This is a genomic window from Myxosarcina sp. GI1, from assembly GCF_000756305.1.
Taxonomy (GTDB): Bacteria; Cyanobacteriota; Cyanobacteriia; order Cyanobacteriales; family Xenococcaceae; genus Myxosarcina.
Window position 1 is genome coordinate 1 of the sequence record NZ_JRFE01000060.1, and the last position, 115343, is coordinate 115343.

At 39.8% G+C, this 115343-nt stretch carries 122 protein-coding genes and 2 pseudogenes (1 of these 124 running past the window's edge); 61 read left to right on the top strand and 63 right to left on the bottom strand.

Annotation, left to right across the window (positions count from 1 at the left end):
• The 6 genes from KV40_RS32815 to KV40_RS29985 all read right to left on the bottom strand — a co-directional run.
• Nucleotides 1-677: hypothetical protein (locus tag KV40_RS32815; RefSeq protein ID WP_156114252.1), on the bottom strand; the 677-nt coding region annotated here is incomplete at its 3' end.
• Between the two features lie 7 nt (nucleotides 678-684).
• On the bottom strand, nucleotides 685-1842 hold the full coding sequence (locus KV40_RS29965) for a substrate-binding domain-containing protein (RefSeq protein WP_052056097.1): 1158 nt from the start codon (nucleotides 1840-1842) through the stop codon (nucleotides 685-687).
• Complete coding sequence (locus KV40_RS29970; protein ID WP_036489090.1) at nucleotides 1823-2866, bottom strand: ABC transporter substrate-binding protein; 1044 nt, start codon at nucleotides 2864-2866, stop codon at nucleotides 1823-1825. The genes KV40_RS29965 and KV40_RS29970 overlap by 20 nt, the downstream gene beginning before the upstream one ends.
• Nucleotides 2867-3055: 189 nt before the next feature.
• Nucleotides 3056-6052: a plasmid replication protein, CyRepA1 family gene (locus tag KV40_RS29975; protein WP_036489093.1), complete on the bottom strand. Its 2997-nt coding sequence runs from the start codon at nucleotides 6050-6052 to the stop codon at nucleotides 3056-3058.
• Nucleotides 6053-6736: 684 nt separating this feature from the next.
• Nucleotides 6737-8761 (bottom strand): type I DNA topoisomerase, encoded by a 2025-nt coding sequence (gene topA / locus KV40_RS29980; protein WP_072013945.1) that lies wholly within the window; start codon nucleotides 8759-8761, stop codon nucleotides 6737-6739.
• 108 nt (nucleotides 8762-8869) lie between these two features.
• Nucleotides 8870-10270, bottom strand: a complete 1401-nt coding sequence (locus KV40_RS29985; RefSeq protein WP_036489096.1) for a DUF3102 domain-containing protein — start codon at nucleotides 10268-10270, stop codon at nucleotides 8870-8872.
• A gap of 229 nt (nucleotides 10271-10499) precedes the next feature.
• Between KV40_RS29985 and KV40_RS29990 the strand changes: the two genes are divergently transcribed.
• The 15 genes from KV40_RS29990 to KV40_RS30065 all read left to right on the top strand — a co-directional run bounded on the left by KV40_RS29990 (nucleotide 10500) and on the right by KV40_RS30065 (nucleotide 27349).
• Nucleotides 10500-11996 carry a ShlB/FhaC/HecB family hemolysin secretion/activation protein gene (locus tag KV40_RS29990; protein WP_172657365.1) on the top strand — a complete coding sequence of 499 codons (1497 nt, stop codon included), beginning with the start codon at nucleotides 10500-10502 and terminating at the stop codon, nucleotides 11994-11996.
• A gap of 1237 nt (nucleotides 11997-13233) precedes the next feature.
• Entirely contained in the window at nucleotides 13234-13797 is a 564-nt protein-coding gene (locus KV40_RS30000; RefSeq protein WP_172657366.1) for a hypothetical protein, read from the top strand.
• A 66-nt stretch (nucleotides 13798-13863) separates the two neighbouring features.
• Nucleotides 13864-16974 (top strand): helicase HerA domain-containing protein, encoded by a 3111-nt coding sequence (locus tag KV40_RS30005; RefSeq protein WP_036489103.1) that lies wholly within the window; start codon nucleotides 13864-13866, stop codon nucleotides 16972-16974.
• Nucleotide 16975: 1 nt separating this feature from the next.
• On the top strand, nucleotides 16976-17461 hold the full coding sequence (locus tag KV40_RS30010; RefSeq protein ID WP_036489104.1) for a hypothetical protein: 486 nt from the start codon (nucleotides 16976-16978) through the stop codon (nucleotides 17459-17461).
• Nucleotides 17462-17742: 281 nt separating this feature from the next.
• Nucleotides 17743-17952 (top strand): hypothetical protein, encoded by a 210-nt coding sequence (locus tag KV40_RS30015; RefSeq protein ID WP_036489106.1) that lies wholly within the window; start codon nucleotides 17743-17745, stop codon nucleotides 17950-17952.
• A gap of 109 nt (nucleotides 17953-18061) precedes the next feature.
• Entirely contained in the window at nucleotides 18062-18430 is a 369-nt protein-coding gene (locus KV40_RS30020) for a hypothetical protein (RefSeq protein ID WP_156114255.1), read from the top strand.
• Between the two features lie 26 nt (nucleotides 18431-18456).
• On the top strand, nucleotides 18457-19836 hold the full coding sequence (locus KV40_RS30025) for a hypothetical protein (protein WP_156114256.1): 1380 nt from the start codon (nucleotides 18457-18459) through the stop codon (nucleotides 19834-19836).
• An 18-nt stretch (nucleotides 19837-19854) separates the two neighbouring features.
• Complete coding sequence (locus tag KV40_RS30030; RefSeq protein ID WP_052056099.1) at nucleotides 19855-20571, top strand: hypothetical protein; 717 nt, start codon at nucleotides 19855-19857, stop codon at nucleotides 20569-20571.
• A 5-nt stretch (nucleotides 20572-20576) separates the two neighbouring features.
• Nucleotides 20577-22064, top strand: coding sequence for a hypothetical protein (locus KV40_RS30035; RefSeq protein ID WP_036489112.1), 1488 nt, complete (start codon nucleotides 20577-20579; stop codon nucleotides 22062-22064).
• A 14-nt stretch (nucleotides 22065-22078) separates the two neighbouring features.
• The gene (locus KV40_RS30040; RefSeq protein WP_052056101.1) at nucleotides 22079-22552 is read left to right on the top strand and encodes a hypothetical protein; all 474 of its coding nucleotides are present in this window, start codon (nucleotides 22079-22081) and stop codon (nucleotides 22550-22552) included.
• Nucleotides 22553-22576: 24 nt separating this feature from the next.
• Nucleotides 22577-24205, top strand: a complete 1629-nt coding sequence (locus KV40_RS30045; RefSeq protein ID WP_036489114.1) for a hypothetical protein — start codon at nucleotides 22577-22579, stop codon at nucleotides 24203-24205.
• A complete protein-coding gene (locus tag KV40_RS30050) occupies nucleotides 24202-25872 on the top strand; it encodes a type IV secretory system conjugative DNA transfer family protein (protein ID WP_052056102.1) in 1671 nt (556 codons plus the stop codon). Before KV40_RS30045 ends, KV40_RS30050 begins: the two co-directional genes overlap by 4 nt.
• A 14-nt stretch (nucleotides 25873-25886) precedes the next feature.
• Nucleotides 25887-26243, top strand: a complete 357-nt coding sequence (locus KV40_RS30055) for a hypothetical protein (RefSeq protein ID WP_036489116.1) — start codon at nucleotides 25887-25889, stop codon at nucleotides 26241-26243.
• Nucleotides 26244-26264: 21 nt separating this feature from the next.
• A complete protein-coding gene (locus KV40_RS30060) occupies nucleotides 26265-27146 on the top strand; it encodes a hypothetical protein (protein WP_036489118.1) in 882 nt (293 codons plus the stop codon).
• Nucleotides 27146-27349 carry a hypothetical protein gene (locus KV40_RS30065; RefSeq protein ID WP_036489119.1) on the top strand — a complete coding sequence of 68 codons (204 nt, stop codon included), beginning with the start codon at nucleotides 27146-27148 and terminating at the stop codon, nucleotides 27347-27349. Before KV40_RS30060 ends, KV40_RS30065 begins: the two co-directional genes overlap by 1 nt.
• Before the next feature lie 33 nt (nucleotides 27350-27382).
• Here the strand turns inward: KV40_RS30065 and KV40_RS30070 are convergent, their stop codons facing one another.
• The 7 genes from KV40_RS30070 to KV40_RS30100 form a co-directional block, all read right to left on the bottom strand.
• Nucleotides 27383-29053, bottom strand: a complete 1671-nt coding sequence (locus KV40_RS30070) for a DUF3854 domain-containing protein (RefSeq protein ID WP_036489121.1) — start codon at nucleotides 29051-29053, stop codon at nucleotides 27383-27385.
• Nucleotides 29054-29112: 59 nt separating this feature from the next.
• Entirely contained in the window at nucleotides 29113-29370 is a 258-nt protein-coding gene (locus KV40_RS30075; protein ID WP_036489123.1) for a hypothetical protein, read from the bottom strand.
• A gap of 23 nt (nucleotides 29371-29393) precedes the next feature.
• Nucleotides 29394-30242: an IS630 family transposase gene (locus KV40_RS30080; protein ID WP_072013741.1), complete on the bottom strand. Its 849-nt coding sequence runs from the start codon at nucleotides 30240-30242 to the stop codon at nucleotides 29394-29396.
• Nucleotides 30227-30505, bottom strand: a complete 279-nt coding sequence (locus KV40_RS30085; protein ID WP_036476788.1) for a helix-turn-helix domain-containing protein — start codon at nucleotides 30503-30505, stop codon at nucleotides 30227-30229. Before KV40_RS30085 ends, KV40_RS30080 begins: the two co-directional genes overlap by 16 nt.
• Nucleotides 30505-33198: a MobF family relaxase gene (mobF, locus tag KV40_RS30090; protein WP_052056104.1), complete on the bottom strand. Its 2694-nt coding sequence runs from the start codon at nucleotides 33196-33198 to the stop codon at nucleotides 30505-30507. The genes KV40_RS30085 and mobF overlap by 1 nt, the downstream gene beginning before the upstream one ends.
• 376 nt (nucleotides 33199-33574) lie before the next feature.
• Nucleotides 33575-34423, bottom strand: a complete 849-nt coding sequence (locus KV40_RS30095) for an IS630 family transposase (RefSeq protein WP_072013741.1) — start codon at nucleotides 34421-34423, stop codon at nucleotides 33575-33577.
• Nucleotides 34408-34686, bottom strand: a complete 279-nt coding sequence (locus KV40_RS30100; RefSeq protein ID WP_036476788.1) for a helix-turn-helix domain-containing protein — start codon at nucleotides 34684-34686, stop codon at nucleotides 34408-34410. The genes KV40_RS30095 and KV40_RS30100 overlap by 16 nt, the downstream gene beginning before the upstream one ends.
• 260 nt (nucleotides 34687-34946) lie before the next feature.
• Between KV40_RS30100 and KV40_RS30105 the strand changes: the two genes are divergently transcribed.
• The 4 genes from KV40_RS30105 to KV40_RS30120 are packed head-to-tail and all read left to right on the top strand — an operon-like array spanning nucleotide 34947 to nucleotide 37340.
• Nucleotides 34947-36098 carry a ParM/StbA family protein gene (locus KV40_RS30105; protein ID WP_052056106.1) on the top strand — a complete coding sequence of 384 codons (1152 nt, stop codon included), beginning with the start codon at nucleotides 34947-34949 and terminating at the stop codon, nucleotides 36096-36098.
• A gap of 16 nt (nucleotides 36099-36114) precedes the next feature.
• Complete coding sequence (locus tag KV40_RS30110; protein WP_036489125.1) at nucleotides 36115-36492, top strand: hypothetical protein; 378 nt, start codon at nucleotides 36115-36117, stop codon at nucleotides 36490-36492.
• Between the two features lie 12 nt (nucleotides 36493-36504).
• Complete coding sequence (locus tag KV40_RS30115; RefSeq protein WP_036489128.1) at nucleotides 36505-37017, top strand: hypothetical protein; 513 nt, start codon at nucleotides 36505-36507, stop codon at nucleotides 37015-37017.
• Between the two features lie 14 nt (nucleotides 37018-37031).
• Nucleotides 37032-37340 carry a hypothetical protein gene (locus KV40_RS30120; protein WP_036489131.1) on the top strand — a complete coding sequence of 103 codons (309 nt, stop codon included), beginning with the start codon at nucleotides 37032-37034 and terminating at the stop codon, nucleotides 37338-37340.
• Between the two features lie 226 nt (nucleotides 37341-37566).
• Here KV40_RS30120 and KV40_RS35440 read toward each other — a convergent pair whose 3' ends face one another.
• The 8 genes from KV40_RS35440 to KV40_RS30155 all read right to left on the bottom strand — a co-directional run bounded on the left by KV40_RS35440 (nucleotide 37567) and on the right by KV40_RS30155 (nucleotide 42157).
• Nucleotides 37567-37734 carry a hypothetical protein gene (locus KV40_RS35440; protein WP_156114257.1) on the bottom strand — a complete coding sequence of 56 codons (168 nt, stop codon included), beginning with the start codon at nucleotides 37732-37734 and terminating at the stop codon, nucleotides 37567-37569.
• 206 nt (nucleotides 37735-37940) lie between these two features.
• On the bottom strand, nucleotides 37941-38288 hold the full coding sequence (locus KV40_RS30125) for a hypothetical protein (protein WP_036489133.1): 348 nt from the start codon (nucleotides 38286-38288) through the stop codon (nucleotides 37941-37943).
• A gap of 175 nt (nucleotides 38289-38463) precedes the next feature.
• Nucleotides 38464-39123: a methyltransferase gene (locus tag KV40_RS30130; protein ID WP_036489134.1), complete on the bottom strand. Its 660-nt coding sequence runs from the start codon at nucleotides 39121-39123 to the stop codon at nucleotides 38464-38466.
• A gap of 145 nt (nucleotides 39124-39268) precedes the next feature.
• Nucleotides 39269-39619, bottom strand: a complete 351-nt coding sequence (locus tag KV40_RS30135; RefSeq protein WP_036489137.1) for a hypothetical protein — start codon at nucleotides 39617-39619, stop codon at nucleotides 39269-39271.
• A gap of 109 nt (nucleotides 39620-39728) precedes the next feature.
• Entirely contained in the window at nucleotides 39729-40655 is a 927-nt protein-coding gene (locus tag KV40_RS30140; protein ID WP_036489140.1) for an ArdC family protein, read from the bottom strand.
• 35 nt (nucleotides 40656-40690) lie between these two features.
• Nucleotides 40691-41371 (bottom strand): KTSC domain-containing protein, encoded by a 681-nt coding sequence (locus KV40_RS34440; RefSeq protein ID WP_172657367.1) that lies wholly within the window; start codon nucleotides 41369-41371, stop codon nucleotides 40691-40693.
• Nucleotides 41372-41395: 24 nt separating this feature from the next.
• Nucleotides 41396-41680, bottom strand: coding sequence for a hypothetical protein (locus KV40_RS30150; RefSeq protein WP_036489143.1), 285 nt, complete (start codon nucleotides 41678-41680; stop codon nucleotides 41396-41398).
• A 111-nt stretch (nucleotides 41681-41791) separates the two neighbouring features.
• Entirely contained in the window at nucleotides 41792-42157 is a 366-nt protein-coding gene (locus tag KV40_RS30155; protein ID WP_052056110.1) for a hypothetical protein, read from the bottom strand.
• 1110 nt (nucleotides 42158-43267) lie between these two features.
• On the opposite strand from KV40_RS30155, the gene KV40_RS30160 reads away from it, so the two are divergent.
• The 6 genes from KV40_RS30160 (at nucleotide 43268) to KV40_RS30185 (ending at nucleotide 46961) form a co-directional block, all read left to right on the top strand.
• Nucleotides 43268-43633: a hypothetical protein gene (locus KV40_RS30160; RefSeq protein WP_052056110.1), complete on the top strand. Its 366-nt coding sequence runs from the start codon at nucleotides 43268-43270 to the stop codon at nucleotides 43631-43633.
• A gap of 111 nt (nucleotides 43634-43744) precedes the next feature.
• Entirely contained in the window at nucleotides 43745-44029 is a 285-nt protein-coding gene (locus tag KV40_RS30165; protein WP_036489143.1) for a hypothetical protein, read from the top strand.
• A 24-nt stretch (nucleotides 44030-44053) separates the two neighbouring features.
• Entirely contained in the window at nucleotides 44054-44734 is a 681-nt protein-coding gene (locus KV40_RS34445) for a KTSC domain-containing protein (protein ID WP_172657367.1), read from the top strand.
• 35 nt (nucleotides 44735-44769) lie between these two features.
• A complete protein-coding gene (locus KV40_RS30175) occupies nucleotides 44770-45696 on the top strand; it encodes an ArdC family protein (protein WP_036489140.1) in 927 nt (308 codons plus the stop codon).
• Between the two features lie 109 nt (nucleotides 45697-45805).
• Nucleotides 45806-46156, top strand: coding sequence for a hypothetical protein (locus KV40_RS30180; RefSeq protein ID WP_036489137.1), 351 nt, complete (start codon nucleotides 45806-45808; stop codon nucleotides 46154-46156).
• 145 nt (nucleotides 46157-46301) lie between these two features.
• Nucleotides 46302-46961: a methyltransferase gene (locus tag KV40_RS30185; RefSeq protein ID WP_036489134.1), complete on the top strand. Its 660-nt coding sequence runs from the start codon at nucleotides 46302-46304 to the stop codon at nucleotides 46959-46961.
• A gap of 111 nt (nucleotides 46962-47072) precedes the next feature.
• Here KV40_RS30185 and KV40_RS30190 read toward each other — a convergent pair whose 3' ends face one another.
• Together KV40_RS30190 and KV40_RS30195 are read right to left on the bottom strand one after the other, a co-directional pair.
• Nucleotides 47073-47753 (bottom strand): nucleotidyl transferase AbiEii/AbiGii toxin family protein, encoded by a 681-nt coding sequence (locus tag KV40_RS30190; RefSeq protein ID WP_036489145.1) that lies wholly within the window; start codon nucleotides 47751-47753, stop codon nucleotides 47073-47075.
• Complete coding sequence (locus tag KV40_RS30195) at nucleotides 47746-48249, bottom strand: hypothetical protein (protein ID WP_036489147.1); 504 nt, start codon at nucleotides 48247-48249, stop codon at nucleotides 47746-47748. The genes KV40_RS30190 and KV40_RS30195 overlap by 8 nt, the downstream gene beginning before the upstream one ends.
• Nucleotides 48250-48784: 535 nt before the next feature.
• On the opposite strand from KV40_RS30195, the gene KV40_RS35445 reads away from it, so the two are divergent.
• Both KV40_RS35445 and KV40_RS30200 read left to right on the top strand, forming a co-directional pair.
• Entirely contained in the window at nucleotides 48785-48961 is a 177-nt protein-coding gene (locus tag KV40_RS35445; RefSeq protein ID WP_156114258.1) for a hypothetical protein, read from the top strand.
• Nucleotide 48962: 1 nt separating this feature from the next.
• Nucleotides 48963-49616: a hypothetical protein gene (locus KV40_RS30200; RefSeq protein WP_036489150.1), complete on the top strand. Its 654-nt coding sequence runs from the start codon at nucleotides 48963-48965 to the stop codon at nucleotides 49614-49616.
• 130 nt (nucleotides 49617-49746) lie between these two features.
• Here KV40_RS30200 and KV40_RS30205 read toward each other — a convergent pair whose 3' ends face one another.
• Nucleotides 49747-50595: an IS630 family transposase gene (locus KV40_RS30205; protein ID WP_072013741.1), complete on the bottom strand. Its 849-nt coding sequence runs from the start codon at nucleotides 50593-50595 to the stop codon at nucleotides 49747-49749.
• Entirely contained in the window at nucleotides 50580-50858 is a 279-nt protein-coding gene (locus tag KV40_RS30210; RefSeq protein ID WP_036476788.1) for a helix-turn-helix domain-containing protein, read from the bottom strand. Before KV40_RS30210 ends, KV40_RS30205 begins: the two co-directional genes overlap by 16 nt.
• A gap of 730 nt (nucleotides 50859-51588) precedes the next feature.
• Here KV40_RS30210 and KV40_RS37505 point away from each other — a divergent pair.
• On the top strand, nucleotides 51589-51888 hold the full coding sequence (locus KV40_RS37505) for a hypothetical protein (RefSeq protein ID WP_371260859.1): 300 nt from the start codon (nucleotides 51589-51591) through the stop codon (nucleotides 51886-51888).
• On the opposite strand, the gene KV40_RS30215 is transcribed toward KV40_RS37505, so the two are convergent.
• The 5 genes from KV40_RS30215 to KV40_RS30235 form a co-directional block, all read right to left on the bottom strand.
• Nucleotides 51835-52095 (bottom strand): DUF1830 domain-containing protein, encoded by a 261-nt coding sequence (locus tag KV40_RS30215; RefSeq protein WP_052055869.1) that lies wholly within the window; start codon nucleotides 52093-52095, stop codon nucleotides 51835-51837. The genes KV40_RS37505 and KV40_RS30215 overlap by 54 nt on opposite strands.
• 628 nt (nucleotides 52096-52723) lie before the next feature.
• Nucleotides 52724-53500, bottom strand: a complete 777-nt coding sequence (locus tag KV40_RS30220) for a hypothetical protein (RefSeq protein WP_036489153.1) — start codon at nucleotides 53498-53500, stop codon at nucleotides 52724-52726.
• Between the two features lie 154 nt (nucleotides 53501-53654).
• Nucleotides 53655-53813 (bottom strand): hypothetical protein, encoded by a 159-nt coding sequence (locus KV40_RS30225; RefSeq protein ID WP_172657368.1) that lies wholly within the window; start codon nucleotides 53811-53813, stop codon nucleotides 53655-53657.
• 23 nt (nucleotides 53814-53836) lie between these two features.
• On the bottom strand, nucleotides 53837-56719 hold the full coding sequence (locus KV40_RS32830) for a phage/plasmid primase, P4 family (protein WP_052056112.1): 2883 nt from the start codon (nucleotides 56717-56719) through the stop codon (nucleotides 53837-53839).
• A 181-nt stretch (nucleotides 56720-56900) separates the two neighbouring features.
• Nucleotides 56901-57137, bottom strand: coding sequence for a helix-turn-helix transcriptional regulator (locus KV40_RS30235; RefSeq protein ID WP_253274429.1), 237 nt, complete (start codon nucleotides 57135-57137; stop codon nucleotides 56901-56903).
• A gap of 322 nt (nucleotides 57138-57459) precedes the next feature.
• On the opposite strand from KV40_RS30235, the gene KV40_RS30240 reads away from it, so the two are divergent.
• From KV40_RS30240 to KV40_RS32835, 7 genes are all read left to right on the top strand, one after another.
• Nucleotides 57460-58203, top strand: a complete 744-nt coding sequence (locus tag KV40_RS30240) for a hypothetical protein (protein ID WP_036489158.1) — start codon at nucleotides 57460-57462, stop codon at nucleotides 58201-58203.
• 56 nt (nucleotides 58204-58259) lie between these two features.
• Entirely contained in the window at nucleotides 58260-59183 is a 924-nt protein-coding gene (locus KV40_RS30245) for a DUF5895 domain-containing protein (protein ID WP_052056114.1), read from the top strand.
• A gap of 151 nt (nucleotides 59184-59334) precedes the next feature.
• The gene (locus tag KV40_RS30250; RefSeq protein ID WP_036489161.1) at nucleotides 59335-59859 is read left to right on the top strand and encodes a siphovirus Gp157 family protein; all 525 of its coding nucleotides are present in this window, start codon (nucleotides 59335-59337) and stop codon (nucleotides 59857-59859) included.
• Nucleotides 59860-59904: 45 nt separating this feature from the next.
• Nucleotides 59905-60396 carry a hypothetical protein gene (locus tag KV40_RS30255; RefSeq protein WP_036489164.1) on the top strand — a complete coding sequence of 164 codons (492 nt, stop codon included), beginning with the start codon at nucleotides 59905-59907 and terminating at the stop codon, nucleotides 60394-60396.
• The gene (locus tag KV40_RS37510; protein WP_036489166.1) at nucleotides 60393-60608 is read left to right on the top strand and encodes a type II toxin-antitoxin system HicA family toxin; all 216 of its coding nucleotides are present in this window, start codon (nucleotides 60393-60395) and stop codon (nucleotides 60606-60608) included. The genes KV40_RS30255 and KV40_RS37510 overlap by 4 nt, the downstream gene beginning before the upstream one ends.
• The gene (locus KV40_RS30265; RefSeq protein WP_036489168.1) at nucleotides 60598-61371 is read left to right on the top strand and encodes a hypothetical protein; all 774 of its coding nucleotides are present in this window, start codon (nucleotides 60598-60600) and stop codon (nucleotides 61369-61371) included. The genes KV40_RS37510 and KV40_RS30265 overlap by 11 nt, the downstream gene beginning before the upstream one ends.
• A 60-nt stretch (nucleotides 61372-61431) precedes the next feature.
• Complete coding sequence (locus KV40_RS32835) at nucleotides 61432-63480, top strand: protelomerase family protein (protein ID WP_052056116.1); 2049 nt, start codon at nucleotides 61432-61434, stop codon at nucleotides 63478-63480.
• Here the strand turns inward: KV40_RS32835 and KV40_RS30275 are convergent.
• Nucleotides 63475-65946 (bottom strand): filamentous hemagglutinin N-terminal domain-containing protein, encoded by a 2472-nt coding sequence (locus KV40_RS30275; RefSeq protein WP_156114259.1) that lies wholly within the window; start codon nucleotides 65944-65946, stop codon nucleotides 63475-63477. The two genes, KV40_RS32835 and KV40_RS30275, sit on opposite strands and share 6 nt — an antisense overlap.
• A gap of 258 nt (nucleotides 65947-66204) precedes the next feature.
• Here KV40_RS30275 and KV40_RS30280 point away from each other — a divergent pair, with 258 nt between their 5' ends.
• Nucleotides 66205-66942: a DUF3386 family protein gene (locus tag KV40_RS30280; protein ID WP_052056119.1), complete on the top strand. Its 738-nt coding sequence runs from the start codon at nucleotides 66205-66207 to the stop codon at nucleotides 66940-66942.
• Nucleotides 66943-67032: 90 nt separating this feature from the next.
• On the opposite strand, the gene KV40_RS30285 is transcribed toward KV40_RS30280, so the two are convergent.
• The 3 genes from KV40_RS30285 to KV40_RS30295 are packed head-to-tail and all read right to left on the bottom strand — an operon-like array spanning nucleotide 67033 to nucleotide 69079.
• Nucleotides 67033-67326, bottom strand: coding sequence for a hypothetical protein (locus KV40_RS30285; RefSeq protein ID WP_036489172.1), 294 nt, complete (start codon nucleotides 67324-67326; stop codon nucleotides 67033-67035).
• Between the two features lie 49 nt (nucleotides 67327-67375).
• Nucleotides 67376-67984 carry a GNAT family N-acetyltransferase gene (locus tag KV40_RS30290; RefSeq protein ID WP_052056120.1) on the bottom strand — a complete coding sequence of 203 codons (609 nt, stop codon included), beginning with the start codon at nucleotides 67982-67984 and terminating at the stop codon, nucleotides 67376-67378.
• A 12-nt stretch (nucleotides 67985-67996) separates the two neighbouring features.
• A complete protein-coding gene (locus KV40_RS30295) occupies nucleotides 67997-69079 on the bottom strand; it encodes a tyrosine-type recombinase/integrase (RefSeq protein ID WP_052056121.1) in 1083 nt (360 codons plus the stop codon).
• Nucleotides 69080-69207: 128 nt separating this feature from the next.
• Here KV40_RS30295 and KV40_RS30300 point away from each other — a divergent pair, with 128 nt between their 5' ends.
• Nucleotides 69208-69981 carry a hypothetical protein gene (locus tag KV40_RS30300; protein WP_156114260.1) on the top strand — a complete coding sequence of 258 codons (774 nt, stop codon included), beginning with the start codon at nucleotides 69208-69210 and terminating at the stop codon, nucleotides 69979-69981.
• A gap of 80 nt (nucleotides 69982-70061) precedes the next feature.
• Here KV40_RS30300 and KV40_RS35450 read toward each other — a convergent pair whose 3' ends face one another.
• The gene (locus KV40_RS35450) at nucleotides 70062-70229 is read right to left on the bottom strand and encodes a hypothetical protein (RefSeq protein WP_156114261.1); all 168 of its coding nucleotides are present in this window, start codon (nucleotides 70227-70229) and stop codon (nucleotides 70062-70064) included.
• 289 nt (nucleotides 70230-70518) lie between these two features.
• Between KV40_RS35450 and KV40_RS30305 the strand changes: the two genes are divergently transcribed.
• The 7 genes and pseudogenes from KV40_RS30305 to KV40_RS30335 all read left to right on the top strand — a co-directional run bounded on the left by KV40_RS30305 (nucleotide 70519) and on the right by KV40_RS30335 (nucleotide 77714).
• On the top strand, nucleotides 70519-71628 hold the full coding sequence (locus KV40_RS30305) for an AbrB family transcriptional regulator (protein ID WP_036489176.1): 1110 nt from the start codon (nucleotides 70519-70521) through the stop codon (nucleotides 71626-71628).
• Nucleotides 71629-72089: 461 nt separating this feature from the next.
• Nucleotides 72090-72356: pseudogene (locus KV40_RS37515) on the top strand (4-oxalocrotonate tautomerase family protein).
• Nucleotides 72357-72392: 36 nt separating this feature from the next.
• Nucleotides 72393-72719: a hypothetical protein gene (locus KV40_RS30315; RefSeq protein WP_036489177.1), complete on the top strand. Its 327-nt coding sequence runs from the start codon at nucleotides 72393-72395 to the stop codon at nucleotides 72717-72719.
• Nucleotides 72720-72782: 63 nt separating this feature from the next.
• A complete protein-coding gene (locus KV40_RS30320; RefSeq protein WP_036489178.1) occupies nucleotides 72783-73091 on the top strand; it encodes a hypothetical protein in 309 nt (102 codons plus the stop codon).
• A 106-nt stretch (nucleotides 73092-73197) separates the two neighbouring features.
• Nucleotides 73198-73821 (top strand): cupin, encoded by a 624-nt coding sequence (locus tag KV40_RS30325; RefSeq protein WP_036489180.1) that lies wholly within the window; start codon nucleotides 73198-73200, stop codon nucleotides 73819-73821.
• Nucleotides 73822-73851: 30 nt separating this feature from the next.
• Nucleotides 73852-75261 carry a YdiU family protein gene (locus tag KV40_RS30330; protein WP_036489181.1) on the top strand — a complete coding sequence of 470 codons (1410 nt, stop codon included), beginning with the start codon at nucleotides 73852-73854 and terminating at the stop codon, nucleotides 75259-75261.
• A 29-nt stretch (nucleotides 75262-75290) separates the two neighbouring features.
• On the top strand, nucleotides 75291-77714 hold the full coding sequence (locus tag KV40_RS30335) for a hypothetical protein (protein ID WP_036489182.1): 2424 nt from the start codon (nucleotides 75291-75293) through the stop codon (nucleotides 77712-77714).
• A gap of 34 nt (nucleotides 77715-77748) precedes the next feature.
• Here the strand turns inward: KV40_RS30335 and KV40_RS30340 are convergent, their stop codons facing one another.
• From KV40_RS30340 to KV40_RS30355, 4 genes are all read right to left on the bottom strand, one after another.
• The gene (locus tag KV40_RS30340; protein ID WP_036489184.1) at nucleotides 77749-78951 is read right to left on the bottom strand and encodes an acetate/propionate family kinase; all 1203 of its coding nucleotides are present in this window, start codon (nucleotides 78949-78951) and stop codon (nucleotides 77749-77751) included.
• A 54-nt stretch (nucleotides 78952-79005) separates the two neighbouring features.
• Nucleotides 79006-79647 (bottom strand): hypothetical protein, encoded by a 642-nt coding sequence (locus KV40_RS30345; protein ID WP_036489186.1) that lies wholly within the window; start codon nucleotides 79645-79647, stop codon nucleotides 79006-79008.
• Nucleotides 79648-79713: 66 nt separating this feature from the next.
• Nucleotides 79714-80058: a hypothetical protein gene (locus KV40_RS30350; protein ID WP_036489188.1), complete on the bottom strand. Its 345-nt coding sequence runs from the start codon at nucleotides 80056-80058 to the stop codon at nucleotides 79714-79716.
• A gap of 64 nt (nucleotides 80059-80122) precedes the next feature.
• Entirely contained in the window at nucleotides 80123-80854 is a 732-nt protein-coding gene (locus KV40_RS30355) for a dinitrogenase iron-molybdenum cofactor biosynthesis protein (protein WP_036489317.1), read from the bottom strand.
• A 424-nt stretch (nucleotides 80855-81278) separates the two neighbouring features.
• Between KV40_RS30355 and KV40_RS30360 the strand changes: the two genes are divergently transcribed.
• Nucleotides 81279-81842: a Uma2 family endonuclease gene (locus tag KV40_RS30360; RefSeq protein WP_036489191.1), complete on the top strand. Its 564-nt coding sequence runs from the start codon at nucleotides 81279-81281 to the stop codon at nucleotides 81840-81842.
• A gap of 65 nt (nucleotides 81843-81907) precedes the next feature.
• Here the strand turns inward: KV40_RS30360 and KV40_RS30365 are convergent, their stop codons facing one another.
• The 4 genes from KV40_RS30365 to KV40_RS30380 form a co-directional block, all read right to left on the bottom strand.
• The gene (locus KV40_RS30365; RefSeq protein ID WP_036489193.1) at nucleotides 81908-82504 is read right to left on the bottom strand and encodes a hypothetical protein; all 597 of its coding nucleotides are present in this window, start codon (nucleotides 82502-82504) and stop codon (nucleotides 81908-81910) included.
• Nucleotides 82505-82619: 115 nt separating this feature from the next.
• Complete coding sequence (locus tag KV40_RS30370) at nucleotides 82620-84026, bottom strand: NAD(P)(+) transhydrogenase (Re/Si-specific) subunit beta (protein WP_036489196.1); 1407 nt, start codon at nucleotides 84024-84026, stop codon at nucleotides 82620-82622.
• Complete coding sequence (locus tag KV40_RS30375) at nucleotides 84023-84313, bottom strand: NAD(P) transhydrogenase subunit alpha (RefSeq protein ID WP_036489199.1); 291 nt, start codon at nucleotides 84311-84313, stop codon at nucleotides 84023-84025. The genes KV40_RS30370 and KV40_RS30375 overlap by 4 nt, the downstream gene beginning before the upstream one ends.
• Nucleotides 84314-84375: 62 nt before the next feature.
• Nucleotides 84376-85527, bottom strand: a complete 1152-nt coding sequence (locus KV40_RS30380) for a Re/Si-specific NAD(P)(+) transhydrogenase subunit alpha (protein ID WP_036489202.1) — start codon at nucleotides 85525-85527, stop codon at nucleotides 84376-84378.
• Between the two features lie 269 nt (nucleotides 85528-85796).
• On the opposite strand from KV40_RS30380, the gene KV40_RS35455 reads away from it, so the two are divergent.
• On the top strand, nucleotides 85797-86000 hold the full coding sequence (locus KV40_RS35455) for a hypothetical protein (protein ID WP_156114262.1): 204 nt from the start codon (nucleotides 85797-85799) through the stop codon (nucleotides 85998-86000).
• Between the two features lie 351 nt (nucleotides 86001-86351).
• Here KV40_RS35455 and KV40_RS34450 read toward each other — a convergent pair whose 3' ends face one another.
• The gene (locus tag KV40_RS34450; protein WP_052056123.1) at nucleotides 86352-86951 is read right to left on the bottom strand and encodes an Asr1405/Asl0597 family protein; all 600 of its coding nucleotides are present in this window, start codon (nucleotides 86949-86951) and stop codon (nucleotides 86352-86354) included.
• A 676-nt stretch (nucleotides 86952-87627) separates the two neighbouring features.
• Here KV40_RS34450 and KV40_RS37520 point away from each other — a divergent pair.
• A complete protein-coding gene (locus KV40_RS37520; protein WP_371260860.1) occupies nucleotides 87628-87756 on the top strand; it encodes a hypothetical protein in 129 nt (42 codons plus the stop codon).
• Nucleotides 87757-88164: 408 nt separating this feature from the next.
• Here the strand turns inward: KV40_RS37520 and KV40_RS37525 are convergent.
• The 3 genes and pseudogenes from KV40_RS37525 to KV40_RS30405 all read right to left on the bottom strand — a co-directional run.
• Nucleotides 88165-88314 (bottom strand): annotated as a pseudogene (locus KV40_RS37525) (MerR family transcriptional regulator); the annotation flags it as partial.
• A 285-nt stretch (nucleotides 88315-88599) separates the two neighbouring features.
• Nucleotides 88600-89103 carry a DUF1772 domain-containing protein gene (locus KV40_RS30400; protein WP_036489208.1) on the bottom strand — a complete coding sequence of 168 codons (504 nt, stop codon included), beginning with the start codon at nucleotides 89101-89103 and terminating at the stop codon, nucleotides 88600-88602.
• Between the two features lie 33 nt (nucleotides 89104-89136).
• Entirely contained in the window at nucleotides 89137-89766 is a 630-nt protein-coding gene (locus tag KV40_RS30405) for an NAD(P)-dependent oxidoreductase (protein ID WP_036489211.1), read from the bottom strand.
• Nucleotides 89767-89920: 154 nt separating this feature from the next.
• On the opposite strand from KV40_RS30405, the gene KV40_RS30410 reads away from it, so the two are divergent.
• The 3 genes from KV40_RS30410 (at nucleotide 89921) to KV40_RS30420 (ending at nucleotide 93559) form a co-directional block, all read left to right on the top strand.
• Complete coding sequence (locus KV40_RS30410) at nucleotides 89921-90793, top strand: AraC family transcriptional regulator (protein ID WP_081942973.1); 873 nt, start codon at nucleotides 89921-89923, stop codon at nucleotides 90791-90793.
• Between the two features lie 485 nt (nucleotides 90794-91278).
• A complete protein-coding gene (locus KV40_RS30415; protein WP_052056124.1) occupies nucleotides 91279-91455 on the top strand; it encodes a hypothetical protein in 177 nt (58 codons plus the stop codon).
• A gap of 487 nt (nucleotides 91456-91942) precedes the next feature.
• Complete coding sequence (locus tag KV40_RS30420; RefSeq protein ID WP_036489214.1) at nucleotides 91943-93559, top strand: helix-turn-helix domain-containing protein; 1617 nt, start codon at nucleotides 91943-91945, stop codon at nucleotides 93557-93559.
• 13 nt (nucleotides 93560-93572) lie between these two features.
• On the opposite strand, the gene KV40_RS30425 is transcribed toward KV40_RS30420, so the two are convergent.
• From KV40_RS30425 to KV40_RS32850, 16 genes are all read right to left on the bottom strand, one after another.
• Entirely contained in the window at nucleotides 93573-93971 is a 399-nt protein-coding gene (locus KV40_RS30425) for an ArsC/Spx/MgsR family protein (RefSeq protein WP_036489218.1), read from the bottom strand.
• Between the two features lie 87 nt (nucleotides 93972-94058).
• The gene (locus KV40_RS30430) at nucleotides 94059-94598 is read right to left on the bottom strand and encodes a (2Fe-2S) ferredoxin domain-containing protein (protein ID WP_036489221.1); all 540 of its coding nucleotides are present in this window, start codon (nucleotides 94596-94598) and stop codon (nucleotides 94059-94061) included.
• Nucleotides 94599-94672: 74 nt separating this feature from the next.
• The gene (gene cysK / locus KV40_RS30435; protein WP_036489224.1) at nucleotides 94673-95638 is read right to left on the bottom strand and encodes a cysteine synthase A; all 966 of its coding nucleotides are present in this window, start codon (nucleotides 95636-95638) and stop codon (nucleotides 94673-94675) included.
• A 108-nt stretch (nucleotides 95639-95746) separates the two neighbouring features.
• Nucleotides 95747-97096 (bottom strand): nitroreductase family protein, encoded by a 1350-nt coding sequence (locus KV40_RS30440; RefSeq protein WP_156114263.1) that lies wholly within the window; start codon nucleotides 97094-97096, stop codon nucleotides 95747-95749.
• A 37-nt stretch (nucleotides 97097-97133) separates the two neighbouring features.
• Entirely contained in the window at nucleotides 97134-97586 is a 453-nt protein-coding gene (locus KV40_RS30445; RefSeq protein ID WP_036489227.1) for an ankyrin repeat domain-containing protein, read from the bottom strand.
• A gap of 7 nt (nucleotides 97587-97593) precedes the next feature.
• On the bottom strand, nucleotides 97594-97848 hold the full coding sequence (locus KV40_RS30450) for a hypothetical protein (protein WP_036489230.1): 255 nt from the start codon (nucleotides 97846-97848) through the stop codon (nucleotides 97594-97596).
• Nucleotides 97849-98045: 197 nt separating this feature from the next.
• Nucleotides 98046-98531: a hypothetical protein gene (locus KV40_RS30455; protein ID WP_036489233.1), complete on the bottom strand. Its 486-nt coding sequence runs from the start codon at nucleotides 98529-98531 to the stop codon at nucleotides 98046-98048.
• Nucleotides 98532-98850: 319 nt separating this feature from the next.
• Nucleotides 98851-99036: a hypothetical protein gene (locus tag KV40_RS35470; protein WP_156114264.1), complete on the bottom strand. Its 186-nt coding sequence runs from the start codon at nucleotides 99034-99036 to the stop codon at nucleotides 98851-98853.
• Entirely contained in the window at nucleotides 99033-99326 is a 294-nt protein-coding gene (gene fdxB, locus KV40_RS30460; protein WP_036489236.1) for a ferredoxin III, nif-specific, read from the bottom strand. Before fdxB ends, KV40_RS35470 begins: the two co-directional genes overlap by 4 nt.
• Nucleotides 99327-99406: 80 nt before the next feature.
• Entirely contained in the window at nucleotides 99407-99607 is a 201-nt protein-coding gene (gene nifT, locus KV40_RS30465; protein ID WP_036489239.1) for a putative nitrogen fixation protein NifT, read from the bottom strand.
• Between the two features lie 89 nt (nucleotides 99608-99696).
• Nucleotides 99697-100809, bottom strand: a complete 1113-nt coding sequence (nifV, locus tag KV40_RS30470) for a homocitrate synthase (protein ID WP_036489242.1) — start codon at nucleotides 100807-100809, stop codon at nucleotides 99697-99699.
• 35 nt (nucleotides 100810-100844) lie between these two features.
• Complete coding sequence (locus KV40_RS30475; RefSeq protein ID WP_036489245.1) at nucleotides 100845-101039, bottom strand: DUF2949 domain-containing protein; 195 nt, start codon at nucleotides 101037-101039, stop codon at nucleotides 100845-100847.
• 76 nt (nucleotides 101040-101115) lie between these two features.
• Nucleotides 101116-101667, bottom strand: a complete 552-nt coding sequence (locus tag KV40_RS30480) for a Dps family protein (protein WP_036489247.1) — start codon at nucleotides 101665-101667, stop codon at nucleotides 101116-101118.
• Between the two features lie 12 nt (nucleotides 101668-101679).
• Nucleotides 101680-101949, bottom strand: coding sequence for an Asr1405/Asl0597 family protein (locus tag KV40_RS30485; protein ID WP_036489249.1), 270 nt, complete (start codon nucleotides 101947-101949; stop codon nucleotides 101680-101682).
• Complete coding sequence (gene cysE / locus KV40_RS30490; RefSeq protein ID WP_036489251.1) at nucleotides 101942-102670, bottom strand: serine O-acetyltransferase; 729 nt, start codon at nucleotides 102668-102670, stop codon at nucleotides 101942-101944. The genes KV40_RS30485 and cysE overlap by 8 nt, the downstream gene beginning before the upstream one ends.
• Nucleotides 102671-103689: 1019 nt before the next feature.
• Nucleotides 103690-104106: an ElyC/SanA/YdcF family protein gene (locus KV40_RS32850; RefSeq protein WP_156114265.1), complete on the bottom strand. Its 417-nt coding sequence runs from the start codon at nucleotides 104104-104106 to the stop codon at nucleotides 103690-103692.
• 682 nt (nucleotides 104107-104788) lie between these two features.
• On the opposite strand from KV40_RS32850, the gene nifB reads away from it, so the two are divergent.
• From nifB to nifE, 11 genes are all read left to right on the top strand, one after another.
• Nucleotides 104789-106216, top strand: coding sequence for a nitrogenase cofactor biosynthesis protein NifB (gene nifB / locus KV40_RS30500; protein ID WP_036489253.1), 1428 nt, complete (start codon nucleotides 104789-104791; stop codon nucleotides 106214-106216).
• Nucleotides 106217-106361: 145 nt separating this feature from the next.
• Nucleotides 106362-106562, top strand: a complete 201-nt coding sequence (locus KV40_RS30505) for a hypothetical protein (protein WP_036489254.1) — start codon at nucleotides 106362-106364, stop codon at nucleotides 106560-106562.
• 14 nt (nucleotides 106563-106576) lie between these two features.
• The gene (locus tag KV40_RS30510) at nucleotides 106577-106945 is read left to right on the top strand and encodes a 4Fe-4S binding protein (protein WP_036489255.1); all 369 of its coding nucleotides are present in this window, start codon (nucleotides 106577-106579) and stop codon (nucleotides 106943-106945) included.
• Between the two features lie 45 nt (nucleotides 106946-106990).
• Entirely contained in the window at nucleotides 106991-108196 is a 1206-nt protein-coding gene (gene nifS / locus KV40_RS30515; protein ID WP_036489256.1) for a cysteine desulfurase NifS, read from the top strand.
• 73 nt (nucleotides 108197-108269) lie between these two features.
• Complete coding sequence (gene nifU / locus KV40_RS30520) at nucleotides 108270-109184, top strand: Fe-S cluster assembly protein NifU (protein WP_036489257.1); 915 nt, start codon at nucleotides 108270-108272, stop codon at nucleotides 109182-109184.
• A gap of 499 nt (nucleotides 109185-109683) precedes the next feature.
• Nucleotides 109684-110562 (top strand): nitrogenase iron protein, encoded by an 879-nt coding sequence (nifH, locus tag KV40_RS30530; protein ID WP_036489259.1) that lies wholly within the window; start codon nucleotides 109684-109686, stop codon nucleotides 110560-110562.
• A gap of 73 nt (nucleotides 110563-110635) precedes the next feature.
• Nucleotides 110636-112081 (top strand): nitrogenase molybdenum-iron protein alpha chain, encoded by a 1446-nt coding sequence (gene nifD / locus KV40_RS30535; RefSeq protein ID WP_036489262.1) that lies wholly within the window; start codon nucleotides 110636-110638, stop codon nucleotides 112079-112081.
• A 195-nt stretch (nucleotides 112082-112276) separates the two neighbouring features.
• Entirely contained in the window at nucleotides 112277-113860 is a 1584-nt protein-coding gene (gene nifK / locus KV40_RS30540) for a nitrogenase molybdenum-iron protein subunit beta (RefSeq protein WP_081942974.1), read from the top strand.
• Nucleotides 113861-113990: 130 nt separating this feature from the next.
• Nucleotides 113991-114254, top strand: coding sequence for a nitrogen fixation protein NifZ (locus KV40_RS30545; protein ID WP_036489264.1), 264 nt, complete (start codon nucleotides 113991-113993; stop codon nucleotides 114252-114254).
• A gap of 7 nt (nucleotides 114255-114261) precedes the next feature.
• Nucleotides 114262-114576, top strand: a complete 315-nt coding sequence (locus KV40_RS30550; protein WP_036489265.1) for a Mo-dependent nitrogenase C-terminal domain-containing protein — start codon at nucleotides 114262-114264, stop codon at nucleotides 114574-114576.
• A gap of 114 nt (nucleotides 114577-114690) precedes the next feature.
• On the top strand, nucleotides 114691-115343 hold the 5' portion of the coding sequence (gene nifE, locus KV40_RS30555; RefSeq protein ID WP_036489267.1) for a nitrogenase iron-molybdenum cofactor biosynthesis protein NifE. 751 nt of this gene lie beyond the right edge of the window; the window shows 653 of its 1404 coding nt (coding positions 1-653); the start codon lies at nucleotides 114691-114693; the stop codon falls past the right edge of the window.

Genomic DNA, 115343 nt, shown 5'->3' on the forward strand with positions numbered 1-115343 from the left:
GCTAGCAATGAAGCAACCAGCAATTGACTAGAACTCATTGCCAAACCAACAAATCCAAACTTGCTATAAGAAATGTTCGAGGCTAATAAACCACCTCCAACTAAAGCACAAATACTGCTAGACCATTTAAAGAAGTTAATCGAGCGTTTTAGTCTAGTTTGTTTGGGAATTATTCTAGTCTTTTCACTCCTAGCTTTTGTCTCTAGAACTCTTTCTAAACGTAATTGGAGCAGATCTTGTCTAGATATTCCAAAATAATCTTGCAGCTTATCTACTGAGTTATTGGCGAATCTAAAAAAGTCAATTCGATTAAATCTAATTTCCTCAAAAGTCTTGCCATAATTGAATCCTCGGTCGAATTCCAGCAAACATTTTTTAGTAAAGCGATAATTTTTAGGATTTTTAGGATAAACATATCTGGCACTTAGTTTTAAAATAAATACGTGAATTCGTTTGGTGGCAGGATCGTTACCCATACAAAAACCTACTATAAAGGCTTCCTCTTCTGGAGAATTTTTTTGCTTTAAGAGTACGTGCAGACAATCGTGATTGTAAAGACTAATTGCTCCAGGCAGTGCGATCGGACTTTGAGGATTTTCCAATAATCTTACTATTTTGGGAATATCTTCAGGTTTATCGAGCGAGATTTGAGATAATTGCTGTTGTAGTGTAACCATAATCAAATCAGTAAATAGTAACAGAACCAGCTTTTTCAACGTATCCTTGTCCCTGTTGAGAGATCAGAATATTGGCGTAGGCATAACCTGCCCATTCATCGAGAGTGTCGTCTTCGCGAATTACCAAAAATTGTCTTTTGGTTAGAGGATACGAGCCATTTTTGAAGGCATCTTTATTTGATTCTCCATTAATAAACGGTCGGACAAAGTTGTTTGAGTGAGGTGCGGCTAAATTTAGAGGCGCAATCAATTTTTGATTGGCAACTAAAGATGCTGAAGCCAACGATATCGCACCAGGAGTCCCGATGACTTTTCTCAGAACTTGAGTATTGTTGGTTGAGTATTGAGTAGTTTTCGTTGCCTCCTTAACGTCTAAAACTTCTAACTCTTCATCGCTAAGCAAGACGGGAACAACTGGTAAATCGATACCACCAAGCTGATTCCAGTTGGTAATCGCCCCTGCAAAAATATCTGTGACTTTATCCAAACTCAGTGCCGAAACACCAACACCACTATTAGCAAACACAACCACTCCATCTAAAGCAATTGGAACCTGTTTTAAACTTATTCCTCGCGCTTTGGCGGCAGCATATTCTTCTGCCGTTAAGGGACGACCATTAAAAGCAAAGCTGATTTCACCATCGGTCAACATCCTTATTCCTTCGCTATAGCTTGAATAAGGAGTCATTGGTTCGGTGTAGCGCAACTGAAATTCTGGGTAGGCATCAGCGATCGCATCATTTAGTCCCTGTGCTACTAAAGGAGCAAAAAATGCTCCTCCACCATAACTAAATAGACCCTGTGGAACGTTTTTTACTCGTTCGATAGTAGAGTAAGTTTGCACCCTGGGTTGTTCTAACTCCACCTCAGAGCGGTTAGAATTAATAAAGTAATTGCCCCAGAGAGTAACAGCTAAGGCAAAAACAACCACTCCCAACCAGGCACTAGGTTTTTGCAGATCTTTTTTAAACGCCCTTAGATAATTCCCACCAAAATTAAGTAATTCTTGATGATAAGATGCTGAATAATTTTTATTTTTTGGTCGCTCATTTAATGAAGTATGGCAAATGTAGCATTTGTCAGCCGTAGCTGGATTTTCCGTCCCACACTGCGAACAAGTTTTCGATGTTAGCGATTGTCGGCTATTACTGCTGGTTGAGGGCATAACGATCTACAAATTTAGAGTTAAATAATTTGGAAAAATTGGGCTTTTTATCCAGAGCTTTGAGGTTGTTTTCTAGAAATTCGGTAATTTTTTCGGCAGCAAAATTGAGATGCGCCATATCGTTGCCCTTGGAAAAGGCTTTTAAATTATCGGCAACGGAAAATATTTTCGTTCCTTCTTTGAATAGCTGTAGTTGCTCTGTATTTACCCCCGCTCGTCGAGCCATGATTTCATCGGCGCGTTGGGGATGTTGCTCTATAAAATCAAGGGTATCAAACCAAGTTTTCACTATGGCTCGAACTTCATCGGGTCGCTTATCGATCGCTTTTTGGCTAACCACTAATAAATCGGGGATACTACCTGGAAAATCTTTAGAGCTAACTATTTCTTTAGCTCCCTCGCGCTTTAGTGCTGTAAGCCAAAAGGGAGGAAAAGCTCCCACCGCATCGGTCTGTCCCGCAGCAAATGCCTCTACCGCCGCACCAGTTTCGATATCTACAATATTCACCTCCTCCCGCTTTATTCCGCTTTTTTCTAATGCCAGAGTTAATAAAAAGTCATCGACCACTCCTGCTTCTACAGCTACATCTTTACCTTTTAAATCCTCTACGCTATTGATTCGGTCGGCGGCGATAATCTTGTCGTTACCGAAAGAGTTGTCATTTACTAAAACTACTACTTCACCGTTTACAGCATTACCTGCAAATGAAATCGTATCGTTAAGGGTTTGAGAATTACCGTCTATTTGTCCTGCGGCTAGTGCTTCGAGCGATTCTAAATAGCTGTCGTACCAAATTAGTTTTACATTAACACCATTGTTAGCAAATAACCCTTCTTCTTCTGCTACTGCCCAAACCCACCAGCCAGCCCAATTGCTGTAGCCGATAGTAATGGAGTTATTGGCAACAGAATTAGTTGAAGCTGTAACCGATACTGACGAAGAGTTTTGCCAATAACTGGTAACAAAAAAGCTAATCAACATTACAACTGCCAAAGACCAAATGATTTTGGTAAGCTTGGTCATGAAATTCAAAATTTTGTGTATTTCTAGAAACTTGGGAAAACTCGCTTTTTAAAATGCAAGTATGAAGATTAATTTGAATGCTCTTGCCTGAAATTATAATGCAAATATGCGTAATATTACTAGGCAAATTTTAGGAACAAACAAATAAATTAATAATTATCTGATTTTGCTGCACCACTTCGACCGAACTCACGCAGCAAAATCAGTTTCCCCTGTATATTTGTAGAGATAGTAGCTCGACCAGTTTTCAAGAATTTCAGTTTCAACCGCATCCAAATTAAATTTAGAAGTAGCCGCCCCATAAATTCTCAAACGCTTGTTACCATTTCTTGAATTTTTCTGGTAGGGAAGCTTCTTGCCAATTTGTTTGAAAATTTTCTGAACTACTGTAATCGGACTGTCGGTAATAGCAATACCACAACCTAGAATTTGATTGAACCTAACCAAATCTAGCCCAACGAACTGTTTGAGTTCGATTAATTCTGGCGAGTTGTTACTCCACTGAGTTTCCCGTCGCTCGAATCTTTCTAAATTGAGGAGTTCGAGTAATTTTACTTTACTAATGCTAATTTTCTGATTGAAATCTGGAATAAAGAAGCTTCCATTATTTCGTTCTTGAGTTTTTTCCAGTAGTTCGCGATCGCTACGTTCTAAATATTCTCTTCCCTTGGTTAACCAAAATCGTAATCGCAAAGCGGAGTAGAGTTTTTTTCGCTCGGCTGCGACTAGTTCGGGTGTAATTTCTGCAATTGAATATTTTTGTTGAAGTTTGTATTTATCTAATTGTGCCTGTTGAGCCGCACTTAGGTTTCGTTTGCGTTCTAATAAAGAAGCATCGGTGTGGGATAGCTCATGGGCAGTTGCGACGGTCGTATTTTCAGATCTTACCGACTCCGCTCTAATTTCTTTCCGTTCCTCCCAGGCTCTTTGCAACGCATCGTCATCATGGGGAAACCGTGTAATTATTTGCCATCCTTCTTCTTCTAACTGATAGAGTAAAATTTCTCGATAGTAATATTTTTCCCGATTGGCGATCGCTCCGACAACGGACCAATATTTAGTTAGGGGACAAACATTAGATTCAATCAACTGTTCGGCAGCTTTAGATCCTAAAAGCTGTAATCCTAGTTTGGCTTCTCCCTTTTGGTCGGTTAAAAGTTCAATTGGGTTAGTTGAAGCCGAACCGATAAATCCTTGACCGATTTTGGGACACCAAAGATATCGGGGAACTAAAAAGTCACGCAACCGCACTAGCTGCTGACGAACTGAATTAGGAGTTAGATTGCCCGACTGGAAGCTAAATACCGCATCGAAATAACCATCGACTTCATCGATTGATATTCCCGTACAAATGGTGGGAGAGGCAATAATTATTTGGTAGTTGCCAAGATAAATCAATTCTTTTAAGCGATCGCCATTAATGTTAAATGCTGGATGAGTAGGATCGCCTGTAGTAGTACTGTCAATTCTTAAAATCTCTGATGGCAAATAGTGTTTTTTAGCTAATTCTTCTAAATTTATCGTCCCGTCGCTGCTTTCGGGCTTTTGTGCGCTGGTAACGATAAACAGATTTTTCTGTTGCTTCATCTGAGCGACGAGATCGGCACGAATCTGTTTGGGAGACGGTTCGTCGTAAAAATATAACTTTCCTAACTCTGACTTATATTCATTGACTAGAGTAAAAGTATTGTCTTCTAATTCGTCTCTAGTTATTTCTCTATCCGAGTATAACTGAATCAATTCATAGATAAGCTCTACCGACTCAACATTAGCATCGGCATCTAACAGCCGAATAGGTTTATTATTTGCCCAACAATCTGCTAGTTTTTGTCCGAGGGTAGCCAGAACTAGCTTGCGATATTTTTTAAGTTCTGTAGAGCCAAATGCTAAATGACCCAAAGATTGTGTAAATTCGTCCATAATCAGACCCGCATCGCTCCAGTGTTCGGGGTGGAACGGAACGGAATTATCGGGAGTAAAGCTATCGAGACATAAACTATAGCCGAGGGCATTTCTCAATGAAACCGTTCCTTTTTCGGTTCTGTAGGGCAGACCCAATCTAATCCCTGCCTCTCTTGCCAACCGCTCTAAATGTACCAGATTGATAGTCGCTATGCCGTTTCTTTGGTCTGTCGCCACTAGATCGGTTACAATCTCGGTTTTTCCCGTACCCTTGGCACTTTTGACAATTAAAAGTTTAGCCAAAGCTGCTTCGGCAATATCGGCTAACTCTAAATATTTTTTGTTAACGGATTTAATTTTTCCTGGTAGCTGTTGAGATTTGTCGAATTTAAGATAATTACGAGCATTCTGGTAACACTTTCTAATGATTTTCTGGCAGTAGCGTTCGCCATATTTATTCTGTAATAAATAAATAAAGTCATCAATTCCTTTAGAAGTACCGCTCCAGCTAATCCGCCTAACTTTAGAAGCTCCCGATTTAGTTAAAGTCGTTCCTAATTTCAAGGACTGTAAATTAACTGCCTTTTTAGTTTTGGGTTTTTCATCCTGGTCGAAGGTTAGATAAAAGTTTCTTTGAGGCGCGAATAGAGCCAGCCAGGGATGAAGTTTTTTACTACCCTTGAATTCCCTCCAGGTGGTAATGGAAGTTACGGCGATCGCACATCTGCCAATCGAGAGCAAAGATAGTGCCTTTTTACCTCCTTCGGCAATACTAATAGGAATTATTGGGTTGTCTAAAACGGCAAGCCAGAACCAGGAACACTCATTCTCGTCAACTATTCCCATAACCAACTCATGAGGAGCGTATTTTTGAGTTAGTTCCAAAAAGTTTAAGCCAGCCGAGCGAAAGATTAAAGAGGCAATCGCATAGCTGACTTTAGGGAAAATTGGGTCGAAAGAAGAATTTTTTGGCAGGTCGTATTTAATTGGTTTGCCATCCGAACCAATTCGGGGTGAATTGGGTTTAAAGCACCGCAATTCTGGCCCTCTATTCCAATCGGTAGGATTGTAACCTTTAATGCCCCAACCACCTTTGAGTGGTTCTTTATAGGCTCGTAAATAACCATCGCGCACTCTACCATCGTTTCTTCTAGCAGTAGACGGTAAATACTGAAAATACCATTCGGCAATTTCGGTTTCATCTAAGGATAGAAGATTTAAATCTATTAAAGTGCGATCGATACCGCTCTGCCGCCATTCGTGCGCGTGGGTTTCTAAGTACATTTGTAACTCCAGAAAATATGTAGGGTTTTCTCTGGCTGTTACTTACTCGGCTACTTAAATTCAACTAAACCCAAAGTTTTTTGCGGTAAACACTACTCCATACACCGCACACTAAGTCATAATAAAGATTCATTCAGGTTGCTGTTTTGTTTGTTTTACAACAGCTTTGAATTTCGATTGTCAGTCGAAATTCTGGACTTAGTTAGCTTAGAGATAGGTTTGGTTGAGTTCGAGCGATGCCAAGCAAGCGACAGCACTTTCCTCTTACGACCAAACTAAATAATTCTTAATCTAGAACGGCTATGAGGATTGCTTGTCGTAGCTCATTTCTGGGTTCTAATAATTGTTTGCAGCACAAAATTTCTGTCAAACCTTGTCAAACAGAATGCTCAGTTGATACAATCAACCCAGAAGTGTTTTAATTTAGCTCTATAAACTAGGACATAATTAAACCTCCTGTTTTTATAGGGTTTGCAAAACCACTCTCTTTAATTTTCGGTTTTTCCGAAGTTAGAGTTAACAACTAAATATCAGCCTCCTTAACTATGGGGTTTACAAAAATGAACGCCGATGTCCTTCGCCAAAAAGAGTCGGTGTTCTGCAATTTTAGGCACATCCGAATAAATATCCGTAATCTGCTTGGTTAGCATTGTAACCTGAAGAAAGCAGTAGAGCTATAGTCACCTATTTTTTTCGGCGAATTTTGGCGATTTTGGTATTGGTACGATCGCATTTTTTAACAATTCGAGCTTTTTTAATGGGCTTTGTAGGCAAAGATTTAGCGTTCGACGAAGAATTAGAACCTAACTCCCCAAATTTGGGACTCCAAAACTTATTAGCTTTAGTTGAAAAAAAGTAGACAGCTTGTTTGTGGTTTGGTTGTTTCCTGGCTTCGGGATCGGAACATCGGAGAAGACTTTTGTTTTTGCCTTCTTTAGTATAAGTATACTCCTCCAAAGGTTTTTGGCAAACTGGACAAAAATATTTCGTAGCAGAAATTTTTCCTTGAGCTTTAGGGGCAGTAAAATTCGGAAGTTGTTGTCTTGCGCGGGCGATCGCTGGAGCAAAGTAAGTGTGATACCAATTGGCAAAATGTTTTTGCCAATTTAGTTCTCCCGAAGCAACTTTGTCCAAATCGCTTTCCATTAAAGAGGTATAACCAGCATCAATCAGTTCTGGGAAAAACTTTTGCAAGAAAATGTTTACTCGCATTCCCAACTCAGTTGGAAAAAGCTTCTTCTTAGACAATCTAACGTATTGTCTAATTTTAAGTGTTGCCACTGAAGCAGAATAGGTACTAGGTCTACCAATACCTTTTTTCTCCATCAACGCCACTAATTGGGGTTCGCTGAGGCGAGAGGGGGGATTTGTCCGTTTTTTCTCGAACTGAGCATTATCGGGATTGAGAATTTGTCCTTCTGCCAAATCGGGCAATTCAAGCTCGGCACTAAGGTCGTGCCAATACCTCGCGTAGCCTAAAAAGCTAACTGTTTGCCCCTTAGCTTGCCAAAAAGTCTCCTGGCATTTGGAAACCACCGTAGTTTTATTTAAAACCGCGCTGCGACATTGAGAAGCAAGCGATCGCTTCCAGATTAAAACGTAGAGATTAAAAGCGTCGGCTTCTATTAATGTTTTTAACCTCGAAGAAGGAAGCTCAATGTTAGTCGGTCGAATTGCCTCATGACCTTCCTGAGCATTTTTGGTGTTGCGATGTTTGGTAACTTTATCGGGAATATTGTTGGGGTCTTTAGTCGTCAGCCAGTTACGAGCGGCAGTACAGAAATCATCGCTGAGGTTAACCGAATCGGTTCGCATATAGGTAATGTAGCCTTGTTCGTAGAGGGTTTGTGCTAGCTGCATGGTTCGTTCGGGGCTAAAGCCGAGTTTCGCTCCTGCTGTTTGCTGTAGCGTTGAGGTAGTAAACGGAGGAGGAGGCTTCTTAGCAACTTTTGTTCGTTCTAAATTGACAAGAGAATGCTGCGTTGAAGTGGCGAGTCGAACTAAATTTGCTGCCTCATCCTGCTGGAAAATGCGTTTGGATTCTGAGGAATTATCATTCTCTTTTTCTGTGGCACTGCCACCGCAGTAAAAAGCTCGAAATCCTTCGGCGTAGTCTACAAAAACTGAGAAATAATCGACAGGCTTAAAATTGATTATTTCTCGTTCTAATTCACAAACTAAGTGTAGTACCGCCGACTGCACTCTGCCCATGCTTTTTGCTCCGATATTCTGCGCCCAAAGCAGAGGAGAGCCTTTATATCCGACGCATTTATCGAAACAGGCTCTAGCTAATCCTGCCTCGACCAGATTCATGTCAATATCGCGATAATTAGCGACCGCACTAGATATAGCTTTTTGGCTAATTTCATTAAAGCTAATGCGACGGGGGTTATGTAGGTTGAGGATTTGAGCTAAGTGCCAACTAATCGTTTCTCCTTCGCGGTCGGGGTCGGTAGCTAGATAGACTATCTCGGCTGCACGAACTGCCTTTTTTAATTCTGCTACAGTTCGTTTGGCTTTAGAATCAGTCAATTGATAGCGGCAGTTGACGCGATTTCCTACAATATCGAATCCTAAATTGTCCTCTCCATCGTGTGCCAGTTGTCGCACATGACCTTTGCTAGCCATTACAGTCCAGCCTTCTGCGGGCAAAAATTCACTTATCTTTTTGAGCTTTCCCGTACTTTCAATAATTACAAGCTTATTCATTTTTAAAATTGCCAAACTGATTATATTTGCGAATCGATCCTGCAAATAAATCCTAAATGTATAATTATTCTACATTTAAATTACTACGTTAGAAAGAAAAATTTAAATTCATCGAGATGCTCTATTTTCTTCCCATATTTTGACAATTTCATCGCACCGCTGAAGATTTGGCTCGGCAATCCAGCAAATAAGTTCTAGCTCATGAGCCATTAAGAGCAGTTTTGGATAGGGCAAAAAAGCAAACAATATGTTTTCCTGAAAATAAGTAAATTCTTTCATACCACTCCGCATAAATTTTAGGTTAGCAGCTACCTCTTCTTCGCCTTGCGGAGCATTATTACGGAAGATAGTTTCGGTTAGACCGTACACGGAGGGAAATATAGAACTTCTCTCTCCCCAGTCTGAAGTCATAGGAAAAGCAATGCTAAAAGTAATATCTTCAGGCAGGCGATCGCTAAATTCTCTGGCTGTGGGATGACCGCAATATAACAAATGCGGTCCTAATTCTATAAACCGTTTTTTTCTGATAACGTTGACAATTTCTGGCTTTTTTTCTGGCTTTTTATCGGTTTTAGTAGTATCTATATCGGCAGATGTATTAACATTTACAGTAACCTCTTCTTGACTTTCATTTTCTTTTTGTGCTATTCCCTCATCGTAAACTTGTCTCATTTGTTTGAGCTTTTTGACCGAAATTTTTTTCCCGCTACTGGAAAGTTTGATAACTCGCTGGCGAAAATCTTCTGGTACTGAGTCCGAGGCTAAGCGATACAAAATGGTAACGTTCAAGCCAGAATTTACTATATCTGCTCTACGATTGCCAAACGTTTCCCAAAGACGCATAAATTGGGCTATCGACGTGTAGTGAAACCCCGTTTCTTTTTCGACCCATTCTCTAAACTTACCATGAGGCAATAATCTCTTTACCTCGGTTAATCTCTTTCCAGCTTCGAGAGTGCTTTCAATAGTATTTCTGATTAAACCTTTAATTTCTGTTGCTTCTTCCTTAAGATGTAAGATTAACGAAGCGTCAAGCTCGCCGTAGTCGAATCCTACATCCAGAGCGGATGAACTTTCTATTAAATCGGAATCCTCTCGTTCGACATACTGAGAAATATATCGAACTAACTCATTTGTAAAATTTTGGTAGTTTACTGGCTTGCAATAAATCTTTTCCAACCACTCTTTACTTGCGGCAATTGAATTCAATTCAGATTCGGTTTTATGAGCGGAAATAACAAACCCTAAAACGTCTTTCTTATCAAATTTCGCTTGCTCGATTAACACGTCTCCATTTATCTGAGGGAGAATTATGTCTATAACCGCTATGGTCATTATTCCTCTACGGCAATTTTCTTCAATCTGCTTGAAACCTTCGTTGCCTTCAGCAAAACTTTGGAGCAACACTCGCTCTGTATTTAAGGTTTTAGATATGATTTCAGTTACGCATTTGTTAAAGTCGCGCTCATCATCAATTAATATTACAGAAACAAGTTTTCGATCGCTCATTAAGACAAATTTAATATGGCTGTATTTTTCTCTAAATACCAATATATAGCATTTTTGCGAGCCTTGATTTTTACGGTCGTTGCCGTCCCAATTGCAAGCAAAACTAACTACCAAACAGAAATTTCTGAAGATGACGTTAAAACTTTATAAATTTAAATTCTGGAATCTTATCTTTATTTCGCTTCTAAGTTTCCCAATTCAGAGTTTGAATGCCCAAGAAAGCAGTAAAATGCGCCAAAATGTAAAAATTGCGCCAGAGCGCATTACTATTTCGGGCAATACCGTATTTTCCGACTCAGAGCTGATTAAAAAGTTAGAAAAATTTCGCGGTAAAAAACTTTCTGTATACGTTTTGAACGATATGGCAGCAGAAATTGAAAATTTATACACTTCCAAAGGATACCGTAACTCAGGAGCATACATACCGCAGCAAGAGGTTTCTAGTTCTGGCTCGTTAAAATTACAAGTAATTGAGGGCAAGATAGAGTCAATTGAGATCGATGGCTTAGAAAATCTTAACAAAAGCTATGTCAATTCTTTTTTCTCTTCACTAAGATCGAAACCCTTAAACGTAAAAACTATCAATGAAAAACTAGCTTTATTAGAGCGAAGCGACGCAATTGAAAACGTCAGTGCAGAACTAATAAATGGAACTCAACCAGGCACAGACATACTTCTTGTTAGTGTAGAAGAAGCTCCCGTCTGGAAAAATTCTTGGAATTTTAATAATTGGCGATCGCCAATTGCTGGAGAATACACGGCGACTGCTACTAGTAGCTATCGAAGTATTTTAGGTTCAGAAGACGAGCTTTACGGTAGCTATAGTTTGTTTGAAGGGGCTGATGCCTTTTCGATTGGCTACCAAATTCCTGTTACTAGCAATCGCGGCACTTTAAGCATAGAGTATCAGAATAATCAAAGCCGCATTGTCGATAATATTTTGGAGGACTTGGGTATTCGCTCGGAATCCGATATGCTTTCTTTAGGCTTTAATCAACCAATTGCTAACAACTTCGAGCGTGAAATTGCTTTGGCGATTTCATTCGAACGAACCGAGAGCCGTACTTTTATAGATGGCGATTTTCCCTATTCTTTTAGCGAAGGTTCACAAGATGGTCGTTCGGCAGTGTCAGTTTTGAGTTTGGCTGGAAACTGGACGGAAAGAGGACAAAAATCTGTCTGGAATTTCTACTCTCAATTGAATTTCGGCTTGGACGCATTTGACGCTACAGTTAATGATAATGCTCCCGATGGAATATTTTTTAGCTGGTTAGGACAGTCCGAATGGGTACGAGTTTTAAATCGAAGTGAAAATGCCGATTTATTGTTTGTAACTCGTTTATCGGGGCAACTAACCCCAGACGATTTGCTTCCTGTCGAACAGTTTGTGCTAGGTGGTGTTGGTACTGTTCGCGGTTATCGACAGAATCAAGAAGTAGGAGATAATGCTCTTGTTGCTAATATCGAACTTGTCGTTCCTCTCGTCGGAAACAATAATAGTTCCTCTCAAATAAGGTTGATTCCTTTTGTCGATTTTAGTAGAGTTTGGAACGTACAGGGGACAAATTCAGCTTATCTTAGCAGCTTTGGTTTTGGTTTTCGCTGGCAATTAAGAGAAATTTTATCTCTAAGAGTTGATTGGGGAATACCTTTAGTTGAAGTCAGCGACTTTGATAACTCCCTGCAAGATAGCGGAATTTCTTTTTCTTTTCAATTACAACCATAATTAGCTTATGTTAAATAGTCTACTATGGATTATTCTAGCGGGTTACTTAGTCTTATTTTGCTTCTTTAAACGATTAGTAGCACGGCGAGCTAGTGAAAAAGTTACTCATCGCTACAATCGGCAAACAGGTTTAGTTGAAAAAGTTTGAACATTTTAAGTTTCGCTCTCAAATAGATTTTCCAGACGCAAATTAGAGCGTCGCGAATTACTATTACTTGGCATTTTTTTCTTCCTTAACGAACTCATTACTCGAACAATGAACTCTTGTTCAACTCCGTAAATCCTGTTAGGTAACGATTTAATCTTTGATTAAATCGAGGTAGTTCACATATTAAATGTTGTTGTCAGTAGCTTTCGTCCGATTGTAATGAGCGTAATACGTACTTTTGCTTATATCTACGATTCTACAAATCGTATCGATATTATGTTTAGTACTATTTCTCAGGCTATTTATCATTATGTCGATTTCTTTGGTATAAACTGTACGTCTTCCTGGTTTTCTACCATTGCTTTCAATTGTTTTTAGACGTTTTTTTGAAGCTTCAGTCATTTTTGCGGTTTTGATCGAACTCAGGTCGGATAAAACAGAATATTGGGGTTGATGAGTAAAATAGACCTGTTCAACATTCAGACAAACCAAAGTAATTCTTCGCTCGACTATAGTACAAAAGTTATCGAAAATTTTTGAAAAAGTGTCTCCCAAATAGTCGAGGGTTTCAATCACCAAAATACTTTCTGTTTCTATAGACTCTAGGCAAATTTTGCTGATGCTCGACATTTGGAATGAAGAAACTTCTAATCCAAGTCTTTTTAATATTTGATGAGATTGAGAAAGACTTTTTTCTCTTAACAAGTTGTAACAAATTTTCACTAGTTTAATCTGGTAGTTTGTTGTAGTAGAACAAAGTAACTATAAATATAGTAGATTCTATTTATTTAGGCGGTAGTTAAGGCTAAATAAAGATTTTTTTTGAGAAAAAAAAGAACACCACCGAAGTTGGTTATCTTCTCAAAAGATATTCTAAAGGGGATTTGAGAAAGCAAAATGTCTAAAAATTTTTTATCATAAATCAAAGTAAAAAAGAAAGCTGCTGCTCATCTACACGGTGGTAGCGAATAAAAGTTTAAGCGCAAAATTCTTTAATAATGGTGGACTACAAATAAAATGTACTTATTGCCGAGCAAGATAAAGCAGTCTAGAGACTTAACGAAATTCGATCGTTTTTGGCAGAACTTGTTGCCAAATTCAGTCAAAAAAATAATGCCTCATTGGGGAATTACGGCAGTTGGGCTTTCTTTAGCGGCTATACTGTCATACTCGGAACTTTTAGTTACGATGACAACTTTATTTTGGGCTTCACTCTTTTTTGCTTTTTGTTTTAGATGGTTAAACAACTTAAGTCCTTATATTGAAAAGCAAAAATGGATAATACCTTTATATCATGGCATTTTGTTTGCTTTTGTTGCCAAACCAGTAATGGCACAAGGCACTTTTGGAGCGGCAGCTTGTCAGACTAGTGGTTTATTCGCTACGGTCGGTTCGTATACTGAAACCGTATTTAGCGCAGTTTCTTTTGGTGCTATAGGGGGAGCGACACTAAGTACTTTAATCTGTCAGGTTATAGGATTTTTGACTCTGGCAATTATCTTGGGATTTTTAGGAGTATTAGGCTATGTAGCTTTTCAAATAGGCTATCAAAGACAGCCAGTATCCACAACCCTAGATCCGCTCTTTGGCTTTCTAATTTTTGCTGGTGGAGCAACTATGATGATCGCAGTAATGCTTGGTACGACTGTATAGCGATAGAAAGTTTTGACTTTTTACTGTTAAAGCCTACACATACTTGTATTATGAGGATCGAGAGTTTTGAGAGAGAAAGACTTAAACAACGGTCAGATAAATTCAATGGTCGGTACGGCATTGGGATATGGATTTATAGCACCCGAACAATTAGGTTACTTTATGGCAATCTTCGCTTGCTGTATCCCCTTTATGTTTGCCGACCCGCTTAAAGGATTGATAATATTTGCTTGCATCTATGGACTGTTTTGGATTTTAACGGGCAACGATCCTAGTAAGTTTTTCGAGAGATTCAAACGACCCAAACGTTATATATCAGAAGAGACTCAGGTAAACTTCGATCGCAGTGGAGTTCCAAAGAAGGAATCTAGCAAAAGAAATGCTACGGTCTTTAACATAAAAGGAAAAAATCATACTTTCCATCACATAGAACCCAAGTTCTGTTTGAGAACCTACGGGCAAATCGAACTCGATGCTAAAAAAATTGGGTTCTATCTACTACGTCGCGGTCCGCAGGTAATGATAATTCTTTGCTGGAAGATTGCTGGTTACGATCCCTCGATGACGGGAGAACAAGCGTTAGCCATTTTAACTTCAGCAACCGACGCGCTAAATATGCTGCCAAAGGACATAGATCTTAAAGTCTATGAAGATATTAATAGCTCTGCAAGCAAGTATTTAAATATGCAGCGAGAGCTACAGAGTAAAAATTGTGATGTTCTCAGCCAAAAAATTATGGCATCGAGAATGGAAAAAGGCGAGCAGCTAGCAGATGAGGGAAGATTACAGACTAATAATATCTTGATTTTTGCCAAATATCGCGTTCCGTTGGGACAGGATTATGCAGTCAAGCAAAATTGGTTGGATGAAATGCTAGCTCAAACCCAACCTCTAGTAGGAATGTTTAGAGGAAAGCAGTTCGACTCGAAATCTGCCTGGAAAAAGGTATTAGATTCAGCCTATTACTATGCCTACCAGCAAGTAAATAATTTGCTGACGAATAATAAAGGGTTTGGCTTGCAAGCTACTTCGCTAAACGTCTTTCAGCTTTGGGCTAGAGATTATTTAGAATTGCACGAACCGCCCGTAATTCCCGTACCGCAATATATTATTTACAACAATGAAGGATTGCAGCCGCCAGTCATCAATTCGGGAACTCATGTATTGGGCAGTCTTTTCGAGCCTGCCGATGGTGTTAGTACGGTTCCACACTTCGACAACAACCATGTTTATTTTCCCCACAACAATAAGTTTGCTGCGTTTGTACGTATCGGACAAATTCAAAAATATCCCCCAGATAAGCAAAACGTTGCGTTGGGGTATACGCGCTATCTTTGGAATATCATAGCCGATAAAACCACGATTACAGACTGCCGAGTAATTTCGGAATTAACCGCAGACAGGTCGGGTTTTGAAATGATACAGCTAGATCGTATTACTTCCAATTCGGTAAAGCGAGAAGCACTGGCAGCTAAAAAACAAACTGTTGATGTAGTTGCCATGCGAAGGCGGGAGCAAGCTGTAGAAGCAAGAGATCTACTAGAAGAAAAAAATATTCCTTTTTGGGTTAGCCTGGGAATTTGGCTCTACCGAGATACCAAAGAAAAGCTAGAGCAGGATCTTAGCAATCTCTGCCAGCAAATTCCCTCGGCGGCGGTAGAAAGAGTAGAAAATTGTGTAGAGCATATTTGGTTTCAATCGCAAACCTTTGAGTGGGAGGCTTTTTTAACCAAGCCCAATCATCGTCGCCAAAAATACTTTGGTTTTCAGTCGCTTCCTCTGATTCCTCTAATTAAAAGTAAAACCATCAATCGACGTGGCATGATGTTTTTGACTAGAGAATTAAATACACCAGTTTACTTAGACATCGCCAATGAAAAAAATCATACGGGAATTTTTGCTAAAACTGGTGCTGGAAAGTCAAACATCATTTTAGAGATGTTGTTTGAATACGTTATCTACGGTCAACGGGTAGTGCTGTTCGATTTTCCCCGACCAGATGGAACGAGTACATATACCGTACTCGTTCCCCTGCTGCAAAAGTTAGGAGTAAAAGCTGCCTATCATAACGTTCGAGAAAACACGATCGATATTGTCGAACTACCAGATCTTCGCGAAGCGAGCAGCCCTGAAAATTACGAGGAACGCTGGAATGATACTATCAAATCTCATGTTAGGCTTCTGTGTGCTATTGTTATGGGGATAAGCAATAATCCCGATCGAGAGATCTTGGTAAATTCGCTTTTAAGCGAATGTTACGCGAGTTTTCACGAGCGAGAGGAGATAAAAAAGCGTTATCGAGAAGCAATTGAAGGCGGTTATGGTTCGACGGCATACAATAATATGCCAATTTACGAAGATTTTGTCGATTTTGCCGAAGAATGGTTTGCCAACTACATCGAGAAAAAACAGCAAAAAATCGATTCCGAGTTATCTAGAGAAACTATAGATTTAATATTAATTCAGTTGCGAGGTATACTTAAAACTTCTCTGGGAAGATCGATTAATGGCATTAGTTCTTTCGATACCAATGTCGATGTGTTGGTGATAGGATTGACCGACGTTTCGGAAGATTTAGATTCTCTACTATATGCAATGACGGGATTAAACGTGCTGTTTCGAGGGGCGTTTAGCTCGAAACGCTCTTTATTAGGAATTGATGAAGGCACGATATTATATAAATTCCGTTTTTTTGCCAAGCAAACTGGAATTGTTCCCGTACACGGACGTAAGTGGGGATGTAATTTTTTGATTGCCGCTCAGGAAACTTCAACGATCGCCAATTCTGTAGTAGGTGACGAGATATTTGACAATTTAGATAATATTTTCTGTGGATGTATAGAAAGTACCGCTATTGATAAAATGGCACGGTTGGGTTTTCGCCGCTCGATTCTCAACCTGTACACGACAGATGCTTACAAACCAAGTGGAGAACTCTTGCAATCCTACTGGTATTTAAAGCGGGGAGATAGACATTTTGAAGTAGCACACGCACCTAGCGACCTGCTGCTAGCATTAGGAGCAACCGAGCCTGAAGAAGAATATGTAAGAGCGAATATAAGAAGTCAATATGATGATGAGATCGAAGCACTCGAAGAATTTGCCAGAATTAATGTAGAGGCTAAAAAATCGGGGATTCCCATTAAATCGTACTATTCTCAAGTAGCACAATCTTAAAATGAAAGTCATATCAAAAAATAGTCTCAGTTTTATATTAGGCTTATCGGTCGCTTTTTTGGCTTGCGGCAAAGGCATAAAAGCTCAAGATTTTGTGGAGGATACCGCAGCAGAAACTACGGAAGAAGTAACTAAAGAAAATCTTTCTATAGGAGACTTTGTTGAAGGGATTTTAGCTGAGGCTCCCATAATAATCGATAGAGGTCGCCAATTAATCGAAAATCTCAATGCAGAGAACCTTGTCAATACAGTTTACGGGACGTTGGGAGAGCTTGGCTTACTCGATCCCCAGGAAGAAGCTAATAGAACGGCAACTTCGCCCGATAGTCCCTACAGCAATCCCGAATCTACAACGGAAACCGATGAAATGGGACGCGCTGCCGATGCTCGGCAGTCACAAACAATCCAAAGACTTTCGCAGATAGTCTTTAACAAACAGGGACAAGAGGTAGTTGCAGAGCATCGGCAGCGCGTCCCATTTCAGTAGTTGCAGAGCAAAATCAAATTTTACAGGAAACTCAAGAAGGGGCGAGTCTATCACAAGAAGCTGTAGTTCAAACTCATGGAATATCGAAAGAAATTGGAGTCCGAAGTCTCAATAGTGCCGAGGCGACTTCTCTTGCAGCAGCAGATGCTCTTGCTGCTGAGGCATCTCAAGATGTTTTAAAAGCGATCGCCGCTCAAAACGAATATACCGCCCAAATTGAATCGGGAATTTCCGAACAGCTAACGCTGCTAACGGAAGCTCAAATTTATGGCGGCATTCAAATGAAAGGCTTGAATACACAACTAACCGTATTAAATCAAAGAGAACAAAATATGCAGTTATATGATGCCGCTCAAATTCTCCAGCTATCGGAAATAGATAATAACCTGGAGCAACAAACTGAAATGGATAAATATCACCGTAGAATAGACAGCATACAAGCGCAAACGGGTATGACTAAAGTTTACCTACCAGGTTTATTTATCAAATAAAGGTAAAGAAAACCAAACTTTCGAGATTTTTGGAGAAGTTTGCTCTATCTTTACGGTCGAGGCTAAATAAATATAATGCTACGCCTTGATTAATCAAAAAACACTGCTATTGTCAATTGCAATCGTCGCTACTTTGGTTTCTGGCTGTCAAAGTAGCTCGCAAAAGCTTGTAGGAGATTGGGAATCTGAATGCTATAACGAAAGCAAAGGCAGAAAGATTGATGAAAATCTAATATTTGGGGCTGACAGGTCTTTAGAGCATTATATAAACATCAGCTATCGAGGGAAAGAGTATTCAAAAAACACTGGAACCTATAAGCTTGAAGGCGATCGCTTAGAGTTGAGATACACGGAATCTGATTTGACCTCCCAAACGGTGACAAATATTCGATACGTAGACTGGTTGAGTCCCGACCAAATCAAAGTTTCTAGTAAAGACGGAGGTATCACTTGTTATTACTCGCGAAGGACATCATAACGAGAAAAGCCAATAAAAAGTTAGTATTGACGTTGATTATCGCCTCGATCGCTGTTTTGATATTTGCTCTTCCTTCGGTAGCACAAGACAGAGAAATTTTACTTCGCACTTCTGAAAATATGAAGTCAATCGAGGCTTGGTGGGATAAATTATGGGATTCGACCTTCAATCCACCTCCAATAGCTTCTGGTGCGGTAGCAGATGTTACAGGAGTTGAAAACACTACCAATCTCTCCCTTTATGCTTTTGTATTTCCCGTAAGGTTTTTACTAGCCATCGGTCTTGGCTGTTGGCTGTATCAATACGGCATCAAAATGTACGAAGCTAAAGGAGCGGCTATGGGAACGCAGGTTTTCATGCAAATGTTTTTTCCAGTATTTTTGTCGATAATTTTTTTGGCGAATCAAGCGCAATATTCTCGAATTCTAGCCTACGGATTACGAGATGTAATTAATTCTTGGTCTGATGGAGTCATGAATTTGACGATTGCCGACATTAACGTCCGAACTGCCGTTCAAGATCTTTTAGTTACCGAAGATGCCAAAGAAATAATTTTACAAAAGTGGCAAACTTGTCAGGGTATGCCGCAGCCAGAGGTAACTATTCCTGGTAGCGAACGACCCGAAAGCATTGATGGAGGAGAAGCTGCTTCCCAATTAACCGTAGAGCAAAGACAGGTTTACGATTATTTAGAGTGCTTGCAGCAACTATCGACTTTTGCTTCCGAACGGTTGGCAGAGGCTGATACAGCTAGAGAGTGTTCTGGTTTTCTCTGTCAGTCGCTAAAAAAACTTTACAGCGTTCTCTATGATATTGGAACGAAAACCTACGATCGTGAGTTATCGAGAAGAATAGGGGATGAAACCCTTGCCACTGCCGACCCACCGCCAGAATTTAATGTAGACGACGATTTACAAGATCTTGCCGTAGATTCTGAGGAATTTATAGCCTCGATTACTAATCCTTCCAAACGAATGCTTTATTTTACCCAATGGATGTGGATTTCGATGCTAGAGATGTCTTTGTATCTACTTGCCCTATTTGCGCCGATGTTTCTTGCCGTTGCCACGATTCCCAATCGACAGCATTTATTTGGTGTTTGGTTGACTGAGACTTTGACTATTGGACTTGCCAAGCTTGCTTATATAGTAGTTATCGGTGTAGTAGCCGTTCAAAAAGTATCTCCCGAAAACCTCAGCGGTGTTTTGGACAACACTTTTTTTATGACCTTGGGAATATTTGCGCCAGCAGTTTCCTTTGCTGTAGTTGCATCGGGCGGAATTGCGGCAGCAACCTCCTATAGAAATCAGTCGGTAGGAGCAATAGCGATCGCGGGGAGTGCCTTCTCAGGAGCCTTTGCCACTATCGGCTACACGATGGCAAGAAATTTCGACAAACGCCGTTAATTCGGGAGTTAAACAGTAATGGTAAACTTTAAAAAATCATCAGAAAAAATAATAGAGTCGCCCCTGACCCAAAAATCTCGTTTTGGTTGGCTACCTTTGGTAGTGATACTGCTTCTCGGACTAAACCTAATAAAAACTTTTAGCAATGGAAAAGCTATTAGCAATTTAGCGCAAAATAAGTCTAATATCTACGTTCAAAAGCTTGATGGAGAGGTAGCGGTAGCCAATTCTGTAGAAAGGCTCGCTCGTACCGAAACGGTAATTCGAGAATATGTTAAAGAATGGCTGATTCTTGCCTATACCTGGAATTTAAAAGAGCCTAATTTATTTGTTAGTGAAGGTAGGATCGATTATCCTTTACCACTGTATTGGGCAACGATGGCAATTATACCGGGAGAGCGAGAGGCGTATTTAGAGTGGGTAAGTCGGAGGTATGAGGAGCGTTTTACTTTTCAAAACTATATAGTCGGAAAAGAGCAGAGTTACGTTCGAGTCTTTCGCGAGCCTGTAGTAGAAAAAGTAGCAGAAGGAGTTTGGGATGTAACGATTATTGCTTATAGAACCCATGCTAGAAGGAATGAGATTTTAGCCCAAGAAAAATTCAATCATTTAATTAGAGTCAGGGTGATAGATCCCGAAACAGAAATTTCCAATGCTGAGAACAATCCTTTACAGAAGATAATGGGTGAGATGCAAAATAAAGGACTACAAATTATCGATATTAATATTATTTAAAAGCTATGGCATTTACTGATATATCCTATGAAGAAATACAAAGTCAAGAAGACTTTTCAAATTTAGATGTTACTAGCACTGAAAAAAATGATAAGAGTTTGAATCCTCCAGTCAGTCGAGGATTTCAAAATTTCGATCGAGTAGTTTACTATAAAAATCCATTAGTTCAATTAATTGCAGTGTTATGTTTTGGAACGCCTCTAGCATGGATGCTGATCTCGGCTTTTAGCCCGCCAAAGCAACCCGAACAAACTACTGTCAGACCTCCAAAAGATAGCGAAAAAGAAAAATTGCAGCAGGCTTTAGAAGAGGAAAGGGCTAAAAATCAAAAACTTTTAGTTGAAAATGCTCTGCAAGCGCAACGAAATCAAGAAATTGAGGTAATAGATTCAGATTCTCAATTAGAAACAGATACTTCAAAAAATTCAAAAGAGTCTGTGGCAACAAAACCAGTAGAGGTAACACCAATATCGATCAGTCAACCGCAATCGCAACCGATTGTTAGAAGAGTTCGACCAGAAATAGCAGCAGAAGTTTTAGAGGAAAATGTAGAACCAGAAATAGACCCGATGGAGCGGTGGATGGCATCGGCAAACAGAGGGCATTACGTTACGGCAGTAGCTACTAATAATACCCTTTCTTCTAGCACGACTCTGGTTTCTAACAATTCGCCTACATCAAAAACGGAAAATGCGAACGAAGCCTCTCTGTATTCAGACGCTCAAATAAAAAAAAGGCTGAATTACATCGCTAGCTTATATAAAGCGAGAAAATTGAAAGAAAGATTGGCTTCTCCATCGAATTACTCTTTAAGAACAGATAATAATCTCGTTGTAGATAGATTGCCAAGAGAGCCAAATGAAAGTAAGAGGAGAGTAGATGTAGGTTCTACAGCTGCCGCCACGTTAGAAAGTGATGTGGTTTGGACTAATGAGAGTCGAAATTTACAAACAGGAGAAAAGAAATATTTGCTGGAGCTGCGAGAGGGACTGAAAAATTTAGCAGGAGAAGAAATTCTGCCCGCAAAAACTAAAGTGACTGCTGTAGTTACCGAGTATTCTAGCTCTGGACTTTTATTTATGGAAGTAGCTGAAATAATTAACGGTTCTAGAAGAATTGTCGTACCTTCTGGAGCGATGATAATAGAGGGCAAAAACGGTTCGCCGCTCAAAGCCGAACTAAAGCAAGAGGGAAACTCTAATTTTGCTGCTGATTTAGGTTCGATTATAGCACCAGGAGTAGAAGAAGCATTTGATAGTCTGTCTAATTCAGCCGACAGTTTGGTTTTTGAGGAAGGGGATAGAACGCTTTTAAGATCTAGTTCTAGTAATGAAAGTCCTTTAGCGAGTGGAATTTCGGGAGTAGCTAGGGGAACGGGCGAGACTTTAAATCGCCGTTTTCAAAATAGAAGCAATTCACCTGCTTCTGCATACTTTCATCTAAAAGCAGGAGAGACGGTGCGTTTAGTAGTTTATCAAGATTTTTCCTATTAGGAGCAAAGTTAATTATGTTGAAGTTTTTGTGTGGGGCAATCACGAGTATCGTCTTAGTTGCTGGTTTGCCGCATGGCTCTTTGGCTAGTGAAACGATAGCAGTAGACAGAGAATTTGCTCTCAAGAGAGAGATAGAAATCGATGTTACCCCCAGTGGAATAGTTTTGCAATTCAATTCTCCAATAAATGCTGTTAATCTATCTCATTTGGGAGAAATTGTCTTTCAAGGGGTAGATGGAGAACTGTGTGAGTTATCGACAAGCTGTACTGCTGAAACCGCTCCCACGATGCTTTTGCTAAAAAAGATCCCTAAAATCGACTTTCCAGATTTAGAGCCTACTACAGATGGTACGGCAATGCTGTATGTCGATACAGCATCTGGACTCTATCGCTTCGAGCTTACTCCCAAAAGCCAAAAGCCAGAATATACCAAAGTAGAGATTAATGACGAGCCTATGTCTCCTCTGTTTGAGAGCAAAAAGCCATAATTTTAAAAATAATTTTCTAAGAAGATGAAGTCGTCAATTGCAGCAGTCTCAATTGTTACTTTGTTACTGAGCTTAAGTCAGAATTCGATAGTACTAGCTCAGGTAAATGAAGATAAATCAAAAAATGAAACTGGTACGACAATTCCTCCTAGTTACGGAACAGTACCAGGAATTTACTACGATCGAGAACCTATTTTGTCACCTAGTCTCTCTCAAATGTCGGGGAGCAATGATAGCGGTTCTATTCAAACCGAGTACGAACATCCAAACTACAACATAGAAAGAGCTTGGCAGAGAGGTTCGACACCAGACGAGATAGTAAAAGTAGGAGATATTGAAAATGACCCAGAATTGAAGGGAGTAATAGAAATTGAAAAACTGACCTTAAGAGAAATTGCTGCAAATGGTGGCGCAGACATCGAAACTGCTCCTGTTGGCAATATAGGTCTGTTTAACAGTATGAGCTTAAATGAGTTCTTAGAAATGTTTCCCAAATATCAAAATATGGCAGTTCGAGATTTTCCCATCATGTCCGAGACACTAGCCAAAAGTAATGGGGATTCCTACTCAGTAAGAGTACTTTCGACTATTGAAAAAGAGGCGATTGAAAAATTGGCAAACGAAGCGATGTTTGAAAATATTTCTTTAGAATCTTTAACAGAAGGTGATTGGGGAAAGCTTGTAGATGCGTCGGAAAGGGCGGCATTGGCTGAAGTTCTAAAACGATATCCAGAACTAAAAAAAGTACCAATTGACAAGCTCTTTCCCATGACAGGTGGAAAAATCGCAGGAGACTGGAATCTTATTATTGAAAAAGCGCGACAAGTGGCGATCGCTAAAAATCTGGAGTTATCGACAAACGAACTGTTTGCCGTTATTCCCGAATTAGGTGACGTACCTCTTAGTGCATTACCTATTGAGAAATTATTAGTTAGAGATCTTGATGGACTGGCAGATACAGCCTTAGATCGCGTTCCCAAAGTTGCCAATCGCTATCTTTCAGAGTTAGGCAATCTTTCTCAAACCCCAGGAACGATGCTGGCGGTAGATACCGCGATGATTCTGCTTACGGGTGACGTATTTGGCAGATTAGACATTTCCTTTGCAGGAGAAGTAGAAACTCCTATTACCTATGTTTTAAGTGGCGGAACTAAAAATCAAATTTTTCTTCCCGAACCCTGTTTAGAAAAAAGTTGTAAGCACTTTGAAATTGTTGAAGTTCTGTCGGGTTTGGCAGGGACTTTAAATGGTTTTGGCTCGGTTCGGGGAAAAGCTTGGGTTCAAGGATCTTCGCAAGAAGTTCCTGGTGGTAAGGGGTTTTTACGTTGGGTCAACGGAGGCAAAGAACGTACTGGAGTTCCCGTTTGGACGACTGACTCTCACGTAAAGCTGTCTTTAGAAGATATAGACGAAGGAGGCGACGGAGAACCTGCTACAGCGCGTATCTGGCTAGACTTCCAAATTTGCGTATATCCACCATTTTTGGGAGAACATTGTACTCCGCATTTTTTATCTTTTGCCACGCCATGGAAAGTACGAGAGGGGGGAGTCATGCTTGTTTTTTCTCGTTCTTCACCTTCAGATTTGGTAGAATACGGGCGCGATCGCGCAGAAGAAAACGATAGCAGCAATTTGGGAGTAGGTAAACAGTGAGCGATACTAACAACACTACTACAGTTATCGAGCGACAAAACTATTTTGAACCGCTATTACAGCCATTTGCCAATCCTATAGGGATAGGATATTTAGCTACGATCGTTTTGTTACTAATTCTCAAACTAGGTATTAAGCGCGAATCGGTGTTAGCAAAGGCGAGATTTGCCAATTCAAGAGAAATTAGAGAGGGAACCAAGCGTGGTTTGAGACAGATCGCGAGAGGAATACCCAAAGAAGCCGCATTGAAGCTTGAAAATATTGTGCTATCAGATATCCAGCCAGGTATTGCTATAGTTGGTAAATCTGGTTGTGGAAAAACCCGCTCGGTAATCGATCCAGCTATAAAAAACGCCATCGATCAAGAGTGGACCAATTTGGTATTCGACGTAAAGGGAGAACTCATTCGCAAACATGCTGCTTATGCGCTCTCGAAAGGATATCAGATGTATGTATACGCGCCAGGATATGAATATTCCGATGGGCTGAATTTTCTCAAATTCATGAAAGATAAAAATGATGCCAAAACTGCTCAAGAAATAGCCAAGGTGATAGATGCTAACTTCGGAGAGCCTGGAGAACGTAAAGACGGTTTCTTTTCTTCTCAAGGAGCAGCCGCTTTAAAACTGGCTTTCATGATGGCAAAAGCCTCTCCTTTCAGCGATTTAATAGCAGCATGGAAATTTCTTTCTCTGCCAAACTTAGCCAAGCGTCTTAGTGCTGCCTATAAGTATGGTGGTTTTGATGAAAAATCTGGCTTTAGTATTTGGATCAAAGAAGCTGCTACCGCAATGAGATCGATGGCAGAAGCTAATGAAACTGTCGATGGAATTGTGGGAACGGCAATGACCCACTTCCAAAACATGGTCGATCCTAGTATCGTACCTTGTTTGCTCAATCATACTATTCCTCTGGATTTAACTGGTAAGCAAATTGTATTTTTTCAACTAGACGAAAATGCTAAGTCGGCAACTGCACCCCTAGTAGCTGCTGCGATTCACATGTTGGTGACGAGAAATCTTAATGCTAGTGTCAAACGTAAAAATACTCTTGGGTTATTTTTAGATGAATTTGACTCGCTCTCTCTACCAGATATTAAAGACTACATTACCAAAATGCGAGAGTATGGATTGGCAGCATTTTTATCCTATCAATCGGAAGCTCAGGTAAACTTTAGATATACTAGACCTTATGCCGAATCGATTTTGAGTAGTTGCGGAATCAAAATTTATTTCAACACGGGTCATCCCGAAACGGCGGAAAAACTATCTAGATCGCTAGGAAAAAAAGAAGTCAAATATACAACCACATCTCGAACCTATGGAGGTAGAAACGCTTCAAGAAACCTTAACGAACACATACAGCAAATTCCTTTAATAACTGGCAATGAAATTAACGAGCAAGTTGCAGGAAAAGCGGTTATTGCTTATTCTCCAGGTTTTGACCACAAACCCTATCAAATAAAATTTAAAAAACATAAGAAAAACGATATTTTATGGAAAAAAAGTCATAAACTTTGGTTTCGAGATATTAAACCTTACAGAGAAGAAAGGATTGTCGCCATGACTGGAGATGTCGATACTGCTCTAATCGATCGCGAAATAATAGCAGAAGCAATGCTACCTTCGGCTGAAGAATTTAAAATTCTAAGTACCATCGCTGGATAGTTAAAGTTGAGATAATGAGTCAAGAACAAGACCAAGAAAAAATCTTAAATGCTACTGCCCAGGTGTTGAATAACTCTTTGAGTGGTGGATTGTATCTGGCTTCCTTAAAAAAGTCCAAAGTCAAAATTGAGGTAAAAACGGCAAAAGACGATCTTAGTAACGCTCGTTCTGCTCTCAATCGAGGTGTAAATCTTGAAGCTGTCAAACAAGAAATTTTCAAAAGTCCCGTTGCCAAGCGAATTGAAAGAATAGGAGGTGATGTGTCTAGCTACGTCGCCTCAATAGCTAAAAAAGCCCAAATTGATAACAAGATGGAAAAAAGAGCCACCGAAACAGTCGAGTTGCAAAAAACTCGTAAAAAAACTCTTTAAATAATAAAATTGGAGAAATTGATGAGCGAACAAAATGGACAAAACGGACAAGCAAGAGAACATACTAACTCTCACGATAATAAAAAGCCAAACAATAATTACGATGAGTTAAATCTCAATCAATTGAAGGAATTGGCTAATGAAAGAGGAATAGTTCCCGAAGGAAATAAAAGTTCTAAAGATATCTGGATCGAGTCTTTAAAAAATGCAGATTTGCAAGAAGAAAAACTAGAACTCTCAAATGATTTAGAAAACACAAAAGACTCTTCGATCGAAGGAAAACCTGGGTCGGCAGAAGCTCAAGAATTAGTTTTTGATGAGGTTCTTAATAAGCTAGAACAAAGAGGAGTAGGTTTGGATACCGTTTCTCTGACTTTCGACGGTAAAGAGTCTCTTTCCTACAAAAATGGCGACATTAGCAAACAACAGTTGACTGACGAACAAGCAAAGTTATTAAAATCCGCTCTTAAAGATCCCCAAAACTTTGATGGTGTAGTAACGATTAAATCTGGTAACAGAATCTTGCTCAAAATAGAAAATGGGCAGGTTGTTAGAGACACGATTGGTTTAACATCCAAATCGACCAAAGTAGAAGTAGAATCGAGTACTGAATCTCTCTATCAAAAATATTCTCAAGATGTTGGAGAAAAAGGTTTGGGCAAGACGAAGAGGGTAGCGCGAAATGCAATCTTAGATGGGGTTAAAGCAGAACAGGTTAAAAAAATTATTCGTCGTGAAGACGATGGCTATAAAGCTCTATCTCAAAATACTAATTCTGTGGTTGCTGATACTAACCTAGATAAAATAGTTAACAGTGCGATCGCGCAAAATCATCTTGAAAAACAGCAGCAAACTCAAGCTCAAACTCAAACTAAAGAAAAAACTCTCTCTAAAACTAGATAATGAATGAGAAAATAATTCCTTTCTGTAGGGCTTGTGGTACTCTGATGCAAGCAATTCATCCTGATTCGTCCATCAATTTTTGGTGTCCGAAGTGCAAACTGTGCGATTGGAATCGACAAGACAATAATTTTGCTTTTGATAGGCAAGACGACGATAAGGCAAACACGAGCGATATTTTCAATTTATCAGATTATTGGAGATAGAAAATCGCTACCTACAAAAGCTCTCTCAAAAGATTATCTTTTTCTCTTGAATTCAAAGTTCTGTCGATGGATTTGCTCTTGCTCTTGCTCTCTTTGTTCTTCTAAATGTTTTATAGTGTGTCGCTCGACCATTTTTTGAGCTAAAGCATCTAAATCGGAGGTATTCTGTTCTGAAAGATTTTTGTAAGTTCCTGCGACTTTGACTATTGCTGCAATATATGAATCAGTTAATTGATACTGATTTTTTCTGAGAAAGCGAACTCGGTCGGATTCACTCAAAATCCTTGCGCCATCGGCTTTTTCTCCTTTTAGTACCCCATGAATATAAACTTCTAAATCTAATCTTTTACTACCTATGTTGCCAAAAGATTGTCTGACCTTTTCGGCTAGCTTGTTGTACTCAGTGCGGTAGTGAATTTTTTTATCTAAATCTGAAGAGATGGCATTTTTATGAGCTTCAGTATAAGCTAGTGGTCCTGCCTTAGCGATCAGATCGTCAAGTCCTTTTCCCTCATCAGCATTCCACTTCAAAACTTTAACCTTACAACCTTTGGCTTCTAATAGTTCGATACCGCGTACCATATCCCGTCGTACATTAATAATGGTTTTTGTTTTGGTATCTCGATCGTAGGCAAAACGAAACTCACGATTTGAATGAGTAAAAACAGATAGTTGGGGATTTAGTTCTCTTTGAGGCAGCTTTTTTCCATCTTGATAAGACTTGTAAATATGGTTGACTCCAGACAAACCAATAGTTACTTCACCTTGAGATAGTGATGCTAAGGTTTTTTTAAAGCCTTCTGCGATCGTAATGGGAATTTCGGGATATTGCTTGATTACGTACCAAAAGCCACTTTCTCGTTCTGCCACTGTAGGATTTATATTATGTTTTTGATAAATTTTTTCGGCAAGTTCTTCGCTTATTTCAGGTAAGAAAAGTACTCGTTCTGTCTTTGGTGGAGTCTCATATTTGATATGCTTTGTCTTACCCTTCTCAGCACTTTTAGTTTCGTCTACGCGAGGATTATCGGGCTTAAAGCAACCCCAAAGACTTTCGGTGGGTTTTTCTCCATCTTGAAGATTTTGTAAGCTAAGAGCATCAGTTCCCGCATTACCCCACCAACCGCCATCTTCTAAATGGCTATAGCGATTGAGTAATCCGCTTCTTATTCTGCCAGAATTAAGTCTATCGGAGTTTGGAAGATCGTATAGCAGATATTCATGAGGGGTATAGTCTTTTAAACTGACAGCGTTAAGTGAGGCTAAATCGGGATGAATTGCACTTTGTTTGAATTCTTCCCAATGATGTTGCTCGATATGTTTGGGTTTTTCATCTTTATAATCTGGCTGCCAGAAGGGGCGATTGCTACTACTACTTAAAACAGAAGAAGCAAGCTGGCTCAGGCGAGCATTACGAGACTGGCTTGCATTTTTGTTTTGTGAAAAAGAATCGGCTATGCGTGTAAGTTTTTGCTGCACCTGCTCCTGCAACCTATCTGTAGCTTTATCGAACAAAGTCATGGTTTCGGCAATTGCTTCTGTTGCTTGATAATTGAGAATTGTATTGGCTAATTGCTCTAAACCCTCTAATTTAACGGTGTGCTTCCTTTCAAGCGCGTGTTCTAAAACTTCTAGCTTTTGCAGTTGAAGATTACGGTCGAATTGTTGAATGAAATCTTGAGTTTTTTCTAAAGCTTCAACCAAGCGATCTTCTGCCTGAGTTTTGGCAATTGTATCGGCTAGTTCTTCTAAACCATGTAAAACTACTCCTCCTCTTGAGAAGAGGGCATCTGAAAGTTCTCGATCGCGTTCTGTAGCGATTCCATTTTGGCTATCAGTTCTTTCATAAGCTCGTCTAAATCGCTGCTGTTTTTCTCCTGCAAGAGCTTGGTTAGCTTTTGGATAAAGTCGTTCAGGGCGTTCTGAATCAATTCCTGGTTTTGCTTTTGGATTTGGACTAGTTGTTGCTGTTGTTCCTTCAACAGAGTAAGTATTTCTTTTAGAATTAGTTCGTTTTCCATAATGCTTCTCTATTAAACCGCATCTACTTTGAAAACCGTAGTTTTTCTTCTTCTGGATCGAGGTGTTTTTTAACCCACAAGCGATCGCTTAAAAACAGTGGAGTAGTATTAATTAGATGCTGAAAATCAGCAACAGCAGAAATTAACTCTTGTTGTTGGTCATAACAAACATGATAAGTTATGTCTTCTCTGAGCCATTGCCAAAGATGTTCGACAGGCATAAAATCTGGGCTATAGCCAGGTAATTGTAGAAGATGGATGTCCATTGCTGATGCTGCCTCGGTGACCACTTTAGCACGATGATATGGTGCGCCATCCCAAACCACAGTTATTTGTTGCTGGGGAAATTCGACTCGCAACTTTTTGAGAACATCAATGGTATTAATTTTCTCTGCTTTCTCATAAGGAAAAATTCTGGTTTGCGCCTGATTATAGAGGTAAACACCATAAAAAGAGACTTTCTTTCTTCCAGGAGAACTAGAGCTGACCCAAAACCTTTCTCCCCGAATTGACCAACCGTAACCTTCATCGGTATCTAAATGTATATGGGCTTCATCAATATAGATAATTAATCGCTTTTGATGAAGTGCATCCTCTAATAATTCAGTAATTTGTTCGACAAATTCAGCTCTTTTGGCGGTATTGCCTTTATTAAGCAACTTCTTCGCTTTCTTCCAGGAAAAACCCATCTGCTTAAGAGTTTTTCTGACTGTCTCTCGACAACAATTTATCTTCCACTTCTGTTTCAGCCAGTGGACGAATCTTTTTAACGTCCAACGTGGAAACCCTTGAGATTTCCTCCCTCTTTCTTGTGGTGCTAATGCTGACCTTAAAAGAGCTTTCTGGATTTGATTCCCTAAATCTTTTCGCACCGTTTCGGAAAAAAAGGGTTTCTTCCTCCCGTTCTTTGATACTCGACGGCTTTGAGACCTTCTTGATTATAACGATGCACCCATTCCATTACTGTTTGGGGATTTCTTCGGGTTTGTTCCCCTACCTTTGTAGCACTTTTCCCTTCACTAATTTCATACAATGCCATCAGTCTCTCTCTTGTTCGAGGATGTTTGGCAGCCAATGCCTCTGTTCTTAATAACTCTTTGCTTTGATTCCAACGAGCGTAATCTACTTTTAACATCAAATCGATCTTATTTTTCTTCTCTTAATCAGCCTATTTGATTTTGAGCCAAAACTCCAGTTTTCAAACTGGACGGGGTTTAGTTCGATGGGATTTTGTTGGGTATTAGATTTTTGTACCCAACCACGTAGATTTTCCAAATTTTCAGTGTAGACCTTGAGAGCGGTAGTCTGACGGGATATCTTTACATAAAAAGGTTCTAAACTGGAGGTAGGATCGCTGGTAGCAGAAACGATAACTCGCTTTTGGGATTTGCCCTGAGCGCGATAGGAAGTAGAAACTAGATTGTGGTCTAAAGGTAGAGGTTGCAGTAAAGATATTTTTTGAATTTGACCTAGATTATCTTTTACTGTCAATGAAAGTTCGTCAATCGCCGCAACGGTAACTTGTTTGCCATTAATTTGTCCTTTTTTCTTGTCGCTTCCCGCTGTCCACCGCAATTTATCTCCAACAGCCACCTTCATTTCTCTAGAGCTAAATACTTGCTTGTCTTTATACTTTGCAGGGTTAAAGCGATATAGCCTACCCCTACTAGAGCTAACGACTAACTCCTTGCCTTGTATTTTTTCTACTTTATAAAGCTGATTTTTTTGGAGATTAGTACTACTGTAAGCTCTAAAAAGCTGAATGTAGTCTCCTTCTCGGTAATTATTAATTTTCAACTGCTGTTCTTTACTCAGATTACGGGAAATTAGTTGCACTGTCGTAATTGATTTTCCTAGCTTACCTTCAGCTTCTAGTCCCTTTCTAATCTCTTGAGTAATGGCAAGACGCTCTTTGTTTGTTCCTGTAACAATCAAAGTTTTTTTTCGCTCTTGTTCTGATAGCTGTAAATATTCTTTAGCGATTGTCGTGCTACGTTCTTCTCTATCTTCAATTTCAATGACATAACCCTTATTTTCAAGCATTTGTAGAGCTTGAGAACCGTTTCCACGAGCTATTAATTCTACCGCCTGTTTCTGAATTGAATTTCGCTGACGGACAATTTCATCGAGCTTGTGAGTAGTTGCTCCATGCTTCATAAGAGAACGCAGAGGACTACCAGCTTCGATGCTGGAGTTTTGTCCTTTATCTCCAACTAATAGTAGTCTTGCTCCTACTAATTCTGCTTTTTTAACAATAGTTTGAGCTTGGTTGGCACTCATTAACCCCGCTTCGTCAACAATCCAAAGCTGATTGGACTTGTTCTCTGGGGTAGCTTGAGCTAGATGCGCTACAGTATTAGTCTGAATGTCTAACTCTTTGGCTAAAATTTCGGCAGCTTCAATAGTGGGAGCAAAACCTTTAACTATTACTTTAGTTTCCCTCAATTGGTTTCTTAAAATTCCTAGTGCTGTAGTTTTCCCCACACCAGAAAGCCCGTGAATAATTTGATGCCGGTCGGTTGAGGTAAGAGTTCTGCTAATCGCTAGTCTCTGTCCTTGATTGAGTTTGGTAGCTTCTAGCTGAGGTTTTTCTATTAAGGGGATAGCTTTATTCTGTCCTTCTAGCCATTGTTTTACCGTATCTATCTCTCGCTTCAAGGCTTTTACTGTCGTAAATTCAGTAGCGTTATTGTTAAGAGAAATTAGTTCGGGATGGTTTTTAATTTCTGTTTCTAATTCTGAAAAAGAAAATGACTGCAAACCAGATTGATATAAATATTCGTAAATTTTGTCTCTTTGAAAAGATACCGATAGTTCGGATAGATGAGCGATCGCGCTATTAAGAGCATCCAGTGCGGTCTGTTTTTGTTTTGGTTCTACTGGTTTATCTTGAGGAACTGGAGGTGTAATGCCATAAGCAACTGCTTCACTGCGCCACTGTTGACGATATTCTTCTAGAGTTCGAGTGATGTTTTTAGGTTTACGAGTAGTTAATGCGACAGCGTCTCTATTTTTGTGGTTAATTTCTTTTCCTTGTTCTTCAAGTTTTTCGACCATTTCTCGCGATCGTTTGCTGAAGGCATCAATTTGTGGGCGAGTAATTCCCTCTAGTTCAAATCCATATTTGGTTTCCCGAATCTTATAGCCTAATTTTTGTACCTTTTGAGCGAGTAAAGTCTGGTATAGATGTCCGAGCCATTTTTGCTTGGCGATCGCCTCATTGCGTAAGGCTCTATATTGCCCATCCGCACGTTTTGTACCGTTAAAAATAACGACATGGGTATGAAGCTGCATATCGCCATCTCTAGAAGTATGATGGGGAATCAATACAGCAATTAAATTGTCAGTATTTACTATTTCTTGTTTGCCATTAATTTGAACTCTGGTTTGAATGTATTTCTGTTCTATTATTTCTACTACTTCTTTTACAGTTTCATCCTGAACTTCAAACAAACGCTCGTCTTTTCCTATGTGCAAAGCGATCGAAAAACTTTTGGAAGGAGACAAAGTAATGTCTTCAGCCAAACGTTCTTGAGTTTTGAGATTATTTCTTTCTGCCCTGATCCGTTCCTGTGAATGGGGCTTATAACCATGAAAAAGAGATTTAAACTCCTCTTGAGTGACTGCACCTTTCAAACCTAATTTAGTCGCACCTTTTCCATAGAAATATGCGGTAGTTAGCTTGGCGTTTGTCAAAACACTGGGGCTTTGCTCTTGGGATCGATCTCTTTGTTTTTTTTCATTTTTAGCTCGTGCCAAAGATTCGTCTTGGGTGTAGTATCGTTCCTTTTCACGAATACCAGATTTGATTGTGTTAATACTTAACATTGCAAGTATAAAACTTTAAATAGGTCTGTCAAACAAAATCACGATCTATAAAAAGAGAATCTTAAGGGTTGTATACATAATATTAACTTGTTTGCTTTTTTTTTATGCTAACTTTTAAAAAATATATGCGATCGGTTTTTGACTGCGTGTTGTGTGATGCAGAAAATATTCTTTTAAAAAAGCTCTTAACGTTATGTTCTGTCAAACATAGAGCAGATATTTATACTCCTGCTATAGAGCGACCATAAACGAGATATATTCGTGCTATGTTTTTAACAGTACAAAAAAACTAACAAAGTAGTTGTAAATTTAAGTATTAAATAATACAAAAATAATTAATAGGCTATAGAGAGAAAAATAAGGTATTAAACCGCATCTACTTTGAAAACCGTAGTTTTTCTTCTTCTGGATCGAGGTGTTTTTTAACCCACAAGCGATCGCTTAAAAACAGTGGAGTAGTATTAATTAGATGCTGAAAATCAGCAACAGCAGAAATTAACTCTTGTTGTTGGTCATAACAAACATGATAAGTTATGTCTTCTCTGAGCCATTGCCAAAGATGTTCGACAGGCATAAAATCTGGGCTATAGCCAGGTAATTGTAGAAGATGGATGTCCATTGCTGATGCTGCCTCGGTGACCACTTTAGCACGATGATATGGTGCGCCATCCCAAACCACAGTTATTTGTTGCTGGGGAAATTCGACTCGCAACTTTTTGAGAACATCAATGGTATTAATTTTCTCTGCTTTCTCATAAGGAAAAATTCTGGTTTGCGCCTGATTATAGAGGTAAACACCATAAAAAGAGACTTTCTTTCTTCCAGGAGAACTAGAGCTGACCCAAAACCTTTCTCCCCGAATTGACCAACCGTAACCTTCATCGGTATCTAAATGTATATGGGCTTCATCAATATAGATAATTAATCGCTTTTGATGAAGTGCATCCTCTAATAATTCAGTAATTTGTTCGACAAATTCAGCTCTTTTGGCGGTATTGCCTTTATTAAGCAACTTCTTCGCTTTCTTCCAGGAAAAACCCATCTGCTTAAGAGTTTTTCTGACTGTCTCTCGACAACAATTTATCTTCCACTTCTGTTTCAGCCAGTGGACGAATCTTTTTAACGTCCAACGTGGAAACCCTTGAGATTTCCTCCCTCTTTCTTGTGGTGCTAATGCTGACCTTAAAAGAGCTTTCTGGATTTGATTCCCTAAATCTTTTCGCACCGTTTCGGAAAAAAAGGGTTTCTTCCTCCCGTTCTTTGATACTCGACGGCTTTGAGACCTTCTTGATTATAACGATGCACCCATTCCATTACTGTTTGGGGATTTCTTCGGGTTTGTTCCCCTACCTTTGTAGCACTTTTCCCTTCACTAATTTCATACAATGCCATCAGTCTCTCTCTTGTTCGAGGATGTTTGGCAGCCAATGCCTCTGTTCTTAATAACTCTTTGCTTTGATTCCAACGAGCGTAATCTACTTTTAACATCAAATCGATCTTATTTTTCTTCTCTTAATCAGCCTATTTGATTTTGAGCCAAAACTCCAGTTTTCAAACTGGACGGGGTTTATTAACCTATGTTTGTATAAATTTGAGTGTTGTCTAGCGTTCGCTCATCAAGATATAGCTTTTAATTAGCTATCAATGCTTTTTATTAGTTTGCGTTTAAAATGAGTTTTAAGAGTATATCGCTGCCTATTGTGAGATAGCTTACGAAACTGGATCTAAAGTTTTACATTTTTTGAAAAATGAACAGGACTATTAAAATTGCTTTTGATGGAGGCACTAGCAGTAGCAAAGTAATTGCCTCTTATCCAGATATCAACTCTAGTTCCAAGTTTGATGATGAAAACTATTTTTTTCTCAACTCTAAAATTCAACAAATAGAAGAAGATTATTACCAAGATTTGCTGACAGAAATAACCGAAATGGGAGAAGATATTACCACGATAAACAGCCTTATCAGTTTTATCGATCCTAAAAACAACGAACTGGTTTACTGGCAAATAAGCGAATCGATAGCACAAAGAGGACTTCTTTTTGTCGATGGGAGGAAGTTTGAGACTTTGGTAATCAAAGTATTGGCTTTTATTGGCTATCTATGCCAGAGGTATGAAGATTGTAGTCTTATGGACATCGAGCTAGAATTGGGGATTTTATTGCCTCTAGATGAAATAGAAGATAGAGAAGACTTGGCTAAATGGCTTAGAGAAATAATTGATAATTCTGGATTTAGGGTCAACAACAAATTGTTTGATAATCTTCAAATCAAAAAAATCAATATTAAACCTGAAGGTTATGGATTATACAAAACTTCAAAAGTTGAAAATACAGGAGTATTGATAGTTGGTCATAATGACTTTAGCTGGCTTTTTTTTAAAGACAATTTTTTTTATTTAGAAGCTTCTAAAACGCTACCAGGAGCGGGAATACACGATCTATTAGCAAAATTAAAATTTCCCGTTCAGAATGAATTACAGATGGCAAAAATTATTCTAGAAGCTGGAGTAGAGTGCGATCGTCAAATATTAACGCAACTTACTCAAACCAAAAGTGAAGATGAATTAAACAGGCTAGTTAGAGAAATAAGAAAAGCTAGAGAGAGATACTGGAATGAACGCCAGCGAGACTTAACAAAACTGGAGATTAATTTAGCAGAAAAAGTATATATTGGAGGAGGAGGAGCTTATTATTTCAAGGATGAGTTGAAGCATTTATTCAAGAATTATGGAATAAAAATAGACTGGTGTAGAACGCTAAAAAAAGATTTTTGCGCTCGCTTCGAGCTAAAATCTACTAATGAAATGGCGAATTTATTTTTGGATTGCTATAGTTATTTTAAATTTTTAGATGGAGTAAAAACTGTGACTGGTACTGTTGAAAAAATGGTGTTGAAATAAATTTGAGGGCAAATAAATGACGCAAGTTAGATTTTCTCTCAACACGACTTTCGTAGATACTAAAATAGTTGCTAGAGTAATAAGGTTTCTTAAAGAAGAAAAAATTAAGAGAGAAGGAGTAGAAATAGCTCTATCTAATTTTTTCGGTGCATTAGCAGTAGCTAGTGAAGGAGGAAGTGTCGAAGAAGTACAAGCTTTAATTGAAAAATCGCGGTTTCAATTTGAGACTTACCAAAATTTAGCGTTAACTAGATTGGAAAATAGAGTCAATAAATCACACAGTTTTGAAGAAGATAATAAATCATTTTCAGATAATACTGACAAAGTGGTAGCTGCTAATTTATCAAAAGAAAAAATAAAAGCGATTATTAGCCTTGATGAAGAAGAATTTTGATTGGTAAAAACGATGAATAAAAAATTTGACGATATTGCTGATAACTTTCAAATATCTGGAGAAATCAAAGAACAAATTCTCAAAGGTATGGGAGTTGAAAATTTTAACAAAAATCCTAGTAAAGACAAAATAGAAGCTTTTAGTTCTATTTGCGAATCTATTAAAAATGGGTCTTCTCATGAAGAAGCGATCGCTAATTGTCTGCGCGAGCGCGAATTGGCAGAGACAACAAGAGAAAATATTTTGAGTTCGGGAAACATTGCTGAAGTTAGTCAAGATATAGGAAGAGAAACGGGCAGACAAATGGCTCGTATAATTCCGCCACTTCAACAGCAAGGTTGTAGTGATGTCGTAGAAGGATTTAATAGAGGATTAGCAGAAGGTTTTCGAGAAGCGTTAGGAGAAATTGACTTTAACGAAATACTTGATGATTTTTCAAATCTAGATATAGAAGATATTCGTCAGGGGAAGCTAAAGAATGGCTCAAGCAATGCAGCCTTACCTCAAAGCAATTTAGAATTGTAGCTAGAAGTATAATTTTGAGCGAATTATTTTGTTTGTTAGCTGAAGAAGAAAAAGCTCTAAAAATTAGAGCTAATATCTTAGTCATTAAACAAAAAGAATATATACAGAGAGAAAAAGATTTAGAACAAAAACAAAAGCAAAGAAGACTTTTAAGATTAGAAATTTTCAATATTTTAGAATCTTTGCCATTTATTACTTTAGTCGGTGCGATTGTTCTGTCTTTAGGTATATTTATAGGAATTAACGTTTCAGATGTTTCGGGTTGTTACAAAGAAAATACTCTTTGTCAAATTATGAGATTGAGAACAAAAGTTAATTATTAAGGCAACTAAGAATTATACAACCTTAATCTTTAAGTTTGCTGAGAACCTGCGTTTCGTTTTAAACTCTATCATCATTTTAAACTCTATCATCATTATTACGTTCCAGTATTTAGGACAGTCCTTGGCAATCGCTTTTCTTTCTGAGTTTTATTTATGCTAGCGATTGCCCTTGGCACTGGCGAAGCCAATCGCTATATGCACGCTAAAATCAAGTAAATTCGATTAATTATTCCTTTGAGCTAATTACCTGCGGAATGTCGGGATAAAGCATCACCAAGGTCAACCCCCGTGACCCCTGTAATCCCATACTATTGGTGTCGGCACTAGTGGTAAAAGTGACTAATTCCCCTACCTTTAAGGTCTTGGCAATTTTTGGGGGTAATAAAACTTCCAAACTTTGAGCATCGCTCCACTCAGCTACTCCACCCTGTCGAGCAACTGCTGTCCTAAATTACCAAAAGCGGAGTCTAGTTTTTTTGGCTCTTCATTGGCTACCAGACTGTAACTCAGTCTGGGTGTTATGATTTGAGACTAAACATGATTTGTACAAATGTTGAATTGTACAATTGATAATTTGTGTAAATCAAAGCCTAAACAAGTTTATTCATAACTACCGAGAAAATTCCAGTAATCTTCTGATACTGGTTCGATATCGGAAGAAGTTCGATTGTGAGACCCATCCCAATAGTTAGGTTCAGCCAAATCAGAGTAATGACTGTCTTCTATTATTTCAGCACGAATGCGGTCTATGTAGCGTTGCTTATTTACGGCTGAAGTTGAAACTCTTAATTGTTGTTGTTCTTCAGCAATAGTTTCTGAGTTTTCTAAGGGAACATCATCAGAAATTGGTTCGATGTTAGGGGATGGTGAGGATGATTTGGTTGGGAGTTCAATAAAAGGATCTGAAGTAGCGGCACTTCGTCTTCGTCTTTTAATGGGTTCGCTCATTAATGGATAGTCGAGTAAAACAGTTATGAATGTTTATATTCTAGGTAGTTAATGAAAATAGATGAAGGCAAAATTACAAAAAGGGCATTTATATAAAGCGATCGCCAATTGGCTCTGGCAGTGGTAGAGCTAATCGCAGCAACCGAAACATGGTCGAGATATAAAATAGAGGTAGTCAGGGTTTAGAGATAAGAATGAGTTGGAGGGGGGTGTTAGTGGGGCGGTCGCTGTGGCTCATAGCTTGGTTGCAGTTGAGAAAACGAGCATTAACCCAATCGAGCCAAGAGAAGAAGCGGCGATCGCTTGAGCTTGGCTTAAGTTGATAGTGATGAGCGAGAGTAACGAGTTTGCCCCCAGATTTAAGGAATTGATAGGCGTGTTGGGTGTGGTTGGCAACATCACTACGACTAAAAGGAGGATTGGCAATAATGCGATCGTAAACTGGTTGAGGAGTGCTGCTAAGAAAATCATCGCCGAGTAAGTTGTAGCCTTGCAACTTCAAAGCTTTCTGTAACAGGGGATGCACTTCAAAGCAATCGATTTGTTTAACTCCAGAATTACGAAGTATTTGGCAAAGGTCGCCAGCACCAGCAGAAGGTTCTAAAACGCGATGATGAGGCTGAATGTTAGCAAGTTCGAGCATCTTTTGAATTAGCTCATAAGGTGTAGGGTAAAAGTCCCAAATACCTTGTTCTAGTGCAAATTGTCTAATGTAGTTGATTTCTAAATTAGTAAGTGTCTGCTTGAGACTGGTAATAAGTTGGTCGAGTTCTTCGGCGGTAGAAGCAATATTAGGAGAAAAACTATCGAGTTGAGCGGCAAGGGAAGTAATCATGTCGAACTATTCTAGGGGTTGGCAGATTTGGAAAAAGTTTTTGATTACAGGACACCATTCTGGTGTATGAAGTATTTCACCGATTAAGCGATCGGCTTTGCCGCTGGCTTCGCCAATCGCTACGGTGTGGAGAAAGTGGAGATAGTTAAACTAAAGCTTGAATAAGCTCTGATTTACGGGCATTAGAGACAGATTTGCCAGTAAAGTTATGAACTCGATGATGAAGGTTGTTATTGCGGATGAAAGAACGAAGCTCACGAATAGTCATTAAATCCAATGAAGGTAATTCTGGTTCTACTAAAGGCTCGGTGGTAGGATTGAGTAGAGCTTTGGTTTGTTGGTAAAACTCATCGGATACGGTGGAATATTGTTCGAGACAATCGAGAAAAGATAAAGTAAGCTCGAAAACAAACAAGCCACCAAAAGTAAATGCAGAGACAATGATAAAGCCGTTGATAAAATAATCGAGAGCGGTAATACTAGCGGATAAAGACATGAGAGAAAACCTGAAAAGTGGTGGTGGTTAAATTTCGATGTGTCGAAGAATCAATATAGTTATTATATCTCATATCTTAAATATGGTCAAGATATGAATAATAAATAGATTAAGGTTGCGTTGCCTCGGAGTGCGGTGGTGTAAGTAACCAGTTAGCAGCCTTAATAGCTTGTTGAGCGGCGCGAAAGAAAGCTTGTTTATCCTGCTGTAAAACCTCAAGCCAATTGCTGATGTAGCTAGCGTGGTTTTCTAGTTGGCTTTCGATGTGTAGCTGCCCACAAACAAAAGATGCGCCAATTTCGGCAATCAACTCCTCGAAGGCATAAGAGCAGCTACCAAACTGTTTAGTCTTCTCCCGATTTAGGCGCGATCGATGTCCCGTCCAATGTATGAATTCGTGAAGGTAAGTAGCATAGTAGGCGATCGCTCCAGAAAAGTTTTGATAGTGAGGCATCCGAATTTTATCGAGCGAGGGAATGTAGCAAGCGCAATTGCCACCGAAGGAAACTTGAGCTTGTTGTGCCTCGATTAAAGCTTCTGCTGCTTTTAACCTCGGCTCGGTGTTAGTTCCCGTCACCTGTCGTTGTTTTAGATAGCTAGCAATCTTGTCGTCGGCGTTAGTATCGTCGAAGCAATCAACATTAAAGACATTGAACCATTTATTAAAGACATTGAACCATTTACCAGTGTTGTAAGCTCGTTGTTGCTTTTTGCCTGTCTGCTTATCTTCTTCCTCAATGACAACCGTACCGCCCCATCTGAGATAAGTTGCCTTGCTACCCTTTCTAATCTTCCAGCCTTTTTCTTGAGCCTGTTTAAAGCCAATAAAGAAAGGGTGTTCCCATTCGTTGAGAGTAGTATCAATGCAGCAAATTAGCGGATTGATGCCACGATAATCATTACCCGTGATTAAGTTACCGTAGGGAGTAGCCGACCAAGGCTTGACCCAAGGCTTTTTTCCTTGAGAAAGAAGGGTAATTAATTTCTGAGTAATGAGGTCGTATTTGTCCGTTTTTAAATAGTTTTGAGATGTCATGATAATTTCTGAAAGGTTTTGAGAAAATAAATAGATTAGTTAGAGAGACATCGATAGGAAAAGCGATCGCGAATGTGGGCATTAAAGAAAGTACCTTGAGATTCAGCCTCGCGGAATTCATCAAAGAAATCGGAGGAGATATTATCGTATTGATAGACAGCACCGCGATCGAAGCGAATTAAAAGTACTGAGTCAGAGCGATCGTAAAAGATAGCAGCGATCGCCGAAGAATCAACTTCAATCCAGTCAGGTTCATTAGGTTCGATGCCTTGCTCGGCAAGACGTTCGAGGACATGGGGATTGTTAGAAGAATTAGCTATAGTTTGCCAATCTTTTTTAGTTAGAGAAAGGGAATGCTCGATTTGCTTATCTTTGAGAAAGTTTAGTATGGTTTTAGAATTAGGTGAGTTACGAGCTAATTGTTGCCATTGCTGAAAAGTAAGAGAAAGAGTAATTTCGGTTTCTGCCAGAGAGGGATCGATCTCAAAGTCAGAGCAAGAATAGATGGGAGAATTGTTAAGAGTATAGCGATCGAGGGTTTTAAGCTGTTGCCAAATTTTGACGTAGACAGGAGCGACACTACAAACTGTATCTTCAGGGTGATGAGGGTGGCGATTGGCTTCGCCAGTGCGCGGAGCGCAATCGAGATAACGGCATTGAGAACAATCAGTAAGAGGCATAGTATAAAAGTCGGGATAGAGAATAAGCGGAGGCAAGTTTAAACTCGCCTTTGAGGTGTGTTAACGAGGAGGAAAAGGAACAGCCTCAGACATCACGCGACGATAGGCGGAATAAGGCATCTTAAAGCAGCTTTCGACTTGAGAGAGAGTTGATTTATCTAAGTGTGATGTAGGGGAGCTAATAAAGCTTTCTACGATAGATTCGAGATGACTTTTGATTAGGGAAGCGATCGCGTCTTCATCAGCAATGCCGTCGGGATAATCGCTTTCAAGCTCACAAATCAAGTTTTCTGTAGCTTGTTTAATGTCTTCTTCAGTAATTTCGAGGTGTAGGTGTAGAGTCATGATAAATAGAGATATAAGATGTATGAGTTGAGATACGATGAAATATGTAGAGAAGAAACATAACTAAGGGAGGCGATTGCTCTCTCTTAATAGCAATCGCCTGTTATGCCGTTACCAGCGTTGTTGAAAACCTGTGGTGTAGTAATCGTATTCTTCGTGGTTGCAGCCAAGATCCCGTAATTGTTGAGATTCGGTTAAGTAATCGAGTCCAAAAGCAGAAGGATCGGAATAACGTTGCATTTGGTGAATTTCGATTTCTGCTTCAAAACCACTGAGATGTAGGGGTTCATGAACTTCGCATAACTCGCAACGATAGAGAGTTTTGAGAGTCTTGAGGTAGCCTGATACCTCGTCTTGTTTACAACCGAGATAAACGACAAATTCTGAGTCAGTTTTATTAGTCTGGCAAATTACTAAACTAGAACAAAGTTCTTGAAGAGAAGTTGAATTTGTTTTTGATTGAGAATCGATTAACATAAGAAATACCTCTTGTTTTGGGAGGGGAAAGCCGAGAGAAAGATACTTTGGTCGGTGTTGTTTCCTTGGCTTTCTGTTGGTTTCAATATGTTTATCATATCTCATATTTAGGATATGGTCAAGATATAAGATACGAAATACGATAACAATATTTAATGAGTGTAATCGATGGAGAGCCGAAAACTAGAAAGCCAACAAAAGCTATAACCTTTACACAGTAAGAATTACAAAGCTCACAATCTAGATTGATAAAAAAATACCAGCAAAAAAAGCATAAACATAATTGATATAAGAAATTTAAATAAGCGTATCTAAAAGCGTATTTAAAATACGATAAATAAGCGTATATTCAAGATACAAGATACAGTAATCGCATCCATGCAAGAGCGATCCCCAAATTCGTAAAAGCTAAAACCCATACACAGTAGTAGTTATGGATGGTTGCAATAACAAGTACAGGGGATCGAGGAAGGCAAGATACGATACATAAGATATGATTATAGACCAAGATACGGTAAGCCAGCGATCGCCAGCACTAGGATTTTAATATGATAATTATCATATTAAAATCCTAGTGCTGGCGATCGCTGGCTTACCGTATCTTGGTCTATAATCATATCTTATGTATCGTATCTTGCCTTCCTCGATCCCCTGTACTTGTTATTGCAACCATCCATAACTACTACTGTGTATGGGTTTTAGCTTTTACGAATTTGGGGATCGCTCTTGCATGGATGCGATTACTGTATCTTGTATCTTGAATATACGCTTATTTATCGTATTTTAAATACGCTTTTAGATACGCTTATTTAAATTTCTTATATCAATTATGTTTATGCTTTTTTTGCTGGTATTTTTTTATCAATCTAGATTGTGAGCTTTGTAATTCTTACTGTGTAAAGGTTATAGCTTTTGTTGGCTTTCTAGTTTTCGGCTCTCCATCGATTACACTCATTAAATATTGTTATCGTATTTCGTATCTTATATCTTGACCATATCCTAAATATGAGATATGATAAACATATTGAAACCAACAGAAAGCCAAGGAAACAACACCGACCAAAGTATCTTTCTCTCGGCTTTCCCCTCCCAAAACAAGAGGTATTTCTTATGTTAATCGATTCTCAATCAAAAACAAATTCAACTTCTCTTCAAGAACTTTGTTCTAGTTTAGTAATTTGCCAGACTAATAAAACTGACTCAGAATTTGTCGTTTATCTCGGTTGTAAACAAGACGAGGTATCAGGCTACCTCAAGACTCTCAAAACTCTCTATCGTTGCGAGTTATGCGAAGTTCATGAACCCCTACATCTCAGTGGTTTTGAAGCAGAAATCGAAATTCACCAAATGCAACGTTATTCCGATCCTTCTGCTTTTGGACTCGATTACTTAACCGAATCTCAACAATTACGGGATCTTGGCTGCAACCACGAAGAATACGATTACTACACCACAGGTTTTCAACAACGCTGGTAACGGCATAACAGGCGATTGCTATTAAGAGAGAGCAATCGCCTCCCTTAGTTATGTTTCTTCTCTACATATTTCATCGTATCTCAACTCATACATCTTATATCTCTATTTATCATGACTCTACACCTACACCTCGAAATTACTGAAGAAGACATTAAACAAGCTACAGAAAACTTGATTTGTGAGCTTGAAAGCGATTATCCCGACGGCATTGCTGATGAAGACGCGATCGCTTCCCTAATCAAAAGTCATCTCGAATCTATCGTAGAAAGCTTTATTAGCTCCCCTACATCACACTTAGATAAATCAACTCTCTCTCAAGTCGAAAGCTGCTTTAAGATGCCTTATTCCGCCTATCGTCGCGTGATGTCTGAGGCTGTTCCTTTTCCTCCTCGTTAACACACCTCAAAGGCGAGTTTAAACTTGCCTCCGCTTATTCTCTATCCCGACTTTTATACTATGCCTCTTACTGATTGTTCTCAATGCCGTTATCTCGATTGCGCTCCGCGCACTGGCGAAGCCAATCGCCACCCTCATCACCCTGAAGATACAGTTTGTAGTGTCGCTCCTGTCTACGTCAAAATTTGGCAACAGCTTAAAACCCTCGATCGCTATACTCTTAACAATTCTCCCATCTATTCTTGCTCTGACTTTGAGATCGATCCCTCTCTGGCAGAAACCGAAATTACTCTTTCTCTTACTTTTCAGCAATGGCAACAATTAGCTCGTAACTCACCTAATTCTAAAACCATACTAAACTTTCTCAAAGATAAGCAAATCGAGCATTCCCTTTCTCTAACTAAAAAAGATTGGCAAACTATAGCTAATTCTTCTAACAATCCCCATGTCCTCGAACGTCTTGCCGAGCAAGGCATCGAACCTAATGAACCTGACTGGATTGAAGTTGATTCTTCGGCGATCGCTGCTATCTTTTACGATCGCTCTGACTCAGTACTTTTAATTCGCTTCGATCGCGGTGCTGTCTATCAATACGATAATATCTCCTCCGATTTCTTTGATGAATTCCGCGAGGCTGAATCTCAAGGTACTTTCTTTAATGCCCACATTCGCGATCGCTTTTCCTATCGATGTCTCTCTAACTAATCTATTTATTTTCTCAAAACCTTTCAGAAATTATCATGACATCTCAAAACTATTTAAAAACGGACAAATACGACCTCATTACTCAGAAATTAATTACCCTTCTTTCTCAAGGAAAAAAGCCTTGGGTCAAGCCTTGGTCGGCTACTCCCTACGGTAACTTAATCACGGGTAATGATTATCGTGGCATCAATCCGCTAATTTGCTGCATTGATACTACTCTCAACGAATGGGAACACCCTTTCTTTATTGGCTTTAAACAGGCTCAAGAAAAAGGCTGGAAGATTAGAAAGGGTAGCAAGGCAACTTATCTCAGATGGGGCGGTACGGTTGTCATTGAGGAAGAAGATAAGCAGACAGGCAAAAAGCAACAACGAGCTTACAACACTGGTAAATGGTTCAATGTCTTTAATAAATGGTTCAATGTCTTTAATGTTGATTGCTTCGACGATACTAACGCCGACGACAAGATTGCTAGCTATCTAAAACAACGACAGGTGACGGGAACTAACACCGAGCCGAGGTTAAAAGCAGCAGAAGCTTTAATCGAGGCACAACAAGCTCAAGTTTCCTTCGGTGGCAATTGCGCTTGCTACATTCCCTCGCTCGATAAAATTCGGATGCCTCACTATCAAAACTTTTCTGGAGCGATCGCCTACTATGCTACTTACCTTCACGAATTCATACATTGGACGGGACATCGATCGCGCCTAAATCGGGAGAAGACTAAACAGTTTGGTAGCTGCTCTTATGCCTTCGAGGAGTTGATTGCCGAAATTGGCGCATCTTTTGTTTGTGGGCAGCTACACATCGAAAGCCAACTAGAAAACCACGCTAGCTACATCAGCAATTGGCTTGAGGTTTTACAGCAGGATAAACAAGCTTTCTTTCGCGCCGCTCAACAAGCTATTAAGGCTGCTAACTGGTTACTTACACCACCGCACTCCGAGGCAACGCAACCTTAATCTATTTATTATTCATATCTTGACCATATTTAAGATATGAGATATAATAACTATATTGATTCTTCGACACATCGAAATTTAACCACCACCACTTTTCAGGTTTTCTCTCATGTCTTTATCCGCTAGTATTACCGCTCTCGATTATTTTATCAACGGCTTTATCATTGTCTCTGCATTTACTTTTGGTGGCTTGTTTGTTTTCGAGCTTACTTTATCTTTTCTCGATTGTCTCGAACAATATTCCACCGTATCCGATGAGTTTTACCAACAAACCAAAGCTCTACTCAATCCTACCACCGAGCCTTTAGTAGAACCAGAATTACCTTCATTGGATTTAATGACTATTCGTGAGCTTCGTTCTTTCATCCGCAATAACAACCTTCATCATCGAGTTCATAACTTTACTGGCAAATCTGTCTCTAATGCCCGTAAATCAGAGCTTATTCAAGCTTTAGTTTAACTATCTCCACTTTCTCCACACCGTAGCGATTGGCGAAGCCAGCGGCAAAGCCGATCGCTTAATCGGTGAAATACTTCATACACCAGAATGGTGTCCTGTAATCAAAAACTTTTTCCAAATCTGCCAACCCCTAGAATAGTTCGACATGATTACTTCCCTTGCCGCTCAACTCGATAGTTTTTCTCCTAATATTGCTTCTACCGCCGAAGAACTCGACCAACTTATTACCAGTCTCAAGCAGACACTTACTAATTTAGAAATCAACTACATTAGACAATTTGCACTAGAACAAGGTATTTGGGACTTTTACCCTACACCTTATGAGCTAATTCAAAAGATGCTCGAACTTGCTAACATTCAGCCTCATCATCGCGTTTTAGAACCTTCTGCTGGTGCTGGCGACCTTTGCCAAATACTTCGTAATTCTGGAGTTAAACAAATCGATTGCTTTGAAGTGCATCCCCTGTTACAGAAAGCTTTGAAGTTGCAAGGCTACAACTTACTCGGCGATGATTTTCTTAGCAGCACTCCTCAACCAGTTTACGATCGCATTATTGCCAATCCTCCTTTTAGTCGTAGTGATGTTGCCAACCACACCCAACACGCCTATCAATTCCTTAAATCTGGGGGCAAACTCGTTACTCTCGCTCATCACTATCAACTTAAGCCAAGCTCAAGCGATCGCCGCTTCTTCTCTTGGCTCGATTGGGTTAATGCTCGTTTTCTCAACTGCAACCAAGCTATGAGCCACAGCGACCGCCCCACTAACACCCCCCTTCAACTCATTCTTATATCCAAACCCTGACTACCCCTATCTCATATCTCAACCGTATCTTAGATATGACTCTCGGTTGCTGCGATTAACTTTACCACTGCCAAAGAAAATCGCGATGGTATCGGCTGCAAATCCAAATAGTCATTCGGAAATAGCCAACTTTTTAATCATCTCGACCGTTCTTTCTTCGCGACTGACACTAGAGGAGGGTAAAAAACTAGCGACAGCATCTTCCAAACTGGACTGATTCTCTTTAAACCATTGCTGTAAAAATGTTTTGATTTCTCCTTCTGCTTCCTCAACTTCTCTGATTAAAACTTCACAGCCATCGAGCAAAACAATGATATCCTCAATATCTTTAGAAAAATAAAAGCCTTCACCTCGACCTAAAAATGCCTCAATTTTGCTTGCCAATAAATATAAAGGAGAGAAGATATAAATCCTGCGACCGCTTGGCAAAACATAAATATTTGAATTCTGGAGAGCTTCCACATACCAACGATTGCTAAATCCTAAAACTTCGACTCCACAAGGCATAATATCGATTAATAGTTCTTCATATTCCCACCGACACATGGGAGCTTTCGGTTGTCTGCATTCAGACAATCCCGCTTCTCTAAGCATCGTCGCCAATCTATAGTATTCAGAACGAGAAAATATTTCCACCACGCAGTCTACATCTTTAGTCGGTCGTAACTCATTTCGTATTATTTCATCAACATAAAGAACGAGCGTTCCGCCTCCCGTAAAAACGAATCGTTCGGGAACCTTAGCTAAAATTGCCGCTACTCTTTCCAAATTCTCAATTTGCCGATTAGTCATACAATCTCTTTTTCAGTTCTGAGCCTGCCAATTCTCTTTCCCTGATTTTGCCCACTCTTAAGCCATCGACCAGACAAAGCATTTCGTATAAATGCGGATCTTCTAATACCGCTTCTGGTACGGAACGATATAAAGGTTTAATCTCTTGACCCTTCACCTTACCCGAACCAAATGCCCAGACATAAACATCGCGATCGCTAATTGTTAGTAAATCCTTTAAAGGTTCTGCTGAATGAGCCGTAGGCATTCCCCGCACTAAAGCACCAGGTTGAGTGGGGAAGGCATATTTCAAACCGTGAATCAAAAACTCTTCTAAAGCGGGTTTTAAAACTCTTCTTCGCGAATCGCTGTATAGACCGCTTGTGGAACATCGTTTCAAAGCCGCATGAACTTCTGAAGAACTCATCTTCAAACTTTTCGCTAACTCGCTATAAGTCCACTGTTTATCCCAACTACAAACTTTGAGTAAAACTAAAATATCTTGGGGTTTGAGCATTCTGAAATTAGATTCACACTGCTATCTTTATTCTATATTCGCGAATAGCGAATAGCTAGTAATAGTCTAACTTAAATTCGGAGTTTCATACTGCTGCCCACAAAGTCAAAAATTATTATACCAATCCTGAAAAACTAGCCGTTAGTTAACTATTAATGTTTGAGCTTTGATTTATACAAATCAATAATTGTACAATTCATCATTCGTACAATTAACTTTTTGCCAAAAATCATAACACCCAGACTGTAACTTAGTCTGGGTGCGGATTTAATATATGCCAGCTTTTTATTCATAGCAGCTAGCGGTATTTATCATAAGAGTTTCAATTGATTCAATTTTAGACTTGAGATTTCTATCTGAAAAGTCATCTTCCTCACTCGAAGACAAAATTCATCTTCTCTTGATAATTCGTTTACAGGTAATTATTATTTGTTTCTCCTACATTGATTTTCAAAGCAATTTACTAATTTATTCCATCCAAATTTGTGCTACGAGAGATATAATTATGTACAAGAGATATGTCGCGGTATAAATTGTGTTGGAACTAAAAGAAGCATTACAACAAAGGCTTGCTGCACTCAACGGCGAACCCACTAAGTCTAAAAATAAAGTTATTACCAACACCTCTATTGAATATATTACTCGTACTTTGACTCAGGCTGGCATTTTAAACGAGCAAGGTAAAATTCGCGACCTAAATATATCTGCATAGCGTGTACGTCTCACCTCAAATAGTTGTCGGATTTCATGGCTGCGATCGCACTATTGCCGATAAGGTCATACAACAAAATACCCATCTTTCTAGTAGCGAGAATAAATACGATTGGTTAGGACACGGTATTTACTTTTGGGAAGGCAGCTATGAAAGAGCATTCGATTGTGCTAAAAACAGTAGTAAAGTTTCTAATCCAGCCGTGATCGGTGCTTTCATACGATTGGGTAACTGTCTAGATTTACTAGATACTGCCAAAATAGAATATCTCAAACTTGGCTATGAAATATTAGAACAAGAAGCCAATAAGTTACAGATAGCTTTGCCAAAGAACAAAAGTTTTCGTAACGGTATTAGTTTTAACAGAGAATTAGATTGTGAGGTAATCCAAAGAATTCATCAGTTCAACAACGAACTTATCGCCAATCGTCTCAATTTACTCAATATCGAAGGCGAGAATAAGATCCAGATACAATGTCATCCTGACTTTATCGATTCAGTTAGAGGAATGTTTCCTGAAGGCGATGAGGTTTATCCTGGTGCAGGGTTTTTATCCCAGAATCACATACAGTTGTGTATTGTAAACCCCAACTGTATTATTGGCTATTTTAATCCCATAAAACAAAATGAGGATTATAAGAAATTCTCAGGTTAGTATTTTTTCTTCTCGAAAATTAGATTGCTATGGGATTACTTTGATAATATCCCTTTCTTGTTTTATAGCAATTTATTGACAGTTTAAAATACGATCGAGATCGCACTGATGAACTCTGGATAAACCGCATCTACTTTGAAAACCGTAGTTTTTCTTCTTCTGGATCGAGGTGTTTTTTAACCCACAAGCGATCGCTTAAAAACAGTGGAGTAGTATTAATTAGATGCTGAAAATCAGCAACAGCAGAAATTAACTCTTGTTGTTGGTCATAACAAACATGATAAGTTATGTCTTCTCTGAGCCATTGCCAAAGATGTTCGACAGGCATAAAATCTGGGCTATAGCCAGGTAATTGTAGAAGATGGATGTCCATTGCTGATGCTGCCTCGGTGACCACTTTAGCACGATGATATGGTGCGCCATCCCAAACCACAGTTATTTGTTGCTGGGGAAATTCGACTCGCAACTTTTTGAGAACATCAATGGTATTAATTTTCTCTGCTTTCTCATAAGGAAAAATTCTGGTTTGCGCCTGATTATAGAGGTAAACACCATAAAAAGAGACTTTCTTTCTTCCAGGAGAACTAGAGCTGACCCAAAACCTTTCTCCCCGAATTGACCAACCGTAACCTTCATCGGTATCTAAATGTATATGGGCTTCATCAATATAGATAATTAATCGCTTTTGATGAAGTGCATCCTCTAATAATTCAGTAATTTGTTCGACAAATTCAGCTCTTTTGGCGGTATTGCCTTTATTAAGCAACTTCTTCGCTTTCTTCCAGGAAAAACCCATCTGCTTAAGAGTTTTTCTGACTGTCTCTCGACAACAATTTATCTTCCACTTCTGTTTCAGCCAGTGGACGAATCTTTTTAACGTCCAACGTGGAAACCCTTGAGATTTCCTCCCTCTTTCTTGTGGTGCTAATGCTGACCTTAAAAGAGCTTTCTGGATTTGATTCCCTAAATCTTTTCGCACCGTTTCGGAAAAAAAGGGTTTCTTCCTCCCGTTCTTTGATACTCGACGGCTTTGAGACCTTCTTGATTATAACGATGCACCCATTCCATTACTGTTTGGGGATTTCTTCGGGTTTGTTCCCCTACCTTTGTAGCACTTTTCCCTTCACTAATTTCATACAATGCCATCAGTCTCTCTCTTGTTCGAGGATGTTTGGCAGCCAATGCCTCTGTTCTTAATAACTCTTTGCTTTGATTCCAACGAGCGTAATCTACTTTTAACATCAAATCGATCTTATTTTTCTTCTCTTAATCAGCCTATTTGATTTTGAGCCAAAACTCCAGTTTTCAAACTGGACGGGGTTTATATCGATAATTAAGAGTACCAATATTAACTCTAATATGTCTCTTTCTAATCTCAATCGGATAATCGGTAAAATTATATATCAGACAGGAAAGCTTAGAGTAATCGAAGCTATGTATTTAGATTGGGAAAGCGACAATCGTTAAATCAAATCATCTAGCAAGTCTATCATTTCACTCTGTAAAGAGGTACGATTATCGCCGTAAATCATGCACAATAGCCCTGCGATAAAAGCGATAGATAATAAAGAAAGATAAAAAGCGCGACCGCACTTCCATAGTCATGAACATTTTAGATCCCACAACTGAACAACAAATCGTTGAGCGAGTTCTCAAAGCTAAAGCCGAACGACCACAGTTTTTAGCTCGAATGAAAGTTAGACAGTAACAAGGTTGGTCAATTGCTCGTCAGTGCGCTCTTGTTCTCAAAGAGCAATTTGGAGTTAGTAAAGTAGTGTTGTTTGGTTCGATACCCGATGTCGAATCGATTTTTGAAGACTCTGACATCGACCTCGCCGTTTGGGGTTTACCCAGTCATCTTTATTAGAAAGCTGGATGTGCTTTAGACAACATAATATTGGAAAACGGCTATAATTTTTTCCCTATCAATTTAGTTGACGTTAACGATGCTTAACCCCGCATCCTTGACGCGATCGCGCTAGACATACATGGTTTTTATTCTGGGATCGAACGAATTTTTGAGAAAATCGCTAAACAAATCGATCGCAATCCACCAGCTAAATCCGAGCAGTGGCACAAAAATCTTTTACAGCAAATGACCGTTGCTATCTCCCAGGTTCGAGATGCTGTAATTAGCACTTCAAATCTGGCTAATCTGGATGAACTAGGGGGAAAACTAGCGAAGGCTTTGTTGTGTGTAAGTATTCTTATAACTGGCTTATCGATTAGATTTGATTGGAGCGTGGCTTTGCAATTGTTGACAAGGAATTGAAGCGAACAAAGATGTCTTGCCAGCTACTTCAATAAATATATTCAACCCACTTCCCTCAGAAGCCTTAAATAAAAGTTTTTCGTAGGGAAAAATAACTTTCTCAAATTCAGGGTTCTCTGGAATTTTAGCCACTTGAATCTCAGAGGTGAGATTAATATAAGCACAAAGCAATGCTTGATTTTGAGAATTGGAATTATTAATAACCATATACTTGAAGTTTGTTTACATGATGTTTGAGCAGACGTTAAGAGCTTGAATTTCTGTTTGGCTACCAATGTTAGCGTTCAAACATAGAGTGAGAAGGAAGTAATTACAATCCTAGTTGAGATTTAAGCTCAGTTCGACCTGATTATGCAAAAATATCAAATTATAATGCAAAAACTGCATGAAAAAGCGGTTGGGATTGAGAAATTAGGTTAACTTCCATTGCTGATGTGTCCAGGACAGTCCTGGAATAAACTGCATCTAATTTATTAGACATCTCCCGATTGTTGTTTTCCAGTTTCTCCAATTGCACTTGAAATACAGACTCGTAAAAACGCTTCGCTCATTCCGTATCTAAGGTTTCAATTTCCTCGATCATCGGACAATTGTGACAGATAAATTGAAAACTTTTTCGTATATTTGTCCAGCTATAAAAATGTAGTTATACTTTGATTAGATTAATTATGAGTTTTTTATTTTGCCGTCACATCCGTCACATCTATAATTGGCAGGGCTTCTAGCCATTACAATTTCATCACACCCTTCACTGCTCTTAAAACTTATTTGCTGCACATATACTACAGAAGAGGCAGATCTCTACTGCTGTTCGACCGACACTTAAAACAGGTTCTTATTTCAGATACTTGGGTGCTTGAGTTGTGCTTTCCTCAACCTGTTTTATTACTGCAAAGTAATTCTTCTCTGGTCTAAATTTCGCTTTCACGCGCACAAAATAACGGAGCATCTGCTGCTTTTTTTCAAGGTCGAGATTGTATTTAAACGCCGCCACTGTTGAATCTGCCCAATCTACTGGAATGTAATTTGGCTTTAATAGCTGCTTGGCTTTCTTAGTCCCAACTCTTTCTACGGTTTGAGCTAATTTGTCACTGTAATTTCTCAATACCGCAATGACTGGAGTTTCACAAAAGGGTACATACTGCCAAAACCCCGACAGATAGAATTCACCTACCGCCAAATCTTGAAAAATCCCTTCTCTGGTTTCTTCTGAAGTAGCAATCGTCACCAAGTTAAAATCTACTTTGTAGCTTTTTTGTTTTCTGTTGTAGCCAATTTGAGGATAGACTGACACCCTTTTTGTGCTGCTGCCCTGAGACTGTATTTCTTCTACTAACGCCTTGTATCTTTGTCTTGATGTAGCCGTACATCCCAAAAGGTAATTTTGTCCGTCTATGGTGATTGTAAGTTGTTCCTCTTTGGCAATTGCTACTAAACCTCCAATCACTCCGATCGCTTGGAAGATTTTCTTGGATTCTTTAGTCTGAGAGGTTTTGAGTTTGGTTTTAGTTGTTTTGTCTATTTCTAAGTTGGGTGATAAATTTTTCTGGGATTTGGAGGTTTTACTAATCTCAGTGGCTTTCTTTGCAGAGAGTGACAAGGATTTACTCATATTAAACACCCGATATTTTGTGCCTATATAAGCTTACCGAACTTTTTGAGCAATGGCGATCGCGAAGCCATGCCGTAGGCTTATCGCGCTCCGCGCGGTGGCAAAGCCAATCGCGGAAGCATACGCAAGTCGTAGACTCAGCCATGCGCCCTGGCTAATCGCTTCTATTTCTCTCTAAACCCGCTTTAATTGCCGTTCTACCACCTTGCTCGACAGCGTTGGCACTGTAACAAACCAATTCAAAACTATAAACTTTTCCTACTTCATCTATGATTGAAAACTGATAACAATGTGCAGTTGTGTAATAAACCACAAGGATATATTTATCAATCGCTATCAATTTTTCGACTCTAAATTTTTGTTGTGGCATATTTGCAATCGATTAATGTGGACTAACTCATCCACCATTTCTAACGCCACCATATTACCCTCAATAGCTAACACCTGAAATGGTTGCGCCCACGACCAATAAGCAGGACAATCTTCTACCATCACGCGATCGCCTACGCTAATTTCATCGCCTACACTTATTTCTTCATTTTGGGTAGAGATTTCTTCAGCTTCTACTTCCTCAATATCTTCCGCTACCTGTACTAGAGCATCTTCGGTAGTTTCTAAATTACTGGTATCATTCTCATCATCAGCCAATTCTTCTTCTACCATTATTCCGTTTACCACCGCCATCACTTTATCTATTACCAAATTCCAGAGTTTATTAACAACATTCGTGCTACTAGAATCTGTCTTAGTTTTTACTGCTCCGTTAGTAATTAGTGGCGGTTCATCATCTGTTCGATCGCGAAGTCTCAAGCCTTTAATAAATGACCCCAGGCGATCGCGTCCCTTCTCTACATTCAATCTCAACTGATTGTTTAACAGGTCTGATAATAAATTTACGAACCTACGTAACCCGATCGATCTAGTACCCGTATCGTGGCAGTACTCAGCATAGTTAGGGTACAACCATTCATCATTGTGTAAATACCAATTGTCAGAGTTACTGTCTTTATCTCGCTTGGCTACTCCAATATTAGTTCTTGCTTCGGGATCTAAAATTACCTTGTTATCTAGCCAGTCAGCGATGGGATTAGTTTCTACCAATGTCTGTGCCTTCATTACTGCTAAAGAAGGTACAGCAGTTTCATAGTTCTTGACTATTTCAGTCGCTTCCGCTTCGTCCATTTCTAGCACCCAATTGAGCAATCCTGGTAGATAGGGTACGAACTCGCCGAACATTTCTCCGTTACGATGTTCGATTAGGTTCTTCTGGCGATCGCTCTCAATCCGATTGAACATCGGTATCGAAATTCTTCTTCTTTCTAAACCTGAAGTGTAGTCGCTACTTTGGATAACCTCATTAGTTGCCACGATGACCATTGCTTGTGGGGTAAAACCACCACTGCTTTGTTTGTACTTGACTTCATAAGGTAAACTATCTTGACCAGTTAGAGCTTTGAGCTTACTAACCTCTCCCGCATATCTTTCCGAATCGTTAATTAAAACTAGCCTCTTACCAGCAACCGAAGCTGGTTCAAACTTTTCCCCTTCTAGTTTTTTCAGTGTAGTAGTATGAGTGTTCTCACTTCCGACAAGAGCGATCGCTAATCTGGTAAATGTTGACTTTCCCGTTCCTCCAGGTCCTATTAATTCCAAATACTTCTGCCAGTCCGTTCTTCCTGTTACTACACCTCTCAAGTAAGCTCTCATTAACTGAACTAAATCCTCGTCACCCCTACACATTTGGTTTAGCCATTGCTGTATTGGGTAGCAGGACAACAGAGGATTAAAGTCATAAGGCAGACACCAAGTTAACTTATGTTCGGGGGCATGGGGCAGCAGCTTCTTGGTTTCTAAGTTTAAAACTCCGTTTTGTAATGGTAATAATCCCGTTGCTTCGTCCCAAACACGCACTGCCAGATCCATTTTTAATAGACCGACTACACCATTGATAAAACTAATAGTGAAGCTTGGTTTTTTTCCTTTTGGATTTGACTGAGCTATTTTAATGGCGATCGCTTCCAATTCTAACTTTACTAACTGCCCGACAAATTCTGTAGGTTCAATGCTCCAGATTCCCTCTGTTACCGAACTATAACGATACCACTGCTGAAGTTCCGTATTCCAAGCTACGTGCGATCGATACTTGTCTGCTAACCATAAAGCCAAATCTGATTGCGACCAATTAGGAACATTAGTAGACTGAGCGGTTTCTGTTTTCGGCTCTGTTGCTTTTTCGTCATGTTGCTCAGTCTGCTTGTATTGTTGTTCAATAGCAGCCTCTAATTTGGCTATTAGTTCTTCGGCATCTAAATGACCATGAGCTTTTACCCAATCAGCTAAATCTCCTTTCTCTGGTATTTCTGACCAAATATCTTGAGGATTGAGAACCAGACAGGAAAAACCAATTTCGTTGGCTACTGATTCTATTAGTCTGGCTTTTTTTCTTCCTGCTTCATCGTTGTCAGGGAAGTAAACTAATCCCTCTGCACTAGATTTTTTGAGAGCTTTTATAGTTGAGGCGATCGCGTTTTTATTCCAGTTAGAACCCTGCCAAGTAATAGCAGCGATCGCTCTAGCTCTTGCTGCTTCGACGCATTTTTCTCCCTCAACTGCCAGCAACCATTTGTTATGGCAGTTAGCGGCAGCTTCATTTTGTTTATAGGCATTCCAATCTTTTGCTCCCTTTTTCCACCGTACCAAACCGTTTGATGCTCTATGCGCCTGCCTAAAAGTTTTCTCTTTTCCTTTATCGCTTTGCCACTCGAAGCGAGATACCCACTGCGTTTTTGAGTAGTAGTAACGGGTTTCTAGTGCGTTACTCGGTATCCCCTGTTTTTGTAGCCATTGAGGAACTTCTATATCCGTATTCTCTTGGGGCGTATCTTCGGCTGCTGTTGGTAATTTAGCCAAACTAATTTCATTAAAAATCGCTTCAGCAGATGAATATGGATGGTCGAGCTTTTTTCGAGCCAAGCTACCTGAATTATTGCCCTGTTTTCGTTCTTCTTCAACTTCGCTCCAGGGACGAATAGCTTCTCTAATATCCTTGACTTCGCAACCGCACTTGAACGCTTGGTACTTGCCAGTTTTCTTCTCAATTTTGAAACCACCGTCGCCACACACAGGACATTTACAGTGGTATTCAGAACTTGTTTCTTTGACTATTTCTAGACGGTCTGTGTAATCCAGAATTTTAAACGGTGAGATGAAGCCAATCATGCTGCACCTCCGCGATTTAAACAGATTTTTGACTGCTGTACCGAATTAGAGATGCACTTTTGCTGCACCTCTCGTAAAATATAAGTAATCATTAATTCCCCCTTTGGGATATGGTTTGTTTTAAAGCGATCGCTCATCTCGCCAAAGAACAGCGATCGCTTTTTGCTTTTTACCGTCGTTTTTAGTTGATTTTTACCTCAGTATTTTCTTCTGGAACGTATACCAGTAAATCACCAGGCTGACATTTTAGAGCTTGACAATATTTAAAGAGCGTTGAATCTTCCAAGCGGCTCGGCATTACACGTAGGTTCTTATGCTTGCTCACTGTCTTTTCATGAAATCCAGTCAACATTGCTAGTTCCTTATAGTCCATTTCTCGATCTGCCATCAATACCGCCAGTCGCCATTTAATTGGCATACACAACCTCTTTAAAACTTTATTCATAGGCATAATTTTAACTTCAAGTTTTAAAAGATTTTCTGTGCCTGCGACAGACATATCAATCATAGCAATTACTGAGGTAATTGACACACTTGACATTTTCAATCGTAGCGATTAACATAGTAACTGTAGCGATGGATTAGTTCGAGTTTAAAGATTGTTACTTAAGAGTACGAACTACATAAACCTCAACAACTTATCGCTTTTTGTTTTTTCATTAAAAAGGAGAGCAGCATAGCTTTGGACGGCTGCTACTCTCCATACACTCGATTTACATAATCAAGGTACTTTTTAAATCATGACATATACCGCAGCAAAGCCTACAGTATCGCCACTCACTGTAAATGATTGGCACAATCAAAATTCAGAAGCAGACTGCCCGCTCGTTACCATTGAATTTACCCCAGACATCCATCCTTCTGAAACTGAGTACAATTATCCACATCCGAAGTTTGTCTTCAGCGATCGCGTCATTAACAAATTTAATCCTTCTAAAGTTCTTACTATCTGCGCCATAGAACTGATAGAACACAAAACCCCTTCAGGCTTACTACTCGAACAACCCTACTGGAAATACAAAGTCGATGACGGAAGTTGGTACGATGAATCAGTTTTAATCCGCCAATCTGACACCTGTGCTAAATGCACTTATTTTCAAGATTACAACGAGGAAAGAGGTCGAGGCTGGTGTCATCTAATGGACGATGCTACTAGAAGACACCACCAACGAACTAATGACTGCGATCTTAACTCTGAGTCCAGGTCGCTTCTTGCCCTTCCATATTCTAAATACGATTATGGGGATATGGTTAAAATCGTTGACTCCGACGAAGACCACACTGAATGGGCAATATTCGAGATTGTTGAGAAAAGGCACAATCCTCAATGTTATTCCTCTGTTGACAATTACCTGAATGAGTCGGAGTGGTCTTATCAGCTTTCTGCACTCGATAAAAATTGGATAGCTCCTGAATGGGTGGCAGAAAAAGAGCTTTGCTATGCCGAACTTTCTTACACAATCGGTACTACAGAATTATTCTAATTTTCTTGGGGCAACAAAACTCGTTGTCCCTCTCTATTCTTACCAACTTTAAAACCATGAATACCAAATTAGATCCACTCTCAGAATTTGATGCAGATATTGTTGCTAGCAATAGTCTTCCCTACGCTCAAATCCAGAATCCTCCTAATCTCTCTCTCGCTCAGATCGAACAATTAAATCCTCCTTGGGGTTGGTTTATTGCCAATGAACAAGCAGAACTTGCCCAATTTAATCCTGATGATAGTTTTGTACCAATTCGCCTAACTTTTGGCGAAAAAGATACTCGCTCCGTCGATGGCTTTCTGACCAAAAAAGTTCGGCTCTCGATTCTGCATCGTTCCAATATTGAGGTGCAAAGTAAGACTGATAAAGGTTGGCGATATGCGGGACTAGCGTACAAGAGTGGGACAATTACTCAACTTGGCGAACAAACCACTAGCGATCGCAACAATTATCGTCTGCGTACTCGCTATTTGATTCTGTTTCTGGGTACTGATAACCAACCATTGCATCCAATTCCTTTTCGCATTGGCATGAATGCTGGTGTAGGTGCGGCTTTTGGTGATGAAACACGTTTGTTTCGTAATGAGGTTGAAAAAGTTTTCTTTCAACTTCGTAAACTTCCCGTCAAAAGTCTAAGTAATTCGGCTCATGCTTTATTTGCTCTCTCAATGAGCTTTGGCTTACACAAATCCGAAGGTAAAGCTCCCTTTATTTATCCTCAACAACGTATCGCTCCTGCTGCTGAATCTTCTAAAACGATCGCTACCGTCGAACGCAGAGGTCGCCAAGTAGAGCTAGTCCCTTCTAATTTGAGAAAGCTAATCATTCCTAAAAGTTCGGAAGCAGGAAAATTGATTCTTTCTCTTTCAGAAGAACATCAAGGCTTTGCCGATAAATTCCAAGATGACCTTGCTGACGATGCAGATGAACCCGACACCTCGCCCTTTGAAGAATCGCTAGAAGAAGTCGTATTTTAATCCCGACATCATTAGTTAACTCTTAGTTCTTGTCTAGGAGTTAACTACACCATCTGATTCTAGCCGAACAATATCGAAGGCTCGAAGCTCAATTTACCGAACTCAAAACTAAAAGAACCTAACTACGCCAACTTTCACTACCCCATTTTTTATGAATTTACTCGATTTAAACTCAGAACTACAGCAACTTAACGAGCTTATCGATTCAGTAAGTTCTTCCTTTATTCCTCCCGAATTAGAAGTTGCTTTTGAAGATTTACTCAATCGCAAGGATGAAACCGAAGCTGCTTATTTTGACAAGATAGACAACATCGCTGCTCTGATACAGTCTCGGAAATATTGGATCGGAGTCAGACAAAAGGAACTCAAGCGTTTGTCTCGATTGATAAGAAGCGATCGCCATAACCTTAACTGGCTACAATCTTATCTGCTCGCTCATCTCCAGAATAAGGAAATGAACAAGCTCAGAACTAAACGATTCAACTTAACTGTCGCTGATAACGGTGGTAAAAGACCAATGATTATCGATGACATTCCTCCTAGTTCTGTTCCTCATGAGCTTTGTAAGATTCGTCTAGAAGTTGACCGTGATGCTGTACGACACGCTCTTGAATCTGGTCGTAGACTTCGCTTTGCTCGATTGGCATCTCAAGGTAAGCACTTGAGAATTAAGTAGCAGTAGAAAGAATTTATTTACACACCTGAACTTTTTTACCTTGTTATGAATCTCTACGATACCGATTCTAAACTCCAACAATTTTACGAGCTTCTCGAATCACTCAGCGACACTTCTACTATTCCCCCTGCTGTAGCTGATGCTTTCGACAACTTTTTTCCTCCCAGAAAACGTTATAGCATTGATGCACTTGCTTCACTCATCCACTTTTATTCTCAGCAGATTCAGTTTCGAGAAGCGGAAATTTCTCGACATTCTCAACAATTAAAGCGCGAGCGCAATATACATGATTGGTTACAGTTTCGATTAAGCGATCGCCTCCGCAAACAAAGCCTTCTGGAACTGAAGACTCAACATTTCTCTCTGTCTGTTTCACCTACCGATTTAAAGACTGAAATCGATAGTCTTAAAACTCGACGGGACAACCAATACGTTCATTTGAAAATTGACCTTAACGAGCTTAAAGACGCGATCGCTCATGCCGAACACTTTCATTCATCCGAAACCACACCACAACTCCACCTATCTCTCCAATGAAACTTAAAAGACTACAATCACAGTTGAAGAATGCAGGTTTTATTTGCCTAAGAAACCGAGGCAAAGGCAGTCATCGCATCTGGCGACATTCTGTTTGTTCTGTCGTCATCATTCAATCTGGCAAAGTAGGCTCTGATGCCAAACCGTATCAAATCAAAAATGTCCTTTCAGCAATAAAGATTGTCAAGGAGGAAGTCCTCAATGTTCAATAATAATCGACTGCTCAAAAAACAGAAACCTACCGTAGAAGCCTGGATGCAAAAGCATCAAGGAAGGCTAGTCACAATAGTCAATCGAACCTGCAACTATCGAGATGCTGTTGTTGAGTGGTGTGACTGTGTACCACAACCCAACCAAACTACTCTGATTGCAACCTACCAGACTACCTTAGAATTGACTCCAGTAGGCAAAATTCGTAAGGAAGAAAGCCAGAAAGTTAGCGAAAACTTTATTGAAAGCGACGAAGCAGAACTCTTGCCATTGGCAGGAGTAAAATTCGAGTCGATCGCTCCTGCCACTAAAATTCGTCAATCGCTTTATCCCAGAGATAAAGACCGTGTAATATTACCCAAAAAAGCTAAACCAAAACAACTAACTTTGCCTTTAGACCCTACGTCCGCGAGATTGCAACAAATTTCTCTGGAAAATGGCGATCGCACTGTATACTCGACAGACGAATTAATGGCGGGTACGGAGAAATTTTTGTCACTTGAGTTCGGTATGATTTCTTTGCCAAAGCCATTTATAGCTTTACTACAAAGCTATAATTGTTCTCTTGATGAGTGGGAAGCGATCGCCCAATTGAGTCTGGTATTGAATCCCAAGCAGTTACTGCCTATCATAGAGAGCATCCCTCAAATGAGAGAATTAGGAGAATACAAAAGGTTCACCAATCCTGCTGAAATCGAAGTTTCGCAAAAAGTCCAGCGATCGATAATTGCTTCGCAATCGCAATCTATTCAGTTATCCAAATGATCTAACTACCATATTTAAAAAATATGATTTAAGATATGATTATCTATTTTACTTTCATAAATGCCACGTACTTCCAAGCCAACTCTTCCCGAACCGCAGTTAATTAGTGATTTGCAATCTAATATCGCTATTTCGGGATGGGCTACTGTTAGAAGTCAGATTGTCGAGCAGTACGAGCAACGACTGCATAAATTGCAGCAAAGTGGTCTGACGAGCGATGAAATCTCCAAAAAGCGAACCAAAAAACTCAGCAGAAACGAACTAATTTCTCTGGCATTGTGTTTTCTCGCTCATTTAGTAGAACTAAGCCAACAGAAGCAAGATACGGAAGATACGATTCGCCAATTATGTGAAGCAGAAACCGCGCTTTTAGAAGGAGGTTATCCTGCCGCTACTATCGCCAAGAATCATCATCCCCTTTACATCAATCTCATCCGTGATGCGATCGCTAGAAAAGAATTAATCCTTAACCAACAAAACTCTTATTTGCTTCCAGTTCCCGATCGCGATACAGGGGAACTTTCAGATGTTCGTATTCACTACGCTCAACTGTATCTTAAATACGATAATCCTTTTTACGTTAGTCTGAAACGCTCTACTACTACCAACAACAATCTCAAGCAGGACCATCCTCAGCCCGTAATACTTCCACAGTATTCAGACAAAGCTAGAGAATTGTTAAATAGTAAATCTTATCCCGAACTGGCAACGGGGATTGCTGCTGCTTCTGGTCGTCGTTTCTCCGAACTGATTAGAGGTCGATTTTCTCTGCCATCTCCTGCCGATTCTCCCTACCAATTTATTTTTGAGGGTCAGTTAAAGAAAAAGGACAAAGCTCCTGCTTATTCTACTTATTCTCTCGTTCCTGCTGAAGAACTAATTAAAGCGATCGCACGGCTGCGAGCTTTTCCCAAGATTAAACCCCTAAGCTCTGCCAGTATTCGACAAATAAACGATTCAATGAATGCGGCGGTTAACTATCAGGTTCAGCGGCATTTCCAAGATACCAATATTGTTTCAGTTTTACATGGCGAATCTAGAGTCACGATTCAGAATTTGAGAGGTGTTTACGGGGAAATTGCCACTCATTTTTTCTGCCCCAATCGCGCTGCTTTTCCGCGATTTTTATCTTCTTGTTTGGGTCATTTAATTGGCGATGAAGCAATCGCCAACTCAAACTCTCCTTCTACTCAACATTATTTCCATTACTATTTAGTAGACGTAGAAGGCAAACAAATTGACTCGATGGGAGTCATGCTCGATAAAGAAGTTTCACAACCACCTACTACTGAAATAAAATCCGACCAACAAGAGCAGCCGACAACAACTGCTCCAAAACCAAAACGTACTATTCTTCATCTTTACGCTTCTACTAAAGAGCGTTTTCAAACTTTTCGAGGTAAAGATATGTCAGAAAATGATGCTGTAATTGCCCTCATGGATAAAGCCGAACAAGCCCAAGAATTAGAACGAGAGTTAAATGATGCTCGCGCTCGTATTTCTTCTCTTGAGGCTAAATTGGATTCAATCGAAGAACAAAGAGATTCAGTAGAAGTGACTGAAGAATCAGCTTCAGTTGATGATGCCGCTCCTACTCCAGGCTCTAATTTAGTCTCTTCCGATGAAAAGAGCCTGGAACTGGAGAATCCTACCGATACGGTGCTACTTTTGGTTAAGTCTATGTCTCAACTGACCAATAAACTCGACCTTCTTTTAGAGCGTCAGTTTACCTCTTCTAATAGCTCCTCCTCTGATGTTACTGTTCCTCAAGCCCCTGATAAACAGTCCCTTGACCAACAGTCCTCTGACCAACAATCCTCTGACCAACAGTCCCCTGATGATAAACAATTACCTACTGAAGCTATTCTTAATCGGGCGATCGATACTATCATGGCTCACAACAATCGCGCCAAATCTCCTGACGACAAATGGTACATTGGTATTAATCCTTTGAAAGATATTATTAACTCACAAGTGACGATTGTTCGTGTGGTCAAAAGACGCAAAGCTGAAATCGACCAACATCATCAGCAACATAACCTTGATAAATTTCATAACCGCAACTATCACCGCGAACAAAGCTATACCGATTTCTTTGATTTTTCATGACTCGCAGAAAACAGGCATTGCTTTACTATTCTTGGCATTTACCAAAAGTATTTTCCCATCTTCTGTTTCTATCAGCGTATCGGCTGGKATCATGGCAGGCTGTGAAGCGCGATAGCTGTCGGTGTTGGGTGATTTCGTTGCTTCTGGCGACAGTTGAGGTAATCTTTGTACCCCTGTTAGCGTGAAATTAGTACCACTATAATTGGACTCTGGACTACGCGGCAAAGCCCCACTACCGCCAACCGTTAAAACGGTACGGCGATCGCGCCGTGATAGACAGCTATTGGCTAATGCTTCTTCGGTTGCGACAACCTCGACTTCTCTCGGTTCTAGCTGTCCCTGTAGGCTAATTTCGGGACTATTAATATCTATCGTTCCATCAATCCCTAACTCCGAAGTAGCGGTAATATTGCTGTCGGGCGAGACGAACAACACTTCAGTATTAATGGTAATATTACCCCCCTTACCTTCTAAAGCATTCGCATCGATCTTACTACTATCTAAAACTAGATTCTCTGTATTGATACCGATATTACCGCCATCTCCTTCTCCTCTTGCTGTAGCTGAAATTTGACTTTGGTTAAATAAGGATAAGCGATCGCTGTTGAGTCTAATATTTCCTCCCTGTCCCGATGCAGTAGAGGCTGAAATTTCGCTTGTCTTGTCTATATTTATTTCGGAAGCATTGATGCTGAGTTCACCAGCATCCCCAGTAGAATCGGAGTCTACAACTACGCTACTATCGTTTGTCAATGACAGAAAATCTCGTGCATCGAGCTGTATATTTCCTCCCATAGCCTCACCAAAGGTTCTTCCTGAAATTTCTGCGCCATCACTAACTGTTATTTTTTTAGCACTAACAGATAAACTTCCACCTTCACTCTCTCCTCCAGTAGAGACAAAAATACCACTAGACAATTGACCATCATTTGACGTGCCAGAAAAATTTATTTCTTCTACATTAATATTTACTGTGGCACTCTTTCCAGAACCAAAAGTTGCAGCGAAAATTAAAGCTCCGTTTGTGAAAGATATTTTTTCAGCATTAATTAAAACTTTCCCAGAATCACCTTCTCCTGCTGCAATTGCCTCTAGCACAGTTGGCAAGCTTCTAAAATTTCTATTACTAATGGAAGAATTTTCTAAAGAAAAAGCTCCTGAAAATTCTAATGATTTTGCAGATATGCTTAAATTTCCGTAATTTCCCGCTCCAAAACTAGCGATGCTAATATCTGCCCCGTTACTTGCTACTAATTTATTTGTAGCAATATTTATATTTCCTGTATTACCAGTGCTTCCTGGTTCGGCTCTGTTAGCTACACTACTGTATCTAATTTCGTCAGATAAAACAACAAGATCGCTTAGATTAAAATGGTTGGCTCGCACGGCAATATTTCCAGTATCGCCTTTATCAAAGGTAAAAGCATTAACACTAGATCCACCAGTAAGATCTAATTTCTTAGTATCAACTATTATATTACCTCCATTTCCAGAACTAAATACGGAAGAAGAAATACGAGATAAATCTTTTAAAGCAATGCTTTCTATAGCTTTTATAATAATATCTCCGCTTGAAATTACACCAGAGTTATCATTCAAAATTTCTGAAGCATCATTTAGTTCTACAATATTTCCCACGATTTGAATAGAACCATTTCCTTTTCCACTAGTGCTGACTAGAGCTTCATTGCCAATTAGAATATTTTTAAACAACTCATTTTTATAGCTGAAACTCAAATTATTTTTGCTGCTATCTATACCTACTACTGCATTATCAGTAGTGCTTCCCAACTCAATTCTTCCACTAGGTGCTGTCAAATTTCCACCTTCTAAGGTTATTTTTCCTCCTATTAATGCTAAAGTTCTGCCTTCTTTGACAGATAATCCAGAAGAGACTGCTTCAGATGAATCAATTACTTTGTTTACTACTTGAGAACGATTGATAATTTCTCCAGGATTACTACCCATACCCAAACCAATAGGTATCTCAACTGTTAACAGTGGCGGTTTAGACAAATCAGTTGCACTAAAACTCGTATCATCTTTAAATTCGATACTTTCAGCAGTTGTTGCTATGAAAGAACCACCAACATTTATAGCGGCATTTTTACCAAAAACTATACCGTTAGGATTCATTAAAAACAAATTGGCATTTCCATTAGCGCGGATCGCTCCGCTAATATTTGAAATATTTTCTCCTGTTACTCTAGAAAAAATGTTTTCAATATTAGCTGCATTTTTAAAGAAAGCTTCTAATCCAGTAGGAACTGAAAACTCCTCAAAACTATGAAATAAATTGTTTTTAACTGTGTTTCCACCAGTAATTTCTAAAACTTTATTGTTTCGATTTACATCTGTAGAAAGAGTACGATCGGGAACTACCTGAGCTTTAGTTGAAGCTGGATAAATTACCGAACAGATAATAAAAATTGTTTTGAAGACGAGCCAGTGTAAAGAAATTTTCATGATATGAATCAAATACAAAATATAGTTTTTAAAAACTAAATCTAATCTCAATAACCTCTGGTTGAACTAAAAAACATTAGACACTCCAAGTGTAGATTTAAACAAGTGCTATTTTTATGTTAGTTTTAAAATTGACACTAATAATTCTAATTTTATCTGAAAATATACAATCTATTACTAAAATAAACTAACCTTTTTTAGAACGTTTGAGTATACTAAACAACAAAACTAGCAAAATTTAGTTGTCAATTTTTGTAGATGAGAAAGCTAACCATATCTGTTTTAAGTATATTGCTTGCCTCCGTATCAGTTGTAGCTTATCCGAGATTTGTAAACTCCAACGAAACCATTAATAGTACAAATACACGTTCGGCTAAGGCAATTTTTGAAGCGGCATATAGAAATCGTTACACATGGAATCAAAATTTCCCAGGCTACACTGCTAAAGTTTTAGCAAATTATGGTGGAAAAGAAGAGCGTGGAGTTATAACAGTGTATCCTAATTTGGAGGTAGAGGTAAAAGGTATAGGAGATCTAGAAATTGCCAAAATGGTTGAAGATCAAATTTTAATGGAAATTATTCATAGAAGGAATATTCCTTTTGAGCAGCTTCATGGACAAAGCACTTTCAAAATTCAAAAAGAAAATTTTGGGACAACAGAAATCGAGAAGATAGGAGATGATAGTTCTTTGTATAAAGTGAAAGATCGAACCATTATTCAAGTCAATCGACCTATGGGAGAGGAGATGGCGGTTACGGTAGATACTTTAGAAACCACTGCAACACCTGAAGGATACCTATCATCTGAATATCTCGCTACTTTTTATAATCCTAAAACTAATGAAGTAGTAGAAAAAGAGCGCACCATCGATCGCCATCAGAAAGTTGGAGATTACTATTTACTATCCTTTCGCGAAGTTTATCAAAACGAAGCTTCACCCAAATCTGATAATCCTGATATTGCTGTTAGGTATGAAAATTTAAGTCTGTTATAGAATATTCACTTTTGAGAAAGCAATAGATTTAATAATAGCGATCGCCAATATTTGTAATTGTATGTGGCGATCGCTTCTAAAGCTATTGCTCTAAATGTATTTGGCTGAAATAGTTTTACAAACTCTTACAAGACTACTATCAACACTACCTATATTAATTTTACCTTGTTGTTTAAAAACACCGCCTTTAAAATTTATATTTCCTTTAATTAGAGAGAAAGACTTTCCCGCTCGGATAGACAACCCTACTGAACTACTTCTTCTATCCCATCTTAAAAATGGACGATTGCAAGTAATCTTCTTTATTAATTTCGCTAACTGCTCCCATGCTGTCATAAGACTATCAAAAATAAAAATAAAATAAAATTCTAGCCAGGTAGTCATTAAATAAAATAATAGTAAGAATACAGTAATTGAAACTCAATTTTTATCTTTATTTTGGTAAATATTGCATATATGCTAATTGCTTCAATTTTACTGTAGCAATTAATTTAGATAAACCAAACTCTGGTTTCAACAAAAAGGGTACTTTCCACCAGGATATCTGAGTGAAGCCTATTTTTTTATAAAAGTTTTTTACACTGTCACTACTTTTTTTATTACCAAAAGATAAACACAGTAAACCATTACCGCACGATAAGTATAATGGAACACTAGTTTGTTTCATTAAATGCCGAACTAAATATGTTCCTAAACCCCTTTTACGAAAGTTATCATCGACGATTAAACTCTTCAACTCTTGAAAATTTTTATAAGGACGCAATTGTCCACAAGCTATTAATCTTCCTTCATTCTCGATTACCCAAAATCTTGACCAGTTTAATTCAAGAGGATTTAGTCCTTCTTCGCGAACCATTTGTTTGATTCGCTCGGCATCGGTAAAATTAGCTTTACGAAGAGTAGTTCTAGGCGGTAACTCATAAGAATTAGAATCACTTGCTAAATAAGTCATAGTTTCATAACGAATTAAGTTGCTGTAATAACCATAAGTTTTAAAATTCTTGCTAGAGAAAAATTTAGAATATGAGTTTGCTCTTTCCAAAACTCATAACTATCAAAAATCAATCTCAATCCTGGTCGCAGGATTATTCTTTTGAGAATTAAGAGTATGAGTATATATGGCAGTAGTTTTTGGGTCGCTATGTCCCAAAAAATCCTGAACCTCCCTTAGCTCCGAACCACCTCTCAATGCCAATGTACCTGCGGTATGTCGCAAACTATGGGGGGAAAGATTTCGTTCTCCTAAACAAAGGGCTTGCCCGCATGTACTAGCTTCGCGTCGTAAATCTGTGTGTTTTAAGCCACATTTTTCCAGATAGCTATCGACAAGATGAGAGATCCCGCTTCTAGATAATCGTTGACCGTAACGGCGATTGGATAGGGAAATAAACAAGGGTGAGGCTGAGTTAAGCTTTTCATTGTTTTTTTTACAAACCTTCCTATATTCGACTATTTCCTCTGCCAAATCTTTCCTTAACATCACAGTTCTGATGCTGTTTTTGCCATCTAGCTTGAGATAATGTTGACCCCCAGATTCGCTAATATCACCCCAATTAGCCCGATACATTTCGACACTGCGACATCCTTGAAGTGCCATACAGCCCAATAAAATGCGATCGCGCAATACCTGTACTTGTTTGGTTTTATCTCCTCGAATTTTCAGAATAGGAGCGACGCTATTAAATACCTGCTGTAGCTCCTCATGTGTCAAATACTTTATGGTGCTGCCAACTTCGCGCTTCTCTCTTGGTGCTTTTACCCCAATAGCAGGATTATCCTTGACCAGTTTTTCTTGGTTACAAGCAGTGTAAAAATGCTTAATGGATATTAAAGATAATCGAATTGTGGGAGATGTTTTTCCCCCATCAACCAAGTGCTTGCGGTATTCAAGAATATTTGAAGTGGTAACTAAAGCAGGATAAAGCTCTCGCTCTCTACACCAGGAGAGAAACTGAGAAGTACGACTGCGATAGGTTTTAATCGTATCAACGCTAGCATTACCATCAGCAATAGTTAAATTAAGATATTTCTCAAAACAGTCTACCATTGCTTTAACCGTAGGCAGAGTAGAAACTGTAGCCAGATTGCGATGTTGTCGTTGAGAACGCAGAGTATCTTTTAAGTGTCGAATCGGCATAAATTAAAATAGAACACTTAAAATAACACTACAGCAAATTGATAAATTTACTACGAAGAAGCACTGTTATTTACACTAAACGTATTAAAATTAGTGAGTAATTAGATCGGGCAAGGGCATATAGGCAGTTGTATGTTTTATCACCACAGGAGTCGCAGTTAAGGGATAAACTAGAGCATCAGGTACGGACGGGGTTCGTGCTTCGAGGTCAGGCACTGAGGTCGATTGAGCGATTAAAACTGTATCGCGATCGCTACGACGATTTTAAATCTTACTGCGAGTCAGTTTTTGGTTTTACAATGCTCTACATCGAGCGTTGTATGAAAGCTGCCGAGACTTACTATTTTATAGAAGAATATTTAAAGACCAATGGTCTAAACGACCCCTTACCTACCAAACAAAGGCAACTACGACCAATTTTTCAAGCCCATTTAAATCCGATTGAAACTGGTGAAGTTTGGGTGATAGCTGTCAGTTTAGCGATGGGCAAAGTACCACCAGCTATTATGGTTAAAGAGGCAGTTAAAGCTTATCTCAAACAGAAATATCCTCCTGTTAATCCTTTTTCTCCAGGGGAAATTTGTCGCATAACTTCGGAAGTTCCAGGTAAGAAAAATTGTTGGTGTGTCGTAGCAGAGTTAAGGAAAGATGAGTGCGTTGTAGATACCTGGGACGATCGATTTGTCGTTTCAGTAGAAGACCTCGTACCTCTGAAACTCAACCGCGCCGAATCAGAGCAAATGCTAGATTGGGGGGCGAGAATGTCCGCTTTATCTGAAGTAGGAAACCTGGACGAAGCTGCTATATGGTTGTTAAAGGGACTAGAAAAGCTCAATCGTTCCCAACTCAATTCTTTAGAGGAACAGTTACTCCAAGTATTGGAAGAATTTTATCTATTCTAGGACCAGCCCTTTCAAAGTGTCTGTTTTCAGGTCTGATTTTAAGATAAAATTTTAGCTGTAGAAACATGAGGCTTCTTGGTTTAACGAGTTTTCTTATCCCACTTTTTAGTTTTTTTCGTAAAGCGAGGGTGAGACACAAAGACGGCTAAATTAACTTTAGTTGCCAAATCTTGCAGGATTTTGGTCAAATAAATCAAATTTATCTGGTTGAAAACTTGCCATTTTGGTAGAGGAATCGCAATCATCATGACAAGATAAACATTATTTCAACTACAGTTGAGAAGAGTAACTCTTTGGCATAATATTGAGTTTTGGTACTTTTTTTAAATAACTCATCCAGTTTTTGAAAAGACAGAATTGTTTCGAGCAGTCCACAAACCATTACCGAAACAGGGCTTTATTCTATAAAACGTTCAAATACTTGCCCTAAAATCATTTTGGCTATTCCTCATCTGTCAACTGTATTTTTTTAGCTAACTATAATTTGGGATGATTTACAACACCTTGAAAGGGCTGCTCCTAGCACCGATTAAAACAATGACTCAGTTCGCTACCAGGTTTTCAATCTTTATATCAAACATAATTTTAGCTTGGTTTTTGGGTGTAGCGATCGCGCACCTTGGTTTGGGAAGTGTAGCTTGGATTTTTGGTGGCATGGGTGCAGGAGTAATTGGAGCTAAAGCTTATCAAGCTGTTGCCAAAAAAGTCTTAAAACCTAACAAAATTAGTAGAAAAATTGGACAAGCTATGGTGGGTTTATCTATTGGTTTTGCGATCGCCGATAGCGATTTACTAGCTGCTTCTTCTCGGTTGCCACTGTTTATCTTTCTCAGCTTATTTATGCTGGTCTGTGGCAGTGGCATCGGTTATTTTTATGCTCGTATTAGTCAAATCAATTTACTAAATGCCATGCTAGCTACAGTACCTGGTGGTGTGGCGACTATGTCTAGCTTTGCTGCCGATTATGGTAGAAATGTTTCACAAGTAGCAATGGTGCAGACACTACGAATTGCCAGCGTGATCTTAATTATTCCTTTGATTGCTGGAACGTTTGGCACTGCTGTAAATACTACTGCCTCTTTCTCTTTAGCAGACTACAAAATAGACAGCAATCCTGTCTATTCATGTCTATTACTTTTGGCAATAATTGGAGCATGGTTGGGAGTCAAAACTGCCTATAAATTGCGGATTCCTGCTGCTTCGTTTTTTGGCACTTTAATAGTAGGAATAGTTTTCAAAACAGCGATCGCTTATTTACCTTTTGATTTGGATTTTAATCCCCCTGAAATTATTAGTTTAATCGGTCAGATATTATTAGGAATTACTGTCGGAGAAGCGTGGAGCAATTGTGCAAATATTCAGCGAAAAAACCTATTTTACGCCACACTTTCTGTAGCTTTAACTATTGTCAGTGGATTTGTAGCTGCTACGATCGCCACTCTGATTACTTCCTGGGATTGGTTAACCTGTATGCTAGTAACGGCACCTGGAGGCTCGACAGAAATGATCCTGGTCGCTCTAGCATTGGGACATAACCCAGAAATCGTTACAGTTGCCCATTCCGTCCGCCTCATGGCTCTCAATTTATCTTTACCGTTGTGGATCTTTTTATTTCGCTATTGGGAAAAGCGGACTATTAGTCATTAGTCATTAGTCATTGGACACAAAAAATAAAGGATGAAGGAGGAGGGACAAACGACAAACGACAAAAACTTGACTTTTACAAAAAGTTTTAAATATTAAGTGATTCTAAATATTGAAGACGAATATAGGGATTGGTAGCGGAAGCTACTAAAAATATGGACAGTAAAGAGTTAAGTTTTTGATACTAGCAATTGATAGCAATTGTTTCCAATAACAGTAGAGCATTGTAGCGATCGCGAAGCATAATTCATAAGTTTAAATGCAATTGCGCTCCGCGTCACCCTCAGAACGCAAAAACACACTACTTAAATTCCTGAAAAACCTAGAGAAATTGAGTAGTAATTGTTTTTTTATCAAAAGCAGTCACAGATTACTCCGCTGTAGAACGACGGAGTAATCTGTGACCGTTGGTCAAAGTCTTAATTTTATTGATAACAACAATAATTTGGTAAAGGAGGAATCAAATGCCATTTGTTACCATTCAAATTGCCAAAGGACATTCCACAGAGAAAAACGCCAACACCGAGACTTGCGCTTGTCAAGGTTTCCTCAACGTGCTTCCTCAGTCAACTAGCTAAAGCAGTTACCGATACATGGTTGTTAGTTTGGGAACCCAACCCGAATGGGTAACAGTTCATATTGATGAGTTCGATCGCGAAAATTGGGCAGTCGGCGGTGAATTACACATCGATAAGCACTCTGGTAGACACAGAGATAGAGTTACCAGTTAGAACCGCAATTTATTTAAATACAAAGAGTTATAAACAATGGAACTAACATCAACAGATGCCGAACAATTGGCATTAAACTTTTTTCTAGAAGATTGGGAAATTCCCGAAGACGATCGCGATTTTTTTGTGACTCTCGACTCACGCGAAGTAGACAATCGCTGGTACGTGGTGGAAATTGGTGTAGAAGGCTTACCCGATAAGTGGGTAATTCAAGTTTACGATGAAACCAAAGATTGCGATCCCTATTTTACTTTTGTCTCCCCTATTAAAGCCGCAGAAAGCGACACGGGGTTGGAAGAAATGCCAGAAAGCATTGCCGAAATATTGCGATCGGAAAGACAAAATTTGGTAGCTAGTAGTTAGTAGAAACGAATGACAATTCGCCCGTATGATTGTTGGTTATTTATTGCATAAAGAATAAAACAAATGATCGATTCAGTCACAGCCGAAAAGTTGGCTTTTGAATTTTTGACCAGTGAGTGGAACGTACCAGCAGAAGATCGTGACTGGTTTACTATTCTCTCCACTCGTACTTTAGGAAAAGATGGCTACGATATTGAAATTGGGATCGATGGTTTTCCAGATCGCTGGCTTGTCGAAGTATACGATAATGGTAAATGCGAGCCTTACTATGAATTTTCTTCACCCATTAGAGATTCTGAAACCAACAGCGATTTAGAAGATTTACCCGATTGGATCGCCCAAGTATTGATAGCAGAAAGAAAGCATAGATAGTCATCGAACATCTGACAGTAGTAGGTAGGGGGACAAATTAAAGGCCGTAACCGAAACAACTTAGCCCAATCATAATTTTGCCCACCTTTAATAAAGGACAAAAATAATGAAAACAGCAGATTGGTTAGTCAAAGAAGACGGTATTTGTCTATTGTGTAAATCGGTGCGAGAGTGGGATTTACTGGCAGAGGAATATCGGCTGTATCGATTCTTGACCGAAGTAGAAGACATCATGCGATTAGCAATATCAGAAGGAATAAATGAAGAAAGTTCTCTATCGGGACTCCGAATGTTAGTGAGAAAATTGGTGCTTAACTGCTATACAGTCAAAACTCGACTACCCGAACCAGATCGCAGTAAAGGGGTTTCGGTAGTAGTGCTGCACGATGAAGTAGGATTTCCTATGACTATCCAGACAGAGATGAGTTTGTCAGGGACGAGTTCCCAAATTCACAATCATGGAACTTGGGGCGTAGTTATGGTTCTGCAAGGCAAACAAAAAAATACTTTTTGGAAACGCAATCCTACTGACGAATCTCCAGATAAAATCGCTCGCGTTGGCGAAAGAATTCTCGAACCAGGGGATATTATCAGCTTTACTACCGAGGCTATTCATAGCATCGAGGCAGTGGGAGAAGAACCGACAATTACCTTTAATTTATATGGGGAAACTCATGGCGGTAAAAGGTATCAGTTCGATCCCGATAAGCAAACTGCCAAGCATTTTTAATCTGAGTATGTAGTTAGTGGTTAGTAATTAGTGGCTATTAGCAATCCCTTTTTAAATCTTAATTACGAACCTGCTTTAGAATCTTTAGGTAGTGAATATTGCGATCGCGTCGAACCTGCTAAGTTTTCCCAGTATATTCTACGCTTTCGTAATGATAACTTGCTGCCAATTCTGGGATTAAATTCAGCAACAGTAAGCGACAGACATTTCCTTGATTTTGGCGGCAGTTTTTTGGGCAAACAATCTCGTTTGGCGTTGCGCTATCACGGTTATCAGTTCGGTCAATACAATCCATACTTAGGAGATGGACGGGGTTTTCTCTACGGACAGGTGCGGGGAATTGACGGTCAACTCTATGATTTTGGCACTAAAGGATCGGGACAAACTCCCTATTCTCAGTCTGGAAATGGTCGCTTGACGCTTAAAAGTGGTGTGCGAGAAGTCTTGGTTGCCGAAGCATTACACTGTTTGGGAGTCAAGACATCTCGCTGTTTGAGTTTGATTGAAACCGAAGCCATCACCAGGAATGGGGAAAAGGTTCGCGGTGCGGTTATGGTGCGTCTCAGTCGTTCTCATTTGCGTTTTGGAACTTTTGAACGCTTAGAGTATTACGATCGCCCCGATTTAATTCGGCAGCTATTAGACCACGTAATTCAATACTATTATCCTCATCTATGGCAGCAACCAGATAGCTATATCCGTTTTTATGCCGCATTGGTTAGACGCATGGCTCAATTAGTAGCGCAGTGGATGGCGGTGGGTTTTTGTCATGGCGTTCTCAATACCGATAATATGTCCATTATTGGAGAGAGTTTTGACTATGGTTCTTGTGCCTTTATCGATACCTACAACCCCTGTTTTACAGCGGCGAGTTTCGATCGCCAGGGGAGATATAGTTATCGCCATCAGCAAAGCGTCTGTCGTTGGAATTTAGCAATGTTGCAGCGTCCCTTAGCGGCAGTAATTCCGATATCAGAAATGGAAGCAATTTTAGAATCTTTCCCCGAACTCTATACCCGATACTACCATCAACAAATGCTACAGAAATTGGGATTCGATTGCCTATCTTTTCTCGAAACTGAAGAATTAATCGATCTCACCCTCCAGTTTTTGTTTCTCACGAAAGTCGGCTACCAAGGATTTTTTAGCGCACTCAGACAAAAATTTGCCCCTCAATGGCGCGAGAACCCCGACGCTATTTTGCAGGATTTAGAATATTTGGTATCTAGAGAAGAAGTGGCAATACTAAAGCGTTGGTGCTGGTTCTATCATCAGTTATTGTTGGAGCGATCGCCATCGGAAATAAAAGCGATTGCCCAACGATTGGAACGAGTTAATCCTTTAACAGCGTTACTTCAATCAAAAATTGAGTCTATCTGGCAAGCTATTAGAGAAGATGACAACTGGCAACCATTTATTGAGTGTATTAAATTAATTTAAAGCGAACAACCTGAAACATCATAAATAATATGCTGCAAGCTGAGGAAAAAATCATTGCACTCAATTTGCGTTCTCGGCCTCTAAGACTAGCATATTTAGTTACTTGTTTAGAAGATATTGAGAACGCAATAAGCTTATATACTCATACGTGGGGCGGGGCTGCAAATGCAATCCTTCCCGTTTATGACGATGAAGAAAAAATCAAACAGCTACAAAAATCTTTAATTAAATTCGATCCAGACCATATTTTATTTACACACGAGCGAGAGCTTTCTTCTAACGTAAAGCATATACTCGATAATTATCCCGCTCTAAATTACTCTATCCATCGAAAAGAGATTGAAAGCTTTGTAAAACAAGAGGATAATATTTATATCAGAGTTGGAAACTTGATTTCGTTTACGCAAGCAAAATTACCACATATAGTTTCAACATTAAATAGTCTATATCCAAATCCTGTCAGTAATATCGATCTTAATGTGGTTGAATTATTTCCATCAGAGTTTGACTTGGCATTATCTTTACAGGCTGGAATTATTACTCAAACTTATCAACAGGGCTTAATTCGGCACTTGGGTGCAAATGTTTTGAAAACTCCTTTAAATTGTGAAGATTTATTTAAAATAAGCTTGTGTCTTTCAACAGCTTTAAATCCAGCTTTATTAACACTAGAAAATCTCAGAATAGAAGAAAGAGGAACTTTTCATCGCTCAGGATGGTTAGATGAGCCTTTAGCTTTGTGTTTATTTCTCTATGAAAATGATGACCTCGATATAGTAACCTCGTTTTGGAATGCTCGCTGGTTTTATCCTTCAAATAAATTGCTATTTCCGAAACAAGAGTTTATAGATAATGTTGAGCATTATGCGAATCTGGCTTTATCAGCAATACCATCTCTCGAAGCGATTCAACTTGCTGTAAATATCAATAATAAATATGAGGCAAAAGAACTACAGAATAATATTAAATATATATTTAGCAAAGTTGCTGAAAGAAATATTGCCGTTCGTTTAACTTACCGCGACTTTTATCAAGAAGTACGAAAAGTTGCTATTTACACTAACTCTCCAAAAATAAGTTCTCAAAAAATCCATTCCGATGATTCAATTCGTTTTTTACCTGAAACTCCATTAGGATTAAAAAGTAATGATTTTGCTTTTGGTTATGATGTAAAGTTGAATTTAGACTCAGGCAGCAAACTTCTTTTCCCAAGAACCCCAGAAATATCGACTCTTCTTTCTAATTCCTTGATAGATATTGAAGATAAATTTTATGAAGAGCAAGGAATCAGTTTCCCAAGTCTTTCAATTCGTGCCACAGATATTGGAATTGCAGGAATTGGTGTTACTGGTAAAGAGTGCAAATTATACCTACATCCTGATTCTGTAATTATTTCTAGATATTTAAACAGTATTGCCAACATTGTCATAAAAGCAAACAGACATACTCGATATGCTGAAGGCTTTATAAAAAGTTTGGGCGGATTGAGAAAAATTTATTTTTTAGTAAACAAGGGAGGAGTAGAAACTTTACTGGCTTTATGTTCTCAAAAATCAGAGCAAAGCGGACAAGGGACTACCAGTTTAATTAAATTTCTCAGAGATAAAATCAAAATAGACCATAAAAAAGCTCAGAGCATTATAAATGAGCAATTACCAGAGTTTTTGGCAAGCGGTCTTGTTAAGCGTGGAGTCGCACTTAAATGTCCTATCTGCGTCCTTAAAAGCTGGTATTCTATTTCATCATTAAATGAGTTTATCGAGTGTCAAGGCTGCCTTGAAAAATTTCAACTCGAAAGCATAGAAAAACATGAATACAGCTATGTACCAAACGAATTATCTCGACGGCTAATCCAAAATGGAGGAATAGCAGTATTGGCAACAGCAAGCTTGTTTCTTATAGCCAATCCACCTAGTTTTATTCAATTTGGTGGAGATCTATTTGAATCTAACCAGAAAAATAATTTTGCTGAAATCGATCTGATAGCGATCGCAGGAGATATTTTAACGATCGCTGAATGTAAGTATTTTCCAAAACTAGATAGCGAAGAACAAGTACAAAAGTCATTAAGTTCGAGTACTGGGCTGAAAAAAGCGATTAAAATTGCAGAACGGATAGGAGCTAAGATAGTTATACTAGGTGTCTCTACCAATTTAGAAAATTTTGACCGAGAAATAGTTCAAAGCCTCAAACATGGTGTTGCCAGCTTGGCTGAGACTACCAAAAACAAAGGTATAGGTGTACATTTATGGCTAACTGGTATTGGAGTAGATCGAGATCCATATCGGAACAACAATCTGACAAATTTAATACCCAGAAATATTCAAAACGAACAAAAGTCCATATACGAAAGAGGAGTCGGCGAGTTACCTTTTAGTAGCTTTGGAGGAATGATGAAACCGTTTGATGACCGAGTTCTCAAAGCATGGAAGAGTCAACAACTTTTGTCTTAAAGAAATTCTGTTTTAATTTTCGTAAAAGCGACCGCTAACTTAACTGTAACTGCCAACACTGTGAAGCAATCGCCCAATCTTCTTCGGTATGGACAACTAAAACTCTAACTTGAGAATCTGGTGTAGCAATATCTTCATTAACGGGACGAGCATTATTTTTATCTAGATCTAGTTGCAAACCTAGAAAAGCAAATTTATCGCAGGTTTTTTCTCTGACTGCAACGGCATTTTCTCCGACTCCTGCGGTAAATACTAAAGCATCCATGCCTTCTAATGATGCCATCATGGCTCCAATGCTGCTGCTGAGGCGATGGATGTAAATATCAAAAGCCAACTGCGCTCTTTCTTTACCTTCAGCACTGGCAGTTAAAATTGTCCTCATGTCGGCGGATATACCTGAAACTCCTAGTAAACCCGATTCTTTATTTAATAATCGATTTAACTCATCCCTGTCTAAATCGTATTCTCGCATGAGATACAGCAAAATTTGGGGATCGATCGAACCACAGCGCGTACCCATCATCAAGCCTTCTAAGGGAGAAAAACCCATTGTGGTATCGATACAGATGCCATCTTTAATTGCTGCCAAAGAACAGCCGTTGCCTAAATGACAAGTAATAATTTTTAAAGAATCTAATGGTTTATCGAGAATTTGAGCCGTTTTAGTAGCGCAGTATTGATGGCTGGTACCATGAAAGCCATAACGTTGGATACCCCGTTCGTACCATTCGTAAGGTAGGGGATAAACTTTGGCAGCTTGAGGAATTTGACTATGAAATGCCGTGTCGATTACTGCTACCTGTGTCGCGTCGGGCAAAATTTTTTCGATCGCATCTATACCCTCAAGATGTGCGGGGTTGTGGTTGGGTGCGAGAGGAATTAGTTCGGCAATAGCCGTTTTAACTTGAGGAGTAATAATAGTAGGTTGGGAATATTTTGCGCCTCCATGTACTACCCGATGTCCCACTAGCTCGATCTGCTCTAATTTATCTAAAACCTTAGTTTCTCCGCGAACCAGAGTATAGAGCATTTTCTTTATGGCATTGTCGCGGTTAGCTAACTCAAGCTGTTGTTTAATGCCATTACTCTTAACGGTTAAACTGCCAAAATTAGCAGCCACCGTCCAATCTATATGTGCTTCCCACAAAGGTTCTGGCGGCTGTGGGGGTAATTCTTCTAATTGATAAAGACAGCTTTTTTGACTGCTAGAACCAGCATTGAGAACTAAAATGTACATATATTTAGTCAATCTCGATAAAACAACCGCCAGTTTTATTGTAAAGAAGAAACTTTAAAAACCCGTGAAGCTACTGGCAGCCAGGTAAACCTCTCCCCAAGCAGGAGGACGATAATCTCGATTCAAACCACGATCGACATATCCGACTACACGAGGCAATTCTTCACCTCTAATTTCCCCCCTCAAAAACATTCTCAATTTGGTTTCCCAGTCTTGGGGATAATCTCTAATTATCGGATGTTTGACAACTAGCGACTGATATTCTCCTTTGTCGGGGTCGATAATGACATCCAGGCTGAGAATGCCCAGAGAGCGGACAAAAATACCTGTAGCCGCGATCGCAAAATCTCCATTAACTCGCTTTTGTTTGAGAACAATGACAAAATGACCGCCTTCGTGAATGTTATAGAATAATTCACTTGGCTCTTGGACTGGTTTGACTTCAACGTTGTAGCCTCTAGTCAATCCTTCTTCTAAAGTAACGTCTTCATATTCCTGGTAGGGATGGGGTAAATAGATTGTAAACTGATGTACATCCAACCAAGGAGTATATACCGTCTCGTCAGTTGCCTGTTTCCAAGCATTATATTGTCGGCGCATCTCCTGCCCTACATAACTCTCGCTATCGCAGATGTTAATCAGAGACATATTGAGAACGCACTGCTCAAACTTGTTAAATGCTCCTAAAACTTGCATCATGAATGCCCTTTGTTATTTTTTCTTTATTCTTCGTCCTTTAATTCTTCCTCCTGCCTTCTATTGTTAGTCTTCATCTAAAGCAGGGAATGATTCTTCGATTTTCCATAAAATACTTCGATTAGCGATAAACCAACTGCGGGTTTCGGGTGTTAATTCATTCCAAACTAAATCGATAGGAACATGAGGAGATTCGTATTGGTATTTCAACCCTAGCGATCGCAAATTGTTGGCAACTCTACTGGGAATACCAAAATCTAGCCAATTAACCTTCACCGTTCTGCTAGCTACACTACCACGAGGATCGTAAATCAATTGAGCGACACGAATTAAATCGGCAAAATTTGTAGGTTTTAGCCCCGTTATCTGCTGAATTTCTTGAATTCTTTGTTTATTTTGTTGAATGTTCATAATTTTTGTTTGTTGTTTTTCGTCGCCAAAATGGTAAGGTGGGTAAAATTTCCGATCGGGCTAACTAACCAACAGCCTTATAATTTTTTACCCTTTTATCAGCACTGACACCCAAGATTTTGGCTAACCAAGGAGGTGGCGAAGTCGCGATTGCTTTTTGCAGGTCTGCTAGTATTTCTCTAATCGCACCACCCTGTTCTATTTTCATCGGATAGATATATGCCTGGATGACTTTAGCCGCAGCAGGTCCCCCGATAGAAACAACGTAGAGAACGGGACAATCTCTAATTAAATTGACGCGAAATCTATTTTTATCTTCAGCAAAATCGGCATCTATTGCCGAGCGCACATCAATCAATCTAATTTCGTCTGCCGATAGCTGATAGATTAGGTAACGATGACAAGAACCAAAGTGTCCGTCTAATTGTTCTCCAGTATTGGAGGCGACGGCAATTCTAATAGAGTTGGGCATATCCCCTTCTTGATAGGGTTTGATGGGCAATTCTCGATCGCAATAGCCCGTTTCGCCCCACAAAATTCTAACTGCTTCCTTGAAAGCAGCTATATCGCTATTATCCGCATCTTCCCCTTCCCATTCGCTATCGACCTCGTAAATATTGCCAAAGGATCTTTTCAATTGAGTTACTGTAAGTTTGCTGAGAGATTCTTCTGTTAGGTCTTCATTGAGATTGACTTGCAAAGCCTCAATCAAGTCTCTTACTGAGACATCGGGTAACACTTTTGATGCTAAGGCAATTCTCAAAGCGACTTCGTTGGAAATGGGTTGGGTTGTCATAACTTTGGTTCCGTGTTGCTTGTCTTTTTTTTGTCCTTTGTAGTCAATGACCAACGACTAGTGACTAATAGCTAACTTATATCAGACCGCGTAAAATATGAGGATTTGAGATGTTTGCATTAATATGATTAGGCGTGTACTCGAAATTCTCAACCCTATATGTAAAAGTCATAAGCAATTTTGTTTGGGTCGAGGTACGGGTATTTTTTTGAGTCGGTACGGGTATGTTTGAGTAGGTAATCAAAACTAAATGCGATCCGAAGGCTATGTGCAAGCCCAATCGCGCCTCAAATATAGAGTTAAGAGCAATTGCCGATCTCAGGTCGTAATTTTAGCTTGGCTATCGCTGTACTCAAATAATCTTAGGCGATCGATAGAATACAATATAGATAGTTAACTACAACATCCAATTGCAGGTCGAGCTATGGTTACAACTCCTTCTAAACCCATTAGTCTAGACGAGTTTTTAGCATTACCAGAAACCAAACCAGCTAGTGAATATATTGACGGGAAAATTATTCAAAAACCAATGCCTCAAGGTGAACACAGTACAATACAGGGAGAACTAATTATTGTTTTGAACGGCGCACTCAAATCCCAGAAAATTGCCAGAGCTTTTCCAGAGTTAAGATGTACGTTTGGCGGACGTTCTATTGTACCTGATGTAGCTGTATATGCTTGGGATAGAATTCCGCGTCAAGATAATGGCAGAATAGCAAATGCTTTTAAGATTGAACCAGACTGGACTATTGAAATTTTATCTCCCGACCAACGCCATAGTAGAGTAACCAAAAATATTCTTCATTGTTTAAACCACGGTACGCAATTAGGATGGTTAATCGATCCCCAAGAACAATCTGTATTTGTTTATTTTCAAGGGCAACAGCCAGCATTTTTTGAAGATGCTAAGGATATTTTACCTGTACCAGATTTTGCTAAAGCTTTTGAGTTAACTATAGGTGAATTATTTGGTTGGTTATTGGAATAGCGATCGCATCTCAAATACAAATCAGGTCAAAAGCGATCGCATTTTTAGTATAGACAGGTTAAGAGTTAGTGATAATCTTGAGTTGAGGTATTGCTAGTGCCAATATCTATCTTATATGACCGCGAATACAAAACCCATTGTAAATCCGTCGCAAGAATTGCTTCTTTCACAGATAGTTTGCCAGGAGCTAATCTACTCTTCGTTAACTTTCGTGTTGAATATCTTATAGTTTGATCTTGACTTTCTAAGTAAAACCAGGTTTCTCCATTATCTCCCCCCTGATGTGCAAGTGCGTTTCGCAGTTCTGAGAAGCTTAAATCCTGAAGAAAATCACAGAGTTTGGTTGATAATTGAGTATTTTTATTAACTTGAGGGAATTCAACTGATTCACGTAATTGAAAAAAGCAACCGTACAAAATAAGTTGTAGAGCAGCAGTTTGAGTGTAATGAGGTTTGTCGAGAAAATCAGGATTATTTAGAAGCCGAATGCCAGCCATCATAGCGACGCCCGCTTGGAAGATACAACTGCGTTCTGCTTTATTTTTTGGTTCCCTTTGGTTCAGACATGGTTGAAGGTCATTAGTCAATTTCTGAGGTGATTCTGACAGCCAATCAAAACCCAAATCACTCCGCCAGTGTCTAAAGATTTGTTCATCCAGCATACTTTTGATTTAATTTAATACGTTCAGAATTAAAAACAGGTATGGAAAAATCGCCTCTTAAAGATTACTCTCATGGATGAGGCGATATACAAGATAGATACGATTATTTTAATAATTACAATTGCTTAACCTCCGCTACCAACTGCGAAACTACATCCTGTGCGCTACCGAATAGCATGGTGGTTTTATCTTTATAGAATAGTTCGTTATCCACTCCTGCAAAACCAGTGTTCATACTGCGCTTAATGACAATGGCGTGGTTTGCTTTGTCCACGTCGATGATGGGCATTCCGTAAATGGGGCTGCGGTTGTCGTTACGGGCTGCCGGGTTGACTACATCGTTAGCACCGATAACTAAAGCTACGTCAACGCGATCGAATTCGGTGTTGATATCATCCATATCGTACAGGCGATCGTAGGAAACGTTGGCTTCGGCTAGTAGTACGTTCATGTGTCCTGGCATTCTTCCTGCTACTGGATGGATAGCGTATTTAACATCAACGCCCATTTTTTCTAGTTGTGAGGCTAATTCTCTAACACCGTGTTGTGCCTGAGCTACTGCCATACCGTAACCAGGAACGATTACTACCGAGCGAGCATAACCGAGCATCATTGCTCCTTCTTCACTGTCGATGGAACGATAGGTTTTATCGATTTCTGCACCACTATTGCCACCACCAACGGCAACGCTATCTCCACCAAAAGCACCGAATAGCACGTTGCTGAGGGGTCGGTTCATTGCCTTGCACATGATTTGGGTCAAAATTAACCCTGATGCGCCTACTAATGCCCCTGCAACGATGAGCATATTATTGCCTAGAATAAAGCCCACCGCACTGGCAGCCAAACCCGAAAAGGAGTTTAACAGGGAGACAACTACAGGCATATCCCCACCACCAATGGGGAGGACGAACAAAGCACCAAAAACCAAAGATATAGCGGTTATAGACAGAAAGATTGCGGGATTTTCGGGCTGAATTAAAAGATAAACACTACCAGCTAAAAAGCTAGCTAGCAGTAAAAAATTAACAGGCTGTTGCAAGGGAAAGGTAACGGGAGAACCCGAAACTAAACCCTGGAGTTTGGCAAAAGCCAGTATACTACCCGTGAGAGTTACCCCACCGATTAACACCCCTAAAATAGCGATAAAAGTAGCATCTAGGGGAACAGTGCCAGTAGTGGTAAGAACTCTCCAGAATTCACCTACTGCCACTAAAGCTGAAGCGGCACCACCTACACCGTTGAAGATGCCCACCATTTGGGGCATATCGGTCATGGCTACTTTCTGTGCTGCGATCGCCCCAATTAAAGAACCAGCGATAATGCCTACTAAGATCCACTCGTAATTAAGTACGGATTGGTTTAATAAAGTGGCGATAATAGCAACAAACATACCTACTGCTGCGAGAAAATTTCCCTTACGGGCAGTTGCGGGAGAACCGAGTTTTTTTAATCCTAGAATGAATAGTGCCGCAGCCGTTAAATAAGCCAGTTCGATACCCGTATTCAAATATGTACTCATGATGCTTCCTTCTTCTTAAACATTTGCAGCATTCTGTCGGTTACTAAAAAACCGCCTACAACGTTGACAGTGGCTAAAATAACGGCAATAAAACCGAAGATAGTCACTAAATTCCAATCTTTTGTACCCGTAATTAGTAGCGCACCTACTATGGCGATACCAGAGATGGCATTGGCACCAGACATTAGGGGGGTGTGTAAAGTTGGAGGTACTTTATTAATGACCTCAAATCCCACGAATGATGCCAGAACGAATACTACTAAACCTGTTAATAATTCTGCTTCCATAAAATTGACTCCTTTTATTTGTTGGTAGCTAGTAGTTGGTCAGTATTAAAAACGATTAACCATTACCCACTAACCACTAACAATTTTTCTTTGACTCGTTCGTTGCGTATTTCGCCATTATGAGTAACGCAAGCACTATTAATGATGTCGTCGTCAAAATCCAATTGCAATTCGCCATCCTTAGCCAGATATTTCACCAGGTTGAGGAGATTTTTGGCATACATTTGGCTGCTGTTGACAGGGACATTACTGGGTAAATTTGCGGGACTAATTATGGTTACGCCACGATAGATAACGTCTTTACCTGCTTCACTACTGGCGCAGTTACCCCCAGTATCGGCAGCCAGATCGAGGATTACCGAACCAGGGTTCATTTGTGCCACTGTTTCTTCGGCTATCAGCAAGGGTGCAGTTTTGCCTGGTACTTGAGCGGTAGTAATTACTACGTCTGCTTTGGTAACATATTCGCTCAAACCCTTACGGATGCGTTCTTGAGTATTGCTGCCAAGCTGTTTGGCGTAGCCACCTTCAGCGACGGTATCTTCTTCTAGGTTAATTTCGATAAATTTCGCCCCGACGCTTTGTACTTCTTCTCTTACCGTCGGACGAATATCAAATGCTTCTACTACCGCACCCAACCTTCTAGCGGTAGCGATTGCCTGTAAGCCAGCTACCCCCGCCCCCAAAACTAACACTTTAGCAGGGGGGATCGTTCCTGCGGCAGTAGTCATCATGGGAAAGATGCGCGGTAAACTAGCTGCAGCTAGCAACACCGCTTTATAACCTGCAATATTAGCTTGAGACGATAGCGCATCCATGCTTTGAGCGCGGGTAGAGCGGGGAATTAGCTCCATACTGAAAGCTGTAACCTGACGCTGTGCCAGTTTTTGAGTGACTGTAGGATCGCTCAAAGGATTGAGAAAACTAATTAGAGTCGATCCTGGTTTGAGCCAGTCATAAACTAACTCACTATCTCGTTTGCCAGGAGGATTAACTTTGAGTATGATATCTGCTTCTTGCCAGAGAGTAGCGCGATCGCTAATTATCTTCGCTCCTGCTGTTTCGTAGGCAGCATCGACATAGCCTGCTCCCACACCAGCAGCCGCTTCTACCCAAACTTCAAAACCCTGTTCGATCAGACGAGACACGGTATCGGGAACTTGAGCTACACGCAGTTCTCCTAGCTCGTTTTCTTTGGCAACGGCTATTTTCATTGAATTCTCCTATATAATTGCTAGTCGTCGGTCATTGGTCTTACGCTTACGAAGAACCAATAACCAATTACAAAAAATTTTGTATGTACTGTCGATCTAACTCTTTTAAAGACTTATACCAGACAATTTTTTACAGGAAAGATTTTTAACTCAGAATTAGATTAGTTAAGGTAGTACTGTAGGGCTAAAACCTAGTTAGATTAGGTTAAATAGATTTTCTATGAGGGGTAAGGTACGAGTATTTTTGACCAAAAGTGCGGGTATTTTCAATGGCGGAGTATGGTCAGGAAACGCACAAGTTGCAAGTCAATCTAGAAGCTGGTTTTGGTGCTTGCTTTGTGTCGATTATGAAGAGTCGAACTTGTACTCACACTTATGCTGTAAGAATAGAAAAGATAGGTAAGCGCGATCGCACCACTCATCCCGTTAAATTATCGTCTATTGTCTGTTACTATCTGACAACATCCAAATAAAGAGGTTCTCTTATACTCCCTGGTTCTTTGATGCGATCTAAGACGAGGATACCTTTGACTGTTTTAGGTAGTGCAGTGACTAATCTCTAAGCATCAAGATGATAGAAAAGTACTTTGAAAACCTCTATTGCTGTTGTTGTTTGATGGAGGAAATCGAAGGCTTTATAGGAGCAATTATCTGCCCATTTTTCTAAAGAGAGTCTTTACTGGATTTGATTTGGTTTTGTCTTTCTAATTTTTTGAGTAAATAGAAACTCATACATCCTTGCGGCAGTATTCCCAGTAAAATGAAGCCTAAACCTAAAAGTAGAGAGAGCATAATTATTCACCTTGTAGTTTGCTAATTCATATCTAACTGGCGATATCTTGGTTCCAGCAATTGTGAAGCATTTGCACTAACTCTGGAGTTTTAGCGGTAGATTGCTGAATTGTTTGATGAACTAGTATGGCAATATTTACATCTTTAACTTCGACCCAAATATTACCATCACGGGTACGCCAACAGGGTATATCTAATTCTTGTAGGCGTTGGTAAGCAATCTGCTTGGCATAATCGGAAATTTCAACGATAGGTACGACGATGACGTTGGCAAATGTCGAGCTACATTCATTGTCTTTACCCTCTTTTCCTATTTTGTGTTCGGGAAAAATATCAAAATTGGTAAAAAACCACCACAAGAAAGCTAAAAAGCGCGGCAATAAAGGTATTTGCTTCCGTTCTAACCAACAAACAAACTGAGAAAACAGCAAACTGCAACAACCTGGTTTAGCTGTCAAACCTTCTAACCAGTTTCGTTTGGCCGAACCGCGATCGTATTTTTGACGTAACTTAATAAGTGCTGTATGCCATTGATGAACGATTAGATTTATATTTTCTCCCCGTTGAAGAGCAAAAAAAGTCGTTTTTCCCAATCGTCGGAAGTGAAATTTTTGGTCGAAAGGCTTTTGCATTACTCTGTCTCAAAACAACTTTAATGTTGTTTTGTTTATATCAGCAGCCCAATTGAGATTTCGTTTACCGCAGGGAATATAAATTAATTCAAATTTATTAAATCTACCCTTACCGAGTTGAAACTATTAGTGTAGAAAGATTAAATAATTTCTAATGTGGTAAGGATGCTAGTATTTTTGACTGGGTTATCGGTATTTTAAGGTCGAGACCTTAGCTTTACTGCACTCAGGCTGTAGAGCGAAATTTATCGCTTAAGTTTTGACTCGATCGTAGCTCTATTGAACTAGTTTTATTTGTCATAATTGATTTTCGAGCGATGTAAGATCAATAGGCGAAAACATTTTGAAGCAGTTTCAGACAGTGAATCTAATTTTAACTGAATTGATTTATCAATCTTTGGCTGAGAAAGAATTATTACCCCAAAAACATCTAGTTGATGCTGATTATGTTGATGGGACTTTATTAGTGGAGAGTAAACAAAAGCATGACATTAAACTTATGGGTCCTGTCCGTGAAAATGTAAGTTGGCAATTCAAAAATCCTGATCGCTACGATGTAATCGTGGGGCAAAACACCTATATTAGTTCTCAGATCTACGCTCTGCTAGGTTACACCGTACAGGAAATATCGTATATGGGAGCCAACTTTGTGACATAAGTAATACATTCCGAAGATTTGGCTCGCTTTGGCGATCATATAGAAAGACTTCGTAGCTTCGAGGGGAGAGAGGTCTACACCTTTGAATATCGAATGCGCCATAAAAGTAACGAATGGCTTTGGAGGAGCATGATTAGTTTTATGTAGCAACCGTCCCACTTCGAGATCGGTGCAATCGCTCGTTATGCCATCCCCATGTACAACAATGGTCATCGCTCCATAGGCGCTATTATTGTCGCCAGGAAGAGCATGAATCAAAGACCCAAAAAGTTCTTCTGCTGAATCATCGGTTGGTAACACTTTGCGTAGTCCGATCAGTCTTTGTTGAGGAACTTCTTTGACGATCGCATCTTTTACTAAACTATCGCGATCTTGGATTTGCTTGAGGCGGGATTCAATAGTACGAATGCGTTGCAGTTCTCCTAATACCTGCTGTTCTAACTCTACTTTTTTAAGTGATAACATCCCCTGTATTTCCGTTGGAGAAATATCATCGCGGACAAACCTTTGAATCTGATTTAACGAGATTCCCAGATCTTTTAATGCCAAAATGCGATTGAGTTCTGACAGTTGACTTGCGCTATAGTAACGATGTCCGCTAGCGCGATCGATTTTAACGGGTTGAAACAAACCAATTTCATCGTAGTAACGCAGCAATCGCTTAGAAACTTGAGCGATTCGTGCATATTCTCCAATACTGTACATGATGTTTTCGTTTCTTCTGTCGCTGTACCTTTAAGATAGGGGGTGACGTAGCGTGAAGTTCAAGCAGAATGAAAAATTTCTTTACAATCTCACGGAATTAATGACTGAAAGAATGCCTATAGCTCAAAGGTTAAAAGAAAATCTTAGCTCTGGTAAATGATATTGCTTTGGACTCTCTAATTCAAAAAAATCGACTCAATTCCAAGCAACAAAAAATGGTAATTCAACGCTACCTTAAGGGAATTACCATTTAGAATTCTTTCATTTTAAGAGATAAACGATAGTTCAAGTTGTTAATCCCGAACGAATTATAGCCATAGCAAATAAAATTGCTGCCAATAACGCTGCTGCTGACCTAACATGATTCCAAAATGTCCAATTGGTGAGATATTTCGACCAGAGAGTAGAACCCTTGATACTATTCGGAGTAACTACTGCCAAAGCATCATTCAGAGGTATATTTCCCACAATAGTTACGCCAATTGTGCCAATTAGATAGAGTATGTTAGCAGTAAGTAAATATGCAGCAATGGAAGGCTGCCACTGGAATAGCAGAGAAACAGATAACAAAATTCCAGCTACAGCAGGGGCGAAAAATGCTGTCATGAACCAGGGATTGATAACAGTAATATTAATCGATTGCATGGTAGCGATGCCCTGAGATGCTGGTTGCTTGGCTAAAGCTTGCATGACAAAAGTTGAAAAAGCAAAGAAGATTCCTCCACTCACAGCACTGCCAACAGTTGCTAACAAAATTAACGGTAGACGCAAATTTTCTACAATAGTCATTATGTCTTTACTTCTTATTCTTTAAAAATATTTCTAGTAAGATAAGCTAGCAGCTTTACCCAAATAGGTATTGTCGCCAAGCTGTTTGAGAATAAAATCAGCTACATCTGGACGAGAGATAGTTAAGTTGGAGGTGCGATCGCTCCCTGGAAAACCATGACGATATTTACCCGTGCGAGTCCCTTCGATAAACGCTCCTGGGCGAATAATAGTCCAGTCAAGATTACTATGGCGGACGTATTCCTCCTGTATTTGATGGTCGGCAAATACTTTGCGTAAGATAAAGCCGAACATAATATATTTCCAGTAGAAATTGAGATTGCTCCAGCTATCCCCCGCACCCAGAGTTGACTGACAAATAAATCTTTTGATTCCTGCTTTTTCTAATGCTTGAATAATGTTTTTTGTACCCTGCGATCGCACGTTTCCAGAGAGCTTTTTACCCGATCCTAGAATACAAATGGCAGCTTCATGACCGACTACTGCTTCTTCTACCAAATCAGGATTCATTACATCCCCTGTAAAAATACTGAGATTCGGATGCTGCACGTTTAACTTATCGGGGTTACGGACAAATGCTGTAACGGTATGTCCTTGTTCTAATGCTTGTTCTACAACGTGAGAGCCAATACTTCCTGTCGAACCAAAAATTACTAATTTCACGATCTTGTCTCCTAAACTCGAACACCTTTAGCTTAGGGCGACTCAAAAATCTCAACTATCAAATTTTTGTCAGACTGTCATAATCTTGCGATCGGGTTTTAAATTTGTGATATCAGTTAAATAACGTTGAAACTAGAAATACTGGACTAAAACTATGGTAAATTCAGCTAACCAATGGTCGGAAACTAGCTCGTCCCAGTTTTCTGAATTAACTACTCCCCGTCAAAAAAATATAATACTCCAACACTTACAAAATCCTGCTGGGGAAGGTAGTTGCTGTTTTGAAGGGGAACATACAGTTTTTATATCTCTTGCTCCCCGTCCGATTGAATACGTGCAGGTTCAAGATGGCAAAACTCATACGGGTTTGTATCAAAGAGGAGAGATTTTAATTACTCCTGCCAATACTCCTTTATTTGTTCGCTGGTCGGGTAACGAAGATTGTTTGCAGATTCAACTTACCACCAAGTTTCTTCAAAGTATTGCACAAGAAACCTTAGACCGAGATTCAGACCGTTTGGAATTAATACCAGGGTTTCAGATTCGCGATGCTCGACTCGAAGCGATCGCCATGATGTTGTTTACCGAACATCAACAAGACCATTTTGATAATGGACTTTATCTCGATTCTCTAACGAATGTTTTGGCAGTAAACTTACTTCGTAACCACACTGCTAGTAAACCTCAATTTCCTATCTACAAAGGCGGTTTCTCTCCGCGCCAATTAGGTCAGGTGCTAGATTACATCGATGCTTACTTAGATCGAAATATTAAACTGGCAGATTTGGCTCAACTACTAGGCATGAGTCCATTTCACTTTAGCCGTCTTTTTAAACAATCAATCGGGATGACACCCCATCAATATTTAAGCCAGCAACGAGTAGAACGAGCAAAAGAATTATTGAAAAAAACAGATCGCTTGATTATCGATATTGCTTTGGAGTGCGGTTTTAGCAGTCATAGCCATTTGAGCAAACAGTTTCGACAAATTACTGGTATTACACCGAAAGCTTATAGATTGGGCTAAACGGATATTCTTTAGTCATTGTTAAGTCACTGCAAAAATGTAACTTTCAGACATTAGTGGGGTCTTGGTTGAGTACAAATTCAACTCGTACGAGAATTGATGAAAGCCCAGAGCTTTGTTACTCGATACTTTCGTACGTTTTCTATCGGGTGGCAGATGCAATAGAGAATTGCTGTAAATACTCATCACTTTAGTAGAGAATACCCATGTTCTAGCCCAGAAATACTCGTCTCCTTACACCGACTACATTTGTTCTGCATTACTAACTAATATTTGTGGTATTTGAGTACATTGCTAATAAACAATAATAAATACAAATACGCTTGACAGCTTTTAGTCCATTTAAATCTTAATGATATAAATAGTGGAAATCGAAAATATTAGGAAAAGTATTGGCATCAAATTGGTGTCAAAATGGTGTCAACTACTAAATTCATCGAGCTTTATAAGTTTCGCTAACGTCAAGTTGATGTTATTTTAGTGTCATGAAAAGATTTAGTTTGAGACTAACAGAAGCAGAATATCTTAAACTCAAAATTTACTGTGAAGAAATTCAATTATCTATGAATGATGTAGTTAGACAGTTGATAAGAGAATGGAGTCCAGATAGCGAAAAACTGTGTGAAGGCTGTAAAAAACACCCAAACTTACAAAAACGCTAATTTTATGAATTTTATTTAGATATATTATTGTTTATAATTTTTATTTTAAAAATCTAAGATTTTACTTTAAAAAAAGCTTTTTTTTAAAGTAAAATCTTTCTTTATTTATATATTGTATTGTGTTTTATTACTAAATTAATATTTCGGAAAAGCACAGCCTATCTCTAGCAAGCATTAAGAAAAGTTAAAAAATATTCAAACTAATGTAAAAATTATCAAAATGAACAGTTTGATAAATCTTACTGTAGCAATATTTAGAAAATCAAAAAATATTAAATAAATGCTCTATTGATGTCAGCTTCCAGATGAACAGGTATTGATAATATCAATTAAGTTTGTTTTATATGTTTGACATCATTTTGATGCCAGTGTTGTTCGACAGCAATTGGAGGTTATGTCGGGTACTTTTGCTATTTAAAAATAATAAATATGCAATTTTTGCACGATTTTTTAGTAATAAATAAATAACTAACAAAGAAAACTTGCTATGGCTTACACGATTCCTAACACTTGTGTCCATTGTGGTATTTGCTTACCTGAATGTCCAACGGGTGCAATTCAAGTAGATAAAAATAACGAGCATTGGGTAGAACCTGGTCTCTGTAATCATTGTGAAGACAACGATTTTAAACCTTTATGTGTTAAAAGTTGCCCAGTTAGCTTACCCGTTCCCTTACCTGCAAAAAAAGGAAGATATAAAGCCGAACCGCGAGTTTTAACTACCCATCACCTTTTTGCTAACGGTCACAATAATCCCATCGCCTCATCGATGGTAATTTGGGAAGCTTGTAATATTTTGGCAAAAGGCTCTGTCGTTCCCTGGCAAACTAATAGTCAGGGCAAGGTTTGTTTTGAGCGTCAGGTGAAGCAGGGTAGAGGTAAGATAGAGTTCTGTCTGGCTGATAATATTAACAGCGATCCCAACTATGCTTTGAGCAGCAAAGAAGCTGTTGAGACTATAGAAGATATGGATATCCGCGCTGCATGTATGCATCTTATTTTCGCTGCTTATTCTACTTTCTCAGAACGACCGTGGGAAGAAGAGTTCGCCATTGATAATAAGCAACTAGAAACATATTTGGGCTTAGACAAACGCAAAGATTTAAGTAAAGCCGCAAAACTGACTCTAATCAAAACCTTAGTCCAGCAACCCTGTAAACTTTTAGCTACCATAAATTGGCCCCGTCAAGGTAAGATTGCCGCTTTTTCCGTACCAGAAGACCGTATTTGGCACCTAGTATCGATTGACAACCACTTTCAAGAAGACGACCAAGGCTACAAACATCTTGTCGGCATGACTTTTAGAATTAGAGCAGGGAAGTGGGCACAGTATTTTCTTAACAAACATGGCTATAAAAACTATGCTGCTTATTATCAATACGGTACTTTGCCCAGGTTTTTGTTGACTACGGTAATGACTATTTGGCATCAACACGAAGGAACGGTAAGAATGATGCTGTGGTTGCTGTTTAAAACTAAAATGGGGAGAGAACAGCGGGTAACGGTTCCAAGGTTGATGTATGTAGCATATGGAGAAGAACAAGTCAGACATGCTTCTTATAATCGGGAAAAACGCAAGCGACTGTTACGCAGGTTTGAAAGCGATTTAGAAGTTCTCAATCACTATCAAATTAAACCAGTATTCGACCCAGTAACCTACCCAACTCAAATTCAGCCTTTATGGGCGAAACTAGCCGCTATTCCAGATGATGCTGAAGAAGCAATGGATTTTTGGATTAACGATGGCTGCAATGAAACTAGCATAACCGATTCGGCTCCTGCTGGAAAATGGAATTTATTGATGAAAGCCCGTATTCTTAAGTTTGAATTACCTTCAGAATGGGACAAGCAGTTATCCCGATGGGAGAACAAAAAACAACGAAAAACCAAATCCCGCAGCAAAAATTCTACTAAAACTTTAGCTCATCTAAGTGGCAAACAGATTTCGATCGCCCGAAAAAATCTGGGTATCAGCCAGAGAAAACTGGCACAGCAGCTTGGAAAAAGTCAAAGCTGGATTCGAGATATAGAAAATAGTCGTTTTGCCGCCAAACCAGGCGATCGCCTGAAGTTGCAGAAAATATTGGAATTAGAATTAGAGTGATGTAAGGAAGTTTTCAATGTGTTCTAGGACAGGTTTCTAAATTCTCGACGGACTTCTGAGTTGCCAAACCAATCCAGGCATCAATTCGATCGAGATCGAACCCTGTTTGGCAGACATTTCCTACCTGAATGAGAGGACGGCGAATCAGTAGGGGATATTGAATCATCAACTCTAGTGCTGTTTCTTCGTCTAAATTTTCGGGAACTACTTCACCCGATTTAATTTGAGGTGCCGTCTTCTTAAACCATTCTGCTGTCGGGCGATCGCTAAAAAAAGGACGCAGAGTAACAGCCGTCCAAGGCGTGGTCAATAAATTGTAAGCGATTACTTCATGTCCCACAGACTGTAGTAGTGCTTTCTGCTTGGTATTGTTAATGCAGCTTGGTTTTTCGTAAAAATTGATTCGTGTCATTGTCTTGCTTAATAGTTTGTGGTTGGTAAGGGCGAACCGCCGTTCGCCCTTACATAGAAAGGCAAAGTACAAAACATCAAGAACGATTTAACCATAATGAGCTTTTAGCAGGGAAGCAAGGTTATTGGGATTGACATAAGCGTGTTTGACTCTACCAGGCATCAAAATCATGCTAGGGGCTTGTTTGCACTGCTTCTGACAGTCTGTAAGTTGGATAGTTACTCGCTCTTGTAAGCCTAGCTGTTCGAGGGTTTCTACCAAAGCGTGATAGAGTTGCTTGCCACCACGTTTGGCACAACTGGACTTACGACATACCAGAACTTTTCCCGTTTGAATTTGTTGGGCGGTAGGAGATTCAGTGACTGAAGATAGAGGCTTACCATCGAGTTTTTCTACGCGATCGCTTCTTAACTTAAAACTTTTCAGTCCCGAACCAGATGGCTCTAAGTATACCGACAAGCGATCTCCCTCTTTTAATTCTCTACCCAAAGGTTCCCTCAATTCTTTGGCTAATTTTATGGGAATAATTCGCTCCTCTACCTTTAGTTGAATGTATTTGTATGCCAGAAAACCCAAAAATTCTCCTTCTATTCGATACGCCGCTTGTTGTGCTGTTGTCGTGTTCATGAGTTTGTCCTTGGTTGTTTGTTGCAAATTAAAGCCTAGTAACAACTATCTTTTGCTCCCTGCCTTTTATTAAACTAACCGCTAACAACTAACGTTTTTTCTTCTTCTAAATCCTGGAATAGAGGCGTGCTTAGATAGCGTTCGCCAAAGCTAGGCTGAATCATCACGATTAACTTGCCTGCATTTTCGGGTCTTTTGCCCACTTTAATCGCTGCTGCTAGTGCCGCACCCGAAGAAATTCCTGACAGTATTCCTTCTTCTTTTGCCAAACGACGACCATAGCTAAAGGCTTCGTCGTTAGTAACGGTAATAATTTCGTCGATCGCTTCGACATTTAGAACATTTGGGACAAAACCCGCACCGATACCTTGAATTTTGTGACTTCCAGGACTGCTACCCGAAAGCACGGCACTATCGGTAGGTTCGACAGCGATCGCCTTAAATTCACTTTTGCGCTGTTTGATAACTTCGGCAACACCTGTAAGGGTTCCTCCAGTACCGACACCAGCAATTAAGATATCTATCTCGCCGTTGGTGTCCGACCAAATTTCTTCGGCAGTGGTAAGCCTATGTATTTCAGGGTTAGCGGGATTATTAAACTGCTGGGGCATAAACGCATCGGGTATGGTGGCTGCTAGTTCTTCCGCACGGGCGATCGCGCCTTTCATGCCACCGCTGGCGGGAGTCAGTTCCAACTGCGCGCCATAGGCTTTTAACATTGTCCTCCGTTCTTGACTCATACTTTCGGGCATGGTCAAAATGATTTTATAGCCTTTAGCCGCTGCCGCCATAGCTAGTGCGATCCCCGTATTGCCAGAAGTGGGTTCGATCAGTACTGTTTTGCCTGGTGTAATCAAACCTGCTTTTTCGGCAGCATTAATCATATTGACTCCAATGCGATCTTTTACCGAAGCTGCGGGATTCATGCTTTCTAATTTGACGACAATTTGCGCCAGACAACCTTCGGCAAAGGGAATTGAATTTAGACGTACTAAGGGAGTTTTTCCAACAAGTTCGGTAATATTATTGGCAATTTTCATAATGATTTTGTTAATAGTTAGTAAGTAGGAGCGATACTCTTACAAGAAGGCTTACGCCAACGCGAATTGCCCTTACAATATTGATGTGATTGTTTCCTTGTTTCTTATTTAACGACCGATCGCCAGAGCATAGAGGATATCTTTATCAATTTCTAAGAATTTCTGAGTTTCATCATCGTAATAAGCTCCGATGCCACTACAGCCAATGCCTAAATAATTACTAATTAAATACAGCCTGTGTCCGAGCCAGCCAGCATACTGCATAACTGTTTGGTAGTTGTTATAGGTAGCAGTTAAAAACAAAGTGACGGCACTAGTTTTGGCTATGGCTTGATTGACACACAAATACTGGGCGCGATCGCGCTTATCGCCACTTTTGAGTAGTCGATTTCCTTGGTATAAACCAGACTCTATGCCCTCAATAGAATTGACGATTGAATAGATTGTTATCTGCTCGTTATTGACAGTATTTAATGGCTGTTGTAAATAGTGCCAAATTTGTTGCCACTCAGCTTGAGAAATCGAACTTCCTGTAAAAGCTCTTGCCGATCGCCTGGTTAAAATAGTTTGTAAAAATTTATCGCTCTGAAAATTTAGGGGCGATTTGTTGATTGTATTGTTATTACAACCAAAATCAAAATTTAGTTTAGTTAATTGCGAACTTTTTACCCGATTATTTCCTATATTTTTATTAACTACTGTATGTTGATATCCTGTTTCAATAAAAGAATTAGTTTCAAAGTAATCGGTAGGAGCAACAAAAGGTAAAGGCGATCGTAACTTTCTAACGGATTTTGCTTTAAGATTTCCAGAAATTACTGCCGCAGTAACAAATTCTTTATTTTCCAACCCTAAATCTTTGTTCAAAGCAATTTTATCAAAATCGAATAAAACTCGAAGATCTTGCTGATATAAATTAGCCGCTGCTGCGATCGCTCCGATATGATGTCCGCTATCTAAAAAACAATAGCGTAGGCTTCTATTTTTATATTTCCAACTGGAACGATAATAAACACAACTAACTATAAAAATAAACCCCTTGACTAAGGAGTTAGGTAAAATATAGCTTTCTAAACCATCGTCAATTAATTCATAAATTAAAGTCAGTGAATTAGTAGCTACCTCTAAATGATAAATTCCCTCAATTAGACCTGGAATGCCTCGAATTTGCACGTAAATTTCGGTAGGATATAATGCTCCTGCCGAAGGATTGACTCTTAACTGAAACGAATCGTATTTATATTTTTTAGTAAAAGTAATCGCACTAGTCAGACGAATAAAATTATGTATGGGATCGGTTTTATCTAGAGGAAAGCGACGATAAAAATGAGGATATGTTTTGAAAGCAGCAGGCTGAGTCGAAGCATCTACATAGTTGGGATCGAGCATTACCGATAAAGGTGAATGTTTAGTAGCATCGTGAAAATTTTTACCTACTTTTTCTAATTCTCGAATCATGGATAAATTAGTTTGTGGTTAGTTACTTTAACTACCTTCAGGAAGCTTGACGTAGTAATTTAAAAATTTTGATAGTGCTAGAAAACTCTAATGCGCTAAAGTCATCCAGATTTCTGAGATGAGGATTTGCCCCTGCGTCTAGTAATAGTTTTACTGCCTCAGTTTTGCCTGCGGAGGCGGCATACATCAACACGGTTACGCCATTGTCATTTTGATTGTCGAGATTGATTCCCGCATTAATTAGTAGGCGTATGAGAGGGAAATTATTCTTAAAACAGGCAAACCAGAGAGCATTATTACCGTCATTATTTCTCAAGTTAATGTTTACTTGGTTGGCAAGCAAATCTCGCACTACATCAATCGCTCCTTCTCGGCTGGCAACGATAAAAGCCGTGTCCCCATTTTTAGTCCCATCTAAATTTTTAGAACTGTAGCCGCTTTTTTGAAGCCAAGCTTCTGTAGACTGGCTGAGTCTTTTGGTGATAGTCATCGTTCTTCTATGCTTCGGTTGATAGTTCTGGATACAAACCTAATTGTCTGGCGAGTTGACGAGCGATAAAAATTAGAAATTTAGAGCCTTCTTGGTTGTCTTCGTGTGCCATGATGGTAGCTACTTGCATTATCGTGCGGATGAAATTTTCATCAATCAAGTCGGCACTAGCATCTAACACCTCTGGCTCTTTGCCATTGGGACAACGAAGTAGGCGATCGATTAGTTTATAATATTCTTCCTGGCGTTGGTTATCGGTCATTTGTCGTGTTAGTAGTTAGTAGTTAGTAGTTAACTTCTGCCTGTCTTGGCGAGCGTTCCCTTGCGTCTCACGCCGAACAGCGCATTCGCAAGGGCGCGTGGCTTGAATTTACTTCAAGCCCTTGTGTCGCCCGCGCAAGCGTCGCGTAGCGACTTTGAGCCGTTAGGCTCTGTGGTTCTCGCCGCTCCTGCCTTCTATTACTCGTCTTCATCGGGAGATTTAGTAATCACTTCATAGACGGTAGTAGAACAAAATTCTCGGCTATCATCTATCTCTTTAACTCTTTGGCTGATTTCTATAGCTTCCTCAATTTTGCCAAGCTGTGCGAGAATTAGTCCTTTAGCAGCATAGGCATTGAGGTAGAGGCGAATATTTGGTTCTAGTTTGCGATCGCGTAAAATTGATTTTAGTTGCAACCACTCAAATGGTAGGTTTTCTATAGTTGCAATTTTCTGTATAACTTGTTGGGCAATTGAAAGCGCGGTTGTCGGTTGATGTTTGTAGAAAAAGAAACGATACGCTCCAACTAAAACATCCAGGTTATTTCCCGCTTTAAATAAGGCTTCTCTAAGATATCTTTCAGCCAAACCCGTATATTCCCAATTTTCGCTAGCTAAAAGCAATAATTGTTTTATTTCTGGTTCGAAATCACACCAAGAAACCCGATCTTGAATAGTTTGCATGATTGAATATGGTTATATTAGTCATTGGTCATTAGTTACTAAGGACGAAAGACAAAAGACTATCAATTCATCTCCTCTGTGAATATCAATCTTCCAGCTAAAGATTTATCTTCAACTGATTCTGGAGTGAAATTGCTAGATGTAAAAGAAAGTGTCAATATGAGGACTAGGAGCGTAACAATTTCTTCTCGGATACGTTCTAAATCTTTCATGGTTCGATCTTTAGAGTTGTTTGCTTATCGTTGCTGCTACTCCAAACTCCTTAGCCCAATAAAGATTTTCAAGCTATCTAATTGCTGGTATTTCAGGCAGATATTTACTATCTAATAACTGTGAATTTGGTTGACGAGTAACCGTATCGAACATCAAACTCAAAGTCAGGAGTAGGAGAATAAAAAATTTGTGTCGCACAGCTACAGATAATTGGCAATTTTTTGATAATGTAGCTGTCCTTGGTGTATTCTGTCGAGCTAGCCGTGTTGTTTGCACTGCTGTATTCAGTCATACAGAAGCTGGTGCGTGAGTGTGGCATTTTTTGGGGCAAATGCGAGCGCAAGCTTCACAACCGATACATTTGTCGGGATTAACAACGGTCATTACTTGGCGTTCGATATCGTCGTCATCATCCTCATCGATAAATTCGCCAAATTCATTCATTGGCTGTAGCATCAAAACACCACGTCCGCAGACTTTAAAACATCTACCACAACCCAGGCAAGTGTCTTTGTTAATTTCTTTGACGAATTGGGGTTCCCAGGTTAAGCCGCCTTGAGTCAAACCAGTTAGTGTAGTCATGATTGTTCTCCTCTTAATTGTATTGAGATAATAAATATTTACGGAATCAATCGATTCTCGACAAACAGCGTGGAATAAACTTACAGCTTTCTAGCATTGAAAGTTTGAGGTAGCTTGGTGTCTTCTCCTAAATCTTTAAAAGACAACTGCCAACCGTTAGCCAAGGTCAAAACTTTGCCTTCTGGAGTAGCGGTTTGCTCTACTACTTCTTCTTCCAAATCTTTCTTGGGGACATAAACTGATAGATGTCCGAGGTCATTCTTGTGTAGCATTACTTTCATGATTTTTGATCGGGGGATAGTGGTTAATAGTTAGTAGATGTCGATCGCTTGTCGTTTGTAATTAAGAGCTACAGACAAACAACAAACGTCTAATGGTTGGGGATCAATCCCAATAACTCATCTGGGGTTAGACTGCGTTTTAACTCGACCGATAAATCGCGCACGGCATCGACAAGCGATCGCGTTTCCTCTAGACTTAGAGCGATGCCATATTGCTTTAACAGGTTAGTAATGAGATGTTTACCAGAGTGTTTGCCAATTACTAACTGGCGTTCGCGTCCTACTTCTTCAGGAGTAAAAGGTTCGTAGGTAGCAGGATTTTGCAGCACTCCATGTCCGTGTATACCAGACTCGTGTGCAAAGGCATTTTTACCGACAATCGCCTTCCAGGGTGGGACATCGCAGCCAGAGGCTTTGACGACAAATTCTGAGATTTCTCTAAATCTAGTGGTATCGATCCCCGTCTTGATGCCATAGATGCGTTTTAATGCCATGATTACTTCTTCTAAAGCAGCATTGCCCGCTCTTTCACCCAAACCATTGACGGTAGTATTGACCGAACTGGCTCCCGCTCTAATTCCCGCTAGGGCGTTAGCGGTTGCCATACCTAAATCGTTGTGGGTGTGCATCTCTACGGGAATGACTAACTTGTTTACTAACCGCTTTACTTTGCTATGGGTAGTCAGGGGATCGAGAATGCCTACCGTATCGCAAAAGCGAAAACGGGATGCTCCCCAATCTTGAGCGGCTAACGCCACATCGAGCAAAAAGCTTTCATCGGCGCGGGAAGAGTCTTCACCACCAACAGAAATATACAAACCGCGATCGCGAGCGTAACCAATTGTATCTCTCAGGCGATCGAAAACTAGCTTACAGTTGCCTTGAAACTTAACCGCAATCTGGATTTCCGATACGGGGACGGATATATGCACCCTTGATAAGCCACAAGCTAGAGAAGCATCGATGTCCGAACGAACGGCACGATTCCAGCCAGTCAGTAGGGTTTTCAAACCCAGGTTAACCATTTGAGTAATAGCTGCGGCTTCGGTGCTACCCATTGCAGGTATACCTACCTCAAGTTCTTGTACGCCAATAGCATCCATTATTGTGGCAAAAATAACTTTTTCGGCTGTGGTAAAAGCTACTCCTGCTGCTTGTTCGCCATCTCGTAAAGTCGTATCGTTAATTTGAATTGGTAGCATATCTAAACCTCAAGTTGCAATTTATGTGTCAACGACTATCGAGTTTCTAACCAATCAAAGATGCGATCTAATCCCGATCGCGACACTAAACCGTATTGCCAGAGCAGCATGGGAATGGGTGCGTTTAATTCTCGATGTTTTTGCACTATTAGAGTGATTTCCGCCGAGGATACTGACAACTCGTCTTGTAAAAACTGTCCTAATTCCGTGACTTCTAAGTTAAATTTCATGACCATTTGTCCTTGGTTAATGGTGGGGAAGAAGTTTGAAAAAAGTGTACTTCTTCAAACTTCTTCCTGCGACTAGCTACTTCTTGCCATTACCGACAAAGGCTATAGTTAGACTGTCGGTAGCGAGGAAGTGGTCGAGATGAAATGCTCTTTCTTCAGTTTCTAGTAAAATCTGCTCGTATAGATGACGAGTGGCGCGATCGCCTACGCTCTCAGCCTGTGCTGCCTGACGGCGAATTAGCTCGATAATTGCTTGTTCTGCTGCTAAGTCGTGTTCGATCATTTGGCGACAGTCAAAAATGCCGTCGTCTTCTGGTGTAAAGCAGCAAAGTTCGGCTAACTTGCTAAAGCTGGCGGCAGGAGTTCCTCCCAAGCCATTTAAGCGTTCGCCTATATCGTGAGCGTGTTCTTGTACGGCATCATAACTTTCTTGAAAATATTGATGGATCGAATAAAATTCCGAACCTTCAACGACAAAGTGATGCTTTTGGTATTGCAGATATAGACCTTGAAAGCTCGCCAGGGCAAAATTCAAGCCTTCACATACGGGAATGACGATCTCTTTGTCTAGACCAATAGGGTTATTGGCAACTTCACCAAAAGCTTGAACTACTAATGTTTGAGTCATGAGTTTGAGTTCCTAATTATTAGTTGTGGATAAAACTTGCGTTGACCAGCATCGCTCTAGCCAGTCGGTTAATTCATAGCGAGTGCTAGTGAATTGTTGTACGGTACTGCGGAGCAAAACGGCATCGATACAGCGATCGATCTCTACCCAGAGCGTGCCATCTTGGGGACACCAGCAGGAAATATTTAGTTCTTGCAGGCGACGATGAACGCTCCAGCGATCGCTACGGTCGATTTTAGCGACCTGACTGACAATGGTATCGGGAGAAGTGAATTTATACATGATTTTGTGGTTGGTAGTGGTTTAATTTCTGTATCTGTTGTTCCAAATTCTCGATGCGACTGAGTAAGGAACGAATGATGTTAGCTTCTGGATCGGGTAGTTTGCCATGTTCTAGAGGGCAACCACGTCCAGCACGGGAAACGATGCGTCCTGGAACTCCTACTACGGTGCAATCATTGGGTACGTCTCGCAAGACGATCGATCCCGCACCAACTCGAACGTTATTACCGATATTAATATTGCCTAAAACTTTTGCACCCGTACCGACGACAACATTTTGTCCGAGGGTCGGATGGCGTTTGCCTGTCTGTTTACCAGTTCCACCCAGGGTAACGTTTTGGTAAATCAAACAATAATCGCCGACGATGGCAGTTTCACCTATTACTACTCCCATCCCGTGATCGATAAATACTCCTTTACCAACACTTGCACCAGGATGAATTTCAATTCCCGTAAAAAATCTTCCCAAGTGAGATAAAAGACGTGGTAATAAGGGAACTTGTTTGTGCCATAGCCAGTTAGCTAATCGATGTAATGCTAGGGCATGAACGCCTGGGTAACAAACTAAGACCTCTAGCCAATTGTTCGCAGCGGGGTCGCGATCGAAAATAATCTCAAAATCTGTCCAGAGGCTTGCTAGCCAGGGAATGTTTGCCAACAATTTAATCGACTTGCTTTGTATTCTCTCTAGTTTTCTGTTGAGTGTTAGTGGCTGTTGCATAGTTCCGATGGGAGAAGTAGGGTGGATCGTCAGTCACTGGTCTTTTTTGTGTCTTTCAAAATTCGTATTGGTGAGTAACAAATGATGAATGACTAAATAACTTGTTGTAATTTATTCAATGTAATTCTTATACCAACCCCCCAAATCATGGTTTTGGCAATAGACAAAGGTTAGATTGATTAGATTTATTGATTTGTACTTATAGATCTAAAACTCTCTGTAGATAAACGTTTCAGCAATCTATATTTTTTTTTCTAGGTATGGCTACTGGTATTTTCACCAACTGGTTCTAGTATTGTTTAGTAAAGGTATTAGTATTTCGTACTCAAAACAATATTTTCTCTAACCAAGTCAGAATCAGAAATAGATCGAAATTTTGATGCAAAAAATAGGTATACGTTTGACAAAATTAAAGATACTAAGACAAAACTCAGACAATATAAGGTTTGTAGCTGTTGTTACTTTTTTGTCAAAGCGATCGCAAACAAATACCAAACTCAGGAAAATAATAATGTTAATTTAGATACGGATTCGAGACAAAAACCGAATTCCGCAACAGAAATTGAATTCCGTGACGCTTCTGGAGGGGTCTGAMAAGCCACTCCAGTTTTTTATTTTTTGTCATTTAGGCGATCCGACAGTAAACGGACAAAAAACAACGGTGAACGTATAACTAGAATTATTTAGCCAGATTTTTTTCTTAAACTGTACGTATAAGAGATATTCTACGTTTAGTTTTGTCTAACTGAGCGTATAATTCGACCAAAAACCATCAATTATCTCTCAAAAAACTGCTCGTATAATTAGTGGACACTTTTAGTAGTCTTTTTGAAATTACTCTGTGAAGTATTTATGGGAATTTTTTAAACCCTTATGGGATAAAGATTATAGGATTTTGTCTCATCGAATTATACGTCGGGCGTTGTTTATTGTCCGATTGCTGTTTCAACGCCATTTAAAGGCAGGAGGCAGAGAGCGGAGGTGTTTTTTGAGTAAGAGTAATCTCTCTACTTTGACTTTCACATTTCAACTTCAATATCTATTAACTGTCCCTCACGAACAAATTTTACGAGGTTGGTTATTTCTTTCATGACATAGCTGTGAGATTCTGAATATTTCCACCAATTATCTGGCTGATGCTGTTTGTAGTTGGCAGGACACCATATGTATTTTACCCATTGGGGATAATATGTTTTGAGGGTAAGCATTGCTCTTTTGTAGTGCCAGGGAATACTAACAACCAAAAGATTTTTGATTGTATGAATACCAAATTTATCTTCCAATACAAACAAAGAGGCAATCACACCATCTTTTGAATGATTTGAACGGTCTTCAACTAAAATTTTGTCTCCTGGAATGTCAAATTTCAGAGCATTATCTCGCATTGTCCAAGATAAAGGATAAGTGTACTTACCCAGAAATGTTGAATCTAGCAACAGTACGATTAAGCTTACGCCTAGCCTTTGGATCGCATTTATAGTAGGGATTTACTGTACCAATGAAATAATCGGCAAAATAGGCTGTTCCTTGGTGTGATTAATACCCTATTTATTTCCCTAACTTTTTACTCCCTTATTACCCTATTCAAGCGATCGCTAAAAATTATTTCTATAAAAATAGTAAAATTGGATACAAAATCTCTATTTTTTGTTATTCTTGTATTAATTTGTTTGTGGATTATCAGTCATTAGTCGCCTGCGATCGCTCTCCTCACGAATCGATTGAGTATAAAAATTTCTCCTAAAAAACAGAGAGCGATAATTGCTTGAAACTCAAGTCAGCAATAGGATTTAAGCCGAGTAGAGCAAATACCAGAGACTTGAGAAATAAATACTAACCCCCCATCATCAAAATACTAGTACCCAATACCCATAAAAAAAAATTATTCTTTATCTAACAGGGCTTTGAGACTCTGAGTACAGCCTAATAAATTCAATAAAACTAACCGAGTGCAAGTTTTATATACAGCCAAAAATCGGATGATATAACTTCAATAACATCTCGAACATCTAGATTTTGCTGATAGTAAATCGTCAATTTGTAAGAAAAATTTAGAGTTCGATTCAGTCTTATTTAATTTCTGTCTCAATCCACCTATTATTTGCGGAATTTAATTCAATGTCACCAACTACCAGCACTACTATTACGCCAGAATCTAAGGTCAAGGAAAAGAAATCTTCTAAAGGCTGTGGATGTAGTTCACCTACTCCCCAACAAATCGACCCTAAGATTCAAGAAAGAATTGAAAAGCATCCCTGCTACAGCGAAGAAGCACACCACCATTACGCACGGATGCACGTAGCAGTCGCACCAGCTTGTAACATTCAGTGTAATTATTGCAATCGCAAATATGACTGTGCCAACGAAAGTCGTCCTGGGGTAGTTAGCGAACTACTCACTCCCGAAGAAGCAGCACACAAAGTGTTGGTAATTGCGGGCAAAATTCCGCAAATGACTGTTTTAGGTATTGCTGGACCTGGCGATCCTCTAGCTAATCCCAAGCAAACCTTCCGTACCTTTGAATTAATAGCCGATAAAGCACCAGATATCAAACTGTGCTTATCCACCAACGGTTTAATGCTTCCCGACCACGTACAGCAAATCAAAGACCTCAATGTCGATCACGTCACCATTACTATTAATATGGTAGACCCCGAAGTAGGAACCAAAATTTATCCTTGGGTACGCTACAATCGCAAACGTTGGAAAGGAGTAGAAGCAGCACAGTTACTTCACGAGCGTCAGATGGAAGGCTTACAGGCATTACAAGAAGCCGACATCCTCTGCAAAGTCAACTCGGTAATGATTCCAGGAATCAACGATGAACACTTAGTAGAAGTAGATGAAGTGATTCGTTCTAAAGGTGCATTTTTACATAATATAATGCCCTTAATTTCCGCACCCGAACACGGTACTTACTTTGGTTTGACAGGACAGAGAGGTCCTACACCGAAAGAATTAAAAGCACTACAAGATAGTTGTTCGGGTAACATGAAAATGATGCGCCACTGCCGTCAGTGTCGTGCCGATGCGGTAGGTTTATTAGGTGAAGACCGTTCTCAGGAATTTACCAAAGAAAAATTCCTCGAAATGACTCCCGAATACGACCTGGAAAAACGCCAAGAAGTTCACGCAGGTATCAAACAGATTAAAGATGCCATGCAGGCTGCCAAAGCAGCAAGAGCGGCTAAAAAACAATCGAGAGGCGAGAAAATCTTGGTTGCAGTAGCTACTAAAGGCGGCGGTGTAGTCAATCAGCACTTCGGACACGCCAAAGAATTCCAAATCTTTGAAGTTGATGGCGTAGACGTTAAATTTGTCGGACACCGCAAAGTAGACCATTATTGTCAGGGTGGTTATGGCGAAGATGCAACTCTAGATAATATCATTGGTGCAATTAAAGATTGCAAAGCCGTTCTCGCTTCAAAAATTGGCGACTGTCCTCAAGGAATGCTGAGAGATGCAGGTGTAGAACCAGTTCAAGGTTACGACACCATCGATAAAATTGCCTTGGAATACTACCAAAAGTTTGTCACTAGTCATTAGTTATTGGTCATTACAAGGCAGGAGGCAGAAGGCAGAAGGCAGAAAATTGCACTGCTACCAAGACTTCTAACTCAGACTAGTCGCTCGCCGAATAACGAATGATAAAGGACCAATGACCGACAACCAATAATCGAGGACAACAACCATGATTGATTCCCAAAATCGAACGAGCGATCGCTATTGGTTTAAAGACGGTCGAAAGCTAGTTCAACAACAAGCTAGTATTTCTCCCACACACAGTCTCTGTATTAATTGTTCTGACTATTACGAGATACCTCCCTGTCAGACTAACTTGAATACCGATAGTGGTTGTTTTCCCAGTCTCATCAATCCAGAACGCAATTAAGCAGGAGTAAGACCATGACTTACGCTATCTCTGACCAATGTATCGCTTGCGAAAAATGCTTACCCCACTGTCCCACAGAAGCAATTTCCAAAAATAGCAGCGGTAAATTCTCAATTGACCCCAATCTATGTAATGACTGCGTTGGCTATTATGGAGTAGCTCAATGTATGGCAGGCTGTCCTACCTCTAACGGTTGCACTCCTACAATCTCTAGTTTGATTAAATCGTTTCAAACGGATCGGACTACTACCAATTATTGGGATAACTGGTTTGCAACCTACGATCGCGCGATCGCTAGATTGAAAGCCAAACAAGAAACAAAATACTGGCAGCAGTGGTTTGATACCTATTCTCAAAAATTAGACCTGCTGCTACATAACTAAAAGCTCGTTTAAACCAAGTCACGGAATATTTAATGAGAAAGAGCAATGAATGACTGCATTTATCTCGACAACAACGCTACGACCAAAATAGATGAAGATGTTTTAGCAGCAATGCTACCCTATCTCAGCATCTATTATGGCAACCCTTCTAGTATGCATACCTTTGGCGGACAAGTCGGTCGCGCCGTCAGAAATGCCAGAAAACAAGTAGCTTCGCTTTTAGGATCGGAAGATTCCGAAATTATCTTTACCAGTTGCGGCACTGAGGGAGATAATGCAGCCATTCTTGCCGCTTTAAAAGCTCAACCAAATAAAAAACATATTATTACTACCGAAGTAGAGCATCCCGCGATTTTAAATCTCTGCCGCCGATTGGAAAGAGATGGCTACACCGTTACCTATCTTTCGGTAAATAGCCAAGGACAGCTAGATTTAGATGAGCTAGAAGCCTCTCTAACTGGCAACACGGCAGTAGTGTCTGTCATGTATGCCAACAACGAAACTGGTGTAATTTTCCCTGTTGAGGAAATCGGACGCATCGTTAAAGAATATGGCGCGTTATTTCATGTCGATGCGGTACAAGCTGTAGGGAAAATTCCCCTCGATATGAAAACTAGCGCGATCGATCTACTAACAATCTCTGGTCATAAAATTCACGCTCCTAAAGGCATTGGTGCTTTATATGTGCGTAAAGGTGTTAGATTTCGTCCTTTGTTAATTGGCGGACACCAAGAACGAGGACGTAGAGGCGGTACGGAAAATGTAGCGGGTATAGTTGCCTTGGGTCAAGCAGCCGAATTGGCACAACAACATCTTGTAGATATCGGTCGGGAAAAAATACTGCGGGATAAACTCGAACAAGGTATTCTCGCTACTATTCCCAATACGGTAATCAATGGCGATCCAGTTAATCGTTTACCCAACACTACTAACATTGGCTTTAAATACATTGAAGGAGAAGCAATCTTACTTTCTCTAGACGAGTATGGCATCTGTGCCTCTTCTGGTTCGGCCTGTACCTCTGGTTCTCTCGAACCCTCTCACGTACTCAGAGCTTTGGGACTGCCCTATAGCGTACTGCATGGTTCGATTCGCTTTAGCCTTTCCCGTTTTACTACCGAAACCGAAATCGATCGCGTCTTGGAAGTTCTGCCAGGCATCATCAACCGCCTCCGCGAACTTTCTCCCTTTAACAGCGACGATGCCGACTGGCTCAAAGAACAAGAAGCAGCCGTACTTGCCGTTCGCTAAATTGTACGGGCAAGGCACTGCTTTGCCCCCTACGAAAAATTGATAACTGATAACTGATAACTGGTAACTGAAAATGTGGGACTATACAGACAAAGTAATGGAACACTTCCATAACCCCCGCAATCAAGGCAAGATTACGGAGAAACAGGAAGGAGAAAAAATCGTCACTGGAGAAGTAGGCAGCATTGCCTGTGGAGATGCTCTTAAGCTACACCTTAAAATCGACGAAGCGACTCAAATTATTGAAGATGCTAGATTTCAAACCTTTGGCTGCGCCAGCGCGATCGCCTCGTCTTCGGCTCTAACCGAATTACTCAAAGGCAGAAAAGTCGAAGAAGCTCTCAAACTTACCAACAGAGAAATTGCCGACTCTTTAGGCGGCTTACCCGAAGAAAAGATGCACTGTTCAGTAATGGGACAGGAAGCTTTAGAAGCTGCTATCTTTAACTACAAAGGCATTCCTCTCGACACCCACGAAGAAGATGAAGGAAATCTTATATGTCGCTGTTTTGGTGTCACCGATACAAAAATCAAACGCATAATTCGCGAGAATGGACTTACAAGTGCAGAACAAGTAACCAACTACGTTAAAGCAGGGGGTGGATGTAGCTCTTGTTTACCAGATATTGACGACCTGCTAACGGAAATAGCTACCGAAAAAGAAACCAGTGTAGCGGTAGCAACCCAAGTTTGGCAGGACACTAATCTCATTCCCGCACCAACAACTCCAACTACGACAGCCACAAAAACTTTAACCAATCTCCAAAAAATCACCTTAATTCAACGAGTAATCGACGAAGAAATTCGACCAGTTCTAGCTGTAGATGGCGGCGATATGGAGCTATTCGACATTGAAGGAGATGTCGTCAAAGTTATTCTCAAAGGTGCTTGTAGCGGCTGTGCTTCTTCTACTGAAACTTTAAAACTTGCCATTGAAGCCACTTTGCAAGACCGAGTATTGCCTACTTTAACTGTCGAATCAGTCTAATTAAGTAATAAGTAGTGAGTAATTAAGTAATAAGTAATTACTGTTATTTTTTTTATTTCACTTACTCCCCTACTTTCCTAAACCCTTACTTCCCCAGATAAAATGCACACTTCCAACCCCCATAACTACGGAGAGCGATCGCCACCAGCGTAGTTCTCATCGGGATTTAAGATTGGCATTTGATAAAGCTTAAAGTTCGCAGGAAACGAAATTTTCCATCCCAGTCAAACTAACTACTAACTGTCTTTATCTAGCTCCAATTTACAATCCTTCTCGGTTAGAACCACTTCTTGTACTCTATATTTTCAGCACACATTTTCTCCCAACTCAACCTCTCTCTTAGATATACAGACGATCGTAACTTTCAAGAATTGAGGATTCGCAGAGACGTAATTCTCCCAACTCAATACAACAAGACTCAAATCTTGGTTTGCATCATCTGTAATTACTTTCTTAATTTCAACTTTCCACCAAACACTAAACATAGCGAGAAATAACCATGAGACAAATTGCATTCTACGGAAAAGGCGGTATCGGTAAGTCCACTACTTCTCAAAACACCATTGCTGCACTTTCAGAAACTCAAAGAGTCATGATCGTAGGTTGTGACCCCAAAGCAGACTCTACTCGCTTAATGCTTCACTCTAAAGCTCAGACTACTATTCTCCACTTAGCAGCCGAAAGAGGTTCAGTCGAAGACCTCGAACTAGAAGAAGTATTACTCACTGGCTACAACAACGTGCGTTGCGTTGAGTCTGGCGGTCCCGAACCTGGTGTAGGCTGTGCGGGTCGCGGTATTATCACTGCTATCAACTTCCTCGAAGAAGAAGGTGCTTACGAAGATCTAGATTTAGTATCCTACGACGTATTGGGTGACGTTGTTTGCGGTGGTTTTGCTATGCCCATCCGTGAAGGTAAAGCCCAAGAAATCTACATTGTTACTTCTGGTGAAATGATGGCAATGTACGCCGCCAACAATATCGCTCGCGGTATTCTCAAATATGCTCACTCTGGCGGTGTTCGTTTGGGCGGTTTGATCTGCAACAGCCGTAAAGTTGACCGCGAAATCGAACTAATCGAAGCTTTAGCTGAAAAACTCGGTACTCAAATGATTCACTATATTCCTCGCGACAACGTGGTTCAAAGAGCAGAATTACGTCGTATGACTGTTATTGAGTACGAACCCGATCACCCTCAAGCTGGTGAATACCGTGCTTTAGCTCGCAAAATCGAACATAATACCAACTTAGTAATTCCTACTCCCATCAGCATGGATGAACTCGAAGAGTTATTAGTTGAATATGGATTTATGGATTCTGACGCAGAATACCAAAAAGCGATCGAAGCTGATAAAGCTGCTGCTGCTGCTGCCAAATAATTCTGTAAAGGGTATGGCAATGCCATACCCTCTCAAACCCGATACCTAATAACCGAACTAAGGGGTGAACATCATGTCAACTGTAGAAAAGAACAAAAAACTGATCGAAGAGGTATTAGAAGCCTATCCTGAAAAGGCAGCTAAAAGACGTTCTAAGCACCTCGATGTATATGAAGAAAATAATTCTGACTGTGGCGTAAAATCTAATAAAAAATCCGTACCTGGGGTAATGACCACTCGTGGTTGTGCTTATGCAGGAGCCAAAGGAGTAGTCTGGGGTCCGGTTAAAGACATGATCCATATCAGTCACGGTCCTGTAGGTTGCGGTTACTATTCCTGGTCTGGTCGTCGTAATTACTACATTGGAACCACTGGCGTAGATACCTTCGGTACGATGCAGTTTACTTCAGATTTCCAAGAAAGAGATATCGTTTTTGGTGGTGACAAAAAACTAGCCAAACTAATCGACGAACTAGAAATACTATTCCCCTTAAGCCAAGGCACTACTATTGAATCTGAATGTCCTATCGGTCTGATTGGGGATGATATTGAAGCGGTTGCTCGGAAGAAAGCCACAGACACTGGCAAACCAGTAGTTCCCGTTCGTTGTGAAGGTTTTAGAGGTGTTTCTCAGTCTTTAGGACACCACATTGCTAACGATACAGTCCGTGACTGGGTATTACCCAAAGCTGATGAATATCGCAAAACTCCTGAAGGATATGAACCAGGTCCTTATGATGTCAACATTATCGGTGACTACAACATCGGTGGTGATGCTTGGCCCAGCAGAAGACTACTAGAAGCTATTGGTTTGCGCGTAATTTCTCAATTCTCTGGAGACGGTACATTTAACGAGGTGGTCATGACTCCACTAGCTAAAATGAACCTAATCCACTGCTATCGGTCGATGAACTATATCTGCCGTCATATGGAAGAGAAATATGGTATTCCCTGGTTAGAATACAATTTCTTCGGTCCTACTCAAATTGCTAAATCTTTACGTAAGATTGCAGCTCAATTTGACGAAACTATCCAAGAAAAAGCCGAGCAGGTAATTGCCGAACACCAAGCACAAATGGATGAAGTTGTAGCTAAATACGGTCCACGCCTCGAAGGCAAAAAAGTAATGATGATGGTTGGTGGACTGCGTCCCCGTCACGTAATTCCAGCTTTTGAAGACTTAGGCATGAACGTGATCGGTACTGGCTACGAGTTTGGTCATGGCGACGACTACAAACGCACCGCAGATTACGTTAAAGACGGCACGGTTATCTACGATGATGTCAGCGGTCATGAATTTGAAGAATTTGCCAAAAAACTAAATCCCGACTTGATTGCAGCAGGAATTAAGGAAAAATATGTCTTCCAGAAAATGGCATTACCTTTCCGTCAAATGCACTCTTGGGATTATTCAGGTCCCTATCACGGTTATGAAGGATTTGCTGTATTTGCCCGCGATATGGATTTAGCAATCAACAACCCCACTTGGGATTTAATTAACAATCCTTGGGATAAATAAAAGGCAGGGGGACGGGGCGTACAAGCTTTTGAGGAAATCTCAAAAGACAGCCCCTCCAGAGGGCAGAAGGAAATTTAAGCTGCTGCTCCACTCTACCTACTTCAAATCGATATTAATCGCTCGTTAGCAGTCTATGAAGCGAAACGAACAACGAGCGACGATGACAAATGACAGATAAAAGGATAAGTAATAGTCATGACTGAGAATACTGAAAACAACGTTAATGCTCCTGTAGCTTCAGAACCAGCTTCCGAGCCAGGTGTAATCCAAGACCACTTCGATTTATTTCAAACCGATACTTATCAAGATTTATTTGAATACAAACGCCAGTTTGAAGGCGCACATAGCCCTGAAGAAGTATCCCGCATCGCTGAATGGACGAAAAGTTGGGATTATCGCGAGAAAAACTTTTCCCGTGAAGCTCTAACCGTCAACCCTGCTAAAGCTTGCCAACCTCTAGGTTCTTTGTTTGTGGCGGCTGGTTTTGAAGGTACTTTACCCTACTCTCACGGTTCCCAAGGCTGCGTTGCTTATTTCCGCACCCACCTAACTCGTAACTTTAAAGAACCCTTCCAAGCTGTCTCTTCCTCGATGACTGAGGATGCAGCAGTATTCGGCGGACTCAAAAACATGGTAGATGGGCTGGCAAACTCCTATCAACTGTACAAGCCCAAAATGATTGCCCTTTGCACCACCTGTATGGCAGAGGTAATCGGTGATGATTTGGGTTCATTTATTCAAACCTCGAAAAACGAGGGTTCGATTCCTCAAGACTTTCCCGTACCCTACGCCCACACTCCTAGCTTTGTCGGCTCTCACATTACTGGTTACGACAATATGCTCAAGGGTATTTTAGAATGCTTGACTGAAGGCAAGAAAACCGAAACTACCAACGGTAAGTATAACTTTAACTTAGGGTTCGATCCCTATATTGGCAATATTCGCGAACTAAAACGGATTCTCAAGTTATTTGGTATCGACTACACCGTGCTTTCTGACAATGCCGATGCTTTTGATTCTCCCAATACTGGGGAATTCAAAATGTACAACGGTCTGACCACTCTCGAAGAAGCTGGTGACTCGATCAATTCTGAAGGTACATTTTTCTTCCAAAAATACACTACTCCCAAAACTCAAGACTACATCGAAAAAGAATGGGGACAGTCTACCTATAATGTCCGTCCCTTCGGTATTCGCGGTACTGACGAGTTTCTAACTAAATTATCCGAACTAACTGGCAAACCCGTACCCCAAGAATTGATAGAGGAAAGAGGACGTGCAGTCGATGCGATCAACGATTCTCAAGCTTGGATTCACGGCAAACGCATCGCTCTCTACGGCGATCCCGATCATGTATTTGGTTTGGTTAACTTTTTACTAGAATTAGGCGCAGAACCAGTTCATATCGTCGTTACCAACAGCAATCCAGAATTTGAGGAAGAACTACAAGCCGTTCTCGATGCCAGTCCCTACGGTAAAGGTGCTACTATCTGGGGCAAAAAAGACCTCTGGCACTTACGTAGTCTTATCTTCACCGAACCCGTAGATCTCTTGATTGGCAACTCTTACGGTAAGTACCTCTGGCGCGACACCCATACTCCTCTAGTCCGCATTGGCTATCCGATCTTCGATCGCCACCACATGCACCGTTATGAAACTATGGGTTACAGAGGCACGCTCAACCTCCATAACTGGATCGTTAACACCATCCTCGACGAACTCGATCGCCAGACGATTATTCCCGCTAAAACTGATATTTCTTTCGATCTGATTCGTTAATAATAGTTTGGAGGTAGGAGGCAGAAGGCAGAGGGCAGAAGGAAATTTTTCCTGCGATCGCCAAACTAAGTAAAATATATTACTTATTCCCTACTGCCTTTTACTTTCTATCAACATAAGGAAATTGATTATGAAACTAGGCGAAGTAGAACTCGATCGCGAACCAGATTTTCCACTCGAAGCCAAAGTTAGAGTCCGTAAAAAGATTCGTAACGACGGTACTTTTCCAGGCAGACAAGTAGGCGAAACCTTAGCTAATAAAGGAGATGAAGGTTACATAATTTCTATCGGTACCTATCTCCAAACCGCCTATATATATTCGGTTCATTTTTTAGAAACTAATAACGTCGTGGGTTGCCTGGGGAAAGAATTAGAACTGGTTTCAAAACCTTGAGGCAATTATGATTACTCGAACTCGAAACCAATTTTACTCAGCAAACCCTTTTAAAAAATTCCCTCTCGATCCTTTTTATCCCCTCCGTCGCTGGGTAAACAGCATCGAAGTTACTAACGACAAATTCGCGCATTTTCTTTGTAATTTAATTCCCTGTACCTGTCCCTTTGAGCGCGATGTAAAGCTCTTTAGCAAAACCTTTCACATTCCCGCTCTGTGCAAACTCAATCCTCTCTATAACGAAGTTGTCAGTCTGCGCCTCCGCGCCCTTACTTATTTAGAAGGTGACTGTGGCGAAGATATTACCAAATATATCTGTTAATTGTTAGGCGATCGCCCACTAATCGTAAGGTGGGCAAAGATAACTTACTGAAAATCTGCGATCGGTAGCTAGAGAAATTTGCCCACCCTACCTATCACTAACCAAGAAGGAACTATGAAACTCACCAAAGGCAAAATCGCCGACCTTTTGAACGAACCAGGTTGCGAACACAATCATAAAAAAGAACCAGGTAAAAACAAAGCCTGCAAACAGCAAGCCCAACCAGGAGCGGCTCAGGGAGGTTGTGCCTTTGATGGAGCTTCGATCGCTCTCGTTCCCATTACCGATGCGGCTCATCTGGTTCACGGACCGATCGCCTGTGCGGGTAATTCTTGGGGCAGTCGCGGTAGTTTATCTTCGGGTGCCACTACCTATAAAATGGGTTTTACGACAGATATCAGCGAAAATGACATTATTTTTGGCGGCGAGAAAAAGCTGTATAAGGCGATCGCTCAAGTGATTAAACGCTATCAGCCTCCTGCGGTCTTTGTTTACTCTACCTGCGTAACTGCTCTAATTGGCGACGATCTAGATGCAGTGTGCGAAGTAGCGACCAATAAGTTTAATACTCCCATCATTCCCGTTAATTCTCCTGGTTTTGTCGGCAGTAAAAACTTAGGGAATAGATTGGCTGGAGAATCTTTATTAGATTACGTGGTCGGTACTGCCGAACCCGAATACACTACTCCTTACGACATCAATCTAATCGGGGAATACAACATTGCTGGGGAACTTTGGGGCGTATTGCCGCTTTTTGAAAAAGTAGG

Excerpts from the sequence above, each read along its gene's own strand:
- KV40_RS30280 (WP_052056119.1), top strand. The coding sequence starts at position 66,205 with ATGAGAAAGCTAACCATATCTGTTTTAAGTATATTGCTTGCCTCCGTA.
- KV40_RS30305 (WP_036489176.1), top strand. The coding sequence starts at position 70,519 with ATGACTCAGTTCGCTACCAGGTTTTCAATCTTTATATCAAACATAATT.
- KV40_RS30125 (WP_036489133.1), bottom strand. The coding sequence starts at position 38,288 with ATGAGCGAACCCATTAAAAGACGAAGACGAAGTGCCGCTACTTCAGAT.
- nifH (WP_036489259.1), top strand. The coding sequence starts at position 109,684 with ATGAGACAAATTGCATTCTACGGAAAAGGCGGTATCGGTAAGTCCACT.
- nifV (WP_036489242.1), bottom strand. The coding sequence starts at position 100,809 with ATGCTACCAATTCAAATTAACGATACGACTTTACGAGATGGCGAACAA.
- cysE (WP_036489251.1), bottom strand. The coding sequence starts at position 102,670 with ATGCAACAGCCACTAACACTCAACAGAAAACTAGAGAGAATACAAAGC.
- KV40_RS30445 (WP_036489227.1), bottom strand. The coding sequence starts at position 97,586 with ATGACTATCACCAAAAGACTCAGCCAGTCTACAGAAGCTTGGCTTCAA.
- KV40_RS30035 (WP_036489112.1), top strand. The coding sequence starts at position 20,577 with ATGGCATTTACTGATATATCCTATGAAGAAATACAAAGTCAAGAAGAC.
- KV40_RS30215 (WP_052055869.1), bottom strand. The coding sequence starts at position 52,095 with ATGGTTATTAATAATTCCAATTCTCAAAATCAAGCATTGCTTTGTGCT.
- KV40_RS30350 (WP_036489188.1), bottom strand. The coding sequence starts at position 80,058 with ATGAACATTCAACAAAATAAACAAAGAATTCAAGAAATTCAGCAGATA.
- KV40_RS34450 (WP_052056123.1), bottom strand. The coding sequence starts at position 86,951 with ATGCAAAAGCCTTTCGACCAAAAATTTCACTTCCGACGATTGGGAAAA.
- mobF (WP_052056104.1), bottom strand. The coding sequence starts at position 33,198 with ATGTTAAGTATTAACACAATCAAATCTGGTATTCGTGAAAAGGAACGA.
- KV40_RS29965 (WP_052056097.1), bottom strand. The coding sequence starts at position 1,842 with ATGCCCTCAACCAGCAGTAATAGCCGACAATCGCTAACATCGAAAACT.
- KV40_RS30115 (WP_036489128.1), top strand. The coding sequence starts at position 36,505 with ATGAATAAAAAATTTGACGATATTGCTGATAACTTTCAAATATCTGGA.
- KV40_RS32835 (WP_052056116.1), top strand. The coding sequence starts at position 61,432 with ATGCCACGTACTTCCAAGCCAACTCTTCCCGAACCGCAGTTAATTAGT.
- KV40_RS30425 (WP_036489218.1), bottom strand. The coding sequence starts at position 93,971 with ATGACACGAATCAATTTTTACGAAAAACCAAGCTGCATTAACAATACC.
- KV40_RS30085 (WP_036476788.1), bottom strand. The coding sequence starts at position 30,505 with ATGTTAAAAGTAGATTACGCTCGTTGGAATCAAAGCAAAGAGTTATTA.
- KV40_RS30265 (WP_036489168.1), top strand. The coding sequence starts at position 60,598 with ATGTTCAATAATAATCGACTGCTCAAAAAACAGAAACCTACCGTAGAA.
- KV40_RS30220 (WP_036489153.1), bottom strand. The coding sequence starts at position 53,500 with ATGAGTAAATCCTTGTCACTCTCTGCAAAGAAAGCCACTGAGATTAGT.
- KV40_RS30250 (WP_036489161.1), top strand. The coding sequence starts at position 59,335 with ATGAATTTACTCGATTTAAACTCAGAACTACAGCAACTTAACGAGCTT.
- KV40_RS30475 (WP_036489245.1), bottom strand. The coding sequence starts at position 101,039 with ATGAAATTTAACTTAGAAGTCACGGAATTAGGACAGTTTTTACAAGAC.
- KV40_RS30155 (WP_052056110.1), bottom strand. The coding sequence starts at position 42,157 with ATGTTAATCGATTCTCAATCAAAAACAAATTCAACTTCTCTTCAAGAA.
- KV40_RS30110 (WP_036489125.1), top strand. The coding sequence starts at position 36,115 with ATGACGCAAGTTAGATTTTCTCTCAACACGACTTTCGTAGATACTAAA.
- KV40_RS30150 (WP_036489143.1), bottom strand. The coding sequence starts at position 41,680 with ATGACTCTACACCTACACCTCGAAATTACTGAAGAAGACATTAAACAA.
- KV40_RS30380 (WP_036489202.1), bottom strand. The coding sequence starts at position 85,527 with ATGAAAATAGCCGTTGCCAAAGAAAACGAGCTAGGAGAACTGCGTGTA.
- KV40_RS30030 (WP_052056099.1), top strand. The coding sequence starts at position 19,855 with ATGGTAAACTTTAAAAAATCATCAGAAAAAATAATAGAGTCGCCCCTG.
- KV40_RS32830 (WP_052056112.1), bottom strand. The coding sequence starts at position 56,719 with ATGATTGGCTTCATCTCACCGTTTAAAATTCTGGATTACACAGACCGT.
- KV40_RS30550 (WP_036489265.1), top strand. The coding sequence starts at position 114,262 with ATGATTACTCGAACTCGAAACCAATTTTACTCAGCAAACCCTTTTAAA.
- KV40_RS29985 (WP_036489096.1), bottom strand. The coding sequence starts at position 10,270 with ATGAGCGATCGAAAACTTGTTTCTGTAATATTAATTGATGATGAGCGC.
- fdxB (WP_036489236.1), bottom strand. The coding sequence starts at position 99,326 with ATGACTACACTAACTGGTTTGACTCAAGGCGGCTTAACCTGGGAACCC.
- KV40_RS30135 (WP_036489137.1), bottom strand. The coding sequence starts at position 39,619 with ATGTCTTTATCCGCTAGTATTACCGCTCTCGATTATTTTATCAACGGC.
- KV40_RS30400 (WP_036489208.1), bottom strand. The coding sequence starts at position 89,103 with ATGACTATTGTAGAAAATTTGCGTCTACCGTTAATTTTGTTAGCAACT.
- KV40_RS30420 (WP_036489214.1), top strand. The coding sequence starts at position 91,943 with ATGGCTTACACGATTCCTAACACTTGTGTCCATTGTGGTATTTGCTTA.
- KV40_RS30180 (WP_036489137.1), top strand. The coding sequence starts at position 45,806 with ATGTCTTTATCCGCTAGTATTACCGCTCTCGATTATTTTATCAACGGC.
- KV40_RS30545 (WP_036489264.1), top strand. The coding sequence starts at position 113,991 with ATGAAACTAGGCGAAGTAGAACTCGATCGCGAACCAGATTTTCCACTC.
- KV40_RS35450 (WP_156114261.1), bottom strand. The coding sequence starts at position 70,229 with ATGATGATTGCGATTCCTCTACCAAAATGGCAAGTTTTCAACCAGATA.
- KV40_RS30410 (WP_081942973.1), top strand. The coding sequence starts at position 89,921 with ATGGTAAATTCAGCTAACCAATGGTCGGAAACTAGCTCGTCCCAGTTT.
- KV40_RS29990 (WP_172657365.1), top strand. The coding sequence starts at position 10,500 with ATGCGCCAAAATGTAAAAATTGCGCCAGAGCGCATTACTATTTCGGGC.
- KV40_RS30015 (WP_036489106.1), top strand. The coding sequence starts at position 17,743 with ATGAAAGGCTTGAATACACAACTAACCGTATTAAATCAAAGAGAACAA.
- KV40_RS30415 (WP_052056124.1), top strand. The coding sequence starts at position 91,279 with ATGAAAAGATTTAGTTTGAGACTAACAGAAGCAGAATATCTTAAACTC.
- KV40_RS30440 (WP_156114263.1), bottom strand. The coding sequence starts at position 97,096 with ATGATTCGAGAATTAGAAAAAGTAGGTAAAAATTTTCACGATGCTACT.
- KV40_RS30075 (WP_036489123.1), bottom strand. The coding sequence starts at position 29,370 with ATGGAAAACGAACTAATTCTAAAAGAAATACTTACTCTGTTGAAGGAA.
- KV40_RS30040 (WP_052056101.1), top strand. The coding sequence starts at position 22,079 with ATGTTGAAGTTTTTGTGTGGGGCAATCACGAGTATCGTCTTAGTTGCT.
- KV40_RS30255 (WP_036489164.1), top strand. The coding sequence starts at position 59,905 with ATGAATCTCTACGATACCGATTCTAAACTCCAACAATTTTACGAGCTT.
- nifT (WP_036489239.1), bottom strand. The coding sequence starts at position 99,607 with ATGAAAGTAATGCTACACAAGAATGACCTCGGACATCTATCAGTTTAT.
- KV40_RS30160 (WP_052056110.1), top strand. The coding sequence starts at position 43,268 with ATGTTAATCGATTCTCAATCAAAAACAAATTCAACTTCTCTTCAAGAA.
- KV40_RS30165 (WP_036489143.1), top strand. The coding sequence starts at position 43,745 with ATGACTCTACACCTACACCTCGAAATTACTGAAGAAGACATTAAACAA.
- nifD (WP_036489262.1), top strand. The coding sequence starts at position 110,636 with ATGTCAACTGTAGAAAAGAACAAAAAACTGATCGAAGAGGTATTAGAA.
- KV40_RS30510 (WP_036489255.1), top strand. The coding sequence starts at position 106,577 with ATGACTTACGCTATCTCTGACCAATGTATCGCTTGCGAAAAATGCTTA.
- KV40_RS30130 (WP_036489134.1), bottom strand. The coding sequence starts at position 39,123 with ATGATTACTTCCCTTGCCGCTCAACTCGATAGTTTTTCTCCTAATATT.
- KV40_RS30240 (WP_036489158.1), top strand. The coding sequence starts at position 57,460 with ATGACATATACCGCAGCAAAGCCTACAGTATCGCCACTCACTGTAAAT.
- KV40_RS30055 (WP_036489116.1), top strand. The coding sequence starts at position 25,887 with ATGAGTCAAGAACAAGACCAAGAAAAAATCTTAAATGCTACTGCCCAG.
- KV40_RS37510 (WP_036489166.1), top strand. The coding sequence starts at position 60,393 with ATGAAACTTAAAAGACTACAATCACAGTTGAAGAATGCAGGTTTTATT.
- KV40_RS30045 (WP_036489114.1), top strand. The coding sequence starts at position 22,577 with ATGAAGTCGTCAATTGCAGCAGTCTCAATTGTTACTTTGTTACTGAGC.
- KV40_RS30190 (WP_036489145.1), bottom strand. The coding sequence starts at position 47,753 with ATGACTAATCGGCAAATTGAGAATTTGGAAAGAGTAGCGGCAATTTTA.
- KV40_RS30105 (WP_052056106.1), top strand. The coding sequence starts at position 34,947 with ATGAACAGGACTATTAAAATTGCTTTTGATGGAGGCACTAGCAGTAGC.
- nifB (WP_036489253.1), top strand. The coding sequence starts at position 104,789 with ATGTCACCAACTACCAGCACTACTATTACGCCAGAATCTAAGGTCAAG.
- KV40_RS30450 (WP_036489230.1), bottom strand. The coding sequence starts at position 97,848 with ATGACCGATAACCAACGCCAGGAAGAATATTATAAACTAATCGATCGC.
- KV40_RS29970 (WP_036489090.1), bottom strand. The coding sequence starts at position 2,866 with ATGACCAAGCTTACCAAAATCATTTGGTCTTTGGCAGTTGTAATGTTG.
- KV40_RS30185 (WP_036489134.1), top strand. The coding sequence starts at position 46,302 with ATGATTACTTCCCTTGCCGCTCAACTCGATAGTTTTTCTCCTAATATT.
- KV40_RS30505 (WP_036489254.1), top strand. The coding sequence starts at position 106,362 with ATGATTGATTCCCAAAATCGAACGAGCGATCGCTATTGGTTTAAAGAC.
- KV40_RS30235 (WP_253274429.1), bottom strand. The coding sequence starts at position 57,137 with ATGCCAATTAAATGGCGACTGGCGGTATTGATGGCAGATCGAGAAATG.
- nifS (WP_036489256.1), top strand. The coding sequence starts at position 106,991 with ATGAATGACTGCATTTATCTCGACAACAACGCTACGACCAAAATAGAT.
- KV40_RS35455 (WP_156114262.1), top strand. The coding sequence starts at position 85,797 with ATGGCGGAGTATGGTCAGGAAACGCACAAGTTGCAAGTCAATCTAGAA.
- KV40_RS30480 (WP_036489247.1), bottom strand. The coding sequence starts at position 101,667 with ATGACTCAAACATTAGTAGTTCAAGCTTTTGGTGAAGTTGCCAATAAC.
- KV40_RS30345 (WP_036489186.1), bottom strand. The coding sequence starts at position 79,647 with ATGCAAGTTTTAGGAGCATTTAACAAGTTTGAGCAGTGCGTTCTCAAT.
- KV40_RS29975 (WP_036489093.1), bottom strand. The coding sequence starts at position 6,052 with ATGTACTTAGAAACCCACGCGCACGAATGGCGGCAGAGCGGTATCGAT.
- KV40_RS30065 (WP_036489119.1), top strand. The coding sequence starts at position 27,146 with ATGAATGAGAAAATAATTCCTTTCTGTAGGGCTTGTGGTACTCTGATG.
- KV40_RS30195 (WP_036489147.1), bottom strand. The coding sequence starts at position 48,249 with ATGCTCAAACCCCAAGATATTTTAGTTTTACTCAAAGTTTGTAGTTGG.
- KV40_RS30285 (WP_036489172.1), bottom strand. The coding sequence starts at position 67,326 with ATGACTACCTGGCTAGAATTTTATTTTATTTTTATTTTTGATAGTCTT.
- KV40_RS35470 (WP_156114264.1), bottom strand. The coding sequence starts at position 99,036 with ATGACTGAATACAGCAGTGCAAACAACACGGCTAGCTCGACAGAATAC.
- topA (WP_072013945.1), bottom strand. The coding sequence starts at position 8,761 with ATGAATAAGCTTGTAATTATTGAAAGTACGGGAAAGCTCAAAAAGATA.
- KV40_RS30485 (WP_036489249.1), bottom strand. The coding sequence starts at position 101,949 with ATGTATAAATTCACTTCTCCCGATACCATTGTCAGTCAGGTCGCTAAA.
- cysK (WP_036489224.1), bottom strand. The coding sequence starts at position 95,638 with ATGAAAATTGCCAATAATATTACCGAACTTGTTGGAAAAACTCCCTTA.
- KV40_RS30370 (WP_036489196.1), bottom strand. The coding sequence starts at position 84,026 with ATGAGTACATATTTGAATACGGGTATCGAACTGGCTTATTTAACGGCT.
- KV40_RS30210 (WP_036476788.1), bottom strand. The coding sequence starts at position 50,858 with ATGTTAAAAGTAGATTACGCTCGTTGGAATCAAAGCAAAGAGTTATTA.
- KV40_RS30315 (WP_036489177.1), top strand. The coding sequence starts at position 72,393 with ATGGAACTAACATCAACAGATGCCGAACAATTGGCATTAAACTTTTTT.
- KV40_RS30340 (WP_036489184.1), bottom strand. The coding sequence starts at position 78,951 with ATGTACATTTTAGTTCTCAATGCTGGTTCTAGCAGTCAAAAAAGCTGT.
- KV40_RS30355 (WP_036489317.1), bottom strand. The coding sequence starts at position 80,854 with ATGACAACCCAACCCATTTCCAACGAAGTCGCTTTGAGAATTGCCTTA.
- KV40_RS30335 (WP_036489182.1), top strand. The coding sequence starts at position 75,291 with ATGCTGCAAGCTGAGGAAAAAATCATTGCACTCAATTTGCGTTCTCGG.
- KV40_RS30430 (WP_036489221.1), bottom strand. The coding sequence starts at position 94,598 with ATGAACACGACAACAGCACAACAAGCGGCGTATCGAATAGAAGGAGAA.
- KV40_RS30455 (WP_036489233.1), bottom strand. The coding sequence starts at position 98,531 with ATGCAAACTATTCAAGATCGGGTTTCTTGGTGTGATTTCGAACCAGAA.
- nifU (WP_036489257.1), top strand. The coding sequence starts at position 108,270 with ATGTGGGACTATACAGACAAAGTAATGGAACACTTCCATAACCCCCGC.
- KV40_RS30365 (WP_036489193.1), bottom strand. The coding sequence starts at position 82,504 with ATGCTGGATGAACAAATCTTTAGACACTGGCGGAGTGATTTGGGTTTT.
- KV40_RS30245 (WP_052056114.1), top strand. The coding sequence starts at position 58,260 with ATGAATACCAAATTAGATCCACTCTCAGAATTTGATGCAGATATTGTT.
- KV40_RS30140 (WP_036489140.1), bottom strand. The coding sequence starts at position 40,655 with ATGACATCTCAAAACTATTTAAAAACGGACAAATACGACCTCATTACT.
- KV40_RS30375 (WP_036489199.1), bottom strand. The coding sequence starts at position 84,313 with ATGGAAGCAGAATTATTAACAGGTTTAGTAGTATTCGTTCTGGCATCA.
- KV40_RS30060 (WP_036489118.1), top strand. The coding sequence starts at position 26,265 with ATGAGCGAACAAAATGGACAAAACGGACAAGCAAGAGAACATACTAAC.
- KV40_RS30360 (WP_036489191.1), top strand. The coding sequence starts at position 81,279 with ATGGTTACAACTCCTTCTAAACCCATTAGTCTAGACGAGTTTTTAGCA.
- KV40_RS30010 (WP_036489104.1), top strand. The coding sequence starts at position 16,976 with ATGAAAGTCATATCAAAAAATAGTCTCAGTTTTATATTAGGCTTATCG.
- nifK (WP_081942974.1), top strand. The coding sequence starts at position 112,277 with ATGACTGAGAATACTGAAAACAACGTTAATGCTCCTGTAGCTTCAGAA.
- KV40_RS30295 (WP_052056121.1), bottom strand. The coding sequence starts at position 69,079 with ATGCCGATTCGACACTTAAAAGATACTCTGCGTTCTCAACGACAACAT.
- KV40_RS30325 (WP_036489180.1), top strand. The coding sequence starts at position 73,198 with ATGAAAACAGCAGATTGGTTAGTCAAAGAAGACGGTATTTGTCTATTG.
- KV40_RS30320 (WP_036489178.1), top strand. The coding sequence starts at position 72,783 with ATGATCGATTCAGTCACAGCCGAAAAGTTGGCTTTTGAATTTTTGACC.
- KV40_RS30175 (WP_036489140.1), top strand. The coding sequence starts at position 44,770 with ATGACATCTCAAAACTATTTAAAAACGGACAAATACGACCTCATTACT.
- KV40_RS30100 (WP_036476788.1), bottom strand. The coding sequence starts at position 34,686 with ATGTTAAAAGTAGATTACGCTCGTTGGAATCAAAGCAAAGAGTTATTA.